Annotated in this window: 71 protein-coding genes (1 of these 71 only partly in view); 42 read left to right on the top strand and 29 right to left on the bottom strand. The window is 38.0% G+C overall.

Annotated features, from left to right (window positions below; translation table 11 throughout):
• The first annotated feature begins 206 nt into the window (after positions 1 to 206).
• Both DK865_RS07365 and mdtD read left to right on the top strand, forming a co-directional pair.
• Positions 207 to 893, top strand: coding sequence for a FadR/GntR family transcriptional regulator (locus DK865_RS07365; RefSeq protein ID WP_023583311.1), 687 nt, complete (start codon positions 207 to 209; stop codon positions 891 to 893).
• Positions 894 to 975: 82 nt separating this feature from the next.
• Positions 976 to 2370, top strand: coding sequence for a multidrug transporter subunit MdtD (gene mdtD / locus DK865_RS07360; RefSeq protein ID WP_023583312.1), 1395 nt, complete (start codon positions 976 to 978; stop codon positions 2368 to 2370).
• Positions 2371 to 2437: 67 nt separating this feature from the next.
• Here mdtD and rbsK read toward each other — a convergent pair whose 3' ends face one another.
• Entirely contained in the window at positions 2438 to 3367 is a 930-nt protein-coding gene (gene rbsK, locus DK865_RS07355) for a ribokinase (protein ID WP_109391560.1), read from the bottom strand.
• Positions 3368 to 3648: 281 nt separating this feature from the next.
• Between rbsK and ravA the strand changes: the two genes are divergently transcribed.
• Both ravA and viaA read left to right on the top strand, forming a co-directional pair.
• Entirely contained in the window at positions 3649 to 5148 is a 1500-nt protein-coding gene (ravA, locus tag DK865_RS07350; RefSeq protein WP_109391559.1) for an ATPase RavA, read from the top strand.
• A 7-nt stretch (positions 5149 to 5155) separates the two neighbouring features.
• On the top strand, positions 5156 to 6613 hold the full coding sequence (viaA, locus tag DK865_RS07345) for an ATPase RavA stimulator ViaA (RefSeq protein ID WP_109391558.1): 1458 nt from the start codon (positions 5156 to 5158) through the stop codon (positions 6611 to 6613).
• Here the strand turns inward: viaA and asnA are convergent, their stop codons facing one another.
• Positions 6614 to 7606 (bottom strand): aspartate--ammonia ligase, encoded by a 993-nt coding sequence (asnA, locus tag DK865_RS07340; protein ID WP_023583316.1) that lies wholly within the window; start codon positions 7604 to 7606, stop codon positions 6614 to 6616.
• A 159-nt stretch (positions 7607 to 7765) separates the two neighbouring features.
• Here asnA and asnC point away from each other — a divergent pair, with 159 nt between their 5' ends.
• The 15 genes from asnC to glmS all read left to right on the top strand — a co-directional run bounded on the left by asnC (position 7766) and on the right by glmS (position 22721).
• The gene (asnC, locus tag DK865_RS07335) at positions 7766 to 8227 is read left to right on the top strand and encodes a transcriptional regulator AsnC (RefSeq protein WP_023583317.1); all 462 of its coding nucleotides are present in this window, start codon (positions 7766 to 7768) and stop codon (positions 8225 to 8227) included.
• Between the two features lie 100 nt (positions 8228 to 8327).
• Positions 8328 to 8768, top strand: coding sequence for an FMN-binding protein MioC (gene mioC / locus DK865_RS07330; protein ID WP_109391557.1), 441 nt, complete (start codon positions 8328 to 8330; stop codon positions 8766 to 8768).
• Between the two features lie 377 nt (positions 8769 to 9145).
• Positions 9146 to 11044 carry a tRNA uridine-5-carboxymethylaminomethyl(34) synthesis enzyme MnmG gene (gene mnmG, locus DK865_RS07325; protein WP_023583319.1) on the top strand — a complete coding sequence of 633 codons (1899 nt, stop codon included), beginning with the start codon at positions 9146 to 9148 and terminating at the stop codon, positions 11042 to 11044.
• Positions 11041 to 11667: a 16S rRNA (guanine(527)-N(7))-methyltransferase RsmG gene (rsmG, locus tag DK865_RS07320; protein ID WP_023583320.1), complete on the top strand. Its 627-nt coding sequence runs from the start codon at positions 11041 to 11043 to the stop codon at positions 11665 to 11667. The genes mnmG and rsmG overlap by 4 nt, the downstream gene beginning before the upstream one ends.
• A gap of 613 nt (positions 11668 to 12280) precedes the next feature.
• Positions 12281 to 12658 carry a F0F1 ATP synthase subunit I gene (gene atpI, locus DK865_RS07315; protein WP_023583321.1) on the top strand — a complete coding sequence of 126 codons (378 nt, stop codon included), beginning with the start codon at positions 12281 to 12283 and terminating at the stop codon, positions 12656 to 12658.
• Positions 12659 to 12689: 31 nt separating this feature from the next.
• Complete coding sequence (gene atpB, locus DK865_RS07310) at positions 12690 to 13514, top strand: F0F1 ATP synthase subunit A (protein ID WP_023583322.1); 825 nt, start codon at positions 12690 to 12692, stop codon at positions 13512 to 13514.
• Positions 13515 to 13559: 45 nt separating this feature from the next.
• The gene (gene atpE, locus DK865_RS07305; RefSeq protein WP_004246596.1) at positions 13560 to 13799 is read left to right on the top strand and encodes a F0F1 ATP synthase subunit C; all 240 of its coding nucleotides are present in this window, start codon (positions 13560 to 13562) and stop codon (positions 13797 to 13799) included.
• A gap of 61 nt (positions 13800 to 13860) precedes the next feature.
• A complete protein-coding gene (atpF, locus tag DK865_RS07300; protein ID WP_036914499.1) occupies positions 13861 to 14331 on the top strand; it encodes a F0F1 ATP synthase subunit B in 471 nt (156 codons plus the stop codon).
• Positions 14332 to 14343: 12 nt separating this feature from the next.
• A complete protein-coding gene (gene atpH, locus DK865_RS07295) occupies positions 14344 to 14877 on the top strand; it encodes a F0F1 ATP synthase subunit delta (RefSeq protein WP_006534344.1) in 534 nt (177 codons plus the stop codon).
• Between the two features lie 14 nt (positions 14878 to 14891).
• On the top strand, positions 14892 to 16433 hold the full coding sequence (atpA, locus tag DK865_RS07290; RefSeq protein WP_006534343.1) for a F0F1 ATP synthase subunit alpha: 1542 nt from the start codon (positions 14892 to 14894) through the stop codon (positions 16431 to 16433).
• 58 nt (positions 16434 to 16491) lie between these two features.
• Positions 16492 to 17355 (top strand): F0F1 ATP synthase subunit gamma, encoded by an 864-nt coding sequence (gene atpG, locus DK865_RS07285; protein ID WP_006534342.1) that lies wholly within the window; start codon positions 16492 to 16494, stop codon positions 17353 to 17355.
• Positions 17356 to 17389: 34 nt separating this feature from the next.
• A complete protein-coding gene (gene atpD / locus DK865_RS07280) occupies positions 17390 to 18772 on the top strand; it encodes a F0F1 ATP synthase subunit beta (RefSeq protein WP_023583323.1) in 1383 nt (460 codons plus the stop codon).
• 21 nt (positions 18773 to 18793) lie between these two features.
• Positions 18794 to 19210, top strand: coding sequence for a F0F1 ATP synthase subunit epsilon (locus DK865_RS07275; protein ID WP_006534340.1), 417 nt, complete (start codon positions 18794 to 18796; stop codon positions 19208 to 19210).
• 152 nt (positions 19211 to 19362) lie between these two features.
• The gene (gene glmU / locus DK865_RS07270; protein WP_109391556.1) at positions 19363 to 20736 is read left to right on the top strand and encodes a bifunctional UDP-N-acetylglucosamine diphosphorylase/glucosamine-1-phosphate N-acetyltransferase GlmU; all 1374 of its coding nucleotides are present in this window, start codon (positions 19363 to 19365) and stop codon (positions 20734 to 20736) included.
• 158 nt (positions 20737 to 20894) lie between these two features.
• Positions 20895 to 22721: a glutamine--fructose-6-phosphate transaminase (isomerizing) gene (gene glmS / locus DK865_RS07265; RefSeq protein ID WP_109391555.1), complete on the top strand. Its 1827-nt coding sequence runs from the start codon at positions 20895 to 20897 to the stop codon at positions 22719 to 22721.
• 213 nt (positions 22722 to 22934) lie between these two features.
• Here glmS and DK865_RS07260 read toward each other — a convergent pair whose 3' ends face one another.
• A complete protein-coding gene (locus DK865_RS07260; RefSeq protein WP_023583326.1) occupies positions 22935 to 23573 on the bottom strand; it encodes a TetR/AcrR family transcriptional regulator C-terminal domain-containing protein in 639 nt (212 codons plus the stop codon).
• Between the two features lie 116 nt (positions 23574 to 23689).
• Between DK865_RS07260 and DK865_RS07255 the strand changes: the two genes are divergently transcribed.
• The gene (locus tag DK865_RS07255; RefSeq protein WP_023583327.1) at positions 23690 to 24790 is read left to right on the top strand and encodes an HlyD family secretion protein; all 1101 of its coding nucleotides are present in this window, start codon (positions 23690 to 23692) and stop codon (positions 24788 to 24790) included.
• A complete protein-coding gene (locus tag DK865_RS07250) occupies positions 24780 to 26312 on the top strand; it encodes an MFS transporter (protein ID WP_228407734.1) in 1533 nt (510 codons plus the stop codon). The genes DK865_RS07255 and DK865_RS07250 overlap by 11 nt, the downstream gene beginning before the upstream one ends.
• Positions 26313 to 26419: 107 nt before the next feature.
• Here the strand turns inward: DK865_RS07250 and DK865_RS07245 are convergent, their stop codons facing one another.
• On the bottom strand, positions 26420 to 26869 hold the full coding sequence (locus tag DK865_RS07245) for a DUF411 domain-containing protein (RefSeq protein WP_023583329.1): 450 nt from the start codon (positions 26867 to 26869) through the stop codon (positions 26420 to 26422).
• A 496-nt stretch (positions 26870 to 27365) separates the two neighbouring features.
• Positions 27366 to 27773, bottom strand: coding sequence for a YgiW/YdeI family stress tolerance OB fold protein (locus DK865_RS07240; RefSeq protein ID WP_023583330.1), 408 nt, complete (start codon positions 27771 to 27773; stop codon positions 27366 to 27368).
• 361 nt (positions 27774 to 28134) lie between these two features.
• On the opposite strand from DK865_RS07240, the gene satP reads away from it, so the two are divergent.
• Positions 28135 to 28698 carry an acetate uptake transporter gene (gene satP / locus DK865_RS07235; RefSeq protein ID WP_036914593.1) on the top strand — a complete coding sequence of 188 codons (564 nt, stop codon included), beginning with the start codon at positions 28135 to 28137 and terminating at the stop codon, positions 28696 to 28698.
• A 19-nt stretch (positions 28699 to 28717) separates the two neighbouring features.
• Here the strand turns inward: satP and DK865_RS07230 are convergent, their stop codons facing one another.
• The 3 genes from DK865_RS07230 to DK865_RS07220 all read right to left on the bottom strand — a co-directional run bounded on the left by DK865_RS07230 (position 28718) and on the right by DK865_RS07220 (position 31012).
• The gene (locus tag DK865_RS07230; protein ID WP_023583331.1) at positions 28718 to 29302 is read right to left on the bottom strand and encodes a rhomboid family intramembrane serine protease; all 585 of its coding nucleotides are present in this window, start codon (positions 29300 to 29302) and stop codon (positions 28718 to 28720) included.
• A gap of 88 nt (positions 29303 to 29390) precedes the next feature.
• The gene (gene nagK / locus DK865_RS07225) at positions 29391 to 30302 is read right to left on the bottom strand and encodes an N-acetylglucosamine kinase (RefSeq protein WP_023583332.1); all 912 of its coding nucleotides are present in this window, start codon (positions 30300 to 30302) and stop codon (positions 29391 to 29393) included.
• Between the two features lie 158 nt (positions 30303 to 30460).
• Positions 30461 to 31012 carry an NADAR family protein gene (locus DK865_RS07220; RefSeq protein ID WP_109391562.1) on the bottom strand — a complete coding sequence of 184 codons (552 nt, stop codon included), beginning with the start codon at positions 31010 to 31012 and terminating at the stop codon, positions 30461 to 30463.
• A 1366-nt stretch (positions 31013 to 32378) separates the two neighbouring features.
• Between DK865_RS07220 and DK865_RS07215 the strand changes: the two genes are divergently transcribed.
• From DK865_RS07215 to DK865_RS07175, 9 genes are all read left to right on the top strand, one after another.
• Complete coding sequence (locus DK865_RS07215) at positions 32379 to 32777, top strand: hypothetical protein (protein WP_023583334.1); 399 nt, start codon at positions 32379 to 32381, stop codon at positions 32775 to 32777.
• Between the two features lie 171 nt (positions 32778 to 32948).
• Positions 32949 to 35063 (top strand): UDP-forming cellulose synthase catalytic subunit, encoded by a 2115-nt coding sequence (gene bcsA, locus DK865_RS07210; RefSeq protein ID WP_109391554.1) that lies wholly within the window; start codon positions 32949 to 32951, stop codon positions 35061 to 35063.
• A 2-nt stretch (positions 35064 to 35065) separates the two neighbouring features.
• Positions 35066 to 37420, top strand: coding sequence for a cellulose biosynthesis cyclic di-GMP-binding regulatory protein BcsB (gene bcsB / locus DK865_RS07205; protein ID WP_109391553.1), 2355 nt, complete (start codon positions 35066 to 35068; stop codon positions 37418 to 37420).
• 12 nt (positions 37421 to 37432) lie between these two features.
• The gene (locus DK865_RS07200; RefSeq protein WP_109391552.1) at positions 37433 to 41134 is read left to right on the top strand and encodes a cellulose biosynthesis protein BcsC; all 3702 of its coding nucleotides are present in this window, start codon (positions 37433 to 37435) and stop codon (positions 41132 to 41134) included.
• A gap of 15 nt (positions 41135 to 41149) precedes the next feature.
• On the top strand, positions 41150 to 41620 hold the full coding sequence (bcsD, locus tag DK865_RS07195) for a cellulose biosynthesis protein BcsD (protein ID WP_023583338.1): 471 nt from the start codon (positions 41150 to 41152) through the stop codon (positions 41618 to 41620).
• Positions 41621 to 41659: 39 nt separating this feature from the next.
• The gene (locus tag DK865_RS07190) at positions 41660 to 42571 is read left to right on the top strand and encodes a sensor domain-containing diguanylate cyclase (protein WP_023583339.1); all 912 of its coding nucleotides are present in this window, start codon (positions 41660 to 41662) and stop codon (positions 42569 to 42571) included.
• 182 nt (positions 42572 to 42753) lie between these two features.
• On the top strand, positions 42754 to 43713 hold the full coding sequence (gene galU / locus DK865_RS07185; protein WP_023583340.1) for a UTP--glucose-1-phosphate uridylyltransferase GalU: 960 nt from the start codon (positions 42754 to 42756) through the stop codon (positions 43711 to 43713).
• Positions 43714 to 43786: 73 nt separating this feature from the next.
• Positions 43787 to 44815, top strand: a complete 1029-nt coding sequence (locus tag DK865_RS07180; RefSeq protein ID WP_109391551.1) for a glycosyl hydrolase family 8 — start codon at positions 43787 to 43789, stop codon at positions 44813 to 44815.
• 289 nt (positions 44816 to 45104) lie between these two features.
• A complete protein-coding gene (locus DK865_RS07175; protein ID WP_023583342.1) occupies positions 45105 to 45533 on the top strand; it encodes a TOBE domain-containing protein in 429 nt (142 codons plus the stop codon).
• Positions 45534 to 45648: 115 nt separating this feature from the next.
• On the opposite strand, the gene DK865_RS07170 is transcribed toward DK865_RS07175, so the two are convergent.
• The 7 genes from DK865_RS07170 to fdnG form a co-directional block, all read right to left on the bottom strand.
• Positions 45649 to 47298, bottom strand: coding sequence for an LTA synthase family protein (locus DK865_RS07170; protein ID WP_109391550.1), 1650 nt, complete (start codon positions 47296 to 47298; stop codon positions 45649 to 45651).
• Between the two features lie 110 nt (positions 47299 to 47408).
• Positions 47409 to 49271: a selenocysteine-specific translation elongation factor gene (gene selB, locus DK865_RS07165; RefSeq protein ID WP_023583344.1), complete on the bottom strand. Its 1863-nt coding sequence runs from the start codon at positions 49269 to 49271 to the stop codon at positions 47409 to 47411.
• Positions 49268 to 50659 (bottom strand): L-seryl-tRNA(Sec) selenium transferase, encoded by a 1392-nt coding sequence (gene selA / locus DK865_RS07160; protein WP_109391549.1) that lies wholly within the window; start codon positions 50657 to 50659, stop codon positions 49268 to 49270. Before selA ends, selB begins: the two co-directional genes overlap by 4 nt.
• Before the next feature lie 15 nt (positions 50660 to 50674).
• Positions 50675 to 51595 (bottom strand): formate dehydrogenase accessory protein FdhE, encoded by a 921-nt coding sequence (fdhE, locus tag DK865_RS07155; RefSeq protein ID WP_023583346.1) that lies wholly within the window; start codon positions 51593 to 51595, stop codon positions 50675 to 50677.
• 205 nt (positions 51596 to 51800) lie between these two features.
• Positions 51801 to 52457: a formate dehydrogenase cytochrome b556 subunit gene (gene fdoI, locus DK865_RS07150; protein WP_023583347.1), complete on the bottom strand. Its 657-nt coding sequence runs from the start codon at positions 52455 to 52457 to the stop codon at positions 51801 to 51803.
• Entirely contained in the window at positions 52454 to 53392 is a 939-nt protein-coding gene (gene fdxH, locus DK865_RS07145) for a formate dehydrogenase subunit beta (protein ID WP_023583348.1), read from the bottom strand. Before fdxH ends, fdoI begins: the two co-directional genes overlap by 4 nt.
• Positions 53393 to 53403: 11 nt before the next feature.
• Entirely contained in the window at positions 53404 to 56451 is a 3048-nt protein-coding gene (gene fdnG / locus DK865_RS07140; RefSeq protein WP_081705916.1) for a formate dehydrogenase-N subunit alpha, read from the bottom strand.
• 178 nt (positions 56452 to 56629) lie between these two features.
• Between fdnG and fdhD the strand changes: the two genes are divergently transcribed.
• A complete protein-coding gene (gene fdhD, locus DK865_RS07130; RefSeq protein WP_023583351.1) occupies positions 56630 to 57460 on the top strand; it encodes a formate dehydrogenase accessory sulfurtransferase FdhD in 831 nt (276 codons plus the stop codon).
• Here fdhD and DK865_RS07125 read toward each other — a convergent pair.
• The 3 genes from DK865_RS07125 to umoA all read right to left on the bottom strand — a co-directional run bounded on the left by DK865_RS07125 (position 57457) and on the right by umoA (position 59907).
• Positions 57457 to 58221 (bottom strand): GNAT family N-acetyltransferase, encoded by a 765-nt coding sequence (locus tag DK865_RS07125; protein WP_109391548.1) that lies wholly within the window; start codon positions 58219 to 58221, stop codon positions 57457 to 57459. The genes fdhD and DK865_RS07125 overlap by 4 nt on opposite strands.
• 35 nt (positions 58222 to 58256) lie before the next feature.
• A complete protein-coding gene (locus DK865_RS07120) occupies positions 58257 to 59120 on the bottom strand; it encodes an ATP-grasp fold amidoligase family protein (protein ID WP_109391547.1) in 864 nt (287 codons plus the stop codon).
• Between the two features lie 250 nt (positions 59121 to 59370).
• Positions 59371 to 59907, bottom strand: a complete 537-nt coding sequence (gene umoA, locus DK865_RS07115) for a UmoA family flagellar biogenesis regulator (protein ID WP_109391546.1) — start codon at positions 59905 to 59907, stop codon at positions 59371 to 59373.
• Between the two features lie 200 nt (positions 59908 to 60107).
• Between umoA and DK865_RS07110 the strand changes: the two genes are divergently transcribed.
• The 6 genes from DK865_RS07110 (at position 60108) to DK865_RS07085 (ending at position 68811) form a co-directional block, all read left to right on the top strand.
• Positions 60108 to 61085, top strand: a complete 978-nt coding sequence (locus DK865_RS07110) for a nitrilase family protein (RefSeq protein ID WP_109391545.1) — start codon at positions 60108 to 60110, stop codon at positions 61083 to 61085.
• 174 nt (positions 61086 to 61259) lie between these two features.
• A complete protein-coding gene (locus tag DK865_RS07105) occupies positions 61260 to 62147 on the top strand; it encodes a LysR family transcriptional regulator (protein ID WP_023583356.1) in 888 nt (295 codons plus the stop codon).
• Between the two features lie 421 nt (positions 62148 to 62568).
• A complete protein-coding gene (locus DK865_RS07100) occupies positions 62569 to 63345 on the top strand; it encodes a Slam-dependent surface lipoprotein (protein ID WP_109391544.1) in 777 nt (258 codons plus the stop codon).
• A gap of 184 nt (positions 63346 to 63529) precedes the next feature.
• Positions 63530 to 64894: a surface lipoprotein assembly modifier gene (locus tag DK865_RS07095; RefSeq protein ID WP_109391543.1), complete on the top strand. Its 1365-nt coding sequence runs from the start codon at positions 63530 to 63532 to the stop codon at positions 64892 to 64894.
• A 41-nt stretch (positions 64895 to 64935) separates the two neighbouring features.
• Entirely contained in the window at positions 64936 to 67983 is a 3048-nt protein-coding gene (locus tag DK865_RS07090; RefSeq protein ID WP_109391542.1) for a TonB-dependent receptor domain-containing protein, read from the top strand.
• Between the two features lie 27 nt (positions 67984 to 68010).
• On the top strand, positions 68011 to 68811 hold the full coding sequence (locus DK865_RS07085; protein ID WP_023583360.1) for an energy transducer TonB: 801 nt from the start codon (positions 68011 to 68013) through the stop codon (positions 68809 to 68811).
• A 60-nt stretch (positions 68812 to 68871) separates the two neighbouring features.
• On the opposite strand, the gene DK865_RS07080 is transcribed toward DK865_RS07085, so the two are convergent.
• The 8 genes from DK865_RS07080 to rpmH all read right to left on the bottom strand — a co-directional run bounded on the left by DK865_RS07080 (position 68872) and on the right by rpmH (position 76831).
• Positions 68872 to 70833 carry a hypothetical protein gene (locus DK865_RS07080; protein WP_194295183.1) on the bottom strand — a complete coding sequence of 654 codons (1962 nt, stop codon included), beginning with the start codon at positions 70831 to 70833 and terminating at the stop codon, positions 68872 to 68874.
• Between the two features lie 20 nt (positions 70834 to 70853).
• On the bottom strand, positions 70854 to 71783 hold the full coding sequence (locus DK865_RS07075) for a metallophosphoesterase (RefSeq protein WP_109391541.1): 930 nt from the start codon (positions 71781 to 71783) through the stop codon (positions 70854 to 70856).
• 298 nt (positions 71784 to 72081) lie between these two features.
• Complete coding sequence (locus DK865_RS07070; RefSeq protein ID WP_109391540.1) at positions 72082 to 72543, bottom strand: DUF1097 domain-containing protein; 462 nt, start codon at positions 72541 to 72543, stop codon at positions 72082 to 72084.
• 405 nt (positions 72544 to 72948) lie between these two features.
• Positions 72949 to 74313, bottom strand: coding sequence for a tRNA uridine-5-carboxymethylaminomethyl(34) synthesis GTPase MnmE (mnmE, locus tag DK865_RS07065; RefSeq protein WP_023583363.1), 1365 nt, complete (start codon positions 74311 to 74313; stop codon positions 72949 to 72951).
• A gap of 130 nt (positions 74314 to 74443) precedes the next feature.
• Positions 74444 to 76084 (bottom strand): membrane protein insertase YidC, encoded by a 1641-nt coding sequence (yidC, locus tag DK865_RS07060; protein WP_023583364.1) that lies wholly within the window; start codon positions 76082 to 76084, stop codon positions 74444 to 74446.
• 2 nt (positions 76085 to 76086) lie between these two features.
• Positions 76087 to 76347, bottom strand: coding sequence for a membrane protein insertion efficiency factor YidD (yidD, locus tag DK865_RS07055; RefSeq protein WP_036914520.1), 261 nt, complete (start codon positions 76345 to 76347; stop codon positions 76087 to 76089).
• Positions 76311 to 76670 carry a ribonuclease P protein component gene (gene rnpA / locus DK865_RS07050; RefSeq protein ID WP_071788569.1) on the bottom strand — a complete coding sequence of 120 codons (360 nt, stop codon included), beginning with the start codon at positions 76668 to 76670 and terminating at the stop codon, positions 76311 to 76313. Before rnpA ends, yidD begins: the two co-directional genes overlap by 37 nt.
• Before the next feature lie 17 nt (positions 76671 to 76687).
• Complete coding sequence (rpmH, locus tag DK865_RS07045; protein WP_004246509.1) at positions 76688 to 76831, bottom strand: 50S ribosomal protein L34; 144 nt, start codon at positions 76829 to 76831, stop codon at positions 76688 to 76690.
• Between the two features lie 740 nt (positions 76832 to 77571).
• Between rpmH and dnaA the strand changes: the two genes are divergently transcribed.
• Genes dnaA through gyrB form a run of 4 tightly spaced genes read left to right on the top strand, consistent with a single transcriptional unit; the run spans position 77572 to position 83615 of the window.
• The gene (gene dnaA / locus DK865_RS07040; RefSeq protein WP_036914526.1) at positions 77572 to 78972 is read left to right on the top strand and encodes a chromosomal replication initiator protein DnaA; all 1401 of its coding nucleotides are present in this window, start codon (positions 77572 to 77574) and stop codon (positions 78970 to 78972) included.
• Positions 78973 to 78976: 4 nt separating this feature from the next.
• Positions 78977 to 80080 (top strand): DNA polymerase III subunit beta, encoded by a 1104-nt coding sequence (gene dnaN / locus DK865_RS07035; RefSeq protein WP_023583366.1) that lies wholly within the window; start codon positions 78977 to 78979, stop codon positions 80078 to 80080.
• Between the two features lie 11 nt (positions 80081 to 80091).
• On the top strand, positions 80092 to 81180 hold the full coding sequence (gene recF / locus DK865_RS07030; RefSeq protein ID WP_023583367.1) for a DNA replication/repair protein RecF: 1089 nt from the start codon (positions 80092 to 80094) through the stop codon (positions 81178 to 81180).
• 20 nt (positions 81181 to 81200) lie between these two features.
• A complete protein-coding gene (gyrB, locus tag DK865_RS07025) occupies positions 81201 to 83615 on the top strand; it encodes a DNA topoisomerase (ATP-hydrolyzing) subunit B (protein WP_023583368.1) in 2415 nt (804 codons plus the stop codon).
• A 75-nt stretch (positions 83616 to 83690) separates the two neighbouring features.
• Here the strand turns inward: gyrB and pepT are convergent, their stop codons facing one another.
• From pepT to asd, 3 genes are all read right to left on the bottom strand, one after another.
• Positions 83691 to 84929, bottom strand: a complete 1239-nt coding sequence (gene pepT, locus DK865_RS07020; RefSeq protein ID WP_194295184.1) for a peptidase T — start codon at positions 84927 to 84929, stop codon at positions 83691 to 83693.
• 38 nt (positions 84930 to 84967) lie between these two features.
• Positions 84968 to 86515, bottom strand: coding sequence for an AbgT family transporter (locus DK865_RS07015; protein WP_023583370.1), 1548 nt, complete (start codon positions 86513 to 86515; stop codon positions 84968 to 84970).
• A gap of 462 nt (positions 86516 to 86977) precedes the next feature.
• Positions 86978 to 87467, bottom strand: the final stretch of a protein-coding gene (gene asd, locus DK865_RS07010) for an aspartate-semialdehyde dehydrogenase (RefSeq protein ID WP_023583371.1). It continues 617 nt past the right edge of the window; the window shows 490 of its 1107 coding nt (coding positions 618-1107); its start codon lies beyond the right edge, outside the window — the gene reads right to left on this strand; its stop codon occupies positions 86978 to 86980.

Raw genomic sequence — 87467 nt, 5'->3', positions numbered from 1 at the left:
GCTCATCGCCGGTCAGTGGATGCGCATTATAGGGAGATCTCGGATTAGCGCAAGTGTTTATTTCAATTTTTTTTCTGTTCGCTTTTTTTTTCAACAAAATAAAGAAAAACGCTCTAATTTTATGCTGATAGCGTGAAATCCGAACAGCTTTCTCAAGCTGACTCACGTAAGATAGAAGATAAATTATGGTATAGGTAACCTTTATTATGCAATTTAGCGAACAGCGTTCAGCTTCTCAAAAAAATCTTTCTTATATAGTTGCTGAAAAATTAGGTAAACAAATTCTTTCTGGTCACTATGAACCGGAATCTTTGTTACCAGGAGAAATAGAATTAGCAGAATTACTCTCTGTCAGCCGGACTGTTATTCGAGAAGCAATAAAAATGCTTGCAGCTAAAGGAATGCTTTTACCTCGTCCAAGAATAGGTACTCGTGTTACTCCAATGCAAAATTGGAATCTATTAGATAATGATCTTCTTAATTGGTGGATAGACAGTGGTGAATTTAATAAGGTCAGCCATTATTTCCATCACGTTCGTTTAGCCATAGAACCTCAAGCATGTTATTTAGCCGCATTTAATGCAACCGAAAGCCAAAAACAATCTCTTGCTTTATTTGGTAGAGAAATGCAGTTGCTTGATGAGAATTTTGATAGGCAACATTGGTTAGATATCGATACTCAATTTCACTATCTCATTTATCAAGCAAGTGGCAATCCATTCTTTGCCTCATTCGGTTCATTATTTCTTTCTGCTTATAAGAAGTATTTCGATCTTATTGTGGGTAATGAAACTGTTCAACCGGAAACACATAATCAAATTGTTCAAGCAATTATTGATAAGGATGGAAATAAAGCACGTGATCTCTGTTTAATTTTATTAACAAGTGATTGAATAGTTTTAATACAAATTTTGTAGGTTTTCTGTTTATAATGAAGCGATAATCAAAATATAGAATAAAGACGGTATATGCTTCATGTTGAAATCCGCCAAAAATATGTCTGGGTTGCCTTGGATTGCTGCAATGGCTTTTTTTATGCAGGCTCTCGATGCAACTATTCTTAATACGGCATTACCAGACATAGCAAAAAGCCTTAATCATTCACCTCTCGCCATGCAATCAGCTGTTATCAGCTATACCTTGACTGTTGCATTATTAATCCCCGTCAGTGGATGGTTAGCCGATAGATTTGGAACGCGTAAAATTTTTATTATTGCGGTTTCTTTATTTTCAGGTGGTTCTTTATTATGTGCACTTTCTCCCAACCTTACTTTTCTTGTTATTTCACGGATTATACAAGGTATAGGTGGCGCAATGATGATGCCAGTTGCACGCCTTGCTTTACTAAGAGCTTATCCGCGTAGCGAATTACTACCCATTCTGAATTTCGTCACAATGCCTGGATTAGTAGGTCCTATAGCAGGACCTCTTTTAGGAGGGGTATTGGTTACTTATGCCTCTTGGCATTGGATATTTATTATTAATATTCCTATTGGTCTATTAGGTATTTTTTATGCCATAAAACATATGCCTAATTTCACTATGCCAAAACGTAAATTTGATTTACTTGGATTTATTTTCTTTGGTTTTGGCTTAGTCATGCTTTCTGTCAGCCTTGATCTGTTTGGTGATAAAAATATCTCTCGATATATTCCTATTGCTATTATTTTAGGTGGATTTTCTTTGCTGGGGTTATACGTCAACCATGCAAGACGCCACCAGCAACCGCTAATTCCTCTCAATATATTTAAAACACGAACTTTCTCTGTAGGTATTGCGGGAAATATTGCAACAAGATTAGGAACTGGGTGTATTCCTTTCTTAATGCCACTTATGTTGCAAGTCGGTTTTGGCTACCCTGCAATTATTTCCGGTATGATGATGGCACCAATGGCATTAGGTTCTATTTTAGCAAAATCATTTGTTACTAAGATCTTAGTGAAATTTAGCTATCGCCGAACACTCTTTTCTATCACTATAATTATTGGTTTGATGATCGCTCAGTTTTCACTTCAATCACCAGATATGTCTATTTACTATCTTGTCATTCCACTCTTTTTATTAGGTGTGGTCATGTCTATACAATTTACATCAATGAATACAATTTCATTGGCTGATTTAACAGACAACAATGCTAGCTCAGGAAATAGTGTTTTGGCTGTTACCCAACAATTGGCAATTAGTTTTGGTATTGCAGTGAGTGCATCTATTTTAGGCTATTTTGATACAGAGAATGTGGGCACTACCGTTGATAACTTCCATTATACTTTTATTACTGTGGGTATCATTACATTGCTTTCTTCTTTTGTATTTTTACTCCTTGATAAACATGATGGCGATAATCTAACGAATAAAAAGAAAAAAGCCTGATAATTTTATTCAAACTAAAAAAGAGAGCATAGCTCTCTTTTTCTTTATTTATAAAATAGAAAAGACATTACAAAGATGAAGCTAAAAAAGTATCCACCTCATGACGCCATGGTACTGATGGTTGAGCGCCTGCTCGAGTAACAGCAATGGCTGCCGCTGCATGAGCAAACTTAATCGCTGGCATCATAGATTGCCCTTCTAATAAAGCGGTGATTAGCGCGCCATTAAATGTATCGCCAGCCGCGATAGTATCAACAGCTTTCACTTTAAACGCAGGAACAATACAACCTTTACTATTTCTTTCACTCACCCAGACTCCACGACTTCCTAATGTAATAAGAACCGTTTTAATACCTTTATGGTGTAAAATATTCGCTGCTTGCTGAGCACTTTCATCATCTACCACTTTAATTCCAGTTAGATATTCAGTCTCTGTTTCGTTTGGCGTAATAATATCGACAAGTGATAACAGCTCATCAGGTAATGCTTGAGCTGGTGCAGGGTTTAGTATTACTTGCACATTTTCTTGTTTTGCGATTTCAGCCGCTTTCAATACAGAATCAAGTGGCGATTCTAATTGCATTAACAGCGCATCAGCTTCTTTTATAATATTTCCATAGCGCTGAACATAATTGGTATCTAATCGCCCATTAGCGCCAGCATGAATACCAATGACATTCTCACCCTGTTGATTAACGAAAATCAGCGCAACACCTGTTGCTACATCATCAATTAACTCAATGCTATTAGTATCAACGTTATCAGTCATTAACTGAGCTTTGGCTTTCTTACCAATATCGTCATTCCCTAAACAAGCAAGAAACGAAATATGAGCACCACAACGTCCAGCAGCAACTGCCTGATTTGCGCCTTTACCGCCAAAGACCATTTGAAAGTGGTTACCTGAAATGGTTTCACCAGGAAGCGGAAAATGGGCAACATTAAGAATATGATCTGCATTAACACTACCTAAAATCACAAGTTTCTTCGCTTCCATGATTTTTCCTTACTCTCAGTAATAAATTCTAGATGTATTTCATAAATGACATTCAATATTTTAAACCGATCATCTCAGCAACATTAATGAAAAAACGTGATCACCATCGAAACGTTTCGCTAGTAAAACAAAAAAGAACCAAAAATAAGCAGTAGGAAGCTGAATCGATTTTTGTTATAAACAAATTGTGTGCTAATAGAATGTTTGACTATATGTCAGCAATTCTTTTCTGATATTTTCAGAGCGATGACAAAAATAAGTACCCATTATTAGGAGTGTTTATGCAACTTGCAGAGCGGATTTCACAACTTAGCCAATACCTTGAAACTGGGCTTTATGAGCGACAGTCAGCTATCCGTCTTTGTCTACTTGCAGCACTGAGTGGTGAAAGTGTTTTCTTACTTGGTCCTCCTGGTATTGCTAAAAGCTTAATAGCCAGAAGAATGAAAGAAGCCTTTAAAGAAGCTAAAGCTTTTGAATACCTCATGACGCGTTTTTCAACACCCGAAGAAATTTTTGGTCCTTTATCTATTCAAGCCTTAAAAGATGAAGGTAAATATCAGCGTTTGGTTGAGGGATATTTACCTGATGCTGAAGTTGTCTTTCTTGATGAAATATGGAAAGCAGGACCCGCTATTCTTAATACGTTACTAACAGCAATTAATGAACGTAAATTTAGAAATGGAGAAGCTGAAGTTGCTATTCCAATGCGTTTATTAGTATCAGCCTCTAATGAGCTACCTGATTCAGACAGTAGTCTTGAAGCTCTATATGACCGAATGCTTATTCGTATTTGGTTAACAAAAGTACAGGATAAGAAAAACTTTCGCGCATTACTTATTAATAAAGAAGTTGGTTCTTTTCATATTCCAGAACATATCCAAATTACCGCAGAAGAGTTCTCACGTTGGCAATCAGAATTAGAAAAAGTCACTTTAGATGACCACTTATTTGATTTAATTTATCAACTTCGTGAGTCTTTAGATAAAAGTGATGCGGCACCTTATGTTTCAGATAGGCGTTGGAAAAAAGCGGTACGTCTTTTACAGGCCAGTGCCTTTTTTAATGGTCGTAGTGTTATTTCACCATTAGATCTTATTTTATTAAAAGATTGCCTATGGCATGACCAAGCATCATTTGCATTATTAGATAAGTTATTACAAAACCTTTTAACAGAGCAAGCCTACCACCAGCTAGAGTTGATTAGAAAAACAGAAAGTTTATGGGCTGAGTGGATGCAATCAACAAGAAGTAAGCAAGATCAACAGGCTTTCCGTTTTGAAAAACAAAGTGGAATGTTTGGACGAAATACACATTTTTGCCTATCAGATAAAATGCAGGCTGATAAGTTTACCTTGTTTTTACACATCCCACTGCATATCCATAGTATTCAGGTTAACTTTATTACTATCGAGCAAAAAGCATTAGAAAACTTTTTGGCTAAAGGGGATGAGTTATTAGCACGTTTAAATGGTATTGGTTTTCCACAATCAATTAACGCACAAATACGCCAAGATGGCGTATTAGAAATATTGGATGTAAGTCGTCGAACAACATCTCTTTATCAGCAAAAAGAGACTATACCTGCGACAACTATTGAAGATAACCAAGAATGGCAAGATAAGTTAAAAGATCTAACCCAAGAAATTTATGGTGAGCAGGAAAAATTTAATCATCATCAACCCAATTTATTTATTGATAATGATTGGCTTATTTCCATCGAACAAAGTTTTGTTCAGCTTAATGAGAAATTATCGCAATTAAAAAGCCAAATAAAGTAATGATATTATGCTGACACTTTCAACATTAGATATGCTTTTAGCCATAAATGAAGGACAGCTTATTGAGGAAGTTATTATTGCGATACTTGCATCGCCTCAATTAGCCATATTTTTTGAAAAGCATCCAAGACTCAAAAAAGCCTTACTTAAAGATATCCACCAATGGAAAAAGAGCTTACAACAAAGAGTAAAAGAAACATTAGTACCGACAATGATTGCTGATGAATTCGCTCTTTATCAACAAACGCAGTCATTAGGTAACGCTATATTTAATCAGCAAGTAGAGCAAATATTGGCGGAATTAAACAAGCTAGACTCCTCTTTTATTGAAGAAGCATCACAACTGATTAAAACCAATAAGCCTTTTTCACCTGCTCAACAAGCTTTGTTTATTCAGCATTGGCGTATCAGTTTAATTTTCCAAGTCACAGCATTACACAAAGCCTTATTTGACCAAGAACAAGAGCAACTCCTTGCTGAGCTTCAGGAACGTTTAGCGTTAAGTGGAAGCTTAAGTAATACATTCTCAGAAAATGATCGTGCTGCTGGCCGTTTATGGGATATGAGTAAAGGTGTTTTAACAAAACCCCCTTTCGATGAGAAAATTATTCAACGTTATAGCGACTTTCTCGATCAACAACCTGAATTGCATAAACTCGCAAGTTTGCTAGGTCGTAGCAAAACAGCAAAATCACTGCCTGAAGAGAGTGTTATTTTTGAACCTGTAACTATTGTTGAGAAAGCACCAGATACAACACCAGAGCAAGTCAATGGTATAGGACTCAGTGATGATATCTTACGCTTACTTCCTACAGAACTCGCCTTGTTAGGTATTAATGAAATCGAATATGAGTTTTATCGAAAGCTGGTGGAAAAACAGCTAAATACTTATCGATTACAAGGAGATAATTGGCAAGAGCGTACTGTATTGCGACCAGTAACTCATCATCATGATGAAGAAAGACCAAGAGGACCTTTTATTGTATGTATTGATACTTCAGGTTCGATGGGGGGATTTAACGAACAGTGTGCTAAAGCGTTTGGATTAGCATTGATGAAAATAGCGCTAGCTGATAATCGTTCATGTCATGTGATGTTATTTTCTACTGAAACTGTACATTATCAATTGTCATCATCTAATGGCCTACAAGATCTTATCAAGTTTTTGAATCAGTCATTTAGAGGGGGCACAGACTTAAGTGCTTGTTTAGATAATGTCGCAGAAAAACTAAATAGCCCAGCATGGAAAGATGCTGATGCTGTTGTTATTTCTGACTTTGTCGCCCAAAGGTTACCCGAAAACCTAATCAACAAAATCAAAAAAAGCCAACAGCAACAGCACAATCGCTTCCATGCGGTTACCCTATCCAATTACGGTAAACCCAGTATTATGAAAATCTTTGACCATATATGGCGTTTTGATACTGGATTAAAAAGTCGTTTACTTCGACGCTGGCGCCAATAATTACAGCATATCGGCGAAAGCTAAACGGGTATCTTTTTCCCATACACCGCACTGTACTTGTCCAATATGCTCTTTTTGTAGCAATAGCATCACTAAACGAGATTGGCCAATTCCGCCACCGATAGTTTGTGGCATATCACCATGCATTAATGCTTTGTGCCAATCTAGCTCAAGACGCTTAGTATCATCTGTTAATGTCAACTGACGCATTAATGTTTCAGGATCGACACGGATACCCATTGATGACAATTCAAACGCATCTTGTAGAACAGGGTTCCAGACAAGAATGTCACCGTTTAAACCTTCAAACCCATCTTCGTTTGGTGTTGTCCAGTCATCATAGTCTGGCGCTCTTACATCATGAGCTTCACCACTTGATAATTTGCCACCAATACCTATTAAGAAAACAGCACCATATTCTTTGGCAATCGCTTTTTCACGACCTTTAGCATCAAGGTCAGGATAACGACGCAGTAACTCTTCAGTGTGGATAAATTGAATTTGATCTGGCAGGAACGGTACCAGACCAAATTCTTCGCTGACGGCTTTTTCAGTTTCTTTTATTGCCTGATAAATTTTACCCACTGTCTGCTTAAGATAAGGAACAGTACGTTCTTTATCTTCCATCACTTTTTCCCAATCCCACTGATCAACATAAACAGAGTGGATCGGAGTTAAGCGATCTTCGTCTGGTCGCAAAGCTTTCATATGTGTATAAAGACCTTGACCAGAACTAAATCCAAAACGACCTAATGTTTTACGTTTCCATTTAGCTAATGAATGGACAACCTCAAAAGTAGAATCTGGTAAAGATTTGACTTTAACTTGTACAGCCTTCTCATGACCAGATAAGTTATCTTGAGTTCCATCACCAAGGCGACTTAAGATCGGTCCTTGAACTTCAATCAGTCCTAATTCTTTTTCCAGCAGTCGTGAAAAATAAGATTTAACAAAGCTAATTTGCTGTTGAGTCTGAATGAATGATTTTTCCATTTTTGTATCCCTAGTGGTGATGTCGTGTTTCGCTGATATAGATTAAGCAACAAAACGGGTACCAAATTCAATATACTTCATTAAAAATAGCCTTGCTTGTTTTAATTCGTTAAAAATAACGCTATAAAAATGAATTATCGTTAAAAACGGAGGAGTTTTATGGACAATATTTATCAGATCGATAATCTCGATCGTGACATACTTCACGCATTAATGGCGAATGCGAGAACACCTTACGCTGAATTAGCCAAAAAATTCGAAGTGAGCCCTGGCACAATTCATGTTCGAGTAGAAAAAATGAAGCAGGCTGGAATTATTACAGGAACTCGAGTTGATATTAGTGAAAAGCAACTCGGCTTTGATGTCTGTTGCTTTATTGGCATTATTCTTAAGAGTGCAAAAGACTACCACACAGCATTAGATAAACTTGATAAGTTAGATGAAGTGGTTGAGGTGTACTATACAACAGGGCAATACAGTATTTTTACGAAAGTAATGTGTAAAAGTATAGAAGCCTTACAAGACGTACTTATCAACAAAATCCAAACAATTGATGAAATTCAGTCAACAGAAACCCTGATCTCACTGCAAAACCCGATAATAAGGACGATCAAGCCATAAGGATAAATTGTTATTTTTTTTTATAACCACATTATCCACAGGTAGATCCCAAGTGATTCACAGCGTACAATAGCGCGTCTTAAACATAAGGAGATCATTAATGAAAAAAGTCACTCTTATTAGTGGCAGTACCATGGGTAGTGCTGAATATGTCGCAGAACACCTTGCAGAGATCTTATCTGATGAAGGATTTGAGACAGATCTGCACCATGGACCTTCTCTTAATGATCTTCCTAATGAAGGGATCTGGCTGGTGGTCACATCAACACACGGTGCAGGTGATCTTCCTGACAACCTACAACCTTTTGCTAACGAAATATCAGCTGACTCCGTTGATCTTAGTAAGGTCACCTTTGGTGCGATCGGCATTGGAAGTAGTGAATATGACACTTTCTGTGGCGCGATCAGAACATTAGATCAAAAATTGGTGGAAAAAGGGGCAACTCGCCTTGGCGATCGTCTCGAAATTGATATTCAAAAGTATGACATTCCGGAAGATCCAGCAGAAGAATGGATGGCATCTTGGAAAAATTTACTTTAATTTGCACAAAAAAACAGCAAACGAATGTGGATAACTCTGCTTAAAAGCAGGGATTAACCCGTAGTTATCCATTGTATAAAGCTATATCAAGAAATGACCTGTGTATAAGTCGTCATTTTGATCCCAGCTTATCAGCAGATAGATCACGGATCATTCACAGTATATGATCCTTTACACTTTTATGATCTTTAAATAGAAAATCCACTTATCCACAGAGGATCGCTTCCCTAATAAAAGATCTAATAAAGAGATCTTTAAATAAAAAGATCTTTAAATAATTACCTGCGGATCTGCTCGCTTGTATCTGTCAAAAAGTTGAGTAGAATTCGTTTTCCCAATGCAACACATTCAGCATTCGTAACATTTAAGGTTCACACATGTTTTATCCAGAACACTTTGACGTCATTGTCATCGGTGGTGGTCACGCCGGTACAGAAGCCGCTATGGCTGCTGCTCGTATGGGGCGTCAAACCCTATTACTGACCCACAATATTGATACTTTGGGCCAAATGTCTTGTAACCCAGCTATTGGTGGGATTGGTAAAGGGCATCTGGTAAAAGAGATCGATGCCATGGGTGGATTAATGGCAACCGCTATTGACCATGCAGGGATCCAATTCAGAACCCTTAACGCAAGCAAGGGTCCAGCTGTAAGAGCAACAAGAGCACAAGCTGACCGTGTTCTTTATCGCCAAGCTGTTCGCACTACACTTGAAAATCAACCTAATTTAATGATCTTCCAACAACCTGTTGAAGATCTCATTGTTGAAAACGACCAAGTAACAGGTGCTGTTACTCGCATGGGCTTAAAATTCCGTGCTAAATCTGTTGTTCTAACGGTAGGGACTTTCCTTGATGGAAAAATCCATATCGGTTTAGAAAATTACAGTGGTGGTCGTGCTGGTGATCCACCATCAGTTTCGTTATCACACAGACTACGAGAATTACCTCTGCGTGTAGGTCGCTTAAAAACGGGTACACCACCTCGTATTGATGCAAGAACAATTGATTTTAGCCAATTAGCTGTTCAGTTGGGTGATACTCCAATGCCTGTTTTCTCGTTTTTAGGTAATGTGGATCAGCATCCTGAACAGATGCCTTGCCATATCACATACACAAACGAAAAAACGCACGATGTTATTCGTAATAACCTTGATCGTAGCCCAATGTATGCGGGTGTCATCGAGGGAATAGGCCCTCGTTATTGCCCATCTATTGAAGATAAGGTGATGAGATTTGCTGATCGTAATTCACACCAGATCTTTTTAGAGCCTGAAGGTTTAACCAGTAACGAAATTTACCCAAATGGTATCTCAACAAGCTTACCTTTTGATGTTCAAATGCAAATTGTAAATTCCATGAAAGGTATGGAAAATGCGAAGATCATTAGACCTGGTTATGCCATTGAATACGATTTCTTCGATCCTAGAGATCTAAAACAAACACTAGAAAGTAAATTTATCAATGGACTCTTCTTTGCTGGGCAAATTAACGGTACCACTGGTTATGAAGAAGCTGCGGCTCAAGGTATGCTTGCAGGTCTTAATGCGGCACGTTATGCCTTCGATCAAGAGGGTTGGTTCCCACGCCGTGATCAAGCATATATTGGTGTATTAGTTGACGATCTTTGTACACTTGGTACAAAAGAACCATACCGTATGTTTACTTCTCGTGCTGAATACCGCTTGATGTTACGTGAAGATAATGCTGATTTGCGTCTAACCGAAATTGGTCGTGAATTAGGTATGGTTGATGATACCCGCTGGGCACAATTTAGTGAAAAAGTTGAGCTTGTTGAAAAAGAACGTCAACGTTTAAGAAATATTTGGGTTCATCCTCAGGCTGATAATCTTTCTGAAATCAATGGATTGCTGAATACACCATTATCCAAAGAAGCTAATGGCGAAGACTTATTACGTCGCCCAGAAATGACTTACGATATACTGAAAAATATCTCTCGTTTTGCGCCAGGTATTGATGATTCAAAACCACAAGCGGCTGAACAAGTTGAGATCCAAGTTAAATACGAAGGCTATATTAGTCGCCAAAAAGAAGAGATCGAAAAACAACTGCGCAATGAAAATGCTGCGTTACCGATTGATCTGGACTATAAGCAAGTTAGTGGATTATCTAACGAAGTTATTGCGAAACTTAACGATCACAAACCAACATCGATCGGACAAGCATCGCGGATCTCCGGTGTTACACCTGCTGCTATTTCCATTTTATTAGTTTGGCTGAAAAAACAAGGTCTATTACGCAGGAGTGCATCATGAGTGACTTACTTAATCGGCTAAAAAAGCTGGCTAAGCAAGCCAATATTGAGCTTACCGATATTCAAGCTGAAAAACTCACGGGTTATGTTGCGATGCTTGATAAATGGAATAAAGCTTACAACCTCACATCAGTGAGAGATCCACAGCAAATGCTTATTCGTCATATTTTGGATAGTATTGTTGTGAGCCAATATCTTGATGGTGAAAGATTTATTGATGTGGGGACTGGGCCTGGATTGCCCGGTATTCCACTGGCGATAATGCGCCCCGATCACCACTTTGTTTTATTGGATAGTTTAGGTAAACGCGTTCGCTTTATGAAACAAGTTCAGCACGAATTGGGGCTTAATAATATTGAGCCAGTCCAATACCGTGTTGAAGAATACCAAACTGAGAAGCCTTTTGATGGTGTGATCAGCCGAGCATTTGCCTCAATGAGCGATATGCTCTCTTGGTGCTCTCATTTAGTGACTAAAGAACATGGCCGTTTTTATGCGCTGAAAGGACAAATTCATCAAGAAGAGTTAGATGAACTTGTTGATAATGGATTAAAAATGCCTGAAAAAGTGATTAGTTTATCCATACCCGAATTGAATGAGCAAAGACATTTGGTGATTATTTAATCAAGTATCGTGTGTCTCTTGGCTCCTTTTTTCATTTTTTGTGCTCTGGCGATAATATTTACAATGTTATCGCCATTTGTTTTATGGGGATTTATGAGAAACACTCAATTTCACTTTAATAAAACAATAAATTAACAAATTATTATCTTTTACTTTAATTCTCTTTGTAACCTTAGTTTTTCTCTTTTTATTTCCAAAATAAATTAATAATTCTATGCATTATAAAAATATTGAATTTATTTAATTGAAATTCGGTTAATTATTTTTCAATTGCCACTAAATTGTTCATAAAAGAGCGTTTATTTGTTAACCTCATTATATAATTTATGAAATAAGCTTTATTTATACTTTTATATTTGTGATGTATATCACGCTATTTATTTTATTCAGCACTATTATTTTTACTCTTTTTGTTCTTAATCATTTTTCATAAATGGAACCTTGGTAAGAAATTTAAATTAATCTTCACTTTTTCGCTACTTATTGATTGAATTCATTGCCACGCCCCGTATAATTTGCTCGTTTTTGTCACTTGACACTTTATAGCAAAGACAGTTTGATACATCATTCAGTAATACCTTTTACGATAGCTAGTCTGGAGAATACAAACGTCATGTCTGTCTCCCTCTACAGCGGGAAAGTTGCACTGAAACTGTTATTTTTGCAGTTTATGACTTTTGTTATTCTCAGTGCGGGTTTCTACTTAAAGAGTACAGACTGGAGTTTTTCGGCTTTTTTAGGCGGGTTGGCATGTTGGTTACCCAATATTGCTTTTCTTTTGTTAATGCGCTTACAAAAAGTCAACGAAGAAAAAGCTCCAGTTCGCATAAACTGGCTTTTTGCTTTCAGTGAAGGGTTGAAGGTTATATTATCAATAGCCTTGCTGATTGTTGCTTTAGGAGTGTTTAAAGCGGCATTTGCACCACTGGTCATGACCTACTTAGCGGTGCTTGTTATGCAGGTCGTTGCACCAGCCGTCATTAACGGTTAGCGTTTTTAACAACAAAAGGGTAATTGGCATCATGTCTGCATCAGGAGAAGCATTAACCACTAGAGACTACATAGGTCACCACCTGAATAACCTTCAGTTGGACCTGCGTACTTTCGAGTTGGTCAATCCCCATGCTGAAAATGCGCCATCATTCTGGGTGTTAAATATTGACTCACTTTTCTTTTCAGTACTGATGGGAGCACTATTCCTATGGCTGTTTAGAAAAGTAGCAGTAAGAGCAACCAGTGGCGTACCGGGAAAATTCCAGACTGCAGTAGAAATGATCATTGGTTTCGTTGATAGCAGCGTCCGTGATATGTATCACGGAAAGAGCAAGGTCATTGCACCTTTGGCATTGACTGTGTTCGTTTGGGTGCTGTTAATGAATGCCCTGGATTTATTACCAATCGACTTCATCCCTTATATCGGTGAACACATCTTAGGGTTACCAGCGTTACGCATCGTTCCGACTGCGGACGTGAGTATTACTCTATCGATGGCAATTGGTGTATTTATCCTGATCCTTTTCTATAGCATTAAGATGAAAGGCATAAAAGGGTTTACAAAAGAGCTGACTTTACAGCCTTTTAATCACCCAATTTTTATTCCGATCAACTTAATCTTGGAAGGGGTAAGCCTGCTATCAAAACCTGTTTCCCTCGGTCTTCGACTGTTTGGTAACATGTATGCAGGTGAACTGATCTTTATTCTTATTGCTGGTCTGTTACCGTGGTGGTCACAGTGGTTATTAAGCCTTCCTTGGGCAATATTCCACATACTGATTATTACGTTACAAGCATTTATTTTCATGGTTCTAACGATTGTCTATCTGTCGATGGCATCTGAAGAACATTAATTATTAACTCTTTGAAGAAATAACTGAAACAAACTGGAGACTGTCATGGAAAACCTGAGTATGGATCTGCTGTACATGGCTGCCGCTATTATGATGGGTTTAGCTGCAATCGGTGCTGCAATCGGTATCGGAATCCTCGGAGGCAAATTTTTAGAAGGTGCTGCTCGTCAGCCTGATCTGATCCCTCTTCTGCGTACACAGTTCTTTATCGTTATGGGTCTGGTTGACGCCATCCCAATGATTGCTGTGGGTCTGGGCCTTTACGTGATGTTTGCTGTTGCCTAATGATGGCAATGAGCAGTAAAAGCATCAAGTTAGTTAATAACCAAGAAAGAGGTATTGTGCTGTGAATTTAAATGCAACAATCCTCGGCCAGGCCGTCGCATTTGTCCTGTTTGTTTTGTTCTGTATGAAATTCGTATGGCCACCAATTATGGCGGCCATTGAAAAACGTCAAAAAGAAATTGCTGACGGTTTATCATCCGCAGAACGAGCTAAAAAGGACTTAGATTTAGCGAAAGCCGATGCAGGCGATCAGCTAGCGAAAGCAAAAGCAGAAGCTCAAGCAATCATTGAATCAGCGAATAAACAACGCACTCAAATGATTGAAGATGCTAAAGCAGAAGCAGAGCAAGAACGTAGTAAGATCGTTGCACAAGCTCAATCCGAATTGGATGCAGAGCGTAAACGTGCTCGTGAAGAACTTCGTAAACAAGTCGCAATGCTGGCTATCGCAGGTGCCGAGAAAATTATTGAACGTTCCGTGGATGAAGCTGCTAATAGCGACATCGTTGATAAACTGGTCGCTGAACTGTAAGGAGGGAGGGGCATGTCTGAAATAGCAACGGTAGCTCGCCCCTACGCCAAAGCAGCTTTTGACTTTGCTGTGGAAAACCAGGCTGTCGATAAATGGCAGGTTATGCTGGCGTTCACCGCTGAAGTAGCACGCAATGAGCAGGTAACCGAATTACTTTCTGGTTCTTTAGCATCAGAAAAACTGGCTGACATCTTTGTTGATCTTTGTGGTGAACAATTAGATGGTCATGCTCAGAATTTAATTCGTGTTATGGCTGATAATGGCCGTTTATCAACGTTGCCTGAAGTATTGAGCCAATTTATTCAATTGCGCGCAGTACTCGAGTCAACGGTTGACGTTGAAGTAACTTCTGCCATTGAGCTAACTAAACAGCAGCTAGCTAACATTTCTGCAGCGATGGAAAAACGTCTATCACGCAAAGTGAAGCTGAATTGCAAAATTGATAAGTCTGTTATCGCAGGCATGATTATACGCGCCGGTGACCTCGTCATCGATGGCAGTATTCGTGGCCGTTTAGAGCGATTAACTGACGTCTTGCAGTCTTAAGGGGACTGGAGCATATGCAACTGAATTCCACTGAAATCAGCGAACTGATCAAGCAGCGCATTGCTCAGTTCAATGTAGTGAGTGAAGCTCACAATGAAGGTACGATTGTATCCGTTAGTGACGGTATCATTCGTATCCACGGTTTAGCCGAAGTTATGCAGGGTGAGATGATCGCACTGCCGGGTAACCGTTTCGCTATCGCACTGAACTTAGAGCGCGACTCTGTTGGTGCGGTTGTGATGGGTCCTTATGCTGACTTAGCAGAAGGCATGAAAGTTAAATGTACAGGTCGTATTCTGGAAGTACCTGTTGGGCGTGGTCTGCTTGGCCGTGTGGTAAACACACTGGGTGAGCCGATTGATGGTAAAGGTGCAGTAGAGCATGATGGATTCTCACCTGTTGAGATGATTGCGCCTGGTGTTATCGACCGTCAATCAGTTGATCAGCCTGTACAAACAGGTTACAAATCCGTCGATGCCATGATCCCAATTGGTCGTGGTCAGCGTGAATTGATCATCGGTGACCGTCAAACAGGTAAAACTGCGCTGGCTGTCGATGCGATCATCAACCAACGCGACTCTGGCATTAAATGTATCTATGTCGCTATTGGTCAGAAAGCCTCTACTATTTCGAACGTTGTTCGTAAATTAGAAGAACATGGCGCGTTAGAAAACACCATTGTTGTTGTTGCTTCTGCATCAGAATCAGCAGCGTTGCAATACCTAGCTCCTTATTCTGGTTGCGCAATGGGTGAATACTTCCGTGACCGTGGTGAAGATGCCCTGATTATTTATGATGACCTGTCTAAACAGGCTGTCGCATACCGTCAAATTTCACTGTTACTTCGTCGTCCACCTGGACGTGAAGCATACCCTGGTGACGTTTTCTATCTGCACTCCCGTTTACTAGAGCGTGCTGCTCGTGTTAATGCTGAGTACGTAGAAGCTTTCACTAATGGTGAAGTTAAAGGTAAAACCGGCTCTCTGACTGCGTTACCTATTATCGAAACGCAAGCAGGGGACGTTTCTGCATTCGTTCCTACGAACGTAATCTCTATTACCGATGGTCAGATCTTCTTAGAATCTAACCTGTTTAACGCAGGTATCCGTCCAGCTGTTAACCCAGGGATCTCCGTATCTCGTGTTGGTGGTGCAGCTCAGACTAAGATCATGAAGAAACTTTCTGGTGGTATCCGTACTGCACTTGCGCAGTATCGTGAGCTGGCAGCATTCTCACAGTTCGCTTCCGATCTGGACGATGCTACCCGTAAACAATTGAACCACGGTCAGAAAGTGACTGAATTGCTGAAACAGAAACAGTACGAACCAATGTCTGTCGCACAACAGTCTTTATCACTGTTTGCCGCAGAACGTGGTTATCTGGAAGATGTTGAAATTTCAAAAGTTGTGCCATTTGAAGCGGCTTTATTAGCTTATGCCTCTCGTGAACATGCTGATTTATTGAAAGAAATCAACCAGACTGGTACTTATAACGAAGAGATCGAAGCGAAGCTGAAAGGCGTGCTAGAAAACTTCAAAGCGACTCAGTCCTGGTAATAACTATTCGGCCTAATAGTTAAACATTAGGCCGTCTGGTTCATGAGGAGAAGCAGAAATGGCCGGCGCAAAAGAGATACGTTCGAAGATCGCCAGTGTGCAAAACACACAGAAGATCACTAAAGCGATGGAGATGGTCGCCGCGTCGAAAATGCGTAAAACGCAGGAACGCATGGCAGCCAGCCGTCCTTATGCAGAAACCATGCGCAGTGTGATTGGTCACCTTGCGTTAGGGAATCTGGAATACAAACATCCATACCTCGAAGAGCGTGAAGTTAAACGTGTCGGGTACCTGGTTGTTTCGACCGACCGTGGTTTGTGTGGTGGTTTGAACATTAACTTGTTCAAAAAACTGCTGGCAGACATGAAAGAGTGGTCTGAAAAAGGTGTACAGGTAGATTTAGCTCTAATCGGTTCTAAAGCCGCTTCATTCTTTGGCTCTGTAGGCGGGAATGTTGTAGGTCAAGTAACCGGCATGGGCGATGATCCAAAACTGTCTGACCTTATCGGTCCAGTCAATATCATGTTGCAGGCTTATGACGAAGGTCGTTTAGATAAACTGTATGTGGTGGCAAATAAGTTCATCAATACCATGGCTCAAGAGCCTAAAATTCTTCAGGTTTTACCATTGCCACCAGGTGATGATGAAGAGCTGAAAGAAAAATCTTGGGATTATCTGTACGAACCTGATCCTAAGGCGTTACTGGATACTTTACTGCGTCGTTATATCGAATCGCAAGTTTACCAGAGCGTCGTAGAGAACTTAGCGAGTGAGCAGGCCGCCCGAATGGTCGCGATGAAAGCCGCTACAGATAACGGTGGTAACCTGATTAAAGAACTGCAATTGGTGTACAACAAAGCACGCCAAGCAAGCATTACTCAGGAACTTACAGAAATTGTGTCTGGTGCAGCCGCGGTATAACAGCTAGGTTTACGAATTACGTAGAGGATTCAAGATGGCTACTGGAAAGATTGTCCAGGTAATCGGCGCCGTAGTGGACGCCGAATTCCCTCAGGATAGCGTCCCTAAAGTATACGACGCTCTTGAGGTTATGAATGGTAAAGAAAAACTGGTGCTGGAAGTTCAGCAACAGTTAGGCGGTGGTATCGTTCGTTGTATCGCAATGGGTACATCAGACGGTTTAAGCCGTGGCTTAAAAGTTGAAAACTTAGGCCACCCAATTGAAGTACCTGTAGGTAAAGCAACACTGGGACGTATCATGAACGTTCTGGGTACACCAATCGATATGAAAGGTGATATTGCAACTGAAGAACGTTGGTCTATCCACCGTGAAGCGCCAACCTACGAAGAGTTATCAAACTCACAAGAACTGCTTGAAACCGGTATCAAAGTAATGGACTTAATCTGTCCGTTTGCTAAAGGTGGTAAAGTCGGTCTGTTCGGTGGTGCGGGTGTTGGTAAAACAGTTAACATGATGGAATTGATCCGTAACATCGCGATCGAGCACTCAGGTTACTCTGTATTTGCTGGTGTAGGTGAGCGTACTCGTGAGGGTAACGACTTCTATCATGAAATGACAGATTCTAACGTTCTTGACAAAGTATCGTTAGTTTATGGTCAGATGAATGAGCCACCAGGAAACCGTCTGCGTGTAGCACTGACGGGTCTGACTATGGCTGAGAAATTCCGTGACGAAGGCCGTGACGTACTGTTATTCGTAGATAACATCTATCGTTACACCTTAGCCGGTACAGAAGTATCAGCACTGTTAGGTCGTATGCCATCAGCGGTAGGTTACCAACCAACATTGGCTGAAGAGATGGGTGTTCTGCAAGAACGTATCACTTCAACCAAAACAGGTTCTATCACCTCTGTTCAAGCAGTATACGTACCAGCGGATGACTTAACTGACCCATCACCAGCAACAACGTTTGCTCACTTAGATGCGACAGTTGTACTGAGCCGTCAAATTGCTTCATTAGGTATCTACCCTGCGGTTGACCCACTGGATTCAACCAGTCGTCAGTTAGACCCGCTGGTAGTTGGCCAAGAGCACTATGATGTGGCTCGTGGTGTTCAGTCTATCCTGCAACGTTATCAGGAACTGAAAGACATCATCGCTATCTTAGGTATGGATGAACTGTCAGAAGAAGATAAACTGGTTGTTGCGCGTGCGCGTAAGATCCAGCGCTTCCTATCTCAGCCATTCTTCGTTGCTGAAGTATTTACCGGATCACCAGGTAAGTTCGTTTCCCTGAAAGACACTATCCGTGGCTTTAAAGGAATTCTGAACGGTGATTATGACCACCTGCCAGAGCAGGCGTTCTACATGGTTGGTACTATCGAAGAAGCAGTAGAAAAAGCTAAGAAGCTTTAATACGGCTGACGGGAGGTTGATATGGCCGATACATCGTTCCACCTGAAAGTTGTCAGCGCTGAAAAGCAGTTATATGACGGCGAAGTCAAACGAATTCAGGTAACTGGTAGCGAAGGTGAGCTCGGTATTTATCCGCAGCATACCCCGTTATTAACTGCCATAAAACCGGGCATGGTACGTGTCGTAAAAACATCAGGCGAAGAAGAGGTTATTTACCTTTCAGGTGGTATTCTCGAAGTTCAGCCGACTGGCGTCATTGTACTAGCAGATACAGCTATCCGTGGTCGTGATTTGGATGAAGCGAAAGCGTTGGAATCTAAGCGTAAAGCTGAAGAACACATTCAATCCTCTCATGGTGACGTTGATTATGCTCAAGCATCAGCAGAATTAGCCAAAGCGATTGCAAAACTACGTGTAATCGAATTGACTCGACGTTGATGTAAATAGGCAGTCTATGAATAAAAAAGCCAGTTGGTTCTTTGCTAACTGGCTTTTTTGCGTCATGAAATATTTTGTGTAACGAAATATGTAGTATTATTTGGCATAAACGGGTTTACTTGCCATTCTTTACGGGAGTTATCAGGTTAATTATGTCTAATTCAGCTAAAAGCGTTGTTATTCTTGCTGCGGGAAAAGGCACCCGCATGTATTCACAGTTACCTAAAGTTCTTCATAAACTTGCGGGTAAATCCATGGTTCAACATGTGATTGATACCGCCAAGTCATTAGGTGCTCAACAAACACACCTTGTCTATGGACATGGTGGTGAACTCATGAAAGAAAAATTAGGTTCACAACCTGTTAATTGGGTACTACAAGCAGAGCAACTAGGAACGGGTCACGCAATGCAGCAAGCTGCGCCTTTCTTTGCTGATGATGAAGATATCCTGATGCTTTATGGTGATGTTCCTTTAATCACTAAAGAAACGTTAGAACGTTTAATTGACGTGAAACCAGAAGGTGGTATTGGTTTATTAACGGTCATTTTAGATAACCCAACGGGTTATGGTCGTATTGTCCGTGAAAATGGCGAAGTGACTGGCATTATTGAACAAAAAGACGCTTCTGAAGAACAACTGAAAATCACTGAAATCAACACGGGTATTTTGGTTGCTAATGGTGCTGATTTAAAACGTTGGTTAGGTAAACTTGATAACAATAATGCACAAAAAGAGTATTACATTACTGACATTATCGCGTTAGCGTATAAAGAAGGTCGTAAAATTGAAACGGCTCACCCTCGTCATCATAGTGAAATGGAAGGTGTGAATAACCGTTTACAATTGGCTGCATTAGAACGTATTTATCAAACAGAACAGGCTGAACGCTTATTATTAGAAGGCGTTATGTTGCTTGATCCTGCACGTTTTGATTTACGTGGCACATTAACTCACGGTAAAGATGTCGTAATTGATACCAACGTTATCATTGAAGGTGATGTTACTTTAGGTAATAACGTCGAAATTGGTACAGGTTGTGTGCTGAAAAACTGTGTGATTGGTGATAATTCAATGATTAGCCCCTATACGGTGATCGAGGATGCTAATCTAGCCCAAGAGTGTACGGTTGGTCCTTTTGCTCGCCTTCGTCCTGGCGCACAATTAGCAGATAAAGCTCACGTGGGTAACTTTGTTGAGATGAAAAAAGCAAGTTTAGGTGTGGGCTCAAAAGCGGGTCATTTAACTTATCTTGGTGATACTGAAGTTGGCGCTAACGTAAATATCGGTGCTGGTACTATTACTTGTAACTACGATGGTGCCAATAAATTCCAAACTATTATTGGTGATGATGTCTTTATTGGCTCTGATACACAGTTAGTTGCACCAGTTACTGTAGCTAAAGGTGCAACAATTGGTGCCGGAACAACAGTGACTAAAAATGTGGGTGAAAACGAATTAGTCATAAGTCGTGTTAAGCAAACTCATATCAGTGGATGGAAACGTCCAGTGAAGAAAAAACAATAATTTTAAGAAAAGGGCGTATATTTAATTAGCGCCCTTTTCTTGTACGCTATTATTCTAAAAACAAAAACATCCCCGCTTTCTACAATGGCTTGGGGAACAAACCAATCAGGTATAAGACATCCAAGTGCGAATAAACGCACAGTTTTAGGAATAACACAATGTGTGGAATAGTAGGTGCAGTTGCACAACGCGATATCGCTGAAATCTTAATTGAAGGCTTACGTCGTTTAGAATACCGCGGTTATGATTCTGCGGGTTTAGCGGTTGTGGATAATGACTGTAAAATGACACGTCTGCGTGAAGCTGGCAAAGTACAAATGCTGGCAGAAGAGGCAGAAAAAATACAAGTGATTGGTGGTACAGGTATTGCTCATACACGTTGGGCAACACATGGTGAACCTTGTGAAGATAATGCGCATCCTCATGTATCGGGTACGATTGCTGTGGTACATAATGGCATTATCGAAAACTACCAAGAACTGAAAGCAGAATTAATTAAAAAAGGATATCAGTTTGCGTCTCAAACGGATACCGAAGTCATTGCTCACCTTGTTAACTGGGAACAGCGTCAAGGTGGTACATTACGTGAAGTTGTACAACGTGTTATTCCTCAATTACGTGGTGCTTATGGCACTGTAATTATGGACAGCCGTACACCTGAACTTCTTGTTGCTGCTCGTTCAGGTAGTCCGCTGGTGGTTGGTCTTGGTGTAGGTGAAAATTTCCTTGCTTCAGACCAGTTAGCATTATTACCTGTTACTCGTCGTTTTATCTACCTTGAAGAAGGCGATATTGTTGAAATTACACGTCGTCATGTTCATATTTTTGATGTGAATGGTGAGGAAGTTGTTCGCGATACGATTGAATCTAACGTTCAATACGATGCAGGTGATAAAGGTGTATATCGTCACTACATGCAAAAAGAGATCTACGAACAACCTCTTGCAATTAAAAATACGCTTGAAGGTCGTTTACAAGCGGAAGGTATCAATCTTAGTGAATTAGGTCCTAAAGCTGAAGAGATCTTATCTCAAGTAGAACATATCCAAATCGTTGCTTGTGGTACATCTTATAATGCAGGGATGGTTTCTCGTTACTGGTTTGAATCTTTAGCGGGTATTCCTTGCGATGTTGAAATTGCATCAGAATATCGTTATCGCAAACCCGCGACTCGTCGTAATAGTTTACTTATTACTTTATCTCAATCAGGTGAAACGGCGGATACATTAGCGGCTCTGCGTTTATCTAAAGAGTTAGGTTATCTATCATCACTGGCAATTTGTAACGTGGCTGGCTCTTCTTTGGTACGTGAATCTGAATTTGTCTTGATGACTAAAGCGGGTGCTGAAATCGGCGTTGCATCAACCAAAGCATTTACAACACAGTTAACCGTTCTATTAATGCTGGTGGCATATATGGGACGTATTAAAGGTGTCGCAGCATTAGAGCACGACGTTTCAACAGCATTACACGCTTTACCAAGCCGTATTGAAAGCATGTTATCGAAAGATAAAGTGATTGAAGCGTTAGCTGAAGATTTCTCAGAAAAAAGCCATGCTTTATTCTTAGGTCGTGGCGACCAATACCCGATTGCGGTAGAAGGCGCATTAAAGCTAAAAGAGATCTCTTATATTCATGCTGAAGCTTATGCTGCTGGTGAATTAAAACATGGTCCATTAGCCTTAATTGATGCAGATATGCCGGTTATCATCATTGCTCCGAACAATGAGTTATTAGAGAAATTAAAATCTAATATTGAAGAAGTTCGGGCGCGAGGTGGTTTACTGTATGTATTTGCTGATCAAGATGCTGGTTTTGAAGAAAACGAAACGATGAAGTTAATTTCTTTACCTCATGTTGAAGAACTTATCGCACCGATTTTCTATACCGTACCATTACAGTTGTTGTCTTATCATGTCGCGTTAATTAAAGGCACTGACGTAGACCAACCTCGTAACTTAGCAAAATCCGTTACGGTTGAATAAAAAAACGTCAAATAACAAATAAAATTTTATTATTTTTATTCAAACCCAGTAATATTTTAAACAATATACTGGGTTTTTTTATTATGTTTATTAGATTTATGGTATTTAGATATCTTGGACTTTATTTGCCAAATAAGGGGCTTGATCCTTAAATTAAGCGTACAGCAATATTAGGTGTTTTAATGATCACATATTATAAGTGGTTATTTTTTATCAAGATTCATTGATTTGATGCTGAAATCCTAAAATAAGTTGTTCTAATCCAAAATCAAAACGATGGGTAAAATCATCAGCAAAAAGAACATCTCTTGCTTGCCAAGTTTGTGGAAAATTATCTTGAACTAACTGTTTAAATGCTTCTCTTTTATTAGTGATTTCTTCTTTTTCTATCAGCATGACCGATTGTTGTTCTATACAGCAACCTAAAATAAAATAGAGCAAAGTCATGGTCATTTTGCTCGCTAATTCAGCAGATGCACCAGACTGCATAATGGCACTAATAAAAGTATTATTAATACGTAAGACATTTTCAGATATCACATAAGTACCTGCAAAGACTCTAGCGCCATCTCTATGGCGTAAAAATGCATTTCTTAAATCATAAGCTAGTTGCTTACTGTCTTCTTGCCAATGATGTGTCAATTCAAAATTGACTGCGACATCACTCACTATTCTGTCGGCGATACCTTCAATTAATGTTTGTTTATTATCGAAATGCCAATAAAGAGAGGCTGCTTTTATTTGTAAAGCATCCGCAAGTTTGCGCATGGTTAAACCTTCAATACCTTCTGATTCTAGTAGTGAAATAGCAGTATCTAGAATTTTTAACCGATCAATTTTAGGGATTTTCATAAATAATTCTCATTTCCTCTTTTCTATCTAACAATGTTAGTTTAACATATTTTTCAAGACTAACAATGTTAGATAGTGATTTTAATTAAGTAAAAAGTACTATTTAGGGGGGAGACATGGAAAATAAAGCATCAAAAAAAGAAAAAACAATGCAATTTATAATGAGTTATACACCTTGGGTTGCTGTCATTTTTGTTATTGTTTTTATTGTGATAGCGACATTAGATTGGGATAAATGGTGGAGTGATGCGCGTTATCAAACGACTGATAATGCTTACGTTAAAACAGATCCCACAATTTTAAAGTCTCGTGTAACAGGATTTATTTCTGAAATAAAAAAAGAAGATTATCAAATAGTTAAAAAAAATGAGGTGATTGCCAGTATTAATAATAATGAACAATTACTTAATAAAGCAGTGGCTAATGCGGAATTAGAAAAAGCACAATTACAATTCAATAATTTAAAAGAAGAGATAAAAGCCGTTGAGCTTAATATAGGAACATTACGTAATCGTTATGAAGCTATGATGATTGATGTTGCACAAGCAAAGCGAAATCCTTTATTACGAAAAGATTTAATTAAGAGTGGTGCGATTACTCAACAAAACTACCTTGATGCGCAATCTGATTTACAACGCCTAATTAAATTACAAAATGCATCTAAACATGAATGGGAACAAGCTCAGCAATCGTTAGTATTATTAAAAGCACAAGAACACATTCGTTTAACAGAAAAAAATATAGCTCAAACTCATTATCAACAGACTGAAACTGAGCTGACTTATACAACGATCAAAGCCCCTTTTGATGCACAGTTAAATAAGATAAAGGTCAATATTGGAAGTTTGGTCACATCAGGTACAGAAATTGTGACATTAACACCTCTGGATCGTATCTATATTATTGCTAATTTAAAAGAAACACAGATAAAAAGAGTGCTTCCAGATCAGCTTGTTACCATAAAGATAGATGCTTTTCCTCATGAAATATTCACAGGGAAAGTTCGTTATATTGGCGCTCAAAGTAGTGGTGAATCAGCCCTGATACCAGCAGATAATGGCAGTGGTAATTTTACTAAAGTCGTACAACGTATTCCTGTTTATATCACTTTCGATAATAACAATAAGTTATTAACTAAATTGCGTGCCGGTATGTCCGTGCAAGTAACAATAGACACAGAAAGTTTATCTATAGAGGCGATTGACGATGATGCTTAAATGTTTATCTGGCGTACAAGAAAGTCGACCTTTATATATTGTATTTTCTGTTTTTTTAGGCGCTATTTTATCTACGCTTTTTCTTCGTATGTTCTCGATTTCTTTAGCAGATATACGTGGGATTTTTGGTTTAGATATTTTACAAGGTTCTTGGTTAAACGTCGTGATTAATGCAGCTCAGTTAATGAGTATGACATTAGTACCTTGGTTTATGGTTATCTATGGTGCTGAAAAAATACTTATTGGCTCAAGTTTATTGCTTTTTTTCTGCTGTATTTTAATTGCTTCTTTTGGGGAATTTATTGGGCTACCTTTTTTATTAATATTGCATTTTTTTATTGGTTTTTGTTTAGGTGTTTATTTGCCTATGACGATTTCTTTGGCATTAAGAAGCTTAAATCCCAGCGTTTGGCTAATCGTTATGGCAGCTTATAGTTTACGTGTTTCTATTGGGATGGATGCTGGTGTGGGGATCTCAGGCTCTGTGATCGAAACTCTAAATTGGCGCTGGCTTTATTGGATTTCAATGCTATTTTCTCTGGCTATTATATTTTTTGCTTGGAAAGGAATGCCTATATCTCCTATCAACAAAGCATTATTAGCACAAAGTGATTGGGGAGGAATGACATTAAAATGCTTAGGATTAATTTTGCTTTATGTTGGTATTGTACAAGGTGAATTACTAGGATGGTGGGATTCAGGGCTCATTATTTCTTGCTTACTTGGTAGTAGTATTTTAATACTCATTTTTATTATTAGGGCATCAATTTATCGTAAAAGCTTTGGTTATTTAAATTGGTTTGCCAATCATAATTTAAGAATTTGTTTTGTTATTGCTTGTTTGTATGGGTTTTTAATGTTGCCAAACTCGCTGTTTGTACCTTCATTTTTGAGCATTGTAGCTGGTTTAAAAGCACAACAAATAGGTGAAGTGACTAATATAGCTTTTATTATTTATCTCCTTTTTAGCCCTTTTGCCATTATGATTGTTCGTCGATTAGAGCCTAGATTAGTGATGATGATAGGGATCGCAATTATTGGGATTGCTTGCTTGATTGGGCATCAAATAACGTATCAATGGCGGGCGGATGATTTCTGGTTATTAATGATAGTACAGGCTATTGGAGAGTGTATTTTATTAATTGGTTTGATTGCTTCATTTGTCACCAATATTAAACCTAGCGAAGCGTTACATCTCGGTGCTTATATCTCGATAGCCAGAGTATTAATGCCTGCTCTGGCAGGGGCTTTAATGAATACCTATTTGCGAATATCTTATGATACACATCACCATTCATTGAGAGGTTATATTCAAACAGGAGAGCAGAAATTATTTGGGGATTTTCTAGAAAATATTCAGCATGTTAACTCTTTGGTAATAAGAGGATCTCATGTTGCTTCTTTTATTGATGGTTTTCAAATTATTATGTGGTTTGTTGTTTTCGGATTAATTTGTATGATTTTTTTAAAGCCTTCTCCTATTAATCCTATTGTGCCTACATTATTTACAATAAAAAAATAAAACTCTGCCCGCAAATCGATAACAGGCAGAGGAAAATAGCACTCTCGGAGAGATATATCGCGATTAAAACAACATTACAGTAAGAACAAAAATAAGTAAGAAAAGAACTAATTGTAAGATTTAAATAGGGATTGGTTACCTGACTTATCAAAGGCGATAACTTGGTAAGGTTCTTTGTAGTCACCTGCATACATACCTAAACTACCTGCTGGCATCCCTGCAACAGCAATACCGGATTTAGACTTATCAATTAAGTCGATATTTTTTAGGCTATCAACCGGGATATGTCCTACTAAATCTTTGCCTTGATAAGTCGCAAAGTGACAGCTTAATAAATTATTGGGTACACCCGCTTGTTGATATTTTTCCATTAATTGCGTTTCTGAGACAATATTGACTTTGACGTTAAAGCCCGCATCTTTCACACCATCAGCCCATAAAGTACAGCATCCACAACTCTCGGTTTTATAAACCTCAACAACATTATGATTAGAAGCATAAGCTGTACTTGTAAAAGCAGAGATTGCAATGATAGAAGGTAGTAATAATTTATTCATTGTTCATTCCTTTTATTAAGTTGATAGACGAAACAATAATCTTTCCCCCTACTGGAAGGTCAATTTAATTAAGGTATAAACGCGTAGAGTTTTGTAAAAAAATATTTATAGAAAACAAAGATATAAAGAATACACTATTTATCCTTTTTTGATATTTTTCGAGAACATGACACGATATAAGAAGAAAAAAGCCTGCATAGCAGGCTTAAAATGGAGAAAACAGGGTAAACGTAGAGTAGTTAGGATGTAAACGACTATGAGGGTATCTCATGAGTTAAATCACTGCTTGCGAAGAGTCTTTGTGCTTTAACGTGTAATAACTATAAACCTAAACTTAACCTGAGGTTAAAGCGGAGAAATTTGTATAAATGATCCAATTTTATTGATTAAACTAAAATATAAAAAAATGAAAAGAAAAAAGCTAATACATTTCAATATATTAGCTTTTCTAATAATCAGATTATATTTAATTTAAAGACAAATTATTTGATAGTAATTATTTGATAATAGTAATTTGTTTTACATCGATCTCAGTACTTGTCCATTCTTTATCAACTTTACCTTCAATTCTGACGGTATTATCTGGTGTAACTGTTTGTCCACGCCATCTTTTGTTGTCGATATCCACATTAATACCGCCAGTGCTGTCTTCAAAAACGTACAACTCATCACCAATTTTTTGGGTAATTTTACCTGTTAAGATAACCCAAGTATCATCAGAAAGATCTTTTGCTTTTGCAACAGTGGTTTCGCTAATGGAAGGGCCTTTAAATCCCCCTTGATCAGCACTTGATTGGATAGTGCCTTGAGGAGAAATAAAACCACCATTATTATGAGAGGTTGTATTGGCTTGAGATGCAAAAGCCAACGTACTACCAATTAATAATACAAGAATTTTTTTCATATCAAGCTCGCTTATAGGTTAATAATTCAACTAATTAATGTGTTAGATTTTATTTCACTTCAATGTATAAAACTGCATTTTAAGGTAAATTCAGGTATTAATATATCAACTGATTGATATTAACCTTTAAATTATAGACCTTTATTTTGATTTGTTCTTTTTGTTGATATAAGCATCTATCACTAAATACTTCTTTTCTTTAAGTTAAATCCACTAGTTATTTCCCCTTGGGATCGGTGTTGGCGGTTATTCAAAAATATACCCTTTGGGATCATTGTTTTTAGATGTATTACCTCTTATTATCCAGCGCTTTCAAATTTTTTTTAATTTTCCCCTATTATTTTTAGAGGTTTTAGGTTTTATGACTAACGAACGCATTGCCAATCCGGGTCCATTAGGTTTAATGGGTTTTGGTATGACAACGATTTTGTTGAACATACATAATGCCGGTTTTTTCCCTGTAGTCTCAGTTATTATGAGTATGGGAATTTTTTATGGTGGGATCGCTCAAGTTATTGCTGGAATTTTTGAGTTCAAAAAAGGCAATACTTTTGGGGCCACTGCATTTACCTCTTATGGCTTTTTTTGGGTAACCTTGGTAGGGATTTGGTTATTACCCGTAATGGGCTTAAGCGAGCCAACAACACCTCTCTTTTTGGGCGTGTTTTTAGCGCTATGGGGAATTTTTACCTTCTTCATGTTTATTGGTACCTTAAAAGCCAATAAAGCACTTCAGTTTGTCTTTTTAAGTCTGACTATTTTATTTGCTTTGCTGGCGATAGGAAATATCACCGGTAATGCACTGATTTTAAAAATTGCAGGCTTTGAAGGCATTATTTGTGGTGCCAGTGCTTTTTATCTTGCAATGGCTGAAGTATTAAATGAGATGTATGGTAGAACAATACTGCCAATTGGTCACAAGTAACTGCTTTATAAAGAAGTGGCTATTTAGCCACTTCTACTACTTGGCTTTTACGGCGTATTAATTTTCTTGCACACCATGCATAAAGTAACCCTGCAACAACCCCTGCAATATGTGATTCTGTTGATACACCTAATTGGCCGGGAATTAATCCATAAGCCATTGATCCATAATAAAACAGAACAAAAAGTGCAATTATAATATCGATAATTTTATGTCGAGTAAAAGCGTGAGCAATAAGTAAAGACCATAATCCAAAAATCCACCCACTTGCACCAACATGAATAGCACTTCGTCCAAAAATCCAAACTAATAATCCACTTACGATAATAATAAATATACTGGATAACACATATTCTCGTAGAGATTGTGTCATGGATAAAAAGCTAAGAATAAGAAGCGGGAGTAGATTACTAAATAGATGAGACCAAGATCCATGAATGAAAGGCGCAATAAAAATACCGATTAAGCCTTCACCCGTTCTTGGAATAATCCCCCATTGCAGAAGAGATATGGTGAATAGTGAGTTAATAAGTTGAAGTAAAACTAATATGATAGTTAACCCACCAAGAAAGGTGAGTCTTTTTTTAAACCAAACCTTATCCATAACGGTAGCCTTAATAATGTGATGACATTGATCATACGCTATAAACAGAAGAGCCTTTAATAAAAAAAGAAAGGCTCTTTTCTATTTATCAGTCTAATAAATTAAGGCAAGCAGCTCCACGAGCACCACCTGCATCACCATGACGTGCTTTTTCTATTAATGGGATTTGTGCATTTCCGTACACACAGTGTGAGAGGTATTCCGGTAATAGCTCATACAGTGCGTTAAATTGTGATAATCCACCACCAATAACAATTAAATGAGGGTCAAGTACAGTAAGAATATTGCTAAGGTAAATCGCAAGTACTTTCATATAGCGATCAACATGCTCTTGAGTCTTTTTATCACCGGCATAATATTGCTCAACAATATCAACAGCTCTTTGTGGGGCATTATTGAACGCTTTATACATACGTTCAAAACCTCGACCTGATAAATAGGTTTCAAAACATGCTTTTTTACCACAACCACAAATAATTTTTGGCATTGTTTCTCCGATCACGTTATCTGCATCTACATTCAGATTCATATGACCGATTTCACCAGCAATTCCATTCTTGCCAGACAATACTTTACCATCAATAACAAAACCGCCCCCCACGCCAGTTCCTAATATAAGACCTAATACAGAAGGGTGATGACGAAATTCTGGGTCCCAAGCTTCCGATAAGGCAAAGCAGTTGGCATCATTTTCAACTTTAACGGGTCTATTGAGTATATGCGCGAGATCGTGAACCATAGGCTTGTATTTGGCGGCTGGAACGTTAGTGGTAAATACTGTTCCTTCTTTTGCATTCACAATACCAGGAACACCAACACCCACTTTTCCCTTACAACCTAGTTCGTTATCAGCTTCTAAAGTGAGTTCTTTAAAAACATTCAATAATGCTTGATAGTCATTTTTAGGGGTAGGAACACGTTTTTGCCATACTTGAGTCAGTTCTTTATCAAAAACGGCAAGCTCAATTTTTGTGCCGCCCATATCAAAACCATAATACATATCAGTCTCTTAATTATTCTGTAAATATTATTTATAGCAACGACAAGGTTGTCGTTACGTGGCCATTTCTATTTCAGTCAATACTTAAGCTATCTCTACTGCTTATATACACTAGGTTAAAGAAGAACAGTGATTGGTGACAGTTGAGTTTTCTTTATCTATTGATTACTACCTTCAATTAAAACACTACGTACTTTCATTAGAGCAAAGCCTAATAAATTTAATCCATTCCAAAGAAGCGGGTTGTTAATCTCATTGTCTTGCTCACTTAAACCAACCCCCCATATCTTATCAACGGGGCTTGCCTCAACAAGCACACGATTGCCTGTTGAAATTAGAAATTTACCGAGTTCTTCATTTTGGGAAAACTTAGCGATATTGGCACGAATAACAATATCCATACGGTGTTGTTCCCAAATACCTTGATCAAATCCTTTTACTTCTCTGCCTAATGCTTTTGCTGAGCCTGGATTAGATGCAGTAATAATGCGCTTTCTAACTTCTATATCATTAAATAGCTTCGCTTTTTCAGCCATCATATAGTGTTCAGCACTGGCATAACGCACATCATCCAAGATAAAAGGTGCTGGATACCATTGGCTAAAGCAACTTTTTGCGATGTCGTTACCTTTACTTTTGTGTCCCCAAAAGTAGATGTACTTTATTTTCTTACCGGCACGAAATTCTTTTTTTAATTGTTCTAAATCCATCTTTTTTCCCGTTAAGTTGAATACTCCTAATTCACCTAATAAAGATAGCATAGAAGTAAAGAAGGATAGAGTGCCTTTTTGCTATTCTGTGAGTAGGTGAAGCGATTCCGCTATTTTAAAATTATGCTTAATAAACGAGTCTTAATTTGATTAGTTTTTGCTAAATGATAAAAAAAATAGAACTTAGATTGCTAGGATTACTCTTAAAAAAATACGCTAAAGAGCCTCTTTATTTATATGGTTACATAAAAAGATAATCCTAAAACGACACTATTTAATTAGTATAAAGATATAGTTAATTAAGTATTCTTAATATAAAAAATCGCAATTATGAGTATTTATACTAAATATTGGTATTTATAACTAAAATTTTATTTATAATTTAATTAAATCAATTGGTTATATCTTTTTGTTTGTCGATTTTCATTATTACATTTATTATTTGAACTAAGTCACGCTTGTGCGTTTGTTAAGCTAAATTAACAATATCATTTTATAGATAAAATATCACTTAAGTTAATTATTCTAGAATATAGGTTATTCTTAGCGGTATTTACTATAAGTAAATAATAAAGCTAATCATAGATTGATAATCTATTTTTGTCTTTTATTTTAATGTTTTTTTCTAAAACTTAACCAATGCTGATGTATTTTATTTTTCTTTAATAAAATAAGGTGGTCGTAATATGATAAAAAACAATAAATTCACTTTTTAGGTGTAAAAAAAGAGTCTGTTTTGATGATGATCAATATGAATAAATAATAATTTCTATTTTTAATTATTATTTTTTTAATCTTTTTTAGAATGAAAAATAGAAGGGGTATTAAAATTGATCTTGATAGGCTCTTTGTTTTTTAGAAGAAATAATATCAATAAATAATTATTTTAGAATTTTATTTTTATAAAATTTATACAAATTGTTATTAATTAACTGTAGTTATTATCTGGGTTTTAAACCTGTTTTTTTAGGTAAAAAAGACGCTATTTTTGATAGTAATAATAAATATGAAACTAAGTAAAAGTACCCATTTTTATAAAGTGAAAATGAGTGAGGTTTTACTTTTTACACTTTTTTTGATGTTGTCTTTTTCATTAAAATAATTATACAATTTAATTTAAATAATCATTACTCCTAATCGGATGATGTTTATTTGTAATTAAATAGAACAGTGTTTATAAGATTATTTTACCCTACATAGTTGATGTTCATTAATTGATGATTTAATGAGAGTTTAAATATGAATTTATAAAGATATATTTTTAACTTATTGTGAAAATTATCTATAAGGTTCTCTCTTCCTTATTTTGGATGAGCATCAAGTTATTGAACAAGGTTTAGAGTACTGTTATTAAAGGGGCCACACTATGTATGATGATATTAGTAACCTAAAAGATAAATTTCAGGAAGATGCCTTTGCTTTTCAAGAGTTTACTTCCTCGGCAACACAAGATTTTAATAATAAAATAGAACCAGTAGTTATAAATAAAGAAAATAATACTAAAATTAGTAAGTTAAGTAATAATACGTTTTCTGAAACTTCACTTGTAGTGAAAAACGAACCAAAACAGCCTGTTACTGCATCGTCTATTCCTTCTTATCACCAGGATGCTTTAGTTGTTAAAGCAAAGAAAGACAATTTAATTAAGAGTAAGCAAAATTTGTTAGCAGATAATAAAATATTTGATAGCAAAGAAACTGATAGAGTTCATGCTCATGAAAAAATATCACTAAAAGATATATTTTCATTTATTGCCTCTGTTTAATCTAAATAAGCAAAACTCTTTGTGTAAATAAATAATATTGACTGGTGTCAATCTTTAGCCATTGTTATTTTATTTTTTAAGATGGGTTTGTTTCTTTTCGATATTTATTAATGTCGATAGGGTGCCTTTGTCTTAAGAAAAGATCTATGGCGATGACAAAGGTATGGGTTTATGAATAAAATATTTAAAACATTAATTACGGCTTTTCTATTGATAACAATGTTTTCACTCATTGTTATGCCAATGAGCGCCGAACAACAATATATATTTGGTATTATCAATATATTGCTGTTATTTGTTATCGGTTTTAAAAAATCAAAGAAACGATTATTAACAATGGTTTTTATTTCATTGTTGATGTCAACACGTTATCTCTACTGGCGTGCAACAAATACTTTAAATTTTAATACAACGATTGAAGCTGTTTTAGGTAGTGGTTTATTTATGGCTGAGATTTATTCTTGGATAATATTAGTCCTAGGATATTTCCAAACGTCATGGCCATTAAATAGAAAAATAGCACCTTTACCTAAAGATGTGTCTCAATGGCCTACTGTTGATATTTATATTCCAACCTATAACGAAAGCTTAGATGTTGTACGTGATACCGTCCTAGCTGCACAAGCTATCGATTATCCACAAGATAAAATGAAAGTTTATATATTGGATGATGGTAGTCGTGAAGAATTTAAACAATTCGCGGGTGATGTTGGTGTAACTTACATTGAACGTGAAGTTCATGATCACGCTAAAGCGGGTAACTTAAATCACGCGATGGGATTAACAGACGGTGAGTTAATCTGTGTTTTTGACTGTGACCACATCTCAACACGTATTTTCTTACAAGCAACAGTAGGAAGCTTTCTGGAAGATCCAAAATTAGCGTTGATCCAAACTCCACACTATTTTTACTCGTCAGACCCATTTGAACGTAACTTAAGTGCGGCTAAAGATGCACCACATGAAGGCGCACTTTTCTATGGCCCAGTTCAACGTGGTAATGATAATTGGAATGCGACATTCTTCTGTGGTTCATGTGCTGTTATGCGTCGTAGTGCTCTTGAAGAAATCGGGGGGATTGCTGTTGAAACGGTAACCGAAGACGCACACACGGCACTTAAATTACAACGTTTAGGTTGGAACTCTGCGTTTATTGATATTCCTTTAGCTGCGGGTCTTGCAACAGAACGTTTAGCATTACACGTTAACCAACGTATTCGTTGGGCTAGAGGGATGACACAAATATTCCGCGTGGATAATCCCATGTTGGGGCGTGGTTTAACATTCCCTCAGCGTTTATGTTATCTCAACGCGATGCTTCACTTTCAGTATGGTTTGCCTCGTATCATCTTCTTGACAGCTCCGTTACTGTTTATGTTATTTAACCTTAATATTATCGCTTCATCTGCAAGCATGATATTTGCCTATGCATTACCACACTTGATCATGTCGGTTTATGTCAACTCGAAAAATATCGGTAAATACCGTTACTCTTTTTGGGGGGAAATTTATGAAACCGTCATGGCATTTAGCTTGGTACTACCTACCTTACTGAGCTTAGTTTCACCAAAATTAGGTAAATTTAACGTAACAGATAAAGGCGATTTGCTTGATAAAAGCTATATGGATTACCTCACTGTACGTCCATTAATTATCACTGCACTTCTTCTGATCACTGGGATTTCATGGGTTGTTATTCGTTACCTATTAAATGACTTCCAAGGTATTGACCCTCTGGTTATTGTTTTAAACCTTACTTGGGCGACTTACAGTTTATTTATCATTCTTGCTTCTATCGCGGTGGGTAAAGAGACTCGACAAATTCGTAAACATACTCGAATCAATGCATCTCTACCGATTACGTTACATTTTGATGATGGTGCTGAGTTAACAACGACCACTGAAGATATTTCAATGGGAGGTGTTCGCATTGCTGTGAATAAGATGTCTGAACTTCGCCAACGTAATGTCACATCAATCACTCTGAATGTACAACGAGATGAAGTTACTGTTCCTGTTGAGATGGTGAGTTTAGAAAGCAATCAACTTCGTCTTGAATTCTTACCTATTGATTTAAATCTTCGTCGTAAATTGGTGCGTATTATCTTTGGTCGTGCTGATGCATGGATCCATCAAGCGGATTATAAAGATAAACCATTTAAAGAATTGGCAGGTATTACACGTTGTATTTTTGAATTGTTCTTTGGTCGTCGCCAAAAAGTGAAAGCGCCAGCAACAAGAACAAAAGCTTCACTCTCTGTGCAATCTATTAACGGGGATGACTAAGCATGAAAAAGAAACTGACATTAATGCTGAGCCTAACGGCGATAGCGATCGCAAGTATTAATCTTTCTCAAGCAGATACCGGAATGTTAGCGCTAGGAGGGGAGTTTTTACCTGACCCGACTTCTTCTTATACACATTCGCCAGTGCAACAAAATGCGAATACCCTGATCCAACGTGAAGATAGCGTATTGTCTGAAGCGCGTAATATTGAAGAACAATTAACATTGGCGCAGATGGGAAGCCCATCACCTATCGTGTTATCAGGAAGAAAATTACTTTCTGGTGTGACGTTTAATATGGCGAACGATTTATTTATTGATAACGCTACATTAACGATGAAAGTGAAAGCGTCTCAAGGATTAATTCAATCTGATCAAACACTTCACTTAATGCTAAATGGTCAACCTATGGGATTTCTACCTTTGGAAGAAGGTGGGCAAGAGCATGAATATGTTTTAGAAATTCCTGAAATGATGTTGACGAATGTGAATAACCTCAGCTTTCGTTTAGCGAATCGTGATGCTTTGGATGAAAACCAATGTATTCCTCCGCTGGCTGAAGGATTAAGTCTGGTTATTTCACCAGATTCATCATTAGATTATCGAGGTCGCTGGATTAATGGCGGGTATAGTCTGGAACGATTGCCCCTACCGTTCTTTGATCCTGACAGAATGACAGCGACCTCGTTACCTATCATATTGTCAGATAAACCGGATCATGCTGAGGTAACAACCGCCGCCATTGCAGCGTCATGGTTTGGTAGTTTTAGCCATGATATTAAACAAGTTGATTTGCCGGTTTTAATGAATCAGTTACCTGAAAGTGATGGTGTTTTAGTTGGCTATTCAGGACAAACTATTGCGGGTATTACATTACCATCAGGAAATAGCGGGCAATTAACTATTGTTGATAACCCAGTAGATCCTGTTTTCAAATTATTACTGATCAGCGGTGATAATGAGAAATCTCTTCGCCAAGCGGTATGGGCATTAAACAACGGTAAATTGCCACAAGACGATCACTTAGTGGTGCCGTTTCAAACGCTTGCTATGAGTCAGGATTACGATGCACCTCGTTGGTTAAATACCAATAAACCAGTTACGTTAAATCAAATTGCCAATGGCAGTGATGAGTTCTCACGCCAAGGTATTAACCATGCACCAAATCAGTTTTCGTTTCGTGTCTCTCCTGATCTCTTTTGGTGGGATGGTGATGCGCTACCTTTAGATTTGAAATATGTATTTCCTCATTCGGATAAACTAAATAGTCGTCGTTCTTCATTAATTGCCTCTTTGAATAACCAATTCTTAGGTGCGTTGTATCCGGCGCGTTCAGAACCTTTAGGTATGCTAAGACAATGGCTAGGAATGGAGAGTGAAGAGCAAAACAGCACACTCTATTTAAACCCTCGCCAAATTTATAGTCAGAATCAATTACAGTTTTATTTTGATTTACGTGAACCGGATGATTCACCGTGTATTTTAACGGATGGCAGTAGTTTGATTAGCCGAATCGATCCGCAATCAACGCTGCAATTTAAAAATACTTGGCACTACTCAAGAATGCCGAACTTGGCTTATTTTTCAGGGGCATCATTCCCATTTAGTCGTCTGGCGGATTTTTCACAAACCACACTGTTATTACCTGAAAATCCAACAATAGAAGAGCTTTATACCTTAGTGAACTTAATGGCGAGATCAGGTTATGCCACAGGTACACCGGTTTCTCATGCTTCGGTTTTCTTAGGTGCTAAAGAGCTTGAGAAAAATAACCTCTCTCAACACGATGTGTTAGCGATTGGCTCATTAAGTAGTGAGGGATTTCTACCTGCTCGTTTTTCACAACAAACGTTCTCATTTTTAAATAAAAACGTTGAAATCAAACCTCAATCACTGATTGATAAAGCAAAAGGTTGGATTGCTGGCGATTATTTATCTCAAAGTGGTGATGCTGCAAGTTACTTATCTTCAGTGAAAGATTGGCGTGGCATGATGAGTTTTATCTCACCTTGGGCAAGCGATAGGGTTGTCGTATTGGTTACAGCTAAAGGTAATGATTCGATAAAAACCATTATCAATGACTTAAATTTAGCTCAAATAAATGCGGCTATTAAAGGCGATATCACGCTTATTAGTGGTAAAGACACCGTAAAAAGTTTCCATTTAGGTGAACACTTCTCACAAGGTGACTTACCTTTCTTACAACAATTCCTTTGGTATAGCTCTAGACACGTATATTTGCTGGGTCTTTTAGCTGTTGGTTTTTGTGCACTGACGGGCTTCGTGACTTATTACTGGTTACAACGTCGTTCAACTCGTCGTTTACATCAGATATCACAGCATCGTTCAGACAAATAAGGGGGATATAAGATGAAAAATCATGCACTTAATACCATCGTTAAAGTCATCTATGCCGGTTGCATTCTCGGGGCTTCAAGTCAAGTACAAGCAACGGCAGTTGAGGCAAATACAACAGCAACTGATCCAAATATTGTCAGTTCGCTTATTGAACAAGCAAATTATTGGCACGGTAGAGCACACGATGAACGTGCTGTAGAAGCACTGCAAAAAGTCCTAATTATGGAAAGTAATAATCAGGATGCGCTGTATTTAATGGCATTTTTTACGGCACAACAAGGTAATGAAAAACAAGCAACGTATTGGCGAGAAAAACTTGCGCAAATTGCACCGCAAGATCCACGAATTGAAGGATTAAAAAACATCCGATCATCACAATTTAGTGAACAACAATTAGGATATGCCAGAGAATTAGCCAAGAAAGGACAACATGAAGAAGCGATAAAAGCGTATCAACGTTTATTTGTTAGCAGTGAGCCACCAGAAACACTGGCGTTAGAATATTATCAAACCATGGCGGGTGTACCTGCAATGTTGCCTCAAGCTATTACGGGATTAAAGCAACGTGCTGCAGCAATGCCTGACAATAAAGAAACGCAAAAAGCATTAGGATTAACGCTAACGTATAACGAAGAGACTCGCCGTGAAGGTATAACTATTTTAGGTAATATCTCGGGTGATGAGTCAGCCAAAAAAGGTATGCGCCAAGCGCTGTTATGGCTGAATGTTCGTCCTGATGATGACGTTCTATATAAAACCTATTTGCAAGCAAACCCGAATGATAAAGCGGTTGCAGAGCATTTCCAAGGTGCTATTCAAGGTAATGCACGCCAAGCAGGCTATACCGCATTAAATAAAGGTAAATTGAAAGAAGCTGAAGGTTATTTCAAACAAGCTTTAGCGGCAGATAACAATGATGCGCAAGCTTTAGCCGGTTTAGGTTATATCGCATTACGTTCAGGTGATTTAACGACAGGTCAGCGTTTATTAAACCAAGCTGCGCAATCAGGTGGTGAACAAGGCAGTAAATGGAAGCAACAAGCGGAAGATGCGGGTTTTTATGCGCAATTACGTAGTGCACAACAACGTGCTAAACAAGGAAATATCCAACAAGCTCTTGATCAATTAACACCATTAACGGGGGCTTCAGGTGAAAAAGGATTGTCTGCTAACTTATTACAAGCTGACTTATTACGAAAACAAGGTAATTTACCTGCTGCTCACCAATTGTTATCAGGGCTTTATCAGCAAAACAGCCATAATGAAAAAGTGATTTCTGCTTATTACTATTTATTAGTTCAGGAAGGGCAGAATACGAAAGCAGAACAATTACTGGCTCAACAATCTGCTTCTTTGCGTCAAAAACTTACCGCGAATACAGATCCTTCTGAGAAATTACGTCGTGAAGCACAAAAAGCGTTAGAAAATGGTAATCGTGTTCAAGCAAGACAATGGCTTTTGCAAGCGCAGCGTAAAAACCCACAAAATAACTGGGTTTACCTTGATTTAGCACGCCTAATGGCTGCTGATGGTGACAGTGCTGGTGCAAAAAACATCATTTTACAGCTACAAAACCGTAGAACGAGAGATTCTGATTATGTGGCATCCCTGTTTTATGTTGAGCAAAAAGAGTGGGATAAAGTTTTTAACTTACTCAGTCGCCATAATCAACAAACCGAAGCTGAGAAAGAGCTATTGCAGCGTGCTCGCTTTCATCGCCAACTTGCGCAAGCTGACCATTATCGTCAGGCAGGAAACCTTGTTGCAATGCGGAATATTTTACGACCATTAATTAATCAAGTTGCTGATTATCCAAATGATGTGGGGGAATTAGCAGAAAAACTAGTTAACAGTGGATTAAACGATGAGGCATTGCAATTAGTCGAAAGTGATATTGCAAAAGGCACTAAAGGCTCGATAGGTAATTACGCTGGTCATATCAATGTTCTCAATGAGTTAGGTCGTTATACACAGGCATCTAGCTTGATTAATGATCCCGCGTTACAACAAGAAACGCCGATTGTTGAGAAAAAGCGCTTAGAAGTTGCCACTAAGGTTGCGCAAGCAGATAGCTTACGTGAAAAAGGTGAAATTAAAGCGGCTTACGACACGTTAGTGGTTGCTTTAAAAACATCGCCAAATGAACCTGATTTATTAATGGCATTAAGTCGAGTTTATTTAGCCCAATCAATGCCTGAACAATCAAACAAAATTCTTTCTTATTTAGAGAAAGAGCAAGGAAAAGATAGCAAATTAATCCAAGCTCAAATCGAAGTGGCATTAGCACAAAAAGATGGAAGAAAAGCACAACAGTTATTGCAACAAATACCTTCATCTTCACAACCCGCTTATTTATTACAGGCTGCACAAATTGCGCAATTAAATGGTGAGAATCGAAAAGCATTAACATTACTGCGTAGTGCGCAATGGCAAAACAGTGATAACACATTAAAAACCTCAGCGGGTCAATTAAGTGCATTAGGAGAAAGTGACAATCCTGCTATTGCGAGTTCTCTCTATGAACGCAAAGAGATGGCATCGGTTCAACGTTCTATTCGTGAACTAGAAGAGAAAGTCTCACCTTGGGTACAAGGTGGTGTGGCTATACGTCATCGTAATGGTGATAAAGGATTATCTAACGTCACTGAAATTTCAGCACCAATCAGTATTTCAAGTGTACCTGGTGAGGAATTTCGTTGGGAATTTAGTGTTAACCCCATTTCGATGACAAGTGGTTCGGTTTCAGGAGAAAGAGCAAACCGTTTTGGTACAGGTCAGCTTCAACATGCTGAACGTTTTGCTAAAAATAGCGATAACCATGATGAGAAAAACAAAATTAATGCCGATGAAGCAGGCAGTCAACGTGCTTCTGGTGTTGAATTAGGACTGCGTTTATCAGACAAGGATGTCAGCTTTGATGTGGGTTCAACGCCATTAGGTAAAGATACCGCAACGGTTGTTGGTGGCATCACATATTCACCTCAAATTAGTCAAAATGGGCAATTAACACTGACTGCAGAGCGCAGAGCCATAAAAGATAGTCTACTTTCTTATATGGGGCGTACTGATCCAATGACAGGCGAAAGTTGGGGGCGTGTAACGCGTAACGGCGCTAAAGTTCAATATGCTTGGGATGATGGAAAAATTGGGGCTTATGCTGGTGGTGGTTTCTATAACTACGAAGGTAAAAGTGTTGCGAGTAATGATGAAGTGAAAGCGTGGATTGGTTCGTATGCTAAGTTCTATAAAGATGATCAACAAGAAGTAAAAGCTGGTGTACATGTTGATTATATGAACTTTAGAAATAACCAAAACTACTTCTCATTAGGACACGGTGGTTACTTTAGTCCACAAGATTATGTGTCTGTTTCATTGCCTGTTGCTTATACCCGTCGTTTTGAAAAAGGTGAAGTCTCATTAAATGGTGCAATAGGGATACAAAGTTACAAACAAAAAGGCAGTGATTATTTCCCAACACATGGTTATATGCAAAACGCATTAAATAAAAAGAATGCGAGCGATCCTCGTATTAAATCTCAGTACGAAGAACAAGACGAAACAAATTTCACTTACAGATTAGGTTTAGACGCGAAATATTATTTAAACAAAGAAACCGAGTTAGGTGTCAGCTTATCGCATGATACATCGGGTGATTATGCTGAAGATAATATGTGGTTACACTTAAAATATACCCCAGACTTCCTGTCTAAATAATTAAGGAGACAAATAATGAATAAGCATGACAGTGATATCTTACAATTACCTTTTGAAAGTGGCTGGCAAGATCTAACTCAATTATTATTTTTTCAAATTTTAAATGACAATGATATTTCTACTGCGGGAAATAAATTAAGGAATATCGGTAAAGATATTGCATTACGTTATCCTTTACCTGAAAGCGAAAATATTCAATTACTTGAATCACATATTAATCGTGTATTAACGCTATTTAAATGGGGTTTTGTCACGATATCTCCTGCAATGAGTGAACTTTTACTGGTTCATTGTGCATGGCCTCATTTTACGCAAAGCCAAGATGATGCTCAGTGGCGTGTTGCAAGTGCGGGTGTTTTAGAAGGGTTGTATGAAGGCTGGTTAACGAATCAAGGTGGTAATGCCAAAATGCAAGTACATCGCCAATCTACTGACGCAAAAGATGTCTTTATTTTCCGCTATGCACATAACTCATCAGCCGAATAATAATATATATGCTTTATTGATGAGCATAGGAGGTCAAAAATGAATGAAATGATATTTAATGATGATAATTCTAAATGCTTATTAATAAAGCAATTTACTAATAATGTCTTTATGATGTTAGTAACAGACATTAATGGCATCATTATTTATGCAAATGAAAAATATTGTGAATTTAATAATGTTCACTTTGAAAATATAAAAGGTAAAAAATACAGCTTATTTAATTTGATTGATGAAAATCAAATCAATTGTTGTGTGAATGGTAATAATGATAATAAGGGAGTATATCGATTAGAAGCCAAAAGAAATAACGATACACAACAAGCTATATGGGAAGATATTAGTATTATTCCTGTGTTTGATGAAGATAATTTAATTTCTCATTATGTATTTATTAGCTTGGATATTACTGATAAAGTAGAGCTAAGAAATGAATTATTTAATAAAAGTTATATTGATTCATTAACTGGAATATCTAATCGATTAAGTATCGTTGAAAAAATTGAAAATGAACGATTAAATATTTCACAACCTTCTTCATTTTGCCTTGGTATTATAGATTGCGATAAATTCAAATCTATTAACGATAAATTTGGGCATCATGCAGGCGATACAGTATTGTGTGAAATATCAAAACGGTTGTCGCAATTAGAAAATAATGAAGTTTATTGTGGACGACTTGGTGGTGATGAGTTTGCTGTGCTTTTCCCTAAAGGATTACGTTCTTGTTCTATCATTTTGTTAGAAATAATAGAATCACTTTGGAAATCAATGGAAAAGCCCATCAATATTAATTCGGATTTTATGTTAACCCCTTCAATTAGTTTAGGTATTGCTGAATATCCTAAAGACGGAAAAACATTATCTGAATTATTAAAATCTGCAGATAAAACACTTTATTCTATAAAAGAAATGGGTGGTAATAAATATGGGTTTTATTCTGGGTTTTAAATAGAAGTATTTAAATAAAGTTTTTTTAAATAAAGATATATAAAAATAACATTATCTCTTTTTAACGAAGAGGGAGGTAACTGTTTTTAAAATATATCTAGCATTCCTGATGAAATATAAGAGTAAATTTAAAATAATACTAAATATTAGTTTTAGATAAATATTTATTAGAGGATTTTATTATGATGAAAGCGGTTATCCCTGTTGCTGGATTAGGTACTCGTATGTTACCTGCAACGAAATCAATTCCTAAAGAAATGCTGCCTATTGTTGATCGCCCTTTAATTCAATATATTGTTGAAGAGTGTGCTCAGGCTGGTGTTGAGGAAATTATTTTAGTTACTCACTCTTCCAAAAATTCAATTGCTGACCATTTTGATACCAGCTTTGAATTAGAAAATATGCTGGAACAGCGTATTAAAAATAAATTATTAGAAGAAGTGCGTTCAATTTGTCCTGACAATGTCAAGATTGTCCAAATTCGCCAAGGTCATGCTTTAGGTTTAGGCCATGCAATTTGCTGTGCGCGTCCAGTTATTGGCAATAATCCATTTATTGTTTTATTGCCGGATGTTTTATTAAATGCGCATTATTGCGATCCTAAACATGATAATTTATCAGCAATGATAAAACGTTTTGAAAAAACAGAACGTAGCCAAATTATGGTTGAACCTGTGCCAATGAGCCAAGTGCAACAATATGGTGTTGTAGATTGTGAAGGTGTTTTCTGTCCTCAAGGTAATTGGGCACCTATTCGTCGTATCGTAGAAAAACCAAATCCTGAAGATGCACCTTCTAATCTTTCTGTTGTTGGTCGTTATGTTTTTTCTGAAGCTATCTGGGAATTATTAGATGGTCTACCTGCTGGTGTTGGTGGAGAAATTCAATTAACAGATGCGATTGATTTATTATTGAAAAAAGAAGTTGCTGAAGCATATACCTTAGTAGGTAAATCACATGACTGTGGTAATAAGCTAGGGTATATGAAAGCCTTTGTTGAATATGGTCTACATAATTCTGCGTTAAAAGAAGAATTTACTTCTTGGATGCAGGACTTTTGTGAAAAAACATTGTTACCCAAAACAGAAGTCATAGAAGAAGATGAAGTCAGTGAAGCACAAAAGATAGTTGCTATCTTTTGAGTTTATATTGAAATAATATGCAATATGCCGACCGAAATAAGATAACGGTCGGCAATAGCAGGAGAGAAAGGCAATGTCTTTTAGGCACTTATCTCGTTGTAATTATCTATTTTCTACATTTTTTATTTTAGGTTTGTTGCTTATGGTTTCGCCTTCAATACAGGCAGCAGATACTCAAATAGGATGGCAACAGTTTAAAGAGCGCTATATTAAGGAAGACGGGCGAGTTATAGACAGCGCTAACAAAAATATTTCACACTCTGAAGGTCAAGGTTATGGCATGTTAATGGCGGTGATGAGTGATGATCATGAAACATTTAATCAGTTATGGCGTTGGACAGCGGCCTCTCTTTATCGTGGTGATTTAGGTTTATTTAAATGGCGTTATGAGCCTGAAAACAGTGAACACACCCCTGATCCTAATAATGCAACAGATGGTGATATCTTAATTGCATGGGCATTATTAAAAGCGGGTGAAAAATGGAATGATGAAAGTTATCTTTCAGCTTCAGATTCTATTCAACACGCTATTTTGGAACATACGTTAGTTAAGGCAAAAAACTATACTGTACTTTTACCCGGTATTAATGGCTTTAAAACGTCAGAAGAAATTATTATTAACCCATCTTATTTTATTTTTCCTGCATGGAAAGATTTTTACCGCACGAGTAAAGATATTCGTTGGAAAGAGTTAATTAATGATAGTCAGTCTTTACTTAGAAATATGCGATTTGGTGAATATCAATTACCCTCAGATTGGGTAAGTTTGTTTCCTGATGGAAAGATAGAGCCCAGTGAGAAATGGCCAGCACGATTTAGCTTTGATGCAATACGCATTCCGCTTTATTTAGCTTGGGCACATGATGAATTAGCATTACAACCTTTTGTGCAGTATTGGCAGCAATTTGATCGTTATAAAACCCCTGCTTGGGTAAGTATTGATGCACAAGAACGCGCTGAATATAACCTTACTCCTGGTATGATGGCAGTGAGAGATTTAACAATGAATACGCCTATTGAAGATGTCGATTTAAGTAAAGATACAGATTATTACTCTTCGGCTTTACATTTATTAGCGGCATTTGCTCAGAATAGACAATAAGTATATTGAATGATAGATAGCTTAAATTCCTCTTAATATAGAGAGGCATTAAGTTATCTATTTTATTTATATCGATAGTGTTGAAAATATAACTTACTGAATTAATTATTTTAATGAGTGAATTTTAATTTGTTATCTCTATTTCTTTATAACGCTATATTTTTTAATAATAGTTAAATTTTAATCTATGATCTAAGAGTAATTTATTTAATGATACTTATGCTAAAGTTATCCCAATAACTTAATAGTGTTATTAATATAAATTTTCATCAATAGTAGAGGTGGATAAATGAAAGTTTCAGCACGCAATCAGTTAGTCGGTAAAGTTGTTGATATTATTGAAGGTGCCGTTAATAGCGAAGTCATTTTATCTTTAGCACATGGTGAAAAACTTGCCACAATTATTACTAAAGAGAGTTGTGACAGTTTAAAGATCAAAAAAGAGGGCGAAGCAATCGCCATTATTAAAGCACCATGGGTTGTATTAGCACTGCCTGATAGTGGTTTAAATTTCTCTGCACGTAACCAATTTGCAGGTAAAGTGACTCAAATTGTACAAGGTGCGGTGAACGCCACTGTTCACTTAGAAACCGCTAAAGGCTTAGAGCTTACTGCTGTTATTACAAATGAAAGTCTACAAGAAATGAAACTGGCAAAAGGTAGTGACATTTTAGCACTAGTGAAAGCATCAAGTGTGATTGTGGCAACACGCAAGTAATTGTACGTTTATGTCTTGAAATTAAAAAAGAGACTAAATCTTTAGCCTCTTTTTTGATACTACCTATCTTTTGGGATTTATCATCCCGATCATCTTTTATGCAAGTAATAAAAATTTAATTATCTGTACTACCAGCGACTTTCAGTTTGTCATAGATATAATTTTTATAACTGTTAACTAATTTTTCGTCTTCACAGTCATTCAATTTACCTTCACATAAATGGCGCATTTGAATGTTTGCTTTGTAGAAAGGAGATAATGGCAAACGAGCACGTTCTAAGATCATGCCACCTAAGAAGCTAATATCAGTTAACTCCCACGTTGTTATTGGTGTACCTTGCGATAAATTATCTCTTAAAGTGAACTGAGTAATATACGCAGGGTTATTAAAAGGTGACTGATAATTTTTTAGCTCAATATTGGGTTGATGATCACCAAAATAGAGGAACATCGTCGGTTTTTCTCTTTGTGCAACGAAATGAGAGAAATCTTTAATAGCCGGATCACTGGTGATGATCTTTTCCATATAGTGGCTAAATTTACCTGGTGCATTACTGCTTTCTGTATGACCTGTAATTTGATACATATCTCGGTGTGATTCATCATAAGGACCATGCTCATACATGGTTAATGAGAATATAAACAGCGGCTTATCAGTGCGCTTTTTCAGTATCTCTTCAACATAACCCAGCATATCGACCGTCGATATCTTCCAGAGATTTTCCTCTAATGTTCCTGGGTAGCCAAGCTCTTGAGGTTGAATGATTTCATCAATTCCCATTTTTTCATAAGCGTAACCTGCATGGTAAGCACTGCGATTAAATGGCGTGAGTAAAACAGTGTAATAACCTTCAGCTTTTAGTTGGCGGAATAAACTCTCATTAAGATTATCGACAACAAAATAGAATACGGAGTTTTTACGCGCACCAAAATCATCCGTATTTAATCCTGTTAATATAGAAAACTCAGAAAGCCAAGTACCACCGCCAAAGGTTTGTACACGTAAAGGACTTTGCGCACTGACCCCTTCATCTTTTTGGAACATAAATAAATCAGGCAGTGCAACATCTGTATCAAATTGATAAATATGAGGATTAACCGTTGATTCTTGTAATAAAACGACAATATCAGGTTTTATGTCAGTCTGTGTTTCTGGCAATACGGTTTTATCCGCTTGTTCAAGGAAGTAATCCGCATTTTCATTGAAATAAGGAGGGTGATAAGCCGTTTGGTAGCCAGACATAATTAAATTAGTCACTGTACCTCGTCCTCCCGGAAGAGTACCTTCCCATTCCGCTTGCCATTTTTCTACGGTGAAATGGATTGTGGTAAACCCAATGACCATTAAGAGTAAGCTACTTATACGCACGCTGGGGCGCGATTTTTTGGAAAAATGCCAAGCGATAGACATATTGAAAAGAAGCCATATTAGCATCGCAATCAATGCAATACCGGCTTCCCAATAATGACTTAATGTCCCTAAATTAGAGCTATCAAAAGCCAAGTCAAAGTCAGAAAACATTAATGTTTCTTTGTAGTAATGGACTTTAAGTTGGTTAATAAACTTAGTTATCAGGAAGAGTGTGCCAGTGGTAATAGCCGAAAATAAAACACGAGCAGATAAAATAAAGCAAAGAGAAAAAAGAATAAAATAAGCACCGACTGAAAGAAGTGCAGTATAAATAAACGTTGCTTTCTCAAAAACAATAAAAAATGAGGCAATAAGAATAAGTGCAAGATAAGCACTTCCTAATATTTTTTTCATATCTCTTCCGAGTATAGCGATAAAGAATAAAGGGGATATTTTACAAATATTGTAGGTGATAACCTTAAATAGGCTAAATAAAGTTATTTAGCCTAAGTTAACATCTGTTTTTAGAATAACCCTTTATCTCGTAAAATATGAAGATCTTTTTTACGACGAGTAAAGCCCGTACGGTCAAAATACTCTAAGATTTGTACTGCTAACTTACGCCCAACAGATAACTCATCACGGAAGTCTGCGGCAGTGACACTGCCATTGCTCTCATTATATTTCACAATGATAGATGCAAATTTTTCCATTGATTGGTGTGTATAGTAGCGGTCGGCAATGATCGGAATAATTAAACCTAATTGTGCCGCTTTACGTAATAATGAGCGGATCACTTTCTCATCATTTTTCATTTCATTGGCGAGATCACGTACCCACCAAGGTTCAGATTGCTCAAAATAGACTTTAGCATTTTGCCATAGCGCATCTTGTTCTGGAGAAAAAGCAAGACCATGAGTTGGCAGATGAAGCCAACCACGACTTTGGTTAATAGCACCTTCTTTACGTAATTGATCAATTAAGTAATAGACCAATTCATCATGATAAGTAGGTAGTGCCATTCGTTTTAAACGAGAACGACCCACACCCATTTGATCGTTATGTTGTTGGTGATATTCCTCAAGTGTATCGAGTAATTTCTGTTTTGCGTTATCCGCATTTTCTTTAGAAAGAATAACGCCAGCAACGTTAATTAAGTCAAAAGTTTCTAATAACTGAGCCAGTGCACTTTCCGTTAATTGTTGAGCCCAAGAAAACTGACTTAGAGAGAGCTCACCTTTTGGTAAACATAATGCTAAATTGGCACTGACACTGTCTGCACTATTAAGTTGGTGTAACCAAGTTAAAAATTCAGCTTGTCGTTTACCTCTACGTGGCGAGTGCAAAGATAAGACTTTCGCTGCGGCTAAGGTACGTTGCGCACTGATATCACGCAAGATAAGTCTGTCGTTATCCACCAGCCAAAGGGGTTCATCAAGAATAAGCTCCGCTAACTGTGGTGTGTCATTAGCATCATTTAAAAGGGCAACACGACCCGTAATATGACGTGTACCGTGGTGAATGTGTACAGGCTGCCAATGCTTTAAAGGTTCATCCGCAATTAAACTGACTAATATTTTATGAGATTGATAGTTAGGTGCTTGAGAAAGCAACCAATCACCACGAGAGACGTTTTCTTTACTGACATCACCTGTGATATTAATTGCAATACGATGACCTGCCCCCGCACTTTCTACAGGCTGATTTTGTGCATGTAAGGCTCTTATTCTTACGGGTTTATCTGCCCCAGTAAGCCAAAAGGTATCGCCAACAGAAATTTGTCCCGCAAGCGCAGTCCCTGTGACAACTAATCCTGCTCCTTTAATGCTAAAAACACGGTCTATCGCCAAACGAAAACGTTTATGCCATTGAGGATGTTGTTGCTCTCGCTGATGCAGATCAACAAGATAGTGGCGAAGCTCTGAAATACCTTTTCCTGTGGGGGCTGAGGTAACAAAAAAGTCAGGCTCTTTCCAGCCTAAATGGGCTAACACATCCGTTGTTTGTGAACGCACTTCTTCAATTCGTTCTGGAGTAACACGATCGGCTTTGGTGAGAATAACGGTAACTTGAGGACAGCCAGCAAGACGTAAAATAGAAATATGTTCGATGGTTTGTGCCATTACGCCATCGTCACAAGCCACAATTAATAGCGCATGAGAGATCCCTCCGACACCTGAGAGCATATTTGAAAGGAATTTCTCATGACCAGGAACATCGACAAAGCCAATAGAAGTTCCATCGTCTTGACGCCAATAGGCATAACCCAAATCAATGGTCATGCCTCGTTTTTTCTCTTCAGGTAAATGGGTGGTATCTACCCCAGTAATGGCCTGTATAAGAGTGGTTTTTCCGTGGTCTACGTGACCTGCTGTCGCAAAAATCATAGTAAAAGTGCCTGTATTAATGCATTTTCATCCTCGAGACAGCGCAGATCAAGCCACAGGCGACCATCAGTAATTCGACCAATAATCGGTTTTTCTAAATTACGCCAATGCGCAGCTAACGCATCTAACTGGCTACCTTTTCCATCTTTGGCTTCAAAGGTAAGTGCTGCACTCGGTAAACTTTCAATAGGTAACGAACCACTGCCTATTTGAGAAGCACATGAGGATATCGTGATATGGTAGTTATCCCCATAATATGCCTGAAAATGAGGTAATAACCGTTGCGCCATATCATTAATTTCTGTTTGTGTCCGAGTTAACAAACGTAATGTTGGAATTTCAACCGCCATTTTTTCAGGTTGCTGATAAAGACGTAATGTGGCGCCTAAAGCAGCTAATGTCATTTTATCAACACGTAATGCACGCTTTAAAGGATGGCGTTGAATCGCCTCAATCCACACTTTTTTACCTAAGATGATCCCCGCTTGTGGACCACCTAATAATTTATCACCTGAGAAAGTAACGAGGTCGATACCTTGTTGCAGATAATCTTGAGGCATTGGCTCTGAAGGTAAACCTAAGGCGGCTAAATCAGTCATTGAGCCGCTGCCTAAATCGATAGCGGTGGGTAAGTTCATCTCTTTACCGAGTGCAGCCAGTTCGTCGCCATGGACTTCGGCTGTAAACCCTTGAATGCAATAGTTGCTAGTATGAACTTTCATTAGCAACCCGGTATTCTCATTAATAGCGTTACGATAATCTTTAAGGTGAGTACGGTTTGTTGTTCCCACTTCTTTTAGTGTACAACCTGCTTGTGTCATTACATCAGGGATACGAAAAGCGCCACCAATCTCAACTAATTCCCCACGAGAAACAACAACCTCTTTATTAGGAGCAACGGTTGCCAGCATCAATAAAACAGCCGCAGCGTTATTATTAACGATACAGGCATCCTCTGCTCCCGTTAATTCACATAACAAATCAGCGATAGCGCGATCACGGTGTCCTCTTGATGCACCATCAAGAGAATACTCTAAGGTTGCCGCTGAGCGCATAACTTGGCTAACCGCTTCAATGGCGGATTCTGCCATTAATGCACGCCCTAGATTCGTGTGTAAAACAGTACCTGTTAAATTGAAAACCGGTTTAATCGAGGATTTTCGTTGCAATGTAATTCGATTTTTTAATTCATCTGTCCAATGGTTATGCCATTGTGGTAACTCGTTTTCTTGACGAATAATGATACGCGCTTCTTCTTGTAACTTTCGTAAATGCTCTGCAATAAATGTCTGACCATAAGAAGCCACTAAGGCTTGAATGTCTGCTTGGTGCAGTAACTTATCAATAGACGGTAGTTGACTATAAAGTGAGCGCATATCATTTGTCATTCTAATACCTAATTGTTATTCATTTGGGAACAGGAATGGATTAATGCTACTACGAGCAAAGCCTTCTTCTTCCATTTTTGCATCAAGAACAATAGACGCTAAATCGTCAGCAACAGCATCCACATTGGCATCTTTTTCTTGATATAAAATTTTCAGATAGCTTCCACAATCACCACAGCTTTCTGCTTTTACTGGGGCATTTTCGCTGTCTAAAGACCAGTAATTTAATTTACCGGTTAATTCACAGTTGGTGCATTTAATGCGTACAACATGCCACTGTGTTTCACATAAATTACAGTGTAAATAGCGTAAACCTTGTGTTGTGCCGATTTGTACCATGCTTGCCACAGGCATACTGTTACAAACTGGGCAGAATTGACGATTTTCACCGTATTCTGTTTTAGCTTTACCTGGAATATTCGCCGCTAATTGTGCCCAGTAAAGAGACAATGCTGCCCAAATAAAGACAGATTTATCTGCTGAAACTTTTGAATATTCATCATTGAGTAGTGCCGTTGCCATCTCTTCTAATTCAGTTTCAGACGCTTTAGCGAGATTTTCTAAAGTAATAGTGGCGCTTTCAGGCACAACTGGGCGTAATTCAGCAATAATTGAGGCTAATAAAGCATGCCAATGTTTACTGCGTTTGAATGTTTTTCTATCTAAAGGTGCTACACCGGCTTGCTGTGTCAGAAGTGGGGCAAGATCAAGGCTGAGTGGATTGTCATGCAGTGCTTTTTCTTGAGCCTTGACAATTTCTGCTGCAAATTCAAGGTAGTCTGCGAAAGGATTATCTTTTGCTAGTGTTTGAAAACGTTCTGCACGACGTTGATAAAGGTTTTTCAAATTAGGGAATAATACGGGTGGAATAAAACTAATCCCTTTTTCTGATTGTTCTTTACCTAGTTGCTCTTTAGGAACGATGCGAATACTCATAACGTTCTATCTTCCTATTATCATAAGTTTTATAGTGACTACCCACAGGGTTTGGCTTCAGAATAAATCAAAAGCAAACATGAAGCCATGACAGTGGGTAATAATAGTGTGTTATTGTTCTTTTGCGCCTTAAAAGCGGGCGTAAATTGAATAAAAAACGGAGGCTAATCAAGCCTCCGTTTGTTCAGAAATACACTTTAGACCATTATTTCTGTGACTGCTTTTCGGCTTCTTTTTTCTCTTCTTCGAGAATTTCACGATACCAACGAGGATGGTGCTTTTTAGCCCAACCACGAGTTACCCAGCCTTCAATCATGCTACGAATTGAACCTTTTACCCAGAATGCCGCATAAGCGTGAACAAATACGGTGATTATCAGTAAGATTGCTGATAATGAGTGAACTAATAAGGCAATTCTAATAACTGGGATCGAGAAATACTCAGCGAAATAAGGACGCCAAATAATAATGCCACTGACAGTAAGTAAGATAAGGCTGATACTTAACATCCAGTAAATGCCTTTCTGACCTAAATTGTAGTGACCGATATCGCCAGCTTCTTCATTTTGTAGCACTTTATGAATGTTTTTAGCCCAGACTAAGTCATCTTTATCGATAAAGTTATACTTCAAGTATCTGAAGAACATAAAGATAAAGAGAATTGCCATAGCACTACCCACAAATGGGTGTAACAGACGCGACAATTCTGGTGTTCCTAAAATATTCATGAACCAGTTCAGAGATGGGAAGAAGAAACCCAATCCGCTGATTGCTGTGAACAGAAAGACAATCACAACAACCCAGTGGTTTATACGCTCTGATGCGGTATGGCGAAGAATTTTATCACCTTTCTTCTTCATCATTTCTGCTCCTCCTTATTCACAGAGGTCTGTGTTTTAGAAGATGCTTCCATCTCTTTGAGTGCTTCTTCTTCATCTTCTTCAGTTGTACGGTTTGGACCGACACCTAAATAGTGGAAAATAGCGCCCGCGAAGGTTGCGGCAAAACCAACAGCAGCCAATGGTTTCCAGATACCTTTCCAGAATTTAACGGTAGAGCTAATTTCTGGATTTTCTGGTAAACCGTGGTACAGATTTGGTTTGTCAGCATGATGGAGAACATACATTACGTGTGTACCACCCACACCTTGTGGATCGTAAAGACCCGCGTTGTCATAGCCACGAGTTTGCAGTTCAGCAACACGCTCACCAGCAAGATTGATCATCGCTTCTTTTGAACCAAAATGAATCGCACCTGTTGGGCAAGTTTTCACACATGCAGGCTCTTGACCGACTTCTACACGATCAACACATAACGTACATTTGTAAGCACGGTTATCTTCTTCATTAATGCGAGGCACATTAAAAGGACAACCTGCAATACAATAACCACAACCAATACAGTGTTCTGATTGGAAATCAACAATACCATTAGCGTATTGAATGATGGCGCCTTCTGCTGGACAGGCTTTTAAACAGCCAGGATCAGCACAGTGCATACAACCATCTTTACGAATTAACCATTCCAGTTTGCCGTTCTCTTCAACTTCAGAGAAACGCATCACTGTCCATGATTTTGCTGTTAGGTCAGTTGGGTTATCGTAAACACCGACGTTAGTGCCAATTTTATCGCGAATATCGTTCCATTCAGAACAAGCAACCTGACAGGCTTTACAGCCGATACAGGTTGTTACGTCGATAAGTTTTGCCACTTCTTCCTTGTAATCCCGCACCTGAGGCGCGGGAGTGAGGGAATTGGTAGCAGAGCGACGAATAATGTCTTGGGATTGCAGTGACATAATTTATCTCCTTACACCTTTTCCACATTAACAAGGAACGCTTTAAACTCAGGCGTTTGTGTATTCGCATCACCAACGAATGGCGTTAACGTATTCGCAATAAAGCCTTTCACTGCAACACCTTCAAAGCCCCAGTGAATAGGAATACCAATGGTATCCACTTTGCGCCCATCAACATCAAGGGTTTTAATACGTTTAGTGACCACCGCTTTCGCTTTGATATAACCACGTTTTGAGCTGACTTTAACGGTATCGCCTTGAACAATGCCTTTTTCTGCGGCTAAACGCTCACCAATTTCAATAAATTGTTGTGGCTGAATAATCGCATTTAAGCGCGCGTGTTTAGTCCAGAAGTGGAAATGTTCTGTCAGACGATAAGTTGTACCGACATATGGGAAATCTTCTGCTTTACCCATATCTTTCCAGTCATCTTTAAAGATACGCGCGGCTGGGTTTGAAACCACATTTGGATGCAGTGGGTTAGTCCCCAATGGTGTTTCAATTGGTTCATAGTGTTCAGGGAATGGACCTTCCGCCATCTTATCGATAGCAAACAGACGTCCCATACCTTCCGGCTGCATAATAAATGGACCGACATCAGAACCCGGTGCAGCGTTGCTATAGTCAGGTACATCAATACCCGTCCATTTGCTGCCATCCCATTCGATTAATTTACGTTTAGGATCCCATGGTTGACCTTGTGGGTCTGCCGATGCGCGGTTATAAATAATGCGACGGTTAAGAGGCCATGCCCATGCCCAACCTAATGTATTACCTAATCCTGATGGATCGGAGTTATCACGGTTAGCCATTTGGTTGCCTTTCTCTGTCCAGCTACCTGCGAAGATCCAACAGCCACTCGCCGTTGTACCATCATCACGTAATTGAGCAAACGAGCTAAGCAGTTGACCTTTTTTCAGAATGATATTGCCATCAGCGTCTTTTAAGTCGACTAATGCTCTACCATTACTTTCTTGTGCAACTTCTGCGGATGTTGGATTATCAGGATCAAAATAATCCCAAGTCATATTCAACACCTGCTCTGGCATCGCACCGCCTTCTTCTTTGTAGAGTTGGCGTAAACGATGGAAAATACCAGATAAAATTTCAGCATCAGGGATAGCAATACCTGGGGCATCACCCCCTTTCCAGTGCCACTGTAACCAGCGACCAGAGTTAACGATAGAACCGTCTTCTTCTGCGAAACAGGTTGTTGGCAGACGGAAAACTTCTGTCTGGATATCGGCTGTTTTAACGTCGTTCTCTTCACCGTGGTTCTGCCAGAAACATGAAGTTTCAGTGTTTAGCGGATCCATTGTGATAAGGAATTTCAGTTTTGATAATGAACGAATAACTTTGTTCTTATTCGGGAATGAGGCAACTGGGTTAAAGCCTTGGCAGATATAGCCGTTGACTTCACCTTTATCCATCATGTCGAAGTATTGTAGAACGTCGTAAGGTTTGTCCCACTTAGGTAACAGTGAGAAGCCCCAATCATTATCACGTTGAGCATTATCACCATAGAATGTCTTCATCATACTGACGAAGAATTTAGGATAATTGCCCCAGTAGTTAACTTGTCCCGGTACTGTCGCTTTTGGCGTATTCGCGGCTAAGTAGGTTTCTAATGAAGTCTGCTTTTCAGAAGGCAGCGTCATATAGCCTGGTAAGCTTTGAGAGAGTAGACCGAGGTCAGTTAAGCCTTGAATATTGGAGTGACCACGTAGTGCGTTAACACCACCACCAGCCATACCCATATTACCTAACAGTAATTGGATCATTGCCATGGTACGAATGTTTTGAGCACCAACGGTATGTTGAGTCCAGCCTAATGCATACAGGAAAGAGGCGGTTTTATCTTTCGCTGCTGTTTCAGCAATATATTCACAGACTTTTAAGAAATCATCTTTTGGTGTACCACAAATCTGAGTAACCACATCAGGCGTGTAACGGCTAACGTGTTGTTTTAACAGATTCCAGACACAACGAGGATGCTGTAATGTGGTGTCGCGTTTTGCGAAACCATTTTCATCCATCTCGTAGTTCCAAGTGGTTTTATCGTATTTACGTTTTTCTGCATCATATCCGCTGAATAAACCATCATCAAAATGATAGTCTTCACGGACAATCAAACTCGCATTGGTATAAGCCTCAACGTATTCTTTTTGATATTTCTTATTTTCGAGCAGATATAAGATAACGCCCGATAAGAACGTAATATCAGTACCAGAACGGATAGGCGTATAGAAATCCGCAACAGCCGCAGTACGGGTGAAGCGAGGATCAATAACAATGAGCTTGGCGTTATTATGGATTTTAGCTTCCATCGCCCAGCGGAATCCCACAGGATGTGCTTCTGCCGCATTACCGCCCATAACGACGATAAGGTTGGCATTTTTCATATCAACCCAGTGGTTGGTCATCGCACCGCGACCAAATGTTGGAGCAAGACTTGCTACCGTTGGTCCGTGTCAGACACGCGCTTGGTTATCGACAGCCAGCATCCCAAGAGCTCTTGAGAATTTCTGAGTTAAAAACCCAGTTTCATTGCTTGCTGCAGAGGCGCAAAGCATACCTGTTGTTAACCAACGGTTGACTTCTACACCTTCTTTATTGAATTTCTGGAAGTTGGCATCGCGGTCTTTTTTGATTAAGCGCGCAATACGATCAAACGTTTCTTCCCATGAGAGTTTTACCCATTTATCCGAGCCGGGTGCACGGTATTCTGGGTGTTTTAAGCGACCTTCACTGTGGATGAAATCCACAAGACCAGCACCTTTAGGGCATAATGCACCGCGGTTTACTGGATGGTCTGAGTCACCTTCAATATGGAATATTGTTTCTTTTGCGTTTTTCGCGCCATCGCCCAGACTATACATTAATAGTCCACAACCGACAGAACAGTACGTACAGGTATTGCGGGTTTCGCGGGCTCTCAGTAATTTATACTGACGTGAGCCAGCTAGCGCAACTGCTGGTGCAAAACCGAGCGCCGCCGCTGTAGTACCTGCCATACCGCCAGCACAGATCTTAAAGAACTGTCTTCTGCTGACCTGCATGGGGTCTCTCCTCATCATACATTGCTTTTACTGACTCTGATTTTCTTCACGAAAATGGAGCTGATTGTTTTTTTATTCCTATTATCCTTAATAGGATCAGGTTCATTGCCTGATAGGTAGTGTAAAATCGTTTTACCCGTATTGTTATTATGTATTAATAAATTTAGGAATTCATCTTATGGATGAAACAAAATCGACAAAATTGTTAACTAAACGTGTAATCATTGGCGTAGATCAAACAATTGTGCAACACAAAGGATCCCTTAACAGACAAGAAGACGATTATATTGCACTCGAAGTTCCTGTTGCATTAGTGTACAACGGAATTTCTCATGTTGTTATGATGGCAAGCCCTAAAAATTTAGAGTTGTTTGCTGTCGGATTTTCTTTATCCGAAGGCATTATAGAGTCTTCTAATGAAATACGCAGTATCGAAATTGTGGAAAGTTGTAACGGAGGCATTGAAGTTCAAGTTGAATTATCAAGCCGTCGTTTTATGGGATTAAAAGAACGCCGCCGTAATATGACGGGGCGTACTGGCTGTGGTATTTGTGGAACTGAACAACTCGAAGAGATTTTTCGACCTATAACACCGTTACCTTTTACACAAACTTTTTCACTTTCAAATCTTGATAAAGCGTTAGAGCAGATGACCACGGTTCAAGAAATCGGTGAGCTAACAGGGTGTACACATGCTGCTGTTTGGTTGTCGCCAGAAGGTGAAATGCAAGGGGGATGTGAAGACGTTGGTCGTCATGTTGCGCTTGATAAGCTTTTAGGTATGAAAGCACAAGAAAAGTGGAATGAAGGTGCCGTATTAGTCTCTAGTCGTGCCAGTTATGAAATGGTACAAAAAGCCGCGATGTGTGGTGCAGAAATATTATTTGCTGTTTCTGCGGCAACCTCTTTAGCGGTTGACGTCGCTAATAAATATAATGTGACGCTGGTGGGTTTTTGTCGTCGCGGAAGAGCAACGGTGTTTACTCATCCACAACGACTGACAGACTAATTAATATCGTGGAACATCCAAAGGTTGGGTTCAAGATAAGTTCCAGATTGGTGTTGAATATCAATACTCACCGGTGCAAGCCCCATAGGAATGGCATAATCACCACTCATTGGAAATCGTAATGAAGTCCATTGCTCCCATGTTTCTTTCGGGGCTTCGATTTTCATAGATTGTGGGGCTATTTTGATCATCGTTGCACCTAAACGCCAATGTGTACGTATCCAAGGATCGAAAGGTTCATTGTTATCATTTTTCCACTGACAATACTCTTCAAAAGAGTGCAGAGGATAAAGGTGTTTTAATGTTGGTCGAACAGGAACGACAACACCAAGATAACCTTGATCTTTAGCGTAAGTTTTTAGGGCGTTAATTAAACGTTGAGGAATACCTTGACCACGATAGCGACTATCAACGGTGACTGACAAGGCAGAAATAAGTTGGCATGGGAGCTGTTTTTCATCTGCTTGCATACCTAATTCAAATACACAATCCCAGCCATTATCAGGTAGTGCGTCAAAACTGTTATGTTGCCAAGGTAAAGCAACAGCGTTTATTACACCAACGACTTCTTCTTGATCATTTTCTTTTAATACGGCGAGAAATTGATAATGAGAAAAAGGCGATGTGTATAAGCGATCCCAATAGTTTTCATTAACAGAGGTTCCCATCATAAAATCGGGCCAATGATCAGCGATCATCTTTTCTGCTTTTTCGAGTAAATCAGTACGAGACTGAAAACTAGCAATGACGATATTCTTCATAGTTAATTAACTTATTAGTAAACGTAGCAAGCGGATTATGACCACAATGCTCCTAATTTGTAATCCCACTCTTTAGGTTTGATGGGAATACGCCCTGCGTTTGGGGTAAAGGTCATTTCGCTAAAGATGAGTCTATTTTCAGACATTAAAAAATCAACTCGGCAATAATTAAAGCCATTTGCCATTTTAGCGGCTAATTGCAACATATTTTCAAATTGAGTGGGTTTTTCAACGCATTCAGGTGTGTTGGGATCTTCTAAGGTGATAGGTTGTAACTGCCAATTTGTATCATATACATTGATATACTCATTCCCTTTGGTATCAGAAATATCAATTTCAGCATAATGAGGCTGACCATTAAAACAGTGAAGACGACAAGTTGTTGGTATCATTGGATTTTTTGTATCAAATAAATCAATATATTCTTCACAGAGGATTTGAGCTTTGATATTTTTATAATGCCATTCACGAGTGACGGGATAGAGATTACGTTTTAAATGAAATTGAAGTTTTTTCTTTGCTTTTTCAAAATCAAAAGTCGCTTTATCAAGGCATATAATGGTACTACCACTATCGTGATTACATTTAAGTACAAAGCGTGCAGGAAGTTGAGTGATATCGATTTCATCAGGATGAGAATAGGTATTAATGATCGGAACTAGATAGTGTGGACCAATCTTTTCTATCACATAGTCTCTTACTTTGATTTTATCTGCTAAGCGCGTATAAATTGGATTTCTATCGAATAGCATACGCGCATTGATTTTTTCATTAAGTGATGTGGGTATTTTAAAGTTTGGTTGATAACCTAAGTTACGAATAAACTTATTTTTTAAATATACATGATCAGGTAATGCGATAGTTCTAAACTGTTTGAAATAATATTCTATGATTTTCATAAGCTAATGATTATTTGAAATAGATAAGTAAAATAAAAACGCATTTTTCTTTGAATTAAACTTCTATGGAGAGAAATAATTAAATAGAAATTAAGAGAATAATGTCCGTTATTGATATTCTTATATTTTTTATTTATATAAACCTAGAAAGTATTAATGGGAGTTAATATTCATAGTACCTATTTTAATAAAAGAAAAAATGACGACATTAAGAGAGAATTAACAAAATAGAATATTGATTAAGAGTATATTAATTTGATAACCATTTAGTTATATGAATTGGTTTATCCCAATTATTAAAACGTAATCCTTTGCCTGTTCTATTTCCATGAGCATCTAATATCTCGTAGTACTCTTCAACAATTTGGCTACGACCACGTTGCCATTCATTGGCGGTTGCAAAAGGATCAATTAAATAGATATCACCCACAACAGTATATAACTCACCTAAATAGCGAATTTTTTTCGTACTACTATTTGAATAGTGAGAAAACATAATTTGGTAGGTTTTATAATGTTCAGGCTGACCATAAGGGCCATACTTCATTGCAATATAACGAATACCTTGAGGATCAGAATGGCTTTCACCACCCGGAACAGGCATATCTGGTGTGATATTAAACAGAGTATATCGAGAGGTTGCGGTCGGTTGCCTTAATGCTTGTCGATAACTTTGTGTCTCTAATCCTGGGGGTGTCCATGTTCTATCCACTAAGCCATCTCCTGCCAAACAGGAAACCGATAATCCTAATAATGAAAGAATTATAAATAGGGACTTAGCAAACATAAATACTCCTTTATTGCCATTATGATGCCAAAAAATAAGGTATTTATTCCGTGAAACAGAGGTATAGAACCCTGTTATTTCTTGCTGTTATTTTATTTCATTCCAAAAAGTTATCGAAAGTAGAGAATAAGTGATTATCTTTTAAACAATAAATACGTTTTTATATTGAAAAAGAAATAAGGTCTAACAGGTAAAAACGTATGAACACCTCTAAAATATTACGCGTTGCTACAGTGCAGTTTCAGCATAAAGCAAACGACAAAGCCTATAATTTAGCAAAAATTCATCAGTTTATAGATAATGCAATCAGTGAAAAAGTAAATGTATTAGTGTTTCCTGAAATGTGCATTACAGGATATTGGCACGTTCCTAAATTACCAGAACATGCAATCTATGCATTAAGTGAACGCGTCTCTAACTGTGGTGACAGTGGATCTTTAGCGTTAATAAAACAAAAAGCGATAGCGCATCAAATGGCGATAGGTGTCGGGCTGATTGAGCGAGCTGCAGACGATACTCTCTATAATACATGGGTTGTTTGTATGCCTGATGGCTCTTTGCATAAGCATCGTAAATTACACGCCTTCGAACACCCGATCATCAAAAGTGGTGAGCAATACACTGTATTTGCAACGCCTTGGGGCGTTAAAATGGGAGTATTAATTTGCTGGGATAATAACTTGGTAGAAAATGCGCGCGCTAATGCATTATTAGGTGCGGATATTTTACTTGCTCCTCATCAAACGGGGGGAACAAATTCACGTAGCCCACAGAGTATGAAGCCTATTCCCATGACGCTTTGGGAAAATCGACATCAAGATCCACAATCATTACAAGAGGCATTTCAAGGTGAGCATGGAAAAGGTTGGTTAATGCGTTGGTTACCTGCAAGAGCTCATGATAACGGCATGTTTGTCTTATTTAGCAATGGGGTAGGTCGTGATGAAGAAGAGATCCGTACAGGGAATGCAATGATCATTGACCCTTATGGGCGTGTAGTAAAAGAGAGTAAAGCGATTAATGATGATATGGTGATTGCGGATCTTGACCTTTCATTATTAGAAAACTCAACAGGAAGACGCTGGTTAACGGGGCGCAGACCAGAACTTTATTCGATATTAACGACAAAGTTAGGGAATGAACAAAATCCTATATTGGTTCGATTTGGTAAAGAGTAATTCAATAAAAAAACAGCTTTTATTTTATGGGCTGTTTTTGTATTAACTAAAGAATAATCTCAATTTAATCTATTTTCTTTGCTTATCAATATATTGATATTGGTTATTAATTTTATTTATTTATTCTATGTTAGAATTATAAAAGGAAAAATAAGATAGGATTAATGATTAATCATGGATACCCGTTTATTGAATGCTTTTGTTGTTTTAGCTGAAACAGAACATTATGGTGAAGCGTCATCAAGGCTTTGTATTAGCCAACCAGCACTCACTAAACAGATAAAAACACTGGAATTTCAGTTAGGCATCACTCTTTTTCAGCGCGGGCGTCATGGTGCAAAATTAACGCCTGAAGGACAGTATTTACTGAGTCAATCTCAATCAGTTTTAAGAGAAGCTCGTGTTCTAGAAAAACAAGCACGTCAATTAAGTGAACCCCAAAAAATAACACTTTATGCGGGGTTTGGTTTGTCCTCATTACATTTTATTACACCATTATTGGCAAAGTTTAATCGGGCTCATCCTGATATTACCGTTCATATCGATGATATGCCCTCTAACACTATGGAAGATAAATTACTTCTAGGTGAGCTTGATCTCGCGTTTTCACGTTTACCGGTTACAGAGCCACTAAAAGGTATTTCATTAGTCAAAGAGCGGCTGATGTTAGCCATCCCCACACAAACTATTATGGTGTTAGAAGCGGATGATGATCCATTACACTACTTTAATACACTTGGGTTGATTCAGTTGGTGCCTGAAAAAGGGAAAAAATTGCATCAACAAATCTATGATTTTTTAAAACATCATCAAATCAAACCTCGTGTATTACAGCAATCGCAAGATATTCAAACGCAGTTAGCGCTAGTTGCTGCTGGATTAGGAATGGCATTAGTGCCTAAAAATGCAGAACTTATTTGTGACAAGCAAAAAGTCACTCTATTGCCACTGTCTGGTTTGTATACACAATGGGAAATAGGTGTTATTTGGAATAATAATATTCAGAATAAAGATCGTGATATTTTTATAAAAATAATTTCTGAGGAAATAAATAAAATATAATAAATAAAAAGCTTTTTTAATTTTAGCCATGATTACATTAAAGATATATAACTTATAATAAGTTGAAACATCTAATATATATCAATTAGTTTTAAAAGAAATAAAGATAAATAATTGCGAGTTTGCTCACAAAAATAAACATAAAATATTTATTGGATTTTTATGTGTTTAAATAAAAAATTAAGTTAAATCATTTAATTAATTTAATTCTCATAATATAAATAAGGTTAATTAAAATCTCTGTAATTAAAATGTGTTATTTACAAGGAAAGAGATTTATTTAATATTACCTACGCCAGAAACAGCAAGCTTTATATTCGTAAGTGAAGCTGTAAAGATAAAATATTAATATCTCTGTAAGTGGCTACTTGTTATTTATAATAAGTAGCCACACCCTTAAACTAATAATATGGAAGTTATTATGAAAAAACGTAATAAATTAGTCTGCGCATTATTTATATTAATGGGGACTCATGCTGTACAAGCTGAAATTCATTCTAATCAAAGCGGGTCATTAACTACCATGAGTGTAGGTCCGACTGATGAAATACAATATGGTCCTCATAAAACAGTGGCTGGCGAACCTGGTGTGGGTATTAGTAACATAGGAGGTGGGAAAAAAATTGGTTTTGCTTCTTTAGCGAGAGGTGTTGCTGATAGTAATGGTATTCATACTATTCAACCTAATAATACTCATAGAGATATGGGGATTTTTCACTTCGCTAAAATTACGGATGCCAATGTCTATTTTGGTGACTGGGCAAAAACAACATCAGCAACGGATGCAACACACCAAACCTATTATGTGGGTAAAGATGTGACAACCACATTACCAACAGATAGCGCGACTTATACGGTAACCGGTATTAGCCAATACAGCGGTAGTAATCTACTTTCAGGTACGTTTGATGTTGATTTTTCACAAAAGAAAATTGAAGGTTCATTGACGAATAGTCAACGTACGGTTGAGTTAGAAGGTGGAAATCTTTATACCGCCAATAACCAAGTGACGTTTTCTGCAGATGCAAAAGAAGGTACAACATCGGGGATTGTTGAAGGTGCCTTTTTTGGCGAAAGTGCCGAAGCGTTAGCGGGTATTGTGGTATTTAGTTCGGATCACACAAAAGATATCGGTTTTGGTGGTACGAAAGAGAGTAGTGAAAGTGAAGAAATAATAGCAAGCACGGATGCTTCTTAATTTTTTCAAAAATAATATTATAAATTTGTTTGGTAATACAATCGGTTAATTCTTTAAAAGTGGTATTAGTGGTCATTAAGCTAAATGTTAGCAACAGATAATCAGGTATAGGGTTATCTGTTTTTTTTTATCAAAAATAAACCGACCTTAAGGAATAGGTCGATTTTTATTATAAGGATATACCATGCGTTATTATCAAAAACGAATAAAATTATTTATTATCATTAGTGTGTTACTTGTTCCATTAAAAATAAACGCCAACGAAAATAATGCGATTTTATTCTCCTATTTTTCACCTCAACACCAAGTTGCACAAATAGGGCAACAACTTTATCGCGCTTTACAGCAACAGCAGTGGAAAAAGGCTGAAGAACTATTACTGAACTATCAACAATTACCTTTACATGAAACACTATTAATTGATTACGCTAAAGCGCTTTTAGCTCAAATAAAAGGCGATTTTTTAAACGCCGAATTTTATTATCAGCAGCAACTTAAACAAAAAGTCGATTTTATCCCAGCGCAAACAGGGTTAATTCAGCTTTATTTTCATTTACGAGAATATAAAAAAGCACAACGACAACTTAATCAATTGAGCAATGTGGTTGATTTACCTAAAGATATTATCCAATCTATTGCGTTTTATAGAGCTAAATTAGCCTCTTATTTTCAAGGCCAACGTTTCTATCAACTTAGTTTCTTTTATGATGATAATATTAATCACGCACCTGATTTAGCTGAAAAAATTGTCTCTCAATCTACTCAAAGAAAAATGACGCTAAGAGGTGCTAAACCCATTATATCAACAGGACTTGCTCATTATTTTTCTTTTTATCAGCCTTTTATTCTTTATTCTCACCATACTTTTTCTTCTTATACTTATGCACGATATATCGATTATCACTCTTACCGTAGTGCTAATTTTCTTGCGTTATATACCCAACTGGGCTATCGCTACCAAAAACCTCAATATCAATGGTCAATCACACCTTATTACGAAATAAAAAAAACACCAACTCAATATGAATATCAAGCCTGGGGAAGTGAAACACAATTTTCTTATTTGATTAATAAAAAGCAAACTATTAATTTAAGTTTGGATTATAAAATAAAGAAATATCAAGAAACGTTAAAGAATTTAAATACTCAGCGACTGAGTTATAGCACTAATCATAACTATTATTTAAATAATAGAGTGAATTTAGTTAATCAATTAAATTATCAATTAGGTCGTAAAAAAAACACTTTATTAAATTATCAGCTGTATGGTATAAAAAATGGCGTTTATTATCCATTGTCAGTAAATTGGCATATGTCTCTTTTTTTACAGTATCAATTTAAACAATTTAATAACTATAATCCTTTATTAAAAAAGAGAAGAAAAGACAATAGCTTTATTTTTACAACCAATATTAAAAATAAATCACCCTTTATTTTAGGGTTTTATCCCGCAATAGAGTTACGTTATACCCGAAGATTAAGCAATGTGGATTGGTTATATCAATATCAGCAACATGAAGTATTATTTAAATTAGAAAAACAATTTTAATTAAATAAATTACTTCCTTTATTAATTGAATAGGTCAAACAATGCATATCATGCTTTTTAAAAAGCGAAAAGTTGTTTCAATCTTCGTTTCTCTATCGCTATTTTCTCCTTGCTTTTATCTGCACGCCAAAGAAGATAAAACCGATCTTGGTCATATTCAGATTTCTGATAATAAAGAAAAAGAGACACAAGGTTATTCACAAGTTTATGAGAAAGATGTCTCTAATGTTTATTTAGGTAAAGCGCTATTAGAGCGTTATCAAGGTGTTTCTCCGGCTGATTTATTAAAAAGCGCCATTGGGGTTTATAGTGGTGAAGCGCGTAATGGTGGGGCACTTGATCCTAATATTCGCGGTATTCAAGGACAAGGGCGAATTCCTATTACTGTGGATGGGACCGAGCAAGCGATTACCGTTTATCGTGGGTATAGTGGTGCCTCTAATCGTAACTATATTGATTCTAATCTGATTAGTAGTATCTATATTGAAAAAGGTCCTTCATTAACCCCAGATATGAAAACAGGTATTGGTGGCGGTATTGCGATTAAAACCCTAGATATTCGCGATATTGTGCCTATGGGTGACTCTTTTGGGATTAATTTTAAAGGAGATATGAGTAATAACTCTACACGGTATAAAGAAGTTTATTTAAATATGCTAGAAGATTATCGAAAATATCCTCAATTTCATCATAAAGGAACAAAAATCAGTGATCCCGCTTTAGAAATAACACCGCAAAAAAATAAAGATTGGCGTTTTCATGATCATTCATTTCGCCTAGGTGTTGGGTTTGAAAAAGAAAAGTTTAATTTATTATTTGCCTATGCATTACGAGAAAAAGGAAATTACTTAGCAGGAAAAAGAAACACAAAAGCCTATCTAGAAACAGATAATATGAAATCCATTCATTCAAATGATTATAAAGTAAGATTGACACCTTATGTTCCATTTATTGCCCATATTTATCGCCCTGGTAATGAAGTACCGAATACATCCAGCCGTAATCGTTCTTTTTTAATTAAAGGGACATTATTTCCTGAATCAGCACACCGTTTTTCCATTAATTACCGATACACAGACTTATTGTTTGGCGATATTATGCCATTACGATTAGAGTGGGCTCGTTACGAAAAAAACTTAGTGACTCAATGGCCATTAGCAACGATTAATCAACAGGCGGGAATATTAACTTATCAATATAAACCAGAAGATAAACAAACCGATTTATTGTTACGGCTATGGGGTAATGTAACCTCTGGACATACCAATACTCGGGGAGGTGAACCAAGAGTACCCAAGAATATTGATTATAGTGATATGTTTTCATCTAACTTGGATTTAAAGACAGATATCCGTTTTATTGATACATCTTCTCTTTATCAAGAAAATAACCGTTATGGTATTGATTTATCTTCGATATTTAAATTATCACCCCAATTTTCTATTTCATTTTCTAGTAACTATCAATTTGAAAAATTAGATAGTGATGAATTGGAATTACCGACAGGTTTTGATTTTGTTACCTCAGGGCGAGCAGGGCAACGTCATGAAGTCAACTTAGCCCTTTCCACAGATTGGAAACCGCTTTCTTGGTTAGCCATTACTGCGGGGGGGAAATACCATTATTATCATTTAACAGATACTTTTTTAAATAATAAGCGACGGAATAACGTAAAAGGTTATGAAAAATCCCCTTCAATAAGAGGTTTTATTCTTCCTTATCGACGAACATTAACTGCGGAGGAATATTTATTATATAGAGCTTACCATCAGGTGGATGTAGAAAGCTTACCTGAAGAGCTTAAAAATTATCGACGTCATCCAGAAATAGATAAAAAAGTGCGTGAGTTTTTACTCTCTAAATTTGTTTATCCTGAATATGAAAAATTATCGCCTGAAATAAAAGAAAAGATTATTAATCATCATGAAGTTAATAAAACTCAAGTTCATATGATACAAGATGATTTTCTTCGTGATGAACAAGGAAATTTAAACATAAAATCTCCCCAAAAGCGCCCTATGATCACGGAGTATACCGCATTACTTTATGATAAAAATGGCGAATTAACTAAAAGCAATAATATTTTTTTAAACGGTTATCTTAATATCAATGAAAAAGTACCCGATCCAATTACAGGCAATTTAGTAAATAAATATGAAATGGGGGTAACAAATCCAATCCCTATTTATTTTTCTGATGATAAAGATAATTTCGCACAAGAACCCAGTTATCAGCATGGGGCATTTTCACCACTCATATCTGCGACGGTGTATGCTAACGAGATATTGCGCTTTTATGGACGTTATTCCGAGCAACTGCGTTTACCCAATTTATTTGAAGACACCAGTGGGTTATCAGGCTCTAAAGCCCGCTATTACGGCTTTAAATTAAAACCAGAACGAGCGAAGAGTACAGAGTTTGGTGTTGTGTTTGATTTGACCGATTGGCTTAATATCGAGCGCCATGCTGACGTTAAAATAAATTATTTTTATACCAATATTGAAAATGTGTTTGATAGAGATGCGAATTGGCAAATTAGGCAATTTGAAAAGCAAAAATTAGAAGGGTTGGAAGTTCAAGCACGTTTTGATAACGGTTTTATTTTTATGGATACAGCTTTAGTTTATAGCCATAAAAATAAGGTATGCGATAAAAATGCCTTTAGTCACTATGATCCTTTTGGTTTCTTAGGTATTAAAGAATGTATGACGGGGGGATATCCAGGTGGTTTTTTACGCACTTCTATTCAGCCTAAATATTCGATTAATTTACATTTAGGGACTCGTTGGCTAGAGAATAAATTAGAAATTGGCAGTCGTTGGCTCTATTCATCAGAAGTGGAAAATAAAGATGAAAAATGGCTAAAAGAAAAGTTACCAAGAGAAATGTATGGCAGAAATAATAACCCGATGCGTTGGGCAAAAGTCTTTACTGTTGATGCCTATATTAATTATCAATATAGCCCTAATTTATCGTTTGAAATAACCGGCAGTAATTTATTAAACGAATATTACATTGATCCATTAACGCGATCAGGTATGCCTGCACCCGGAAGAACGTTCCGATTAGGTGTGACTGCACAATTTTAATTAAAAGAGAGTAAGGAGCTTTTATTTATGTTGGCACTTTCTGTCAGGCATCCGCTTAATATTTATTATTGGTTAATGGGTATATCGTTAGTTTATATCGCCATATTAAGTTGGATGTTGCGTTCACTTTCTATGACAGAAAGTGCACACCATATTCATCAGCAACAAGAAAATACACTATCCGTTTACCAAGTGGTATTTTCACCTCCCCAACAATCGACGGTCGTGCCGGAGCCTTTAGTGGAAACGGTACCTCAAGAAACGCCGATTGTGTTACCCAGTGCCGAAAAAGGGGAATTTGTTGATGCTCCCAAGAAAATACCTGAAAAACCCAAAGAAAAGCCTATAGCTATAAAACCTAAACCAATAACATCAGTAAAAAAACAGGCAGTACAAGAAAAGGTAGAGCCGATAAAACAAACTGATTTAGAAAGCCAAATAACAAAAACGGCATCCGAAGCATCGGCGGAAAGCTTAACGCAGCATACGGCAAGTTCGTTAGCAGGAAGAAGCCATGCATTAAGTGAGAAAGGAATAGGGCAAGGTGAGTCTGATAATCACTATATAAGCGCATTACGTAGAGAAATCGAACGCCATAAACGTTATCCATCACAAGCACGTCGTATGCAGCATGAAGGTCAGGTGGTGGTGAGCTTTTCACTAACATCAGAAGGTGCGGTTTCAAAGGTTGAGATAGAAAATACTTCGGGTATCTCTTCTCTTGATAATGCGGCTGTTGCTGCGGTTAAACGCGTAAAACCTATCGGCCCTAAACCTGAAAGTGTATTGAATCCCCTTATTATCTCATTAGATTTTCAATTAAATTAATGAGATAACGAAAACACCTAAGCGTGATTTAGACTTAGATGTTTTTATTAAAATTGATGGCTAAACCAGTATGGTAATATCCGCTAATACAGTATTAGGTTTAGAAAAGTGCAAATAAAAATAAAGATTGGATTCGTTTTCCTGTGTGAATAAATAGTCTAATTCAAGTTGATAAGTACGAAAATAGGCTTTGTTATTTGTTACTGGATGATTAAGTAGCGGTGTTATTTTATAAACGATATTGTCCTGATGTAGACCAAGCGAAAATGTATTTGAAGCGACTAATGCACCATTTATGGCATTACCTGTTCGCACTGAAATTGAAAGTGATTGTTCACTTTCAATAGCGCACTGTAGTAACACTTCCATTTTTTGTGGATTATCTGTTTTTCCAATCGTTTCTTCAGAAGGTAAGCAAAAATAGGCTTCTTGATTTAACAAAATACAATTTTTACCTACCAGTATATCACTATAACCAAATTGGGCTTTACTCAATTGCGTATCAAGCCCATGATTTAAATCCAGTTCATAGCTTTTTTGGGGTATCAATCGCTGGTTTTCTGTTTCTAGTGTAAGGGAGGCATAACCGTCATAAAAACGAAATATCGGGGCCGATTCGGTTAGCCAAGCGCCAGAATCATCATGGCATTGCTTGCCATTATGTCGGCTTAAATAAAGATTTACGCCATTAAAACAGTAACCAGGAATATTGAGATAAGATTTGTTCTCTCTGCCGCCTTGACCAATGGTAAAGCTATTATTGTTTACATCATCTAGCACCATATAGTGTAATGCGCCCCAAGGCGTGTCAGAAATATAACGTACAGAAGGTAAAATTTGAGAGGGCGATAAATAGGCTTTGCTGCTATCTGGTGTAAAAAAGGTGTCTGTTTTTAATACATCTCGACCATCACCCGTTACACCATAACAGCCTTCATATTGAAAACTATCTGCTACTTTTTCAATACTTAAATAGTTGTGTTTAATACGAATAACGGCATCAATATGGGAATAGGTTTCGATACTCTGTAACATTGATGTTCGATGTAATATATCTTTGCCTATATCAAAATAAGCTTTGTAATAGCTGATTTTAGGATCATGGCTATAATCGTTTCCATATAACTCTAAGCTATTCCAATGAGAAAAAGGGGTGTTGAATTCGATTTCAAAACTCTTTTTTATCCAAGCCTGATAAAAAGATAATCCTGAGGTATAAACACCGGATAAAAAGGTATTACTTTTATTGTAATCATCTTTAAATACATCAGAGGTTTGCTGATAAATTGTAGTGTGAATAGCACCATTAAATTTATCTATACTTTCTCTTAATGTTTTTAGATTACTTTTAAAGTAATTATCACTTAACTCGAGTTTGTCTTTATTGGTGAGAATATCGTAGTGTGCCGCAACAAAAAGGGCGCAACAATGACAATAAAAAGGTAAGCCTGCTGATTGCGCTAAATTTAATACTAAGGGTTGTTGAGAAACAATGGTAGTAATCACATCATCAAAACGGCTGAGTACTTGTTCCCGTAAATCTTGTTTTTGTTGTGCTGAATAACGCATTGCAGGATCAAGATAACGAGTCAGTGAATCAGAAAATAGCTGATAAACATCCGCGATTCCTTCTGTGGTGAGTTTGATTATCTTAACGTTATTATCAGCGATTTTAGCGTCAATAATACGAGAGACATGTTCGATAATTTGATTAGCGAGCGAACTATCTTTCATATTTTTATTCATCAGACCAAAGAGTGCTGAGGTGATTTTTGATAATGCACCACCGACAACAGGAATTAAACCAATAACATGTCCGATGACGGTTTGCCCCACAATAAGGGGAGCATTTAGCGGATCTTGCTCATTAAATTTATCTACAATAGTTGGCAATACATTACTATTGCGGTTAATCATATCCAACATACCCTCTTGGAGTTCTTGGTAGTCGATACAGGTTAATGGCTGTGTTGCAGGTAGTGATGAAGGGCTAATGGCGACTTTTAATGGGTTTAAATGCATAACAAAGCTCCTTGTCTAAATCAGTTCCATTGTTCGATTAATTGAGGTTGTCCTGATAGTCCGTTATAAACCGCAATAGAGAGTTGTGAGCCATTAATTCCAACAGATAAGTAATCCCCTTTAAATAAAGCGCCACTGTTATAAACGGGAACATCTCCAAATATTTCACTACCACCATAACGGTTATCTTGCCCAACATAATGCGTATGGCCGACGAACACCGCTTTCACACCATAGTGCTCAAGCATATATTTAAATAATGAGAGTTCGTCTTGTGAAGAGTTTTCAGGAAAATGTTGGTTACCATCATGAAAGTTTAAAATAATGGTTTTATTGCGATTTCGTGCTTGGACTAAATCTTTTTCTAACCAATCAATAGAGTTTGTCACATTAATGGTTGATGCTGCCCAGTGATCGAGTACGACATGATAAGTGGGATAATTTTGTAATTGGACAAAATGAATATCGCCATATTCCCACGAATACGCTTTACTGCCTGAATATTCGCTACTGTCGTATCTAAAATTACCTGAAGTTGAGTAACCACGATATTCTTCAATACGATAATGCATATCAAATACCATGCCTCGCGCACAAGCATTCATACTTAAATCAGAATTACTGGGTTCTGAGCAATCACCCACGTTATTTTGATAATCGTGATTACCAAGACCAACATAAGTAATAAATCCTAAGGGGGAAGGACCAAAAAAAGAGCGAAAACTTTCACGTTGATAACGGCGACCAAATTCCGTTAAATCACCATTAATAATGCCAAAAGAAAAAGATTTCTCACGGTGTAATAATTGAATGCTATCCCTTACTTTTTTTATCGTTGATTCCCAACGAGATTGATCATCATTAGGATCATTATTATCTAAGTCTAGCCTCCAAGGCTGAGGATCTGACATCACGATAATATTGTAGTTTGTTGATTGTGTTGTATTCATATTTAATTTCCTTTTAAATGTGTTTTTCTCCCTTTAATTTTTGACGGAAATTTAAAATAACCACAATATTAAATATTGTTAGTTAACTATAATTTTAATAACAAAATTTTTTATTTTTATCATTTTAAATGACCAATATATGATTTTTTAAATATAAATTATCTTCTAATTAAAAATATCAATATTAGTGCTTATGGATATACCTTAGATTGATTTTAGATAATGTCTTTTGAGGCGATAAAAAAGCGGCTTTAGCATGACTAAACACCGCTTTTAGATTTGCGTTAGCATAAATAAATTACGCTGTTTTCGGCCATTTATTGGCAACCCAAAGCCCACTCATTTTCATCGAATAACCAAATAAAACGCCAACGATTAATGAAGGGATGGTTTGAGCTAAATCCCCTTGTGCTGCAAATATTGTACATGCCCCAATAAAGGTGCCGGGGATATAAGCAAGTAATGCACTTTTAGCTTGAATACACATCACAAAGGCAATAACACCTGTTACTGCATACCCAAAAAGAGATATATCATTAAAGACTTGGCTACCATAAATAATCGCCAATGCCCAAATTACGCCACTCATAATGGTAGCCATCGTAACGGCTAATCCTTTAATACCCTCTTTAGGATAAGCAAAATAGGCGGTACAACCTAAAAAGCCAGCCCAGCTTAATAAGTCAAATTGATTAGCAACAAATGCCCAAATGGCAGAAAGAATGCCTGTTGTCAGTGCAGTAAAGTAAAGCGTTCTCACGATAGACTCTTAATAAAAGGGGGATATTTACCCAGTTAACTAAAAACGAAGTTTAGCATTGCCATGAGTTGATTTACTATATTTAGATCATTAAAAAGCGCAATTAATATGCGTCTTTATGCGATATTTAAAATCTCTTTTTATTAGAGAAAATAAAAAGAGAAAGTAAACGTTTGCGTTATTGAAATAATTAGTTAATTAGTAAATAAATAAATTTTTCGATTTTTTCATCGAGATTACTAATAAATAATATGAATATAAAAGGTAAAAAGAAAATAAGTGAATGATTTTTAATTTTCTCATTCTTGAAAAATACGTTACCAAGTGCAATATCGACAGCTTATTATTTACCTGCTATAACCGTTAAAGGCATGTTCACACGTTATAGCAGGTAAATGTTAGTGATTACTTCCCAATACAGAAACTAGAGAAAATACGCCCTAATAAGTCATCAGAGGTAAATTCACCGGTGATCTCACTTAATGCTTGCTGAGCCAGTCTTAGCTCTTCTGCTAATAACTCACCTGATTTTGCATAAACCAGTTGCTCATGACCTTGCTGTAAATGTTCTGCTGCGGTATTTAAAGCTTGTAGGTGGCGACGGCGGGCTAAAAAACCCCCTTCGGTATTACTATTAAAACCCATCGCTTCTTTTAGGTGATCGCGTAGCAATTCAATACCCATTCCATCGCGTGCGGATAAGCGGATCATCGGGTAGTTACCTTGTGCCGTGATCTCGACATTTTCCCCTGTTAAATCTGATTTGTTACGAATAACAGTAACAGGCAAGGTATTTGGCAAACGTGCCATAAATTCAGGCCAGATATCTTCAGGTGTTGTTGCATCAGTCGTGGTGCTATCAACCATAAATAGCACTCTATCTGCTTGCTCAATCTCTTTCCAAGCGCGTTCAATACCAATGCGTTCCACTTCATCACTGGCTTCACGTAAACCGGCTGTATCGATAATATGTAAAGGCATACCATCAATATGAATATGTTCACGTAATACATCGCGTGTTGTACCCGCAATATCCGTGACAATGGCTGCTTCTCTGCCTGCTAATGCATTTAATAGGCTTGATTTACCTGCATTAGGACGACCAGCGATAACGACTTTCATTCCTTCACGTAACAGGCTACCTTGGCGAGCTTGAGCACGAACATCATCTAATTCAGCAATAACAGCATTGAGTTTTCCTTCGATGATCCCGTCAGAAAGAAAATCAATCTCTTCATCTGGAAAATCAATGGCGGCTTCAACATAGATACGTAAGTGAGTTAATGACTCTACCATTTCGTTAATGTGAGAGGAAAATGCACCTTGTAATGAATTAATCGCTGAACGTGCGGCTTGTTCTGAGCTGGCATCTATTAAATCGGCAATCGCTTCTGCTTGTGCTAAATCGAGTTTGTCATTTAAAAATGCACGTTCAGAAAATTCCCCTGGGTTTGCAATGCGCACACCGGGAATTTGTAAAATACGTTTTAGTAATAAATCCAGAATAACGGGACCACCATGACCTTGTAATTCTAGAACATCTTCGCCTGTAAATGAGTTTGGATTTGGGAAGAAAAGGGCGATACCCTGATCAAGTACTGAGTTGTCATCATTGCGAAATGGCAGGTAATCGGCATAACGAGGTTTAGGCAATTTGCCTAAAACAGTTTGTGCCACAAGTGCCGCTTTGGGACCTGAAACGCGTAGGATACCAACACCGCCTCTTCCAGGAGGTGTGGCCTGAGCGACGATAGTATCAGTGCTATGCATGGTGTACTCGCTTAATCAGAATAATCATATCAATATAAAAAACAGAAGGCGGTCTACAATGACCGCCTTCGCTATTTTATGTCACTTTCCTTTGAATGTAACCAAGGAAGAGGTTTTTCCTCATGTGACCTTATTTTTTGTCTCTACTGTGTAAGCCACGTTTTTCCAGACCGCGGTAAATTAACTGCTGCTGGATAATGGTCACTAAGTTACTGACGATATAGTACAGAACCAGACCTGATGGGAACCACAGGAAGAATACGGTAAATACAACCGGCATAAAGGTCATGATTTTTTGTTGCATCGGATCAGTCACTGCTGTCGGAGACAGTTTCTGAATGATGAACATTGTCACACCCATTAATAATGGCAGGATGTAGTACGGATCTTGCGCAGACAAGTCTTGGATCCATAACATGAATGGCGCATGACGTAATTCAACAGAGCCCATCAGCATATAATACAATGCAAGGAAGATTGGCATCTGGATAATCAGTGGTAAACAACCACCCAGAGGATTCACTTTCTCTTGTTTGTATAACGCCATCATTTCTTGGCTCATACGTTGTTTGTCATCACCAATACGTTCACGCAGTGCCGCCAGTTTTGGTTGCAGTAAACGCATTTTCGCCATGGAAGTGTATTGCGCTTTAGTCAGCGGATACATGATACCACGAACGATAAAGGTGATCATGATGATGGAGAAGCCCCAGTTACCGATAAAGCTGTGAAGGAATTTCAGCAGTTTAAACAGTGGCTGAGAGATAAACCATAACCAACCGTAGTCTACAGATAGGTCTAAATGTGGCGCAATGGCTGACATTTCTGACTGAATTTCAGGACCAACCCATAATGTTGAGCTGATATCAGCACTGCTATTGGGTGCAATTGTCACCGGTGCTGATTTATAACCTATCAGAGCAATAGATTTATTTTCTAAAGTGATTGAGTAGAAGCTATTGTTCTGACTCTCTTTAGAAGGAACCCATGCTGTTGCAAAGTACTGTTGTAACATTGCAACCCAACCATTATTGGTGGTTATAGATAAGTTTTTATCTTCGATATCACCAAAGCTATATTTTTTATAGTTGGTTTCATCTGATGAGTATGCCGCACCACGATAAGTGTGTAGCGCAAAGTTGCTGCTACCTGTATCACGGCTTTCTGGCAATTTAACAGATTGTTTTAACTGACCGTAGAAGTTCATGGTCAACGTTTTATCTGTTGTATTCTCAATTTTGTAATCAATACCGATATCGTACTGACCTTTCTTCAGAATGAAGGTTTTGACGAATTTTACGCCTTCTTCATTTACGAAAGTCATCGGCACGCGCAATTCATCTTGGTTTTCACCAAGTACGAATTCGTTTTTATCAGCACTATAAACTGGGCGTGATTTCTGATCTGGACCATCTGGGCCGATTAAGCCACTTTGAGCCTGATACAGGAATTGTGGTGTAGTTTCCAGTAAACGGAAAGGTGTAGTCGAATTAAGCTCGGCGGGATAGGCTAACAAATCAGCCTCATCGATAGTACCGCCCTGAGTATTGATACGAAGATCAAGTACGTCAGTTTTTACGGTAATCAATTTTGCCTGCTCATTGCTGTTACCAGTTACAGCAAGACTATCACTGCTTGGCACGTCCGCTTGTTGCGAGACCTGAGCGGTAGTGGTGGTGTTTTGTGAAACTTTATCACCCTCCCACTGCTGCCAGATCAGGAAAGAAACGAACAGCAAAGCGATGAATAGAAGATTGCGTTGCGAATCCATCGTTAATTTTCTCTGTTATCGTCGTTTTTTCTAGGTGGGACAGGATCATCACCACCTTCGTGTAAAGGGTGGCATTTTAATATGCGTTTCACTGTTAACCAACTACCTTTTATCATTCCAAACCTGCGCAATGCCTCAATTCCGTAATTAGAGCACGTAGGATTAAAACGACAACGAGGCCCCAACAGAGGACTAATCCCCAGTTGATAGCCCCTAATCAGCAAGATCAGGATTTTTGAGCCAAGCGACAATGACGACGCCATAATTTACCCAACACTTCCGTCAATTGATGGTTATCAAGTTCAGCAACCCCTTTTCTTACTAATAGCACAAAATCCATCGGCGGTAATTCATGCTGATGTAAACGAAAGTATTCACGGGCTAATCGTTTAATACGATTGCGCTCATGAGCACGTTTAACGTTTTTCTTTGCGATTGTTAGACCGATGCGGGGATGCCCCAGCTCATTCTGGCGACCCAAAATAGTAACTTCTGGTGAACTCGCACGTTGTGGTTGCTGGAAAACAAAATTGAAATGCTTGGGAGTTAACAAACGTAACTCCCTTGGAAAAGCGAGCTTAACCACGGAATGGTTAGCTTTTATTATTTCGAAGAAACGGTCAGACGAGCGCGGCCTTTCGCACGACGGCGAGCCAGAACCTGACGACCATTTTTAGTGGCCATACGAGCGCGGAAGCCGTGGTTACGGTTGCGCTTCAGTACAGACGGTTGAAAAGTGCGTTTCATGGCGATTTCTACCTACTTAATATAATTACTGATTCAGCAAATGCGTTGACAGACAGGCGTGCAATAAATAAACAAACCAGTACTTCAATCGCAGCATCAATGATGGAAAGATGCGGGATTGTAATAAAATCACTCAAATGCGTCAATGAAGATGACGCTTTAAGTACCGATTTTTGTCGTCTTTTTTAGCAAACCCGATAATCAATCCTGACTTATGCGCAACGAGTACGCTTATTCGTGACCTAAAAAAGGACTTAATAAGTGACTTTGTTGGTACAAGCACGCAGGGTGCAAGATTATACGGACTCATGGTGAAAGCGCAAGGATCTTTGGTGGATCAAATGAGAGATATTTGATCGCTTACTATAAGAACGGGATATTTATGCAAAGAGAAAGTTATCCCCAATTGCTATTTATAGGACGACTCAAGTACACTAGAACGCCTTTGCATATTTCATTTGGTGAATTATCGTAAATCAGCAAGCCTGTGGATAAAAACCATAAAAACTGTGCAAAAGAAAGAGGATCTTCGTTTCATTTTGCGATATGATCCCCCGTCACGATCAGAATAGCCAGTCTGCGATCGTGAGTCACGATGTAAAAAAATCGTTGTCACCAAGAGTTGTTCCTTATTAAGAATTGAAGAGGAACGGTGTTGTGCACTTTGTATTTAGGCACACAGTGTTTAACTGCATTTTTCCTGTTTATTTTTTAGTCTTGTTTTTTTAGGGGAGTCCGCCGTGTCACTTTCGCTTTGGCAGCATTGTCTTGCCCGATTGCAGGATGAGTTACCTGCCACTGAATTTAGTATGTGGATACGTCCCTTGCAGGCAGAACTAAGCGATAATACGCTGGCGCTGTATGCACCTAATCGTTTTGTTTTAGATTGGGTGAGAGAAAAATACATTAATAATATCAATGCATTATTAGTGGATTTTTGTGGCTCTGAAGTCCCTTCTTTACGTTTTGAAGTGGGAAATAAACCCGCATCAGCGCGTACTACGGAAAGTATTCCTAAAGCTGTTGTACATCCAACGGTAAATACAGTTCCAACACATAGTCAGCCTGTTCGCCCAAGTTGGGATAATCAACCTGCATCTCAACTGCCTGAACTTAATTATCGTTCTAACGTTAATCCCAAACATAAGTTTGATAATTTCGTTGAAGGTAAATCAAACCAGTTAGCAAGAGCGGCGGCAAGGCAAGTTGCTGATAACCCAGGTGGCGCTTATAACCCACTCTTTTTATATGGTGGAACAGGGCTAGGTAAAACGCACTTGTTACATGCAGTGGGTAACAGCATTATGGAACGCAAAGCGAATGCAAAAGTGGTTTATATGCATTCTGAACGTTTCGTACAAGATATGGTAAAAGCATTACAAAATAATGCGATAGAAGACTTTAAACGCTATTACCGTTCTGTGGATGCACTATTAATTGATGATATTCAATTTTTTGCCAATAAAGAGCGTTCACAAGAAGAATTTTTTCATACCTTTAACGCATTGTTAGAGGGTAATCAGCAAATTATTTTAACGTCAGACCGTTATCCTAAAGAGATAAATGGTGTTGAAGACAGATTAAAATCACGCTTTGGTTGGGGATTAACGGTGGCTATTGAGCCACCTGAACTTGAAACCCGAGTCGCGATTTTGATGAAAAAAGCGGATGAAAACCAAATACAGTTACCTGACGAAGTGGCCTTTTTTATTGCTAAAAGACTTCGTTCTAACGTCCGTGAGCTTGAAGGTGCATTAAACCGAGTGATTGCTAACGCAAACTTTACGGGTCGTGCAATTACGATTGACTTTGTACGTGAAGCATTACGTGATCTGCTCGCCTTGCAGGAAAAATTAGTCACTATTGATAATATTCAAAAAACGGTTGCTGAGTATTATAAAATTAAAGTCGCTGATTTACTGTCAAAGCGGCGATCTCGATCGGTTGCCCGTCCGAGGCAAATGGCAATGGCGCTGGCGAAGGAATTAACAAACCACAGCTTGCCTGAAATCGGGGATGCCTTTGGGGGTCGTGATCATACAACGGTACTTCATGCATGCCGAAAGATAGAGCAATTGCGTGAAGAAAGTCATGACATCAAAGAAGATTTTTCTAACTTAATCAGAACATTATCATCCTAGCGCTATGAAATTTATCATTGAACGTGAACAGCTTCTTAAGCCGCTACAACAAGTAAGTGGCCCTTTAGGTGGTCGTCCAACATTACCTATTTTAGGTAACCTATTGCTTAAGGTAACTGAAAATACCTTATCGTTAACGGGGACTGACCTTGAAATGGAGATGGTGGCAAGAGTTAATCTTAGCCAATCTCATGAAATTGGCGCCACAACTGTTCCTGCGCGTAAGTTTTTTGATATTTGGCGTGGGTTGCCAGAAGGGGCTGAAATCAGTGTTGAGCTTGATGGTGATCGCCTATTAGTGCGTTCAGGTCGTAGCCGTTTCTCCTTATCAACATTACCTGCATCTGATTTTCCTAATTTAGATGACTGGCAAAGTGAAGTCGAATTCACTTTACCTCAAGCAACATTAAAACGTCTGATTGAGTCCACTCAATTTTCAATGGCGCATCAAGATGTGCGTTATTATCTCAACGGAATGTTGTTTGAAACTGAAAATACAGAGTTACGCACCGTTGCAACAGATGGACACCGTCTCGCGGTATGTTCCATGGATATTGGACAATCTTTACCGGGACATTCTGTTATTGTGCCTCGCAAAGGTGTTATTGAATTGATGCGTTTACTTGATGGCGCAGGTGAAAGTTCACTGCAACTGCAAATCGGTAGTAACAATATACGTGCCCATGTGGGTGACTTTATTTTCACCTCGAAGCTGGTTGATGGTCGTTTCCCTGACTATCGTCGTGTATTACCGAAAAATCCGACAAAAACAGTGATTGCGGGTTGTGATATTCTTAAACAGGCATTTTCTCGGGCGGCAATCTTATCCAATGAAAAATTCCGTGGTGTGCGTATAAACCTTACCAACGGTCAATTGAAAATTACAGCAAACAACCCTGAACAAGAAGAAGCAGAAGAGATTGTTGATGTTCAATATCAAGGCGAAGAAATGGAGATTGGCTTTAATGTCAGTTACCTCCTTGATGTACTTAATACCTTGAAATGTGAAGAAGTTAAGCTTCTGCTAACAGATGCTGTTTCAAGTGTTCAAGTCGAGAATATGGCAAGTTCTGCGGCTGCTTATGTTGTTATGCCAATGCGTTTATAATAGTCACTAACATGATTTTATCCCGTTTATTGATCCGTCATTTTAGAAATATTGAACAGGCGGATCTGCCATTAGCGGATGGCTTTAATTTCCTTGTTGGGCCTAACGGGAGTGGTAAAACAAGTATACTTGAAGCGATTTACACGTTAGGTCATGGACGTGCATTTCGTAGTTCTCAAGCTAATCGTGTGATCCAGCATGATGAAAATGAATTTATTCTTCATGGACGCTTAAGTGGGCTAAATGAAGAGAGCCGTGGCTATGCGATTGGATTAAGTAAAGATCGCGAAGGCAATAGTACTGTTCGTATTGATGGTAGCGATGGTCATAAAATTGCAGAGTTAGCAAAATTATTACCCATGCAATTAATAACACCTGAAGGTTTTACCTTACTGAATGGTGGACCTAAATATCGTCGTGCTTTTATTGATTGGGGTTGTTTTCATAATGAACCTCGATTTTTTGCTGCATGGTCAGATTTAAAGCGTGTATTAAAACAACGAAATGCGGCACTGAGGCAAGCAACGTCTTATCGACAACTGATGCCTTGGGATAAAGAACTTATCTTATTAACAGAACAGATAAGTGAATGGCGAGCTCAATATGCCGAAGATATCGCTAAAGATATTGAAGAAACGTGTCGTCTGTTTTTGCCTGAGTTTTCGTTGAAAGTCAGCTTCCAACGGGGATGGGATAAAGAAACAGATTACGGTGAGTTGTTAGCACGTCAATTTGAACGTGATAAAATGTTAGCATATACCTCACTTGGTGCTCATAAAGCGGATTTACGTATTAGAGCAAATGGCACGCCAGTAGAAGATATGTTGTCACGAGGCCAGCTCAAGTTGTTGATGTGTGCTTTGAGGCTGGCACAAGGTGAATATTTCACTCGTAAGAATGGGCAAAGATGCCTGTATCTGCTCGATGATTTTGCTTCCGAATTAGATGCAAGTCGGCGTCAGTTGTTAGCCGAGCGTCTAAAGTCTACGCAAGCTCAAGTGTTTGTCAGTGCGATAACACAAGGGCAAGTGAAAGATATGCTAGATGTAAATAGCAGGCTATTTAGCGTAGAACGTGGCAAAATAGAGGTTAAACCATAGGAATAAAGCGAGAAACGTTGATGTCGAATACATATGACTCCTCAAGTATCAAAGTATTAAAAGGGCTGGATGCGGTGCGTAAGCGCCCGGGGATGTATATCGGGGATACAGATGATGGAACCGGTCTGCATCACATGGTCTTCGAGGTGGTCGACAACGCAATCGACGAAGCCCTCGCGGGTTTCTGTGATGAGATAATTGTCACTATCCATTCAGATAACTCCGTCTCTGTTCGAGATGATGGTCGTGGAATTCCAACCGGCATTCACCCAGAAGAGGGTGTCTCAGCGGCAGAGGTTATTATGACCGTTCTGCATGCGGGGGGTAAATTCGATGATAACTCCTATAAAGTCTCTGGTGGACTTCATGGTGTAGGGGTTTCTGTTGTTAATGCGTTGTCTGAAAAACTTGAACTGACAATCCATCGTGATGGAAATATCCATCAACAAATTTATCGTCATGGTGTGCCTGATGATCGCTTAAAAGTGATTGGCGATACTGAAAAATCAGGGACATTTGTACGCTTCTGGCCAAGCCTTGAAACTTTTAAAGGCGAAACTGAATTCCAGTATGACATTTTAGCAAAACGTCTTCGTGAGTTGTCATTCCTAAACTCGGGTGTTTCTATCCGTTTAATTGATAAACGTGATAACCGTGAAGATCATTTCCACTATGAAGGCGGTATTAAGGCATTTGTTGAATACTTAAGCCGTAATAAGACGCCTATTCATCCAAATCCATTCTATTTTTCAACAGAAAAAGATGGCATTGGTGTTGAAGTGGCGATGTCATGGAATGACGGTTTCCAAGAAAACGTGTATTGCTTTACCAACAATATTCCACAACGTGATGGTGGTACACACTTAGTGGGTTTCCGTACAGCAATGACGCGTACGTTAAACAACTATATGGATAAAGAAGGGTTTAATAAGAAATCGAAAATCAGTGCAACGGGTGATGATGCTCGTGAAGGTTTGATTGCGGTTATTTCTGTTAAAGTCCCTGATCCTAAATTCTCATCACAAACAAAAGATAAACTGGTCTCTTCAGAAGTGAAAACCGCGGTAGAAACGCTGATGAATGAGAAGCTGGTGGAATATCTGTTAGAAAATCCAAACGATGCGAAAATTGTTGTTGGTAAAATTATTGATGCTGCTCGTGCTCGTGAAGCCGCGCGTAAAGCTCGTGAGATGACTCGTCGTAAAGGCGCATTAGATTTAGGTGGTTTACCCGGTAAATTAGCGGACTGTTCTGAGCGTGATCCTGCTTTCTCTGAACTGTACTTAGTGGAAGGGGACTCTGCGGGCGGCTCTGCAAAACAAGGGCGTAACCGTAAAACACAGGCTATTCTTCCGTTAAAAGGTAAAATCCTCAACGTTGAGAAAGCGCGTTTTGATAAAATGTTAGCTTCTCAAGAAGTTGCAACGTTAATCACTGCGTTAGGTTGTGGTATTGGTCGTGATGAATATAACCCAGATAAACTGCGTTATCATAGCATTATCATCATGACGGATGCGGACGTCGATGGTTCTCACATTCGTACTCTATTACTGACATTCTTCTATCGTCAAATGCCAGAAATTATTGAACGTGGTCATATCTTTATTGCTCAGCCACCACTTTACAAAGTGAAAAAAGGGAAACAAGAGCAATACATCAAAGATGACGACGCAATGGATGAATATCTGATGTCGATCGCGCTTGATGGTGCCGCACTTTATGTGAGTGAACACGCACCCGCAATGCACGGTGAACAACTTGAAAAACTGGTTGTTGATTACCATGCAGCGCACAAGATCATTCGTCGTATGGAGCGTATCTACCCACTTAGCATGTTAAACAGCTTGGTATATCACTCAACGCTGACAGAAAATGCGTTATCTGATAAAGCTCAGGTTGAAGAATGGATGAGTGGTTTGGTTAACCGTTTAAACGAAGCGGAAGATCAAGGCAGTACTTATAGCTACACTATTGTTCAAAACGATGAAAATCGCCTATTCGAACCTGTATTGCGTATTCGTACTTATGGTGTGGATACAGATTACAAACTAGATTATGACTTTATCCATAGTAGCGAATATCAGCGCATTACGCATTTAGGTGACATTATTGGTAACCTAATTGAAGAAGGTGCGTTTATTGAGCGTGGAGAGCGTCGTCAGCCAATTTCAAGCTTTGAAGAAGCACTTGAGTGGTTAACAAAAGAATCACGTCGTGGCCTTGCTGTACAGCGTTATAAAGGTCTTGGTGAAATGAACCCAGAGCAGTTATGGGAAACGACCATGAACCCAGATACACGTCGTATGATGCAAGTCACTGTCAAAGATGCGATCGCAACCGATGAGCTATTTACTACGCTAATGGGCGATGCGGTTGAACCTCGCCGTGCCTTTATCGAAGAAAATGCGCTGAAAGCGGCAAATATTGATATCTAGTTTTATACTGAATTAGATAAAAAAAGCGGAGTCGTGAAAACGACTCCGCTTTTTTATTGGTTACAACAATCACGCTTATCCGCGTTGTCCGATCAAACGGCACAGCATTTCTGTTACTAAATAGCTTTTCTCAAATGAGCTAACAGGTAAGAACTCAAAGCGAGAGTGGAAATTCAACGCACCCGTAAAATAGTTTGGTGTGAGTAAGCCTCTTGCTGAAAGTGCAGAGCCGTCTGTACCTCCTCGCATTGGGATCACATTAGGTTGAATATCTAATCGTTTTAATGCTTCAAAAATAAGTTCGATAGCCGTGCGATCTTCCCCAATCGAATCACTGATATTGCTATACACATCGACAATCTCATAGTCGATTTGTGCACGAGGATGTCGAGTACGCATTAACTCAACAGACTGTGCAATATATTGTTTACGGGCTTCATAGCTCTTCTTATCAAAATCACGAATAGCCATTTTAATCACTGCATTATCGGGGTTGGCGATTAAATCCGTGACATAGAAATAACCTTCACGATGTTCTGTGTGTTCTGGGGTATCAAAGCGATCAAAGCAGCCAATAAAATCATGCGCGACACGGATTGGATTTAACAATACGTTTTTCGCGGACATTGGGTGTGCAGTAATACCTTTTACAGACACGTTAATCGATGCTGCATTAAAGGTTTCATATACGACCTCTCCTAATGCACAGCAATCAATGGTGTAAGCAAAATCAACGTTGAAGCGAGATAAATCCATTAATTTAGAACCGCGTAATCCGATTTCTTCATCCGGTACAAACGCAACATAGATATCACCACAATCAAAATCAGCATGTTGAAGTTTATCCATTAACTCCATAATAACGGTGATCGCCGCTTTATTATCAGCACCTAATACGCTTGTACCATCACTGAAGATAATCTCTTCGCCAATGTAAGGTTCAGCTTCAGGATGTTCTTGAGCTTTAAACCAGACATTTTTTTCTTTGTTTAAGCAGAGATCTTTCCCTTCATAACGCAGTGTTTGAGGGTGAATGTCAGGTGAAATGCCCACATCAACGGTATCAAGGTGAGCAACAAACCCCACTTTTTTGGCATTAGGTTTAGTACCTGGTCTCATCGCATATAAAATAGCATGAGAATCGATATAGATATCTTTGAGTCCGTAAGTTTCCAGCTCTTTAGCCAGCAATTTTGCTAACTCAAGTTGTCCTTGGGTGCTGGGTACTACAGAAGCTGATGCATCACTTTGGCTTTCAATTGCCAGATAACGGAAGAAACGCTGTTCTAACTTTTGACCTAGGGTGTTCATTATAATGTTGTTCCTAATACAGTTGTTTTTATAAGCCTGAGTTATGATGCCGGTTGCCATGTATATCCACTGTCAAAGCCAAGAGGAATATCAAGTCCCCAGAAGATAAACAGTGTAGTCGTTAATACAATAAGCAAGCCAATAGTGAAAGGGATCATCATTGAGCACAGTGTACCGATACCCGCCCCTTTATAGTATTTTTGGCAATACATTAAAATCAGGGGATAGAATGGGAACATTGGTGTACTCACATTCATTGCGGAATCACTGACACGGAACGCAGCTTGCGTTAATTCAGGTGAAATTCCGACGGCCATTAACATTGGCACTAATACCGGTGCAATAACAGCCCATTTCGATGTTGCTGAGGTGATCATGATATTTAAAATCGCCGTCAGCAAAATGACACCTAATACCGTCATACCAGAAGGCATATTAAGCGTACGCAGTAACTCTGCACCCGATAACGCCAATAAAGTTCCTAAATTCGAGTGTTGGAAAGAGTAAAGGAACTGAGCTGCAAAAAAGGCAAAAACAATAAAGGGGATCAGCGATTTCGTAATATTTTCCATTGCTTTGACAATATCTTTTGTGGAAGCAAAAGATTTGGTCATATAGCCATAGATTAAACCGGGTACCGAGAAGAAGATAAACAGTAAAGGCACCACAATTTGCATAATTGGGGCTTTAGGGCTGGTTAGACTGCCTTCTGGTGAACGTAATGGTGAGGTTTCTGGGAATAACAGTGCAAATAAACCCATTCCCATCAGCACCACAGCCCAACCGGCAAAACGGAATGCGCGTTTTTCTATTGGGGTGATTTCACCTAACTCTGCATCTTTGGTATCAATGCCAGAAGAGACCGGGCAGTTTTTATTTAACCAAGGTTCTACAATTTTTTCAGTGATATACCAACAAGTTAAAATAACGCCAAACGTTCCGCCTACGCTAAAAAAGTAGTTACATAAAACGTTAACGCTATATCCCGGCGCCATAATTTGCGCTGCTTCTTGAGTAAAGCTTTGCATTATTGGATCAATAATTGATGGTGTATAACTTGCTGTAAATCCACCGGCTAATCCTGCAAATGAGGCGGCGATACCCGCTAAAGGGTGACGACCACTGGCATAGAACATCATCGCAGAGACTGGCATAAGAATAACGTAAGCTGAGTCGGAAGCGAGGTGCGCAACAATACCAACAAACACTACCGTTGGTGTCAGCATTTTAGGGGAAATAAACGAAAGCATTTTTTTTAAAGCTGTTTTAATAAACCCGCTACTTTCTGCAATACCGATCCCTAATGTTGCAACAATTGTTATTCCAAGTGGAGGAAAGCTAATGAAATTTTTTACCGCACTTGTCACAAATAATATGATCTCTTCATATTGAAACATATTAATAACGGCGATTTTCTCTTTAGTAACTGGATGGAAATAATCAAAATGCACAAAAGAGAGGAAAAATGAAAATATCCAGCAGATCACTAAGGCGTAAACGAACAACATAGTAACATCAGGCATGATATTACCAATGCGTTCGACTCGGTTTAAAAAACCTTTTTTATTGGGTTGTGTTTGTGTTGTCATATTTATAATGCATCTTTTTATAAAAGTAATAAAAATCACCTTAAATAAATGACAGCGCAAAGTAAATTTATTTTTAAATAATAAGTAGTTACCGCAATTTTAATGAAAGAAAGAGAAAAGGAATAATATATTAGAAATTATTATATTTAGATTTTTGTCGCCATTATTTTTCAGTTGTTAAAAAATGCTTTATTTATTTTTAAACTCTGTTTTGAATAAAAACAGGTGGATTATGCTGAATAATCTGCTTGAATTCTTTAGCGTTATTTTTGAAAGTATTGTAGAAAACGTATTCTATACAGAGCCATAAAATTAAAAATAAATAAAATATGAAAAATTAAAAAATAGTTTTATGAGAAAAAAAGGAAAGTGAAATAAGAAATGGCGCTAATAGCTATTGAGAATAAGAATACCAACCATTTCTATTTTCTAAAAATGGTCGATATTCATAAATAATAAAGATTAACGCAGAATATTCAGCATACGGCGTAAAGGCTCTGCTGCACCCCATAACAGTTGGTCACCCACTGTAAAGGCTGAAATAAATTCAGGACCCATATTCAGTTTACGAATACGACCTACTGGTGTGCTCAATGTACCCGTGACTGCGGCAGGTGTTAATTCACGCATCGTTAATTCACGATCATTAGGAATGACTTTTACCCAGTCATTATGGCTTGCGAGTAACTGCTCAATTTCAGTAACGGGTAAGTCTTTCTTCAGTTTTAAGGTGAATGCTTGGCTATGGCAACGTAACGCACCAATACGAACGCAAAGACCATCGACAGGAATGATATTTGAACCTGTATTTAGGATCTTGTTAGTTTCAGCTTGTCCTTTCCACTCTTCACGGCTTTGACCGTTTTCTAATTGTTTATCAATCCAAGGGATCAAGCTACCAGCAAGAGGAACACCAAATTGTTCAGTCGGCATCGCTCCACTGCGTGTAAAG

This window comes from Proteus cibi (genome assembly GCF_003144405.1).
Lineage (GTDB): Bacteria > Pseudomonadota > Gammaproteobacteria > Enterobacterales > Enterobacteriaceae > Proteus > Proteus cibi.
The sequence above is the reverse complement of the archived record's forward strand: the minus strand, read 5'-3'. Positions and strand labels throughout refer to the sequence as shown.

Bases quoted from the DNA above. Each gene is read 5' to 3' on its own strand.
- DK865_RS07365 (WP_023583311.1), top strand. From the start codon at position 207: ATGCAATTTAGCGAACAGCGTTCAGCTTCTCAAAAAAATCTTTCTTAT.
- mdtD (WP_023583312.1), top strand. From the start codon at position 976: ATGTTGAAATCCGCCAAAAATATGTCTGGGTTGCCTTGGATTGCTGCA.
- rbsK (WP_109391560.1), bottom strand. From the start codon at position 3,367: ATGGAAGCGAAGAAACTTGTGATTTTAGGTAGTGTTAATGCAGATCAT.
- ravA (WP_109391559.1), top strand. From the start codon at position 3,649: ATGCAACTTGCAGAGCGGATTTCACAACTTAGCCAATACCTTGAAACT.
- viaA (WP_109391558.1), top strand. From the start codon at position 5,156: ATGCTGACACTTTCAACATTAGATATGCTTTTAGCCATAAATGAAGGA.
- asnA (WP_023583316.1), bottom strand. From the start codon at position 7,606: ATGGAAAAATCATTCATTCAGACTCAACAGCAAATTAGCTTTGTTAAA.
- asnC (WP_023583317.1), top strand. From the start codon at position 7,766: ATGGACAATATTTATCAGATCGATAATCTCGATCGTGACATACTTCAC.
- mioC (WP_109391557.1), top strand. From the start codon at position 8,328: ATGAAAAAAGTCACTCTTATTAGTGGCAGTACCATGGGTAGTGCTGAA.
- mnmG (WP_023583319.1), top strand. From the start codon at position 9,146: ATGTTTTATCCAGAACACTTTGACGTCATTGTCATCGGTGGTGGTCAC.
- rsmG (WP_023583320.1), top strand. From the start codon at position 11,041: ATGAGTGACTTACTTAATCGGCTAAAAAAGCTGGCTAAGCAAGCCAAT.
- atpI (WP_023583321.1), top strand. From the start codon at position 12,281: ATGTCTGTCTCCCTCTACAGCGGGAAAGTTGCACTGAAACTGTTATTT.
- atpB (WP_023583322.1), top strand. From the start codon at position 12,690: ATGTCTGCATCAGGAGAAGCATTAACCACTAGAGACTACATAGGTCAC.
- atpE (WP_004246596.1), top strand. From the start codon at position 13,560: ATGGAAAACCTGAGTATGGATCTGCTGTACATGGCTGCCGCTATTATG.
- atpH (WP_006534344.1), top strand. From the start codon at position 14,344: ATGTCTGAAATAGCAACGGTAGCTCGCCCCTACGCCAAAGCAGCTTTT.
- atpA (WP_006534343.1), top strand. From the start codon at position 14,892: ATGCAACTGAATTCCACTGAAATCAGCGAACTGATCAAGCAGCGCATT.
- atpG (WP_006534342.1), top strand. From the start codon at position 16,492: ATGGCCGGCGCAAAAGAGATACGTTCGAAGATCGCCAGTGTGCAAAAC.
- atpD (WP_023583323.1), top strand. From the start codon at position 17,390: ATGGCTACTGGAAAGATTGTCCAGGTAATCGGCGCCGTAGTGGACGCC.
- DK865_RS07275 (WP_006534340.1), top strand. From the start codon at position 18,794: ATGGCCGATACATCGTTCCACCTGAAAGTTGTCAGCGCTGAAAAGCAG.
- glmU (WP_109391556.1), top strand. From the start codon at position 19,363: ATGTCTAATTCAGCTAAAAGCGTTGTTATTCTTGCTGCGGGAAAAGGC.
- glmS (WP_109391555.1), top strand. From the start codon at position 20,895: ATGTGTGGAATAGTAGGTGCAGTTGCACAACGCGATATCGCTGAAATC.
- DK865_RS07260 (WP_023583326.1), bottom strand. From the start codon at position 23,573: ATGAAAATCCCTAAAATTGATCGGTTAAAAATTCTAGATACTGCTATT.
- DK865_RS07255 (WP_023583327.1), top strand. From the start codon at position 23,690: ATGGAAAATAAAGCATCAAAAAAAGAAAAAACAATGCAATTTATAATG.
- DK865_RS07250 (WP_228407734.1), top strand. From the start codon at position 24,780: ATGATGCTTAAATGTTTATCTGGCGTACAAGAAAGTCGACCTTTATAT.
- DK865_RS07245 (WP_023583329.1), bottom strand. From the start codon at position 26,869: ATGAATAAATTATTACTACCTTCTATCATTGCAATCTCTGCTTTTACA.
- DK865_RS07240 (WP_023583330.1), bottom strand. From the start codon at position 27,773: ATGAAAAAAATTCTTGTATTATTAATTGGTAGTACGTTGGCTTTTGCA.
- satP (WP_036914593.1), top strand. From the start codon at position 28,135: ATGACTAACGAACGCATTGCCAATCCGGGTCCATTAGGTTTAATGGGT.
- DK865_RS07230 (WP_023583331.1), bottom strand. From the start codon at position 29,302: ATGGATAAGGTTTGGTTTAAAAAAAGACTCACCTTTCTTGGTGGGTTA.
- nagK (WP_023583332.1), bottom strand. From the start codon at position 30,302: ATGTATTATGGTTTTGATATGGGCGGCACAAAAATTGAGCTTGCCGTT.
- DK865_RS07220 (WP_109391562.1), bottom strand. From the start codon at position 31,012: ATGGATTTAGAACAATTAAAAAAAGAATTTCGTGCCGGTAAGAAAATA.
- DK865_RS07215 (WP_023583334.1), top strand. From the start codon at position 32,379: ATGTATGATGATATTAGTAACCTAAAAGATAAATTTCAGGAAGATGCC.
- bcsA (WP_109391554.1), top strand. From the start codon at position 32,949: ATGAATAAAATATTTAAAACATTAATTACGGCTTTTCTATTGATAACA.
- bcsB (WP_109391553.1), top strand. From the start codon at position 35,066: ATGAAAAAGAAACTGACATTAATGCTGAGCCTAACGGCGATAGCGATC.
- DK865_RS07200 (WP_109391552.1), top strand. From the start codon at position 37,433: ATGAAAAATCATGCACTTAATACCATCGTTAAAGTCATCTATGCCGGT.
- bcsD (WP_023583338.1), top strand. From the start codon at position 41,150: ATGAATAAGCATGACAGTGATATCTTACAATTACCTTTTGAAAGTGGC.
- DK865_RS07190 (WP_023583339.1), top strand. From the start codon at position 41,660: ATGAATGAAATGATATTTAATGATGATAATTCTAAATGCTTATTAATA.
- galU (WP_023583340.1), top strand. From the start codon at position 42,754: ATGATGAAAGCGGTTATCCCTGTTGCTGGATTAGGTACTCGTATGTTA.
- DK865_RS07180 (WP_109391551.1), top strand. From the start codon at position 43,787: ATGTCTTTTAGGCACTTATCTCGTTGTAATTATCTATTTTCTACATTT.
- DK865_RS07175 (WP_023583342.1), top strand. From the start codon at position 45,105: ATGAAAGTTTCAGCACGCAATCAGTTAGTCGGTAAAGTTGTTGATATT.
- DK865_RS07170 (WP_109391550.1), bottom strand. From the start codon at position 47,298: ATGAAAAAAATATTAGGAAGTGCTTATCTTGCACTTATTCTTATTGCC.
- selB (WP_023583344.1), bottom strand. From the start codon at position 49,271: ATGATTTTTGCGACAGCAGGTCACGTAGACCACGGAAAAACCACTCTT.
- selA (WP_109391549.1), bottom strand. From the start codon at position 50,659: ATGACAAATGATATGCGCTCACTTTATAGTCAACTACCGTCTATTGAT.
- fdhE (WP_023583346.1), bottom strand. From the start codon at position 51,595: ATGAGTATTCGCATCGTTCCTAAAGAGCAACTAGGTAAAGAACAATCA.
- fdoI (WP_023583347.1), bottom strand. From the start codon at position 52,457: ATGATGAAGAAGAAAGGTGATAAAATTCTTCGCCATACCGCATCAGAG.
- fdxH (WP_023583348.1), bottom strand. From the start codon at position 53,392: ATGTCACTGCAATCCCAAGACATTATTCGTCGCTCTGCTACCAATTCC.
- fdhD (WP_023583351.1), top strand. From the start codon at position 56,630: ATGGATGAAACAAAATCGACAAAATTGTTAACTAAACGTGTAATCATT.
- DK865_RS07125 (WP_109391548.1), bottom strand. From the start codon at position 58,221: ATGAAGAATATCGTCATTGCTAGTTTTCAGTCTCGTACTGATTTACTC.
- DK865_RS07120 (WP_109391547.1), bottom strand. From the start codon at position 59,120: ATGAAAATCATAGAATATTATTTCAAACAGTTTAGAACTATCGCATTA.
- umoA (WP_109391546.1), bottom strand. From the start codon at position 59,907: ATGTTTGCTAAGTCCCTATTTATAATTCTTTCATTATTAGGATTATCG.
- DK865_RS07110 (WP_109391545.1), top strand. From the start codon at position 60,108: ATGAACACCTCTAAAATATTACGCGTTGCTACAGTGCAGTTTCAGCAT.
- DK865_RS07105 (WP_023583356.1), top strand. From the start codon at position 61,260: ATGGATACCCGTTTATTGAATGCTTTTGTTGTTTTAGCTGAAACAGAA.
- DK865_RS07100 (WP_109391544.1), top strand. From the start codon at position 62,569: ATGAAAAAACGTAATAAATTAGTCTGCGCATTATTTATATTAATGGGG.
- DK865_RS07095 (WP_109391543.1), top strand. From the start codon at position 63,530: ATGCGTTATTATCAAAAACGAATAAAATTATTTATTATCATTAGTGTG.
- DK865_RS07090 (WP_109391542.1), top strand. From the start codon at position 64,936: ATGCATATCATGCTTTTTAAAAAGCGAAAAGTTGTTTCAATCTTCGTT.
- DK865_RS07085 (WP_023583360.1), top strand. From the start codon at position 68,011: ATGTTGGCACTTTCTGTCAGGCATCCGCTTAATATTTATTATTGGTTA.
- DK865_RS07080 (WP_194295183.1), bottom strand. From the start codon at position 70,833: ATGCATTTAAACCCATTAAAAGTCGCCATTAGCCCTTCATCACTACCT.
- DK865_RS07075 (WP_109391541.1), bottom strand. From the start codon at position 71,783: ATGAATACAACACAATCAACAAACTACAATATTATCGTGATGTCAGAT.
- mnmE (WP_023583363.1), bottom strand. From the start codon at position 74,313: ATGCATAGCACTGATACTATCGTCGCTCAGGCCACACCTCCTGGAAGA.
- yidC (WP_023583364.1), bottom strand. From the start codon at position 76,084: ATGGATTCGCAACGCAATCTTCTATTCATCGCTTTGCTGTTCGTTTCT.
- yidD (WP_036914520.1), bottom strand. From the start codon at position 76,347: ATGGCGTCGTCATTGTCGCTTGGCTCAAAAATCCTGATCTTGCTGATT.
- rpmH (WP_004246509.1), bottom strand. From the start codon at position 76,831: ATGAAACGCACTTTTCAACCGTCTGTACTGAAGCGCAACCGTAACCAC.
- dnaN (WP_023583366.1), top strand. From the start codon at position 78,977: ATGAAATTTATCATTGAACGTGAACAGCTTCTTAAGCCGCTACAACAA.
- recF (WP_023583367.1), top strand. From the start codon at position 80,092: ATGATTTTATCCCGTTTATTGATCCGTCATTTTAGAAATATTGAACAG.
- gyrB (WP_023583368.1), top strand. From the start codon at position 81,201: ATGTCGAATACATATGACTCCTCAAGTATCAAAGTATTAAAAGGGCTG.
- DK865_RS07015 (WP_023583370.1), bottom strand. From the start codon at position 86,515: ATGACAACACAAACACAACCCAATAAAAAAGGTTTTTTAAACCGAGTC.